Genomic DNA, 113,605 nt, shown 5'->3' on the forward strand with positions numbered 1-113,605 from the left:
CACAATTTCGCAAACTGGTCGTACCGCAATGCGGAAATTAGTTAACGAAGTGCGCGAACGATCCCGGCTTTCTCGACATAAGTTGCCGGTTTTCCCCGGTGTACTACGGCCTATCTGAGTCGTGCCGCTTAGCGAGCTATTCAGGCTCGCAAGGCTATGTTGCGCAAGGTTTCCTTCCCATGATCCGGCAAAGCCTCCCGATGCATCGATTTCGATCAGCGAGATCCGTCGTCCTGACCGTCGCGCTTCTGGCCGCCACCATGCCGGTTGCGAGAGGCGACGAGGCCGGCATCAGCGAGGATGCGATCCTGCTCGGCCAGGCCGCGGCGCTGGAAGGCCCCTCCTCCGCGCTGGGACAGCGCATGCGGCAAGGCATCGTCGCCGCGTTCACCGAGGTCAACGCCAAGGGCGGCGTTCATGGCCGCAAGCTCCAGCTCATCAGCCGCGACGACGGCTACGATCCCGACCGTTCGGTGGCGCAGACGCTGCGTCTGATCGACGACGACAAGGTGTTCGCGCTGATCGGTGCGGTGGGCACGCCGACCGCGATGGCGACGATACCGATCACCAGCTCCAGGAACGTGCCCTTCATCGGCCCGTTCACCGGCGCCGAGTTCCTGCGCGATCTCGAGCTTCCGAACGTCGTCAACATCCGCGCCAGCTACGGCGCGGAGGCGGAAGCCTGGATCAAGCATCTCACCGAGGATCGCAAGTTCACCCGCATCGGCATCTTCTATCAGGACGATTCCTTCGGCCGCGACGGGCTTGTCGGCGTGAAGCGGGCGCTCGCCAAGCGCGGGCTCGAGCTCGCCGCCGAGGGCACTTACGAGCGCAACACCCGCGCGGTCGGCCAGGCCTGGCGCATGATCAAGCGCGCCGACCCCGAAGCCATCGTCATGGTCGGGACCTATGGTCCGTGCGCGGAGTTCATCAAGCTCGCCCGCCGCAGCGGCGCTCGTCCAACCTTCGTCAACATCTCCTTCGTCGGCGCCGTTGCGCTCGCCGCGGAGCTCGGCCCGGAGGGCGACGGCGTCATCGTCTCGCAGGTGGTGCCGTTTCCCTGGGACCGCTCGCTCAAGCTCGTCGCCGACTACCAGGCGGCGCAGAAGGCGTTCGACCCTACGCTGACACCGGATTTCGTCTCGCTGGAAGGCTATCTGTCCGGCCGCCTTGCGGCCGCGGCGCTGGAAAAGGCCGGCCCTAATCCGACCCGCGCCAGCCTGCTGCGCGCCATCAACGATACCGGCCGTTTCGACATCAGCGGCAGCATCGTCACCGTCGGCACACGCATGCTCGACACGCCGCCGAAGGTGTTCCTGACGGTGATCCAGAAGGATGGGACGTTCAAGGCGGTGGACCGGCTTTGAGACCCTTCACGGCCGCCGCGTCCAGCGGTCGGCGTTGACGGCACCTTGCGGGATTTCTCCCCTTGCGATGGCCTCGACCTGTCGCACCGTCTCCAGCGACTGGTATTCGATGGCCTGCGGCGTCAGCCCGCCGACATGCGGCGTCGCGATGACATTCGGCAGCCTGGCGAGCTCGGGCGTCGGCATCTGGTCCGGTGCGCGGCCGACATCCATGGCGGCGCCGGCGATGCGGCCCTCACGCAGCGCGTGCGCCAGTGCGGTCTCGTCGACGAGATTGCCGCGCGAGAGATTGATGAAGACGGCATGCTTCTGCATGCGCGCCAGCGCCGCCTCCCCGATCAGATTCTCGGTCTGCGCGTTGGCGACGGCTAGGCAGACGACATAGTCCGATGCGACGAGGAGCTCGTCGAGACCGACCTGCCGGATCGCGGCATCGCTGACGGTTACGAAGGGATCGGAGACCAATACCTCCATGCGCAGCACTCTTGTGATCTCGGCGAGGTAGCGCCCGATGCTGCCGTAGCCGATGATGCCGATCCGGCTGCCGGCGAGCTGGCGGCCCATCCGTGCTTCCGGCTTGCGGCCTGCCTGGTAATCTGCGGTGGTCCGCGACACGCCGCGGGAGAGATCGACCATGAAGCCCAGCGCGAGCTCGGCCACGGCCTGCACGAAGCCGGGCCCGGCGCGGGTCACGAGCACGCCGGCTTGCGAGGCCGCATCCACGTCGACGTTGCGGATGTCGACGGCGCAACGGACGAAGGCCCGCAGATGCGGCAATTGCGCAAAGATCTCGCCGCGCCCTTCAGTCATGCGGTCGGCGACGATGATGTCGGCGTCTTTGGCTGCGCGCACCAGGCTGGCTGCGTCCAGCGGCTCATCCTTCTCGTGCAGGATTACCTCGGCGACCGCACGAAGGCCGTTCAGGCTGCGATCGCCGTAATAGTTGCGCCGCATCTCCGGGGTGTGCGCGAGCAGAACCTTCACGACAAGCCTCCTTCAATAGCCGAATGCCCGCGGCAGCGCGGTCGAAACGTCTAGCACAGGGACGGCTCCGGCAGATACCCTGCCCCATTTTGCCGCGGCCCCTGAGTGATCCAGCGCACAGACACCCTCATGGCGCGGACTTAGAAATAGTGACATCATCGTGCGCATTGCCGTTGGAGGTGACATCATGCGCCTTCCAGTCTTTTCGAATTTGCTTGTTGCGTCCGGGCTTCTCGCACTCACCCAGTTGGTGACGCCGACGGACGCGGCCGCCGAAGCGCGGCTTGCGCTGGTAATCGGCCAATCGGCCTATCGCACGGTGCCGGAGCTGCCCAACGCCGCCAACGACGCCAAGGGCATGACGGAGCTGCTCGGCAGTGCCGGCTTCACCGTCACCACGGCGGCCAATCTGGCCCAAACCGAGATGCGCGCGGCGATCTCGGACTTCGCCGGCAAGGTCAGTGCCAGCGGCCCCGACACCGTCGCGCTGGTGTTCTATGCCGGCCACGGCCTTCAGATCGACGGCGAGAACTATCTGGTGCCTGTCGATCTCGATCCCAAGCGCGAGGCCGACATCCCGCTGCAGGGCGTGCGGCTGAACGACATGCTCAACACGCTCGGCGCGCTGCCGACGCGGGCGCGCATCTTCATGCTCGATGCCTGCCGCAACAACCCGTTCCCAGCGCTCAGCGGCGCCGGCCACGGCCTTGCGATCGTCGATACCAAGGCCGGCGCGCCCGGCTCGTTCATCTCCTATTCGACCTCGCCCGGCGCCGAGGCCGAGGACGGCAACGGCCTCGACAGCCCCTATACGACGGCCGTGCTGACGGTCGCCAAGCAGCCGAACCTGCCGATCGAGGAGATGTTCAAGCGCATCCGCGTCGCGGTGGCACAGTCGACCGACGGCCGGCAGATCCCCTGGGAAAGCTCCTCGCTGACCACCGATTTCAGGTTCTTTGGCGAGAGCGGCGGCAGCACGCCCGCTCTTCCCGGCGCATCCGCCATGGCGCTCGCCGGCGGCACGCGCAGCGTCGCAGACTGGCGCAAGACATTGCAGGGCAAGCCGGCCATGGTCGCCTATGAGCTCGTGATCACCGAGGACACCGTGGAGGCGTATCAGGCCTATATCGAGCTGTACGCCCAGGACACCCGCACGCCGCGCCTTCGCACCGTGCTGGAGCGGCGTCGCCAGATGCTGGCGTGGGAGCGTGCCACCGCCATCAACACCCGCGCCTCGTTCGAGGCATACCTGGCGAACTGGGACAACAGCGATCTCGCGGCAACCGCGCGCCGGCTGCTGCTGCGCGTGCAGAACCGCAACTACGCCGTGCCCGTCGCCGCCGCGGCGACGCCCGTCGCGGTCGCGATGGCGCCGACCTGCCCGTGTTCGACGCCCGCGACCCCGGCAACGCCGGTCCCGCCCGTGATCAAGAAGCGCGTCGAGGAGACCCCGCCGAAGCGCAAGGTGGTCGAGACGCCGCCCAAGCGACGGCCGCCGTCCGAGCAAGTGGTCTACGAGCGCGCACCGCCGCCGGATCGCGGCCCGCCGCCGGAGGCCGTGATGCAGGGCATCGGCATCGGCGTGGGGATCGGCCTCGGCATGGGAATGGGCGGCCGCGGCGGCGACCATAACAGCGGTGGCTACCGCAGATACTGAGCCGGTCCGGCACCAGCAACATTCGGCTCGCGCCAATCGCGCGAGCCGAGCTTATTGCGACAGGGCCGGATGGTCCCGGAGCACGGCTTCTCGAATCCAGCCTGCCTGGATCGCACGCGACAAGATCTGCGCCGTCTTGATGTCCTCAGCCTTCATGCAGAGATCCACGATGCGGCGCACGGCGTCGTCGCGCATCAGATCGTCGGAGATCTTCATCGCGATCTCCATGGCAGCGCGGGCTGCGCGCTCATAGCGCTCGCGCGTGCTGGTCGGCGCCGAAGCGCCGGCGGCTTCGGCGATCGCCCGCGCAGCCTGGCAGATGTTGCGAATCCGGTCGGCTGCTTCGATGTCGCCGAGCGGCCCCCCGATCGGCTCGTCCCAGACGTCTGCCGGCTCTCGCCTCGCGAACCACTTCATTGCCCCACCAATGGTCTTCAATTGCTCGCGGCGTTCAGGACATGCGGCGCGGGCCGATCGCCTCGAACTGCGCCTTCTGCTCGTCGTTGAGCGTGGCGTAGAAATCATCGAGCGCCGCCCGGACCGACTTGATTCCGTCCAGCATGACATCGAGACGCTTGCGGATCGCGGCCATGCGGGCCGGCGGCGTCATCACCTCATTGGGCTCGCAGGACGCCTTGAGCGACGTGCTAACTTTAGCGCTGGTGTCCTGGAGCACCTGGGGAGTGCCGCGCGCTGAGTGTCGTTGGGACGAAGCCGTTCTTCGATCGTGGCGCCGGGCCAATCGAACGCGGCGGACGGGCTACAAGTCTGCACCGACGATCCACCTGTATTGTTCGATGCCGCGGCACGACGCTGATCGTCGGCAAGCGCATTGAAGCGCGCCTTCTGCTCGTCGTTGAGCGAGCCATAGAATTGGTCCAGCGCAGGCTGAACCAGATCGACGGCCTTCTGCATCGCCTCGACCCGCTGCTGCATGGCGGCGAGCCGGCCGGGCGCCGTCGCTGCGGCCTGCGTCGGACAGGAGGTGCGGATCAACGCTGCCGCGTCGACCGAGGCGTTGCCTAGCGCATCGAGAGCAGCGCCTTGCGCGTTCGTCGGCTGCACCGCGGCTGCGATTTGATCGATCGGCAGGCCGACGATGGCGCGGCGATCGCTGCCGCAGAGCTGATCGAGCGGCGCGCTGCGCGCCCGCCGCCGTCCCTGCGGCTGCTGCGGCAGATAGGCCGACAGCCGATCATAGCCATAGGGGCCGAAAATGCCGGCATAGATGTCCGGATAGCCGTAGCCCCAGAAGGCGATCCCGTCGCCCCAGATCGTGTAATCGTAGAGGTCGTTATAGGCGAACGGCCAGAACAGCGGCCCGACCCAACCGTAGCCGCCGCCGGGATGCTGCCACCATCCGCTGCTTGCACCGCTCCAGCCGGCGAGTGCCGCCGCTGCGGCAATCTGCGCGCGGGCCGCCGGATTGCTGATCAGCCGGCCGTTGCGGAATGCGCCGGCGTTCCATGCGTTGCGGAAGTTCGCTGGCCGGATCGCGGCATTGCGGATCTGACCGAAGTTCGGGCCGCCACGCCGGGCGCCGGTTGTGAACCGCATCCCGCGATGATGCCCGCCATGCGCATGCCCGCCGCCGTGGCCGCGGAAATGGCCGCCGTGGTGACCGCCGCCATGGCCACCTCCATGGCCGCCGCCGTGTCCGCCCTTCGCGAACGCGGCCCCCGCAAGCATGCAGGCAAAGGCCACCGCGGCAATTCCAACGACCGGTCGCACCATCGCACCCTCCCGCGCAAAGCCCTGCCATTGAGCATCGGAAATTGGCGGGAATTGGAACCGGCAGGATTGCCGAAAGTTCCCGGTCAGAGATGCACTGGCCCTTAGGCCTCCGGCACGATCTTGCCGGGGTTGAAAATGTTGAGCGGATCGAGTGCCTGCTTCAGCGCCCGCATCGCGTCGAGCGCCTCGGGGCCGAGCTCGGCCTCGAGATATTTCTGCTTGCCCTGCCCGATGCCGTGTTCGCCGGTGCAGGTGCCGTCCATCGCCTGCGCACGCTCGACCAGGCGATGCATGAACTCCTCGCCGCGCGCCATCTCGTCGGCGTCGTTGGTGTCGCACACCAGCGAGCAGTGGAAATTACCGTCACCGACATGGCCGACGATCGGCGACAGCAAATTGAGCCGCTTGAGATCCTCCTCGGTCTCGCTGACGCAATCGGCGAGCCGCGAGATCGGCACGCAGACGTCGGTCGCGACCACGCCGATGCTGTCGCCGGGCCGCAGCGCCTTCACCGACCAATAAGCATCGTGCCGCGCCTGCCACAGCTTGGTGCGGTCCTCCGGCTTGGTGGTCCAGGAGAAATCGCCGCCGCCGCAGTCCCTCGCGATCTCGCCGAACGCCTTGGATTGCTCGGCGACCTCGATCTCGCTACCGTGGAATTCCATCAGCAGCAGCGGCGTCTCCGGCAGCGTCAGCTTGGAATAGGCGTTGCAGGCCTTCACCTGCGCGGCATTGAGCAGCTCGATGCGCGCGACGGGAATGCCGGTCTGGATCGCCAGGATCACGGCCTGGCAGGCCCCGTGCACGGTCTCGAACGACACCGCGCCGGCCGCGATCGTCTCGGGGATGCCGCGCAGGCGGATCGTCAATTCCGAGATGATGCCGAGCGTGCCTTCGGCGCCGACGAACAGATGCGTCAGGTCGTAGCCCGCGGACGATTTCTTGGCGCGCGTGCCCGTGGTGATGATCTCGCCGTCGCCGCGCACCACTTTCAGCGCCAGTACGCTGTCGCGCATGGTGCCGTAGCGCACCGCGTTGGTGCCGGAGGCGCGGGTCGAGGCCATGCCGCCGAGCGAGGCATCCGCACCGGGATCGATCGGGAAGAACAGTCCCTGGTCACGCAGATGCTCGTTGAGCGCCTTGCGGGTGACGCCGGGCTCGATCACGCAGTCGAGGTCCTCGGCATGCACCGCGAGCACCTTGTTCATGTCGCGCAGGTCGATCGAGATGCCGCCGGCGGGCGCGTTGACCTGCCCTTCCAGCGAGGTGCCGGTGCCGAAGGGAATGACGGGCACGCGATGTCTCGCGCAGATCCGCACCACGTCCTGGATGTCGGCGGTCTCCTGCGCCATCACCACGCCATCGGGCGGCTGGTTGGGAATCCAGGTGGTGGTATGGCCGTGCTGCTCGCGCACGGCCTGCGAGGTGATGAGGCGGTTGCCGAAGCGCGCGGCAAGCTGCTCCAGCGCGCTTGCGAGGGCTTTCGGCTCCGGCCGCGGCGGATTATTGGTGATGGTCGTACCCACGGAATTCCTCCCGACGAGAAGAGACCGTGGCAAAGGACATATAACCGGTCAAGTCAAGGGACCGGACGCATAGCTTGGGAAGGACACATGCCGGAGACTGCCACAGCCCCGATCGCAGAGCCGTTTCGCTCCTCGATCATGCAGGTCGAGCCGCAATGGATCGACTATAACGGCCATCTCAACATGGCCTATTACAACGTGATGTTCGATCGGGCGATCGACGAGTTCTGGCTCGAGCTCGGGATTGGCCCGGTCTACAAGACCGAGTGCAACGGCTCGACCTTCACCGCCGAATGCCACGTGCGCTATTTGCGCGAGATCCATCTCGGCGATCCCGTGCAAATCCTGGTGTGGCTGCTGAACGCCGATGACAAGCGGCTGCACACATTCGAGGAGATGCGGCACGGCACCGAGGGCTGGCTGTCGGCGACGTCTGAGAACATGTCACTGCACATGGACATGAATGCGCGGCGCGTTGCGCCGTTTCCGCCCGACATCCGGCAGCGCATTGCAGGGGTCGCCAAATCCCACAGCGCCTTGACGCGACCCGAGGGCATCGGCCGGAGCGTGGCGATGCCCTCGAAGCGTTAGCAGCGCGGTGCTGCCTGGGATTGACCTCTCCCGCCGGGGAGAGGTCGGATTGCGCAGCAATCCGGGTGAGGGGCTGCAGCACCAAGCGAGACTGTAACCCCTCACCCGGATCGCATCTTGCGATGCGATCCGACCTCTCCCTACGGGAGAGGTAAACTACGGCGCGCTATATTCTGTTGCGGCCGCGGGCGAGGCCGACGACGGCCGAGACCAGGAACAGAACGACTGCGATGAAGAAGATGATCTTGGCGATCTCGATCGAAGCGCCGGCGACGCCGCCGAAGCCCAGGATGCCGGCGATCAGTGCGATAACCAGAAACGTCACAACCCAGCCTAGCATGGTCAAACCCTCGTCTTGATGTTGTCTGCGATCGACGCGGCTGGCCGCGCCACCTGTCCTGACAATCTCGACGCGGGAACGATAGTTCCGGTCCCGGCGGGAGCGAAATTCGCCGGCTCAGCTGGAACAAATCGGCCTGACGCGCACGTGGAAAACCCGGCCCGGCGCCCCATATAGGCACCAATCCCTGTTAAGAAGGCTCCCTTCCACCACCCCGCGGTGCCATCGTGGGGCCGATGATTCGCATGACCGAGCCGAGCAAGATCACAGCCGTACCCGACCACCAGCCCGCAGCCGGCGGCATCGCCGCGCGTGCGCGTGCCTCGGTGGGCCCGAAATACCTCGCCGGGCTCAATCCGGAGCAGCGCGAGGCGGTGGAGACGCTGGACGGCCCGGTCCTGGTGCTGGCCGGCGCCGGCACCGGCAAGACCCGCGTCCTGACCACGCGCATCGCGCACATCTTGAGCCAGGGCCGCGCCCGCCCGGCCGAAATCCTGTCGGTGACCTTCACCAACAAGGCCGCGCGCGAGATGAAGCACCGGCTCGGCCAGATGCTCGGCCACGCCGTCGAAGGCATGCCGTGGCTCGGCACCTTCCACTCCATCGGCGGCCGCGTCCTGCGTTTCCATGCCGAGCTGGCCCAGCTGAAGTCGAACTTCACCGTGCTCGACGTCGACGACCAGGTCCGGCTGCTCAAGCAGCTGCTGCAGGCCGAGAACATTGACGAGAAGCGCTGGCCGGCGCGGATGCTGGCCGGCCTGATCGACGGCTGGAAGAACCGCGGCCTGATGCCTTCGCAGGTGCCGTCGGGCGAGGCCGCGATGTTCGCCAACGGCAAGGGCGGCAAGCTCTATGCGAGCTATCAGGAGCGGCTGAAGATCCTGAACGCGGCCGACTTCGGCGACCTCCTGCTGGAGAACATCCGCATCTTCCGCGAGCACCCGGATATTCTCAGGCAGTACCAGCAGCGCTTCAAGTTCATCCTGGTCGACGAGTACCAGGACACGAACGTCGCGCAATATCTGTGGCTGCGGCTCTTGTCGCAGGCGCCTTCTTCCACCTCTCCCCGCTTGCGGGGAGAGGTCGCATCGCGAAGCGATGCGGGTGAGGGGGACTCTCCAAGCACCGAGCTCGTGGAGACTCCCCCTCATCCCGGCCTTCTCCCCGCAAGTGGGGAGAAGGAGAAGACCAAAAACATCTGCTGCGTCGGTGACGACGACCAGTCGATCTATGGCTGGCGCGGCGCCGAGGTCGACAACATCCTGCGTTTCGAGCACGATTTCCCTGGCGCCAAGGTCATTCGCCTCGAGCGCAACTACCGCTCGACGGGTCACATCCTCGCCGCCGCCTCGCACCTGATAGCGCACAATGAAGGCCGGCTCGGCAAGACGCTGCGCACCGAGGACCAGGACGGCGAGAAGGTCACCGTCACGGGCTCCTGGGATTCGGAAGAGGAAGCCCGCGGCATCGGCGAGGAGATCGAGCAGCTGCAGCGCCAGGGCGAGAAGCTCAACGAGATCGCCATTCTCGTGCGTGCCTCCTACCAGATGCGCGAGTTCGAAGACCGCTTCGTCACGCTGGGCCTGCCCTATCGCGTCATCGGCGGCCCGCGCTTCTACGAGCGCGCCGAAATCCGCGACGCGCTGGCCTATTTGCGCGTCATCAATTCGCCGGCCGACGATCTCGCCTTCGAGCGTATCGTCAATACGCCCAAGCGCGGGCTCGGCGATGCCACCGTGCAGATGCTGCACGACCACGCCCGCAAGCGCCGCATTCCCTTGTTCGAGGCGGCGCGCGCCGTGGTCGAGACCGACGAGCTGAAGCCGAAGGCGCGCGGCTCGCTTCGCGATCTCATCGCGCAGTTCGACCGCTGGCGTGCCCAGCGCGAGGTCACCGCGCACACCGATCTCGCCCAGATCGTGCTCGACGAGAGCGGCTATACCGAGATGTGGCAGAAGGACCGCTCGGCGGACGCCGCGGGCCGGCTGGAGAACCTGAAAGAGCTGGTGCGCTCGATGGAGGAGTTCGAGAACCTGCAAGGGTTCCTGGAGCACATCTCGCTGGTGATGGACCGCGAGGGTGGCGCCGAGGACGATGCCGTGTCGCTAATGACGCTGCATTCGGCCAAGGGCCTCGAATTCGACAACGTGTTCCTGCCGGGCTGGGAGGAAGGCCTGTTCCCGAGCCAGCGCACGCTGGACGAGCAGGGCCGCGCCGGCCTGGAAGAAGAGCGCCGGCTTGGCCATGTCGGCCTGACGCGCGCCCGCCGCCGCGCAAAGATCTATTTCGCGACCAATCGCCGGATCCATGGCACCTGGTCGACCACGATCCCGTCGCGCTTCCTCGACGAATTGCCGGCGGCCAATGTCGAGATCACGGAATCCAAGGGCGGCTCCGGATGGGGCGGCAGCGGCGGCTACGGCGCCTCGCGCTTCGACGACATGGAGGCGTTCGGCTCCAGCTATTCGACCCCGGGCTGGCAGCGCGCGCAGGCGAACCGGAATCGCGGCGGCGGTCGAAGCGGCGGTTTTGAGGAAGAGGCAGCGACGTTCTCCTCCTCGTCATCCGGCCCCGATTTCGGCAGCTTCTCCTCGCGCCGGCGCGGGCCCTTGACGATCGAAGGCGAGCTGGTCGCCAAATCGACCGGCACGACGTCCGAATTCTCGCTGGAAGACCGCGTCTTCCACCAGAAATTCGGCTATGGCCGCGTCACCAAGATCGACGGCAACAAGCTCACCATCGCCTTCGACAAGGCCGGCGAGAAGAAGGTCGTGGACAGTTTCGTGCAGCGGGCGTGAGGCCCGATATGGCTCAGTACGTTGCCATCATCGAGGACGCCGAGCCGGACGAAACCGTGAGCTTGTGGTTTCCGGACCTGCCCGGTTGCATCTCTGGCGGCGACGACGTCGAGGAGGCCCTGGAGAATGCGCCCGAGGCGCTCGCATTCTATGCGCAGGAGCTGATCGCGGACGGTCGCCAGCTGCCCCCGCCACGGACGCTGGACGAGCTCAAGGCCGATCCGGCGTTTGCCGAGGATGTCAGGAACCATACCATCGCCCTGGTCGACTGGCCGCCCCTCGCTGAGGCCGAGTGAGGACTGTTCGCCGCACTGCGCAACTCTCGACAGTTCTCGCCCGAAACGCCCCTTGACCACCGCGAACTTCCCCGTATCAGATAACCCCATGGTCCGGGGCTCCATCACATTGATCGTGCTTGCATTGGGGATGCCGTCGCTTGCGGCGGCGGAGACCATGAGCTTTGGCGATTCGATCGGCAAGCTGGCGGCGAGCTGCGGGGCGGAAATCGTCGCCAATTGCCGCGGCGTCAACCCGGATTCGAACCGGCTGAAGGAATGCCTGTCGCGCAATCGCGACGTGCTCTCGCCGCAGTGCACGAGCGACTATCTCGGCGTGTTCGAGGCCATCCAGAAGCGCGTCGCCGCGCGCGTCACCGTGGCGAACGCCTGCCAGCGCGAGATCGTCAAGGTCTGCGGCGGCTCGACCAAGGAGACCAGCAAGTCGGTCCCGTGCCTGGTCTCGACGCCCAAGGGCATCAGCAACAACTGCCTGAAGGCCGTTGACGACGCGGGGTATCGCTGATGCGCGCGAACGGGCTCGCCACCGCAGGACTGGGCTTGGCGCTGGGCCTCGCTTTGCTCGCGGGCCCCGCCGGCGCTCAGACGGCGGCGCCGACCCGCGACGACATCGTCGCGAAGCTGAACCATTTCGAAGAGGCCGCCGAGATCGACCTGCCCGCGCTGAAGCAGCAGGTGATGGAGCGCGCCAAGACCAGGATCAAGAACGATCCGGGGCCGGTGAACCGGCCGCTGATCGCGCCGGAGCTCGCCAAGCTGCCCGCCTTCAATGCGCAGATCCAGTTCGACGCCGACACGCCGATCATCCAGCCGACATCCTACCAGACGGTCGGCCGCATTGCGGACGCGCTGGTTCATGCCTCGCTGCTGCCCTACACTTTCCTGATCGTCGGCCACGTCGAATCCAATTCGAAGACGCGCGAGGCCAATGCGATCCTGAGCCAGCGCCGGGCCGATGCGATCCGTGACGTGCTGGTGAACACCTTCAAGATCTCGACCAAGCGGCTGCATCCGATCGGCCTCGGCGAGGAGCAGTTTCTCGATCGGGCCAAGCCGACCTCCGCCGTCAACGGCCAGTTGCAGATCCTGACTTATGCCAAGCTGCCGGAGGAGCCGCGTCCGGCAGCGACGCCAGCGCCTGCGGCGAAAAAGCCCGTCAAGAAGCGCTGAGTGAAGGCGGCTGCGCGGCTGACGGAACCCTTTGAAGTGCGGACTATTTTGCAGCCTGTCCCGGACGCGCGCAGGCGGTTTCACGCGACAAAAGTGCCGGTTTGTGCACTGCCCGGTCCAGTGCTATAGCCTCTGTTCGCCCTTCCCGACCCCGTGCTGCATGAGACCGAAATGGGTGGCTTTTTCCAGCGCCAACTTGCCGTTTATGTCGAGTACCATCGCGATCCCCGCAATACGGCGATGCATGTGGTCGGCATCCTTCTGCTGTTCACCGGCGCCGTGCTGCCGCTGACGCTGGTCAAGCTTCCGCTGTTCGGATTCAACGTCAGCCTGGCGGTGGTCCTGGCTGTTCCGGTCTTGATTTATTGGCTGCTGCTCGACGCGGCGCTCGGGCTCGGCATTCTGGCCGTCTCCGTCGTGCTATTTTCGGTTGCGACGACGATCGCGGCGCAAGTCAGCACCGCGACGATGTGGGCGATTTTCGCGACGCTGGTGGTGCTCGGCCTCGCCGCGCAGGCCATCGGCCACAAGGTTTTTGAGGGGCGCGAGGCCTCGTTGTTCACGTTCCCCTCGCATCTTTTGCTTGGACCGATGTTCGTCATGGCAAAATTATTCATTGCATTGGGCTTCCGTCGCGACCTTGCCGCGATTCTGGCGCCTCTTCCGGCCAATTCTCTTTCAACCCGATAACGCTCGAAGCGAAACAGCAACTTCTGCATGGCTCTCGTCCTGGTTACCGGTGGCAGTGGCTTCATCGGACATCACCTCGTAGAAGCGCTCCGCGCCCGTGGGCAGCGGGTCCGCATTCTTGATGTCCGTGTGCCGAGCGCGGCGAACGCGGATGTCGAGCATGTCCACGGCTCGGTGCTGGACTGTGCCGCGGTCGATGCGGCGATCGCCGGTTGCGATCAGGTCTATCACCTCGCCGGCCTGCCCGGCATGTGGGTCGCCAACAAGCAGGACTTTCACGAGGTCAATTGCCGCGGCACCGAAGTCGTGCTGGCGGCGGCGATGAAGCGCGGCGTCTCGCGCTTCCTGCACTGCTCGACCGAATCGATCCTGTTCCCCTATTCCGACCTCAAGGGCGTTCCCGCCGAAGAGGCGCTGCAGCCGGCCGAGGCGATGCCCGGCGCCTATACGCGGTCGAAATCGCTTGCCGAGCATCATGCCGCCAAGGCGGCAGAAGCGGGCTTCCCGGTGGTGATCGGCACGCCGACCATGCCGATCGGCGCCGCCGACCAACATCTGACACCGCCGACCGCGATGCTCTGGTACTTCCTGCAGAAGAAGGTGCAGCCGCATCTCAACTTTCTGGTCAACCTGGTCGACGTCCGCGACGTCGCCATGGGTCTCGTGCTGACCATGGAACGCGGCCGCCTCGGGCACCGCTACATCCTCGGCGGCGACTGCGTCCCGCTCGGCGACATCCTGCGCATGATGTCGGCGATGAGCGGCCGCCGGCAATTTCCGGTCGTCGTACCTGGCAAGATCGCCGAGCTCTCCGCGATCATGCTCGAATACATCGCCGATCACATCACGCGCCGGCCGCCCAACGGCACCGCCGAGGGCGTGCGGATCGCGCTCGCCGCGAGCGATCTTTCGATCGGCAAAGCCCGTACCGAGCTCGGCTATTCGCCGCGTCCGATCGAGCCGGTCTTGCGCGAAACCATCACCCACCTGCTCGCCCGCAACGGCCAGCAGCCCTCCGGCGCCCTCAAGCATCACGCGCTGTCCTCGCGCGCGAGCTGACGCCGCTTCAAACGCAAAGAACCTTCATGTCTTTCGATTTCAGCAAGCTTCTCTCTGTCGCCTGGGGTGGCTGGACCACGACCTGGCCGACGCAACTGCTCGCCCTGATCTGGCTCGCTTTTCTGGTCAGCTGGGTCGGCGCCTCGTTCTGGCAGGGGCGAACCAAGAAGCAGGTCATGACGCTGGAGTCGCAGCGCTATCGCCTGCCGATCCTGGTCGGCGGCATCCTGTACACGCCGTTCATTGCGGAAGCCATGGGCTGGAAGCCGCTTTGGGTGCTCGGCAACACCGGCATCATCATCGCGGCGGTCCTCTCAGTCGCCGGCATCGCTTTCGCATGGTGGGGGCGGCTGCATCTCGGAAAATTCTGGTCCAACACCATCACCCAGAAGGAAGACCATCGCGTCATCGACACCGGGCCGTATGGCTTGGTGCGCCACCCCATCTACACCGGACTAATCTTCGGGATGCTGGTCACCGGCGTCGCGATCGGCTTGGTGACGACGATCCTCGGCGCCATCCTGATCTCGCTCGGCATGTGGCAGAAGGGCCGGATGGAAGAGGTGTTCCTGTCCAAGGAGCTCGGCGAACACGCCTATGGCGCCTATTGCCGCCGCGTTCCGATGATCATTCCGTTCACGTCGCCGCGGTGAGGGCGTCACTCTCCTGTCCAGACGCGCTGCGGTGCGTCCGGGGCACGAGTGCACGATCCGACTCGCCAAGGAACCACACCTCCGCTGGTCCGTTAGCCCTCGACATCTGTCAACGGCCGCAGAGCATCGAGCCATGTCGGACGCCTACGATTATTTTCGCGCACACGCGATCGCCGCCGTCCGCAAGGCGCGGGCGCTGCCCCCCGGGCGGACGAAGCAGAAGCAGCGCACGGTGGCGCGGGTCTATCATCTGCTCTCCAGGGAAGCGGCGCTGGCGCCGAACATCCGTCACTTGGATGATTTTCGCGCGGCACGACGGCTGGAGCGGCAGATCGGCCGTTGATCTCCGGGCCGACGCCGCGACCTGTCCCATGCAAATTCGATCGGCTGCCATTCCACGGGAATAGGCCCCTGCTGAGCTCCGCACAGGTTGACGTCGGCCCCGTCAACCAGTTGGATGCGCGCGCACACGGGGGCTTGTCATGACGTTTTCCAGCATCTTCGCGCAGTTCGTCGCCTTCATTGGCGGCATCGCGCTGCAATGGCGCAAGATGACGGGCACCGAGCCCACGCCGGCCTGGGGCGAAAAGCCCGCCATTCCCGAAGCGAAACCGCAAGGCGCGATCCCGACCTTGAAGATGCCGACCGCACGCGGCTGGCGCGACGGACAGAAGCCGATCGCTGCACCCGGGCTGAAGGTCGATGCATTCGCGACCGGTCTCGACCATCCGCGCTGGATCGAGGTGCTGCCCAATGGCGACGTGTTGATCGCAGAGGCAACGCAGATCGCGGGCGCCCCGCGCAGCGTGTTCCACTATGCGATGCAGGCGACGATGCGCCGCGCCGCCGCGCTCGGCGTCTCCGCCAACCGCATCACGCTGTTGCGCGACAAGGACGGCGACGGCGTCGCCGAAGTGCGCGGCACGTTCATGGAGAACCTGAGCCAGCCGTTCGGCATGGCACTGGTCGGCGACACTTTCTATGTCGGCAACACCGACGGCGTAATGGCTTTCCCGTACGTTGCCGATGCCGACCGCATCACAGCACCGGGCAAGCGGCTCACGACGTTCAAGCCTGCCGGCCACTGGACGCGCAGCCTGCTCGCCAGTCCCGACGGCAAGAAGCTCTATGCCGGCGTCGGCTCGCTTAGCAACATCGCCGAGATGGGCATGGAGGTCGAGCAAGGCCGCGCTGCGGTCTACGAGCTCGATCTCGTCGCCGGCACGCATCGCATCTTTGCGGCCGGCCTGCGCAATCCCGTGGGCCTTGCCTGGGAGCCGACTACGAAGGTGCTCTGGACCGTCGTCAACGAGCGCGACGGCCTCGGCGACGAGACGCCGCCCGACTATCTCACGTCCGTGCGCGACGGAGGCTTCTACGGCTGGCCCTACTGCTACTGGGGCAAGACGGTGGACGACCGCGTGCCGCAGGATCCCGTGATGGTCGCCAAGGCGATTCAACCGGACTATGCGCTCGGTGGCCACACAGCCTCGCTCGGCCTGTGCTGGATGCCCGCAGGCACCCTGCCCGGCTTCGGCGACGGCATGGTGATCGGCCAGCACGGCTCGTGGAATCGCAGCAAGCTGTCCGGCTACAAGCTGGTGTTCATCCCGTTCGCGAACGGCAAGCCGTCCGGCCCCTCGCGCGACATCCTGTCGGGCTTCCTGTCGCCGGACGAGAAGGAATCCTACGGTCGCCCGGTCGGCGTCACGATCGGTCCCGACGGGAAATCGCTACTGATGGCCGACGACGTCGGCAACGTGATCTGGCGCGTGACGGGGGCGTAGGAGCTCACGTCCCGACGCACAGCGTGGCGCGCTGCTTGCGGAGCAGCGCGATCACCGACAGCGCGGTGATCAAGCCGGTCTTGGGATTCTCGGACGGGATGTTCTCGATGCCCATCGAGAAGCGCGCCGAATCCGCCTCGACCTCGATGCGGTGAACGTTGCGTGTCACGGTCGGGTCGGCCCAAACCTGGATTTGGGTGCGATCAGGCCCGATGCCCGCGAGCGACAACGCAACGGCGACATTGACGTTGGCCGGAAAGCCCTTTGCCGCTTCGCGCGCGCTGCCCTCGAACAGCTTCAGCGGCTCGCGCAGATTGTCGATGTCGATCCTGTTCTGGACGATGAACGGCGCGCCCTTCAAGCCGTCAATCGGCTTGCGGGTCACCATCTTCACGGAATGGATGGTGCCGATTGCGGCGGCGTTGACGGCATCGAGGCCGATCAGCGCGCCGGTCGGCACGAGGATGCGGCCGCCATTGGCGCGGGCGAGATCGACGAGATCGAAATTGTCGAGCAGGCCGCCGACGCTGACCACGACGGCGGCCTTGCCGCGCTTCACCGCCGGCTCGACGATCGCACGCAGCTGGCTGCTCGGCGCGCATTCGACGACGATGTCGGCGGCATCGCCGAGCTGGGCGATCGGCAGGATCTTCGGCGGGTGGCGCAGGCTGTCGACGAAGGCTTGATGCTTGGCGGGATCCCGCACGGCCACGGCCGCGAGCGACAGGCCCTCGATGCCCTGATCGAGCGCGGCTGCAATCTTGGTGCCGATCGAGCCCAGCCCGGCAATGGCCACCCGCAATTCGCCTGAAGGCGTCTGATCCGTCATCACCATCCCTCTGTCTTGGCCTCTGTCTTGGCCTCTGTCTTGGCCTCTGTCTTGGCCGATGTCATAGCCGCTCACGCCTCCCGCGCATAGCTGCGCAGGCGGGCTTCCAGAACCGCCAGCATGGCATCGCGGGCCGGATCGCGCGAGCCACGCAGCCAGGCGGCGGCAAGCGGCAACCGGCCGACCGACCCGCTCTGCCTCAGTCGAAGCGGCACGAAGCGCACACCCGCCACCGCCATCCGTGCGGTCCAGCGCGGCACGATCGCGACCCCGAGCTTCGTTGCCACGAGGTTAATGATGGTCTGCTTCTCGTCGGCGACCTGCACGATGCGCGGCGTTAGGCCGGCCTGCTCGAACAGCTTGACCGTGAGGTCGTGGCTATCCGGTCGCGAGCGGCGGTCCGGCACCAGCATCGCCTCCTGGGCGATATCCGCGAGCGTGATCGCTTTGCGCCCGGCCAGAGCGTGCCGCCGCGGGAACGCAACGATCGCGCTCTCCTGAAGCAGGTCTCGGAATTCAAGTCGCTTGTCCGGCCGGTCAGGCGGACGCACGAAGGCGAGATCGATCGCACCGGTCAAAATCTTCGGCAGCAGCCGGACAGTCTTGTCTTCGAGGAGCTGCACCGCAATGTCAGGGTGCCTGGCACGAAAATCGCGCAGAAGCGGCGGCAACAGTCCGGCCGCTGCGCTGTCGATGGCACCGACCCGCAGCCGTCGCGCGGTCCCCGCGCGCAAGCGATTTCGGAAGTTGCTCTCGACAGCCTCGACCTTGGCGAGGATGGCGCGGACATCGCGCAGCAGCGTCGCGCCGTCCTCGGTGAGCTGCACCGCTCGCGTCGTCCTCGCAAACAGCCGCGTTCCAAAATGCTCCTCCAGCAGCCTGATCTGCCGGCCGAGCGCAGAAGGTAGCATCTGGAGCTGCTGCGCCGCGCGGCCGAAGTGCAGCTGCTCGGCCGTCGCCACGAAGCATCGGAGCTGATGCAATTCCATTCGCCGTCCTCTCGCCTCGCCAGACCGCGCTTGAAGCCTTGCGCGAGGTCGTCATGCCCGGGCTTGTCCCGGGCATCCACGTTCTTGGGCCGCGGGGAAAGGCGTGGATGGCCGGGTCAAGCCCGGCCATGACGCCGTGGCGGCCTCCCCAGGATTATATCATTTTTTTGTATAAACTAGCGCCGATTGAGTTTGCCCTGCGCTCCCGTCTAGATTCGCCCGCGACGCCGACGGCCGGATATGCCGGCCCGATCTCTCAAACGGAGCCTTCCCATGCGGACCCATTCGATCGCAGCCATTCCCGCCGACGGCATCGGCCCCGAAGTCATTTCGGCCGGGTTGCGCGTGCTGGAGGCTCTTGCAAAACGCAGCGGCGACATCGCTTTCAACGTCAAGACGTTCGACTGGGGCTCGGATTATTACAAAAAGCACGGCGTGATGATGCCGGCGGAGGGTCTCAGCGAGCTGAAGACGTTCGACGCGATCTATTTCGGCGCGGTCGGCGCCCCCGACGTGCCCGACCACATCACGCTGTGGGGCCTGCGCCTGCCGATCTGCCAGGGTTTTGACCAATACGCCAATGTGCGGCCGACCAAGATCCTGCCGGGCGTCGCCTCGCCGCTGCGCAATGTCGGCGTCGGCGATCTCGACTGGGTGATCGTGCGCGAGAACTCGGAAGGCGAATATGCCGGCATGGGTGGCCGCGCCCACAAGGGCCTGCCGGAAGAGGTCGGCACCGAAGTCGCCGTCTTCACCCGCGTCGGCGTCACGCGGATCATGCGCTATGCGTTCCAGCTCGCGCAGTCGCGCCCGCGCAAGCTGCTGACCGTCGTGACCAAGTCGAACGCGCAGCGCCATGGCATGGTGATGTGGGACGAGATCGCGGCCGAGGTCGCCGGCGAATTCCCTGACGTGACCTGGGACAAGATGCTGGTCGACGCCATGACGGTGCGCATGACGCTGCATCCGAAGAGCCTCGACACCATCGTCGCAACCAATCTCCATGCCGACATCCTCTCCGATCTAGCCGGCGCGCTGGCGGGAAGCCTCGGCGTCGCGCCGACCGGAAACATCGATCCGCAGCGCCGCTTCCCCTCGATGTTCGAGCCGATCCACGGCTCGGCCTTCGACATCACCGGCAAGGGCATCGCCAACCCGGTCGCGACGTTCTGGACCGGCGCGCAGATGCTCGAGCATCTCGGCGAGAAGGATGCCGCCTTACGGCTGATGGCGGCCGTCGAGCGTGTCTGCGCCGCCGGCGTGCTGACGCCGGATGTCGGCGGCAAGGCAACGACGAAGGAAGTGACTGATGCCGTGGTCGATGCGATTCACGGATCGAATGTTTGATCACGGCTCTACGTCATGGCCGGGCTTGTCTCGGCCATCCACGATCTTTCGTGCCGTGCCAAGCACGTGGATGCCCGGGACAAGCCCGGGCATGACGCGTTTGCGGAACGACTGCTCACTCGACAAGCACTGCGTCCCTCGGCGACAAGAGGGCCTCTTATTTTCGTCCAGCCGTCGCCGGAGCTGGCGAAGGAACCGCCATCGCGGCGGCCGGCTCGGGCGGTGTCAGGTGGCGGGGGACGATGATGGTCTGGCCCGGCGTCAGCTGCGCGTTCTCGGGCAGCGAGTTGCTCTGCGCCAGCGTCCACAGCGGCACGCGGTTGGCTGCGGCGATGCTCTCCATGGTGTCGCCGCGGCGCACCGGCACCCGCACGCCACTGTCCCACAATTCGACCAGCGTGTCCGCCGGCACGAGATAGCGCAGCGGCACGGCATCGGCCTGCGTTTGCGGCGGAATACGCGGCAGCTGCGTCACCATCTCGACGATCTGACGATGGATATCGTCGGACTTCTCGATGTTGATGTGGGTGACGCGCGCGTTCCGCTTGAGGTCATAGCTGGCGTAATGGCCGCGAAAGCCGGGAACAGCCACGACGTCGCCGCCGCCGAGCACGCTGTCGGACAGGAAGATGTTGATGAAGCGCTCGACGTTGAGGGGAACATCGCCGGTCGCTTGCGCGGGATCGATGGCGATGACGAGGCTGATCGGGATGTTCTCCTTGGCCGCCATCTCGGAGATGACGATCGAGCACAGCCCGCCCATGGAATGGCCCATCAGCACGATCGGCGCCGGCGATTCCTTATAGCTGGAGATGGCGCGATCGCCGATCCACCGGCAGATGGTGAATTCGTAGACGTTAGCCGAGAAGCCCGCCTTCGTTAGCTTCTCTTCGAGCCGATCCATGCCGGTCGAGAAGATGGGACCCATGGCGCCGCGGAACAGGTAAATTTTTGGCGGCGGCAACGGCTCGAACGGCGGAGGCGGCGGCGGCGCGGCGGGGGCGGTCGCGTTGGTCTTGGACTTCGGCGGTGAGGCAGCGGCCGTGCCGCTGCTCAAGGCGAGCAGCACGATCGCTGCCAGCGCGAGGAGTCGCCTCGAATGAATCATCAGTCCAGCAGTCCCACCCTGGGAGGCAGCGGCCTCCCCTGCCGGGCTTAGTGACCACCGATTGGGTGGATTTTGGGGCACGGAACCGACCATCTCTCGTCCGGCGCCCTCTCCGGCTGCCGCGCCGCGGGACGGGGCTGCGACCGTCGGCCTCAGGCGGGCCTCTCCCGGGCTAAAGCGGCAGCAGCCGGTTGAGCAATTCGAGGAGGGTGCGTTGCTCCGCCTCGGTGAGCGGGGCCAGCATCTTCCGGTTATAGAGCCCCGTCAGGCTTGCCCCGTCCTGAATGAGCTTGGCGCCCTTCGGCGTAAGCATCAACTCGACCGCGCGGCGGTCGGATTTCGAGCGGTTACGCTTGATGAAGCCGGACGATTCCAGCTCGTTCAGGATCTTGATCAGGTTCGGCAGGCGCAGGCGGAGCAGGCTGGCAAGGCTGCTGGGGGGAACGCCCGGATTGTCGCGAATGACGACGAAGATCGCATAGGTCGCGGGCGTAAGGCCCAGAGCGGCGAACTCCTCGTAGAAGCCTTCGAAGAACTTCAGCTGCGCGAGCCGCAGCATGAAGCCGGGCGTGCGCTGCAGCGCGCGCAAGTCCAGTGACGTCTCCGACGGTTGAGCGGGCTTCGCTCCGGGTCTGACTGCTTTCGGGCTCATGATCCTGGATCCGGCGGCCACAAGTCGGCCGAATTGACACTCTCGAAAATAGCTATAAAATATAACTATTATAGAGCGGCACCAAGACCGCCCAGGGGAGGGACACAATGAACAGCAAATTCCTGCATAAACTATGCATGGTGGCCGCGGTGCTGACCGCCGCACCGGCCTTGGCCCAGGACGTCGTGAAGATCGGCATCCTGAACGATCAATCGGGGCCGTTCGCGAGCTATCAGGGCATCGGCTCGGTCGTCGCCGCCAAGATGGCCGTCGAGGACTATGGCGGAAAGGCCGCCGGCAAGCCGGTGGAAGTCGTTGCGGCGGACCATCAGAACAAAACGGACATCGGCATCGGTATCGCCCGGCGCTGGTACGAGAACGAGAGCGTCGATGCGATCTTCGACATTCCGAACTCGTCGATTGCGCTCGCCGTGGCCGGCATGAGCGCCGAGAAGAACAAGGTCTTCGTCGGCTCGGGCGCCGGCACGGTGCTGCTGACCGGGGAGAAGTGCACGCCAAACACCGTGCACTGGACCTACGACACCTATTCCTACGGGCGCGGCCTCGGCAAGGCCATCGTGCAGCAGGGCGGCAAGAAATGGTTCTTCATCACCGCGGATTACGCGTTCGGCCATGATCTGGAAAAGCAGGCCGCGGAAGCCGTGAAAGCGTCCGGCGGTGAGGTGCTCGGCAGCGTGCGGCATCCGTTGGGCACGGCTGATTACGCCTCATTCCTGCTCCAGGCCCAGGCGTCGGGCGCGAGCGTCATCGCATTCGCCAATGCAGGGGACGATACCATCACCTCGATGAAGCAGGCCGCCGAGTTCGGGCTGACGAAGGATCACAAGCTGGTCGGATTGATCCTCGGCATGAACGGTCTTCCCGCGCTTGGGCTCAAGTTTGCGCAGGGCGCGCAGATCATGAATCCGTTCTACTGGGATCTGACCGACGGCACGCGTGCTTTCGCGAAGCGCTTCGCCGAACGCATTCCCTCGAAGGCCTATCCGAACGACATGCAGGCCGGCGTCTATGCCTCGGTCATCCACTACCTCAAGGCAGTCGACAAGGCCGGCGGCGCCAAGGACGGCAGGGCCGTGGTCGCGACGATGAAGCAGATGCCGACCGACGATCCGGTGTTCGGCAAGGGCTACATCCGCAAGGACGGCCGCAAGATCCATCCGCTCTACCTGTTGCAGGTCAAGGCTCCCGAGGAATCGAATTCGTCCTGGGATCTGCTGAAGGTCGTTGCCACGATCAAGGGCGAGGACGCGTTCCGGTCCGAGAGTGACGGTCAGTGCCCGCTCGCAAAGCAATAGCGGTTCGGAGCTGACCATGAGCGGCATTGCACCCAGTCCGATCGATCCGTTCGCGCCCGGCTTTCTGACGGATCCCTATCCCGCCTATGAGGCGCTGCGCGCAATCGGGCCGGTGTTCGAAGTGGAGCGCTACGGCGTGTGGGCTATGGCCTGCAATGCCGAGGTCGAAGCGGCCCTGAAGGACTGGAAAACGTTCATCAGTGGCGAGGGCGTCGGGCTGAACGGGATGAACCCGGCGCTGCCAAAGCCGCTGACGCTGCAGATCGATCCGCCCGACCACGACAAGGGCCGCCGCGTGCTCGGCCGCACGCTGTCTCCGGGCGTCGCAAGGAAGCTGCGCGAGACGTTCCAGCGCGAAGCAGAGAGGAAGGTCTCGGAGCTGATCGACAAAGGCACGTTCGATGCCGTGACCGATCTTGCGGAAGCCTATCCGATGAAGGTGTTTCCGGACGCGATCGGCATCCGCCCCGATGGGCGCGAGAAGCTGCTCGCCTGGAGCACGTTCGTATTCAACAGCTTCGGCACCCGGAGAACGAGATCCTCGCGGCGTCGCGGAAGGACGGTCTCGCGGCGCAGAGCTGGATCATGGAATGTTGTGCGCGCGATGCGCTACGGCCCGACAGCCTCGGCATGATGATCTACCAGGCGGCCGATGAGGGCGAGATCACCGAGCACGAGGCGACGCATCTGGTGCGGCCGTTCCTCACTGCCGGGATCGACACCACCGTCAACGGCATCGGCAATACCCTGCTCGCGCTCGCCACCCATCCGGACGAATATCGCAAGCTGCACGAGAAACCAGAGCTGGCACGCAACGCCTTCGAGGAAGGTCTGCGCTACGATTCACCGGTGCAGACGTTCTTTCGTACCACCTCGCGCGATGCCGAGATCGGCGGCGGCGTGATCCCGGCGCACCGTAAGGTGCTGCTGTTCATGGCCTCCGCCAATCGCGATCCCGCGCGCTGGGACAAGCCGGGCCGTTTCGACGTGGAGCGGGTTGCAACCGGCCATGTCGGCTTCGGCGCAGGCATCCACGCCTGCGTCGGCCAGATGATCGCGCGTCTGGAGGGCGAATTGATCTTCGGCGAGCTCGCAAGGCGCGTGAAGACGATCGAGTTCACGGCGGAGCCGAAGCGCAGGCTCAACAATTCCCTGCGCGGGCTGGAGAGCATGCCGGTTCGCGTGACGCCAGCTTAGGCGGCATCACGCGGCCGGATGCGCGACGGCTCAGTTCCGCGCCGGCGCCGTCGCCGCCGCAGCGCGCGCGGGCCGCGGTGCGCCGGGCTCGGCGACGGGAGCAGCCGGCGCGCGCGAGCGCATGATCGCGGCATTGATCTCGGCGATGACACGGCGCTGGATCGCCTCGTTCTTGTCGATCGAGACGTGGCCGACTCCGGTGCCGCGGACATCGACATTGTCGAGCTTGCCGCGGAACCCGGCCGCGGCCCGCACCGGCTCGCCGGGGCCGTCACCGATATAGATGTTGATGTAGCGTTCCGCGCCGGTCGAGAGCTTGGTCTTGAACACGGAGTCGAGGCCGATCGCGAGCTTCACGGGCACGCCGAGTTGGTTGAGCTTGGCGATCATGTCGGGCAGCGCGGTCGCACCGGAGGAATGGCCGACCAGGATGATGGTCTTGAGCCGACCGGCCTTGTAGGCAGCCGCCGCTTCATCGGCGAGCGAGGACCAGGACACGAAATTGGCGACGGTCACCGGGATGCCCTGCGCCTGGAGGCGGGCGCCGATCGTGTCGAGGCCGAGCGAGAAGATGTTGAGCACGCCGCGGAGCAGATAGACATGCGTGGTCGCCGCCGCGGCCTGGCTCGGCGCGGCCTTGGCGGTGGTCGGGCTGATGGCAACAGCTGACAGCAGGAGCAGGCCCATCGCCCAAACACGGAGGGCGGACAATTGGCTGGCGCCGGCGGTGTGACGGCCGTTCGGTCTCATCGATCTTTTCCCTGGAGACAATACGCTTCGCGATTGGCCGGAATCGTAGCCACGGCGCGCTCGCAGACGCAACAAAGAGGCGCGTGAGCGCCAATCTTAGCAGCAAGCCGTGACCATCGCGCAACACTTGCCCGGAACATGCCGCTAAAGCGCCTGTTTTGAGACCATTTTTCTCCGGGGAATTGCGGAGGGACAATGGCGTTCCTATTTCAGGGCTCCGCCGACCTGTCCTCCTGGATGGTCCGGCCCCTCCCCCAGCCTTTGCTCCTCAGCCTTGCGGCCATCATGTCTTCCATCATTTCCGTCGCCAATCTGTCGAAGACCTATGGGTCCGGCTTCAAGGCACTCAAGAACGTCAATCTCGACATCAAGCGCGGCGAGATTTTTGCGCTGCTCGGCCCCAACGGCGCCGGCAAGACCACGCTGATCTCGATCATCTGCGGCATCGCCAATCCGAGCGAGGGCCGCGTCCTGGTCGGCGGCGAGGACATCCAGGCCTCCTACCGCAAGGCGCGCTCGCTGATCGGCCTCGTGCCGCAGGAATTGCACACCGACGCCTTCGAGAGCGTGTGGGCGACCGTGAGCTTCTCCCGCGGCCTGTTCGGCAAGCCGAAGAACCCCGATCACATCGAGAAGGTGCTGAAGGCCCTCTCGCTGTGGGACAAGAAGGACAACAAGATCATCACGCTCTCGGGCGGCATGAAGCGCCGCGTGATGATCGCCAAGGCATTATCGCACGAGCCGCAGATCCTGTTCCTGGACGAGCCGACCGCCGGCGTCGACGTCGAGCTGCGCAAGGGCATGTGGGAGGTGGTGCGCGGGCTTCAGCAGTCCGGCGTCACCATCATCCTCACCACGCATTACATCGAGGAAGCCGAGGAGATGGCCGACCGCATCGGCGTCATCAACAAGGGCGAGATCGTGCTGGTCGAGGACAAGACCACCTTGATGCAGAAGCTCGGCAAGAAGCGGCTGACGCTGCACCTGCAGAGCAAGGTCTCGTCGTTGCCGGAAAGCCTCGCGCATTACGAGCTCGAGCTCTGCGACGGCGGCGCGACGCTGGTCTACGATTACGACACCCAGGGCGAGCGCACCGGCATCACCAGCCTGCTCGGCGACTTGCGCACCGCCGGCATCCGCTTCAACGACCTCGACACGACGCAATCGTCGCTCGAGGACATTTTCGTCGACCTCGTGAGGACGTCATGAACCACCGCGCCATCCGAGCCATCTACCTGTTCGAAATGGCGCGCACCTGGCGGACCCTGCTGCAAAGCATCGTCTCGCCGGTGGTCTCGACCTCGCTCTATTTCGTGGTGTTCGGCGCTGCGATCGGCTCGCGCATCAGCGAGGTCGAGGGCGTCAGCTACGGCACCTTCATCGTGCCGGGCCTGATCATGCTCTCGGTGCTGACGCAGAGCATCGCCAACGCCTCGTTCGGCATCTACTTCCCGAAATTCACCGGCACGATCTACGAGATCCTGTCGGCGCCGATCTCCTATTTCGAGATCGTGCTCGGCTATGTCGGTGCCGCCGCCACCAAGTCGATCATCCTCGGCCTGATCATCCTGGCGACCGCCGGGCTCTTCGTTCCATTGCATATCCAGCATCCGGTCTGGATGCTGGCCTTCCTGGTGCTGACGGCGGTGACGTTCAGCCTGTTCGGCTTCATTATCGGCATCTGGGCCGACGGGTTCGAGAAGCTGCAGATGATTCCGATGCTGGTGGTGACGCCGCTCACCTTCCTCGGCGGCAGCTTCTATTCCATCGACATGCTGCCGCCGACCTGGCGCACGGTCGCGCTGCTCAACCCGGTCGTCTATCTGATCTCGGGCTTCCGCTGGAGCTTTTACGAGATCGCGGACGTCAGCGTGTCCGTCAGCATCGGCATGACGCTGGCCTTCCTGGTGATCTGCCTGGTCGTGATCTGGTGGATTTTCCGAACCGGCTACCGGCTCAAGAACTGACCACGCTGCACTCGCGAAAATGTCAGCGCCTCCGGCCGGCGCGGCACAAAGCGGCCTTGCTTACGCCTGCCATCACGTTAACGATGGACAGGCTGGCCGCTGGAACCAACGCCGGGCTGCAGGCATAATGCACGCCGGGGGACGGAGAGCCGCGGCGCTAAGCGTGAACAGGCCGGAGGCCAGAAGTAAGATGCGTTCGTTTTTTATTGCTTTCACATCCCTGATGCTTTTGAGCGCGGGCACCGCGCAGGCCAAGGTCGAGATCACCGTCGACAAGGACAACCAGCAGATGACCGTCGCCGTCGACGGGGTCGCGCGCTACCGCTGGCCGGTGTCGACCGGCCTCCCCTCGCGCGAGACGCCGAACGGCGCCTTCCGGGCCTTCCGCATGGAAGAGGATCACTACTCCAAGGAATTCGACGACGCGCCGATGCCGCACGCGATCTTCTTCACCAAGGTCGGGCACGCCATCCACGGCACCGACTCGGTCGGCCGGCTCGGCTGGCCGGCATCCCATGGCTGCGTGCGCCTGTCGCGTCAGAATGCCTCGACGCTCTATGCGCTGGTACAGCAGCAGGGCGTGCTCAACACCACGGTGACGCTGACCGGCTCGGCACAGGTGGCGCTGGCGCGCAATCCGCGCGGCCGCAACAACACTGCGGTGGCCCGCGCCCCGCAGCCGGCCGAAGACCAATACGCGACCACCGGCGCCCCCGTGGACCTGACCCCGCCGGCGCAGCCCGCGCGGCGCTACATGCCGCAGGACGACAATTACATCTACCCGGCCGACGGCAGCGACACCGGCGCGCGCTATCCGGCGCCGCGCTCGGCCACCCGCCCGCTCTACGACGCGCAGGTCTATCAGCAGCAGCCGCGGCCCTATTACGACCAGGGCTACGGCCAGCAGGGCTATTACTATCAGCCGCAGCCGCGGCAGGTTTATCAGCCGCGCGGCTACTACTATCAGAACTGACGCGACGACCATCAATCGCCTTGAACCGTCGAGGCACCATGCCATCACGTGCCACGACAATCCCGGTGCTGCTCTCGCTGCTCACTGCCGGACAAGCCATGGGATCTGATTTGGCCTTCGACCTCGAGGCGCATCGCGGCGGGCGGGCGCTGCTGCCGGAAAACACCCTGCCCGCCTTCGCCCATTCGCTGACGATGGGCGTGGACACGCTGGAGCTCGACGTCGGCGTCACCGCCGACGGCGAAGTGATCGTCGCGCATGAGCGCGGGCTCAATCCCGATCTCGCACGGCGGCCCGATGGCGCCTACATCGCTCCGCCCGGCACGCCGTTCGTGAAATTGCGGCTCGACGAGATCAGGACCTATGACGTCGGCCAGATTCGGCCGGACAGTGCCTATGCGAAACAATTTCCGGACCAGCGTGCCGTCCCTGGGACTCGCATTCCCACCTTGCGCGAGCTGTTCGCGCTGGTGCGCAAGTCCGGCAACAGGCAAGTGCGCTTCAACATCGAGACCAAGATCGATCCGAACCGTCCCGATGAAACGCTTGATCCGCAAGAATTCGTCGCGAAGCTGTTCGGGGTGATCGAGACCGAGGGAGTCTCCGATCGCGTCATGATCCAGTCGTTCGACTGGCGAACCTTGCGTCGCGTCCAGCAGCAGGCGCCGAACATCCCGACCGCGTACCTGACGATCCAGCGCGGCCTGGCTCCGACGGTAGCGCTCGACAAGGCGACAAACTGGACGGCGGGGTTCAACCCGGCCGATCACGCCGGCTCGCTGCCGCGCACGATCAAGGCTGCGGGCGGCGCGATCTGGTCGCCCTATTTCGGCGACGTGACCGCTCCTCTGGTTTCGGAGGCCCACGCGCTCGGACTGCGCGTCGTGGTCTGGACGGTGAACAAGCGCGAGGACATGACGCGCATGATCGAGCTCGGCGTCGACGGCATCATCTCGGACAGGCCGGATCTATTACGAGAGGTGGCCGGCGCTAAGGGAATTGCGCTGCCGGTGGGGACGCCCGTGGCGCCTTAGGCCGCGCTCGTGTCCCCTACTCCCCATTCTTCCAACGCCGATACAGCGCGCCCAGGATGTTCGAATAGTCATCGGTCCAGACTCGCACCCTGTCGTCGGCTTCGGTCTGTTCCCATTGCTTGGAGGACGCGAGCCTGCCGATGTCGGCCTCCTCGCGCGCGGAGATGACGACGTCGGTGGAGAAGATGTAGTCACCATCGCGCCCGGAATCCTCGTTGAAGACCCAGCTCTTGAGATCATTGGCGTCCGCGATACCGACGACGACGGTTTCGAGATCCAGATGCCGGTTCGAGACGTGCATCACCACGGCACCGTGCGGCGCGAGCTTGTCCTTGTAGATCTTCATCGCCTCTTCGGTCGCAAGATGGATCGGGATCGCGTCGGACGAATAGGCGTCCACGATGACGAGATCATAGGCGCCGTCGGGCTCCTTGGCGAAGGTGAGGCGCGCATCGCCGATGACAGGCTTCATGTCCGGCATGCAGCTCGAGATGTAGCGGAAATTCCTGGGATCACGCGCCGCATCGACCATGGACTGGTCGATCTCGAAAAAGGTCCAGTCCTCCCCCCGCTCGGCGGCGCAGGCGAGCGTGCCGGAGCCGACGCCGATCGCGGCGACCTTCAGCGGCGCGCCCTTACGCTCGCGGATCGCGCTGACCGCCTGACCGATGCCGCCGTCCTTGTGATAATAGGTGATCGGCTCGGGCCGGCCGGTCACAGGCGTGCCGTCATTGTTGCGGAAGCGCTCGGCGCCATGAATGGTGGTGCCGTGCATCAGCACGTGGAAATAACCGCCGGGCGTCACGACGATCTTGTGCACGCCGAAGAAGCTGCGCACGGTCGTGACGCGGCCCTCGTCCGCGGGATAAACGCGGATCAACGCCAGCGCCAGCGCGACGGTGGCAAAGATCTTCCAGCGTCCGGCATTGAGGATCAGCGCGAGCAGCGCGGCGAGCACGCCGACGGCGCCGGCGACCCAGACGCGATGATCCTCGAACCAAGTCAGGAGGCCGCCGGTCGTGTATGACGGCGCGATGAGCGCCACCGCGATCGCGGCGAGCGCCAGCCAGTACCATTTGACGATTGCGGCCAGCCGCTCATTCGCGGACGGACGGCACAGCGCGGCAAGCGCGATCAGAATCGGATATTCGGCGATCCACGAGAAGGTGAAGGGCGCAACCAGCCCCGCGAACAAGCCACCGACCATGCCGCCCAATGACAGCGCGACATAGAATCCGGTGAGATATTTTGCGGCCGGCCGCGTCCGCGCCAGCTCGCCGTGGCAGGCCATGGCGATGACGAAGAAGCAGAGTTGATGTCCGCCGAGCGTCAGCAGCAGGTTCTGCTCGCCGCCGAAAGCCAGCAGGACGACGACGCCGGCGATCGCGACCGGCTGGAGCATCAGCATCCATTTGTGCGGCAGCAGCGGCCGCGACTGGAACACGACGACCCAGGTCAAGAGGTAAAGCGACAGCGGCAGCACCCACAAAAGCGGCGCCGCCGCGACGTCGGTCGAGATGTGCGCGGTGACGGCGATGAGCAGACCCGAGGGCACTGCGGCGAGGAAGATCCAGCGCAGCCGCGTCAAGAGGCCGGGCGCGGGTGCATTCACGTCCTCGGCCCGCGTGTCGGTCAGCGCCAGCTTCGGCGAACGCAACATCAGCACGCCGCAGGCGCCGATGAGGAGTATCAGCAGGCCATAGCCACCGGTCCAGAACCGGTTCTGCATCTGAAGCGTGAACATCGGCTCCAGCAGGAACGGATAGGACAACAGCGCAAGGAAGCTGCCGATATTGGAGGAGGCGTAGAGGAAATAGGGATCATGCCCGGCCGGGTGGCCGGTGCGGACAAACCAGGCCTGCAGCAGCGGATTGTTCGCGGCGAGCGCGAAGAACGGCAGCCCGATCGAGACCGCGAACAGGGCGAGCAGCCAGACCGCGTAGCCCGAAGCCGGCGGCTCGCCATAGGCGGAGGCGATGCCGAGCGGCAGCGTGGCGAAGGCGGCGAACAGCAGCACCAGATGTACCGCGACGGGGACGATCCGGTTCCGCGCCTGCATCAGCAGATGCGCATAGGCATAGCCGGCCAGCAGCAGCGACTGGAAGAACACCATGGCCACCGACCACACCGCCGGCGAGCCGCCGAGCCGCGGCAGCACCATCTTGGTGAACAGCGGCTGCACCGAGAACAGCAGGAGCGCGCTGACGAAGATCGCAGCGGTGTAGATCGTCAGCAGCAGCCGGTTGCGCGACGACGACGGCTGCTCCGTGGCGGCGGGTTGCACGATCGAATCCATGAATGCTCCGGCTCAAACCCCGGCGGGCGCCGGATCGCGCGCAATGGAGCACAAGGCGCCTGGACGGGCAATAAAGTGTGGCGTGATGTTGCAGCAAGGAATGCCTGATATAGAGATGTCGTTCCGGTACGATGCGCAGCATCGAACCCGGAACCTCGAGATTCTCCGGTGCGGAGCCCGCACCATAGTTCGGCTCTGCCGAGTAGCGCCGGAATGACGCCAAGGAAGTCATGACCGATACCGACGTCATCATCATCGGCGCGGGCCACAACGGCCTCACCTGCGCGACCTATCTGGCGATGGCGGGCCTGCGCGTGCGCGTGGTCGAACGGCGCAAGGTGGTCGGCGGTGCCGCGGTGACGGAGGAGTTTCACCCCGGCTTTCGCAATTCTGTCGCCGCCTACACCGTCAGCCTGCTCAATCCGCAGGTGATCCGTGACCTCAAGCTCGCTGAGCAGGGCCTGCGCATCGTCGAGCGGCGTGCGCAGAATTTTCTGCCCGCGCCGGACGGCAGCTATCTCCTCACCGGCGAGGGACGAACGAAAGCCTCGGTGGCGCGGCTCAGCGCGCATGATGCGGAAGCGCTCGACGGCTTCGCGCGCGAGCTGGAAGACATTGCCGACGTGCTCAGGCGGTTCGTGCTGCGCGCGCCGCCGAACCTGCTCGACGGTTTTGGCACCAACGCGATCCGCGAGGCCGTGAACGCTTTGCAGAGCGCCAACATTCTCCGCGGCCTGACGCTGGAACAGAGCCGCAGCCTGCTCGATCTGTTCACGCGTTCGGCCGGCGAGATGCTGGACGAACGTTTCGAGCACGATCTGGTCAAGGCGCTGTTCGGCTTCGACGCCATCGTCGGCAACTATGCCAGCCCCTACGCCGCCGGCTCGGCCTATGTGATGCTGCATCACGCGTTCGGGGAGGTGAACGGCAAGAAGGGCGTGTGGGGCCACGCCATCGGCGGCATGGGCGCGATCACGCAGGCGATGGCGCGCGCGGCGCGCGACCGCGGCGTCGCGATCGACACGGATGCCGGTGTGCGTGAGATCATCGTCGAGCGCGACCGCGCCGTCGGAATCGTGCTGGAGAACGGCTCTGCGATCCGCGCGAAATATGTGGCGGCCAACGTCAATCCAAAGCTGCTCTACACGCGCTTGATCGCGGCCGATGCTCTGCCTGCGGACTTCCTCGCCCGCATCCGGCATTGGAAGAATGGCTCCGGCACCTTCCGGATGAATGTGGCGCTGGACCGCCTGCCCTCCTTCACGGCGCTCTCAGGCGAGGGCGATCACCTCACCTCCGGCATCATCCTGGCGCCGAGTCTGGGCTATATGGACCGTGCCTGGCTCGACGCGCGCGCCCAGGGCTGGAGCCGCGAGCCCGTGGTGGAGATGCTGATCCCCTCGACGCTCGACGACACGCTGGCCCCGCCCGGCAAGCATGTCGCGAGCCTGTTCTGTCAGCATGTCGCCCCAGGGCTTCCCGATGGAAGGTCCTGGGACGACCATCGCGAAGAGGTCGCCGATCTCATGATCGCGACGGTGGACAAATATGCCCCGGGTTTTGCGGCGAGCGTGCTCGGCCGCCAGATCCTGTCTCCGCTCGACCTCGAGCGGCAATTCGGGCTGCTCGGCGGCGACATCTTCCACGGCGCGCTGACATTGAACCAGCTGTTCTCGGCGCGGCCGATGCTGGGCCACGCCGATTATCGCGGGCCGCTGAGAGGCCTCTACCATTGCGGATCCGGCGCCCATCCAGGCGGCGGCGTCACCGGCGCGCCCGGCCATAACGCCGCGCAGGCGATCCTGCGGGATCACCGCGCCCTGTTCGGGAGCCGTGGATAGGACTGTGGATTGGTTGTGGGCAGGCTGTCGAAAGGCCTGTGAGCGGCCAGAGGAGGCCTGGGCGATACGGCCAGGAGCGATCCTGGGGAAAGCCGGTGGGAAATCGGCGGGGCGATCAGGGGAAAAGTGGTGGATAAAGTCCGGACAAGCAGGCGGATAAGCTGTGAAGTCGGGCGGCAAAAACGACCTCGCCCGCCAGGGGGAATCCCCAGCGGGCGGTGATCAGGAACAGCCTTAAGAAAGTAGCCCCCGCTGGGAAATGGCGGCGGAAATTACTTCAAGGAGGTGCTAATCGAAGTGAACTTCTCGTTCATGGTGGTGCCCAGGCCGTTCACCACGGTAATGATCGCCAGGGCGATACCCGCGGCGATCAGGCCGTATTCGATCGCGGTTGCACCGGACTCATCCGACCAGAACTTCTGAATCATGCGCTTCAAGACTCGCCTCCGTTTCAATTCCAAGCTGCGTGGACTTGCTTGTACATCCGAAAATATACGGGCACACACTGCAGGCGCGTTAATGTGGGAACCTCAACTTGTCCGAAAACTGGGCACCAAAAGTTCCAAAAATTGAACTCAACGGAACCCTGAATGCAGCCTTCCCCGACCCATCGCGCCAGCTTTTCGATCGGCAGCGAAGCCGACGCCAAGCGCGTCGTCGACGTGCTCACCGAGGTCTTTTTCGACGGCGATGCGGCGGTCGCCGCGTTCGAGCGGCCTGACGGACGCTGGGACGTCACGTTGCATTTCGCCGCAGCGCCCGATCAGGCATGGCTGCGCGAACTCGTTGCAACTTCAGCAGGAAATGAGATCGCGGCGACGCTCGTCTTCGATACTGTCGAAGCCAAGGACTGGGTCAAGGCCAGCCTTGAAGATCTCGTCCCGGTGCCGGCCGGCCGCTTCGTCGTGCACGGCAGCCACGATCGCGACCGTGTGGCGCCGAACAAGCTCGCCATCGAGATCGAGGCGGCGCTCGCGTTCGGCACGGGTCACCATGGCACGACGCGCGGCTGTTTACTTCTGCTTGACCATGTCCTGAAGAGCTCCCGCCCGAGGAGCCTGCTCGATCTCGGCACAGGCACGGGCGTGCTGGCGATCGCGGCGGCGAAGGCGCTGCATCGCGCGGTGCTGGCTTCCGACATCGATCCGCCATCGGTCCGGGTGGCCGCCGAGAACGCCACGCTGAACGAAGTTGGCAACCATGTGCGGGTGATCCGCGCGACCGGCTTTGCCGCGCCGGATTTTGCGCGTGCAGGCCCGTTCGACCTGGTGCTCGCCAATATCCTTGCCAATCCGTTGCGGCAATTGGCGAGCCCGATGACGCAGCACCTTGCGCCTGGCGCCCGCGTCATCCTCTCCGGCCTCTTGACGCACCAGGCGCCCGCCGTGATCGCCGCCTACCGCGCCCGCGGCCTCGTGCCGGTGAAGCATCTGCGCATCGAGGGGTGGAGCAGTCTGCTGCTGAGGAAGGTGGGATGAACTAACTGCGTCGCGACGGCGGTGCGCTCCCTTGCCGCGCTACTCGGCCGGCTTCTCGTCGCGGCGTGACGCGCGCTTGCCCCGCAAGGCGCGTTTGGCGCGGCGCTCGGCGAAACGGTCGATCATCTGGCTGATGAGGCCGCGCGGCTTCTTCGGTACTGCCGCTGTCGGAGCGCGGCGCGCCGGCGGCGAAATCTTCTCAAAGGTGAACGCTGGCATCGTGTGTCCCCTCGCCGTTGAGATGAACCACCCGCTCGAATTTCCCTGTTATCCGGACGAAGCGCAACTGCCACATCCTTTACTCCACTCAATTCGAATGGAACTATTTCAAGCACAGTCCATGCCAGATGCGACGCAAATGCGTCTACATTGCGGACTGATCTCCATGATCCTAAAGTGATCCACCATGTTCGAAGCGCACTTCCAGACATTCGAGGAGCCGGAGGCCGGCGTCGCCTTGGCGGCACGACTGGCCGCACTTCGCGAAGAACTTGCCCGTCGCAAGTTGACCGGCTTCGTCGTGCCACGTGCCGACCAGCAGCAGAACGAATATGTGCCGCCATCGGAAGAGCGGCTCGCCTGGCTGACCGGCTTTACCGGCTCGGCGGGACTGGCCGTGGTTCTGCCGCAGGAGGCTGCGCTGTTCGTCGACGGCCGCTACACGCTGCAGGCGGCCAAGCAGGTCGATGCCAAGGCATGGGTAGTGGAATCGCTGATCGATCCGCCGCCGGAGAGCTGGGTGGCGGCGCATCTGAAAGCCGGCGACCGCCTCGGATTTGATCCGTGGCTGCACACTTTTTCGGCAGCCGAACGATTGTCCGCCGCCTGCGCCAAGGCCGGGGCCGAGTTGGTCGCGATCGACAGCAATCCGATCGACGCGATCTGGCAGGACCGGCCGCAGCCGCCGCTCGCTCCCGTCGCGGTGCACAGCCTTCAGCACGCCGGTATCACTGAAGCGGAGAAGCTGACCCAGATCAGGGCCGAGATCGCCAAGCTCGGCACCGATGCCTTGGTGCTGTCGGACAGCCACGCAGTGGCCTGGACCTTCAACATCCGCGGCGCCGACGTCGCCCATACGCCGCTGCCCCTGTCCTACGCGCTGGTGCCGAAGGACGGCCGTCCCACGATCTTCATCGACCACCGCAAGCTCTCCAACCTCACACGCGACCATCTCGAGCAGTCCGCCGACGTGCGCGAACCGGACGCCATGGCGCCGACGCTGATGGCGCTGGCCAAGAGCGGTGCGGCCATTGCGCTCGACAATGCCACAGCGGCCGACGCACTCAGCCGCCTGATCAGCGGGGCCGGCGGCAAGCCGGTGCGCGGCAGCGATCCTGTTGCACTGCTGAAGGCGGTCAAGAACGCGACCGAGATCAAGGGCACCAAGACGGCTCACGTGCGCGACGCCGTGGCGCTGGCGCGCTTCCTCGCATGGATCGATCGCGAGGCGCCAAGCGGCAAGCTCACCGAGATCGACGCGGTCGAAGCGCTGGAGACCTTCCGCCGCGACACCGGCGCGCTCAGGGACGTCTCGTTCCCGACCATCTCCGGCACCGGCCCGAACGGCGCCATCGTGCATTACCGCGTCACCCGCAAGAGCAACCGGCGGATCGCGCCCGGCGATCTCCTGCTGATCGATTCCGGCGCGCAATATGAAGACGGCACCACCGACGTCACGCGCACCATGGCGGTAGGCGAGCCGACGGATGAGATGCGCGACCGCTTCACCCGCGTGCTGCGCGGCCACATCGCGATCGCGCGCGCCGTCTTTCCGGACGGCACCACGGGCGCGCAACTCGACACGCTGGCGCGGCAACATCTCTGGGCCGTCGGGCTCGATTTCGAGCACGGCACCGGCCACGGCGTCGGCAGCTATCTCTCGGTGCACGAAGGACCGGCACGGATTTCGAAGCTCGGCACCACGCCGCTGAAGCGCGGCATGATCCTGTCGAACGAGCCCGGCTATTACAAGACCGATGGCTTCGGCATCCGCATCGAGAATCTCGAGCTGGTCGTCGCCGCCGACATCAAGGGTGCCGAGAAGCCGATGAACGCGTTCGAGACGCTGACCTTGGCACCGATCGACCGCCGCCTGATCGATGCCGCGATGCTGAGCCGCGACGAACTCGATTGGCTGAACGCGTATCATTCGCGCGTCCGCGCCGAGGTGCGGCCCGCGCTGGACGAGGCGACGAAGACCTGGCTCGATCAGGCCACGGCGGAGCTGAAGCTCTAATTCCGTCATAAGACTGCCTGCGTAGGGTGGGCAAAGCATCCGCTGCCGCTCGAAGAGCGGAGGCGGATGCGTGCCCACCATCCATCTCCGCGTGACGGCAGCAATGGTGGGCACGCCGCGCAAAGAGCGCGTCTTTGCCCACCCTACAGGCCCAGCGCCTTGACGCGTCGCGCATAGCCGTATGCCGAAATGAGCGTATTCGCTCGCAACGCGATGCGGCTAGTGTCCGGCGATGCACGGCATCATCAGCAAGCCGCCCGAAGCGGCCGGCAACCTCGCGACCTCGCGTCTGGTGTTGCTGCTGCTGGTGGTGATGACCGGGGTCGCACCGATCTCGCTCTACATCCTGGTTCCGGCGCTGCCGGTGCTGGCGACGGATTTCGGCAGCGACATCTCGATCGCGCAGATGACGGTGTCGCTCTACATGGTCGGCATCGCGCTGTCGCAGCTGATCATGGGCCCGCTGTCGGACCGGTTCGGGCGGCGCCCGGTGCTGCTCGGAGGTCTTGCACTGATGGTGGCGGCCAGCGTCGCCTGCATTTTCGCCGAGACCCTGCCGCAGCTGATTGCCGCACGTTTCTTCCAGGCGCTCGGCGGCGCATCCGGCATGGTGATCAGCCGGGCCATCATCCGCGACATCTACGAGCGCGACCGCGTCGCCTCGATGATCAGCCTCGTGGTCGCGGCGCTGATGATCGGGCAGATGGTCTCGCCGCTCACCGGCGGCCTGATCGAGACCGCGTTCGGCTGGCGCGCGATCTTCTACGCCATCACCATCGCCGCCATCGTCGTTGCCGTCGGGATCGCCTTGGCGCTGCCTGAGACCCGCCGCAGCCGCGCCGCCGGCAGCGGCTTCCGCGGCGATATCGGCATGCTCATCCGCAACCGCGCCTTCGTCGGCTATGTGATGTGCCAGGTGCTGGCGTCCCAGATCATTTTCACCTTCGCCGGCGGCGGACCCTACATCGTGGTGACGCAGATGGGCCGCAGCAGCGCCGAATACGGCGCCTGGTTCGCGACGACGGGCTTTGCGTTTCTGGTCGGCAACCTGCTCTGCGTGCGCTTTGCGCCGCGCCACTCACTGGAGAAGCTGATCTGGTTCGGGCTCGCCCTGCAGCTCTGCGGCAGCCTTGCGAACCTAATCTGGAGCTTCGTCGGCTGGAACGAGGCGCCCGCCTGGCTGTTCGGCACCCATATGATCGTGATGGCCGGCAATGCCTTCGTGATGGCGAATTCCGCCGCCGGCGCCATCAGCATCCGTCCCGAAGCGGCCGGCACCGCCTCGGGCGCGATGGGTTTCCTGCAGCAAGGCATTGGCGCGCTGATGTCGCAGTTCGGCGCCTATCTCGGCGGCCACTCCGCATCGACGCTGCCGCTGACCTCAGCGGTCCTCGCGATCTCGACCCTTTGCGCCTGCGTGATGATGTTCGTCGTGCCCCGCCGCGAGGAGGTAGCGAGCGCGGCGCTGATCGGGCAGGCCGAGGAGGACGAGACGGGGATGATGTGAGGGGCGCCGAGTAGAGTCCCTCTGCGGAACGATTCTGGATTGCTTCCGCCTTCGCCGAGGCTTCGGCGGACAAGTCGCTACGCTCGCAATGACGACGCGGAGAGAGCAGTGCCAAAAATGAGAGGCGGGGCTGGGCCCCGCCTCTCTCAATTCAAGTCTGTGTTTCGGCTTACGCCTGACTCGCGATCGCCTTGCCTAGCGCGGCCTGCGCCGCTGCAAGCCGCGCGATCGGCACGCGGTAGGGCGAGCAGGAGACGTAGTCGAGACCGATATGGTGACAGAAGGCGACGGAGGCAGGATCGCCGCCATGCTCGCCGCAGATGCCGACCTTGAGCGACGCGCGGGTCTTGCGGCCGCGGGCGACGCCGATCTTGACCAGCTCGCCGACGCCTTCCTGATCGAGCGAGATGAAGGGATCGACCGTGAGGATGCCCTTCGCCACATAGGGACCGAGGAAGCTCGCCGCGTCGTCGCGGCTGATGCCGTAGGTCGTCTGCGTCAGGTCGTTGGTGCCGAACGAGAAGAACTCGGCCGACTGCGCGATCTCGCCCGCGAGCAGGCAGGCGCGCGGCAGCTCGATCATGGTGCCGACCTGATAGGCCAGCTTGGTGTTGGTCTCGCGCATCACGGCCTGCGCGGTGGCATCGATCCGTGCCTTGACCAGGTCGAGCTCGGCCTTGGTCGCGATCAGCGGCACCATCACCTCGAGGCCGACGGCCTTGCCGGTGCGCTTCTGCGCCTCGACCGCCGCCTCGAAGATCGCGCGGGCCTGCATCTCGGCGATCTCGGGATAGGCGATGGCGATGCGGCAGCCGCGGAAGCCGAGCATCGGGTTGAACTCCGAGAGCTCGCGGGCGCGATCGGCGAGGCGCCGTGGGTCGGTGTTCATGGCGCGCGCCACTTCCTCGACCTCGGCATGGGTGTGCGGCAGGAATTCATGAAGGGGAGGATCCAGAAGCCGGATCGTGACGGGCAGGCCCTTCATGATCTCGAACAGCTCGACGAAGTCGGCGCGCTGCATCGGCAGCAGTTTTGCCAGCGCGGCGCGGCGCGACTGCTCGTCCTCGGAGAGGATCATCTCGCGCACCGTGCGGATGCGCGTCTCCTCGAAGAACATATGCTCGGTGCGGCAGAGGCCGATGCCTTCCGCGCCGAACTTGATCGCCGTGCGCGCGTCGTCCGGCGTGTCGCCGTTGACGCGGACGCCGATCTTGCGGACCTGGTCGGCCCAGTTCATCAGCGTGCCGAACTCGCCGGACAGCTCCGGCTCGATCATCGGCATGCGGCCGGCGAGCACCTGGCCGAGCGAGCCGTCGATGGTGATGACGTCACCGGTCTTGAAGGTGCGCGAGCCGATGCTCATGGTGCCGCGGCCGTAATCGACGCGGATGGTGCCGCAGCCGGAGACGCAGGGCTTGCCCATGCCGCGCGCGACCACCGCCGCGTGCGAGGTCATGCCGCCGCGCGTGGTCAGGATGCCTTCGGCGGCGTGCATGCCGTGGATGTCTTCCGGGCTGGTCTCGATGCGGACCAAAATCACCTTGCGTCCGTCGCCCTGAAGCTTGGCCGCCTCGTCCGAGGAGAACACGATCTCGCCCGAGGCCGCGCCCGGCGATGCCGGCAGGCCGGTCGCGATCACGTCGCGCTTGGCGTTGGGATCGATGGTCGGATGCAGGAGCTGGTCGAGCGAGGCCGGATCGATCCGCGTCACCGCTTCCTTCTTCGAGATCAGGCCCTCATTGGCGAGCTCGACCGCGATGCGCAGCGCCGCCTTGGCAGTGCGCTTGCCGCCGCGGGTCTGGAGCATCCAGAGCTTACCCTGCTCGACGGTGAACTCCATGTCCTGCATGTCGCGGTAGTGCTTCTCGAGCAGCGTGTAGATCCGCGTCAGCTCCTTGAAGGCTTCCGGCATCGCCGCTTCCATCGACGCCTTGTCGGAGCCCGACTCCTTGCGCGCCTCCTCGGTGATGTCCTGCGGCGTGCGGATGCCCGCGACCACGTCCTCGCCCTGCGCGTTGATCAGGAACTCGCCGTAGAGCTTGCTCTCGCCGGTCGAGGGGTTGCGGGTGAAGGCAACGCCCGTGGCCGAGGTCTCGCCCATGTTGCCGAACACCATGGCCTGCACGTTGACCGCGGTGCCCCAGGATTCCGGAATGTCGTGCAGCTTGCGGTAGGTCACCGCGCGCGCGTTCATCCAGGATGAGAACACCGCGCCGATCGCGCCCCAGAGTTGGTCGTGCGGATCCTGCGGGAATTCCTTGCCGGTCTCGCGTGCGACCGCGTCCTTGTACTTGCCGACCAGTTCGACCCAATCCTCGGCCGACAGATCGGTGTCGAGCGTGTAGCCCTGACTGTCCTTGAAGGTGTCGAGGATCTCCTCGAAATGATGATGCTCGAAGCCGAGCACCACGTCGGAATACATCGTGATGAAGCGGCGATAGCTGTCATAGGCGAAACGGCGGTCGCCCGACAGCTCGGCCAGCGCTTCCACGGTCTGGTCGTTGAGGCCGAGATTGAGCACGGTGTCCATCATGCCCGGCATCGAGGCGCGCGCGCCGGAGCGCACCGAGACGAGCAGCGGGTTCCTGGTGTCGCCGAACACCTTGCCGGTCAACTTGCCGACATAGTCGAGCGCCTTCTCAACCTGCGGCTTCAGTTCCTTCGGGTAGGTCTTGTCGTGCTCGTAGAAATAGGTGCAGACCGAGGTCGGGATGGTGAAGCCCGGAGGCACCGGCAGGCCGAGATTGGCCATCTCGGCGAGGTTGGCGCCCTTGCCGCCGAGCAGGTCGCGCATTTCCGTCCGGCCCTCGGCCTTGCCGTCACCGAACGTGTAGACCCATTTGCCGGCCTTGGCCGCTGCCGGCGCCGCCTTGGCAGGCACAACCTTCTTCGGCGCAGGCTTCGCGGCAACCTTCGGCGAAGCCGCCTTGGTCATTGCCTTTGCCACCGGCTTTGCAGTGGGTTTGGCGACCGGCTTCGGCGCGCTCTTGGCCAGCGCCTTGCGGGCCGCCGGCGCGGCCTTCGCCTTGGCGGAGGGCTTTGATTTCGCTGCAGTTTTAGAAGGCTTCGAGGCGGCTTTGGCCATAGCTTGCACACAACCTGCGAGAGGAATGGGAAATCGCGGGCCTTACACCACTTTGGGCGGGCCCGCGCAAGACGGACAGTTCCGAAAAGTGAACGCCTAGAAGCGGAGCCACTTCAGGAGCCCGAGCCCAATCGCGCCGTTGACGATGAGGAAGATCGCGACGATGAGGTTGAGGAGCCGCGGCATGATCAGGATGAGCACGCCCGCAATCAACGACAGGATCGGCGAAATGTGGGCGACGGTGATGTGCATGAACTATCTTTCTGTGGAGGTGAGGCGAATCGCGCGCGGATCATAACCGGCCAAGTTCCGGGAGTAGAGATGCGCAAGAATGGCTACGAGTTCCCCACCTCACGAAAACTGCCCGAAATTGCCGCGAATGCGGCAGACCTTTTGCCGGAACATTGGCTTTCGGCATGCATTGGCAACCGGTCGCGCCATTGGCGCGTCAGAAGATTCAAGTCGAAGGAGTTGTCCATGCGGAACAGGATTCTTGCTCTCGCAGCGCTCGCCGTCGCGATCGGCGCGCCCCTTGCGGCGCAGGCGCAAAGCAGCGTCACAGTCGGACGCGTGGTCGACGGTGCTCCGACCATTGCCGTCGAACAGCGGCCCGCCTTCCGCGAATATGTCGTTGAACAACGTGTGCCGCCCTTCCGCATTCCGGATCGCGTGGTGGTCGGTGCCACCTTACCCGAAGTCGGCGTCACCTATTATGACGTGCCGCAACGTTTCGGCGCCACGACCTATCGCTACACCGTCGTGAACGGCGAAACCGTGCTGGTCGAGCCGCGCTCGCGCCGCATCGTCGAGGTGCTGGACTAAAGACGCAGCCGCTCCATTCGATGTCCGGCGCGTCACATCAGGCTGGCGCGAGCAGTGTTAAATCGGACATCAGGCCCCGCCCGGTCCTCCCCCCGCCGGGCGGGGCTTCTTGTTGTGGTCTCGTGTCCCGGACAAGGCGCGACGCGCAAGCGTTGCGACGCAGAGCCGGGACCCAGATGCTACGAGCACGCGGCAGCATGGGCCCCGGCTCTGCAGCGCACCACGCCGCGAAGCGGCGCGTTGCGCAGCGTCCGGGGCACGAGAGCCGCTATACCCCCCGCCTCAATCCTGGATCTTCGAGAAGTCCGCCACCGCGCGCGTGGCGCTGCGGATCTCGTTGAGGAGCTTCAGGCGGTTCTCGCGCACCTTCGGATCATCGTCATTGACGCGCACCTTATCAAAGAACGCATCGACCGGCGGACGCAGCTTCGCCATCGCACTCATCGCGGCGGCGAAGTCTTCCTTGGCCACCGCAGCGCTGGCTTCCGCCTTGACCTCACCGATCGCCTTGGCCAGCGCCTTCTCCTCAGCGAGGCTGTAGAGCACGGCATCGGGCTCGTGATCGTACTCGCGTTTATCCCTCTTCTCTTCGATAGTTAGAATGTTGCTCGCGCGTTTTGTCCCTGCCAGCAAATTCTTTCCATCATCGCTATCAAGCAATTTTCCGAGAGCCTCGATGCGATCCACGATCGAAATGAGCGAGTGCCCCTTAAAAAGCGATTCCGCACTCAAAACGGCATCGACCAGATCGTGTCGGGCCTTCTGATCCTTGAGCTGGACCTTCAGGCGATCCTCAAAAAAGAGCATCAAGTCATCGATCTTATCGACAACCTCAAGATACTTCTTTCTGTATGAATTCTCGAAGTGCTTTTCGACAATGTTTCGAAGACTGATCTTGATCCGCCGTTCAAGAACTATCCTGATGACGCCAAGTGCCGCGCGACGGAGCGCATATGGGTCTTTGCTCCCGGTTGGCTTTTCATCAATCGCCCAGAAACCGACTAGCGTATCCATCTTGTCGGCGAGCGCCACGGCGACGCTGACCGGATCGGTCGGCACGCGGTCCGCAGGCCCTTGCGGCTTGTAGTGCTCCTCGCAGGCGGCGGCGACGGAGGCGTCCTCGCCCTGCGCCAGCGCATAGTACTTGCCCATCAGGCCCTGCACCTCCGGGAATTCGCCGACGACTTCCGTCAGCAGATCCGCCTTGGCGAGCTGCGCCGCGCGCGTCGCCTTGGCGACATCGGCGCCGACCAGCGGCGCGATCTCAGCAGCAAGGCGCTCGATGCGCTTGATGCGCTCCGCCTGCGTGCCGAGCTTCTCATGGAACACGATCTGCTCGAACTTCGGCAGCCGGTCCTCGAGCCTGGTCTTGAGGTCCGTCTCGTAGAAGAACTTCGCATCCGATAGCCGCGCCCGGATGACGCGCTCGTTGCCGGCGATGATGGTTTTGCCACCGTCGGTCGCCTCGATATTGGCGACCAGGATGAACTTGCTCGCGAGCTTGCCCGTCTTGGGGTCGCGCACCACAAAACACTTCTGGTTGTTGCGGATGGTGGCGCGGATGACTTCGTCAGGAGTCTTCAAAAATTCCGGCTCGAACGAGCCCATCAGCACGACCGGCCATTCGACCAGGCCGGCGACCTCATCGAGCAGGTTCTGGTCCTCGACCAGCTCAAAACCTTGCGCGAACGCGAGCTGCTTGGCGTCGGTGAGGATGGCGTCCTTGCGGCGCTCGGCGCCGAGCACGACTTTTGCGGCAAGAAGCTTAGCCTCGTAGTCCTCGAAGCGGCGCACGGAGATCGGCGCCGGCGCGAGGAAGCGGTGGCCGTAAGTGGTCTGGCCGCTCTCGATGCCGTCGACCTCGAACTTCACGACATCGGGCTCTTCGGTCTCGGGGCCGAAGGTCGCGGTGATCGCGTGCAGCGGACGCACCCAGTTCAGCGAGCCGGGCTTGCCCGAGCGCGCGCCCCAGCGCATCGATTTCGGCCACGGGAAGGTGCGGATGATGACAGGCAGGATCTCGGCGAGCACATCGATCGCGTCGCGGCCGGGCTTCTCGATCAAGCCGATGTAGAAATCACCCTTGGGGTCGCGCTGGATTTTGGCTTCGTCCAGCGACTTCAATCCCGTCGCTTTCAGGAAGCCCTGCACGGCCGCATCGGGCGCGCCGACTTTCGGGCCGCGCCGTTCGGTCTTCAGGTCAGGCTGGCGCGCAGGGATGCCGTGCACGGTAAGCGCAAGGCGCCGCGGCGTCGCGAAGGCCTTTGCGCCCTCGTAGACGAGGCCTTCGGCAACCAGCTTGTCGGTGACCATGCGGCGCAGATCGTCCGCCGCCTTCGCCTGCATGCGCGCGGGAATCTCTTCGGAAAACAGTTCAAGCAAAAGATCGGGCATCAGGCCGCTCCGCCCGCTTCAGTGTGGATCCAGGCCTCGCCACAAGCTTTTGCCAGCTCGCGCACGCGCAGAATGTAGCTCTGCCGTTCGGTCACGGAGATCACGCCGCGGGCATCGAGCAGGTTGAAGACGTGGCTCGCCTTGATGCACTGGTCATAGGCCGGCAGTGCCATCAGGTGCTGTTTCCGGTTGCCGCCGTCGCGCCAGCCGGCATCGAGATATTTTCTGCAGGCAGCTTCCGCCATCTTGAACTGTTCGAACAGCATCGCGGTGTCGGCATATTCGAAATTGTGCCGCGAATATTCCTGCTCGGCCTGCAGGAACACGTCGCCATAGGTGACCTTCTGGTCACCGTCGCGGCCGTTGAAATTGAGGTCGTAGACTCGGTCGACGCCCTGCACATACATCGCGAGGCGCTCGAGCCCGTAGGTGAGCTCGCCCGCGACCGGCGCGCATTCGAAGCCGGCGACCTGCTGAAAATAAGTGAACTGGCTGACTTCCATGCCGTCGCACCAGCACTCCCAACCGAGGCCCCAGGCGCCGAGCGTCGGGCTCTCCCAATCGTCCTCGACGAAGCGGATGTCGTGCACGGCGGAATCGATGCCGATCGCGGCGAGCGACTTCAGGTACAGCTCCTGAAGGTTCGGCGGCGACGGCTTCATGATCACCTGGAACTGGTAATAGTGCTGCATCCGGTTCGGGTTCTCGCCGTAACGGCCGTCCTTGGGCCGGCGCGAGGGCTGCACATAGGCCGCGTTCCACGGCTTTGGCCCGAGCGCGCGCAGCGTGGTCGCCGGATGGAAGGTGCCCGCGCCCATTTCCATGTCGTAGGGCTGCAGGATCACGCAGCCCTGCTCGGCCCAGAACCGCTGGAGCGCGAGGATGAAGCCCTGGAACGAGCGTTCCGGGCGCATATGGGCGGGCAATGAGGCGTCCATCGTCAGATCGGGCTCTCGCGGGGGTTTTGAATCGCGCGGGACCGTATCGACGGCGGGGATGGGAATCAAGGCGAAGGGGGCCGGATTCGGGCGTCATTCCGGGGCGCCCGCAGGGCGAGCCCGGAATCCATTGCGCCGCTCACTCCGTGGTTCGGATGGATTCCGGGTTCTCGCTTCGTGAGCCCCGGAATGACGAACGCGTGGAGGTGTGCCCTTAACCCGGCCGGTAAGCTCCGGTCACGGGGTCACGCTTCAGCGTCTGGATATCCCCCATGCGGGCGGCCTCGGTGACGCGCGACAGGCGCATCTCCTCCAGCTCCTGGTTGATCCGGATGGCGGTCTTGTAGGCCCAGCGGACCACGGCAAGCCCGCCCAGGACGCCCGCGAAAGCGACGAACGGCGGCATCGGTCGATCCTCGTCTCATGCTCAGCCCCCACCAGCATTCTTGCGCAGATGGACCTGCGCCGCAATCGGCGCCGCCCGGGCGAAATGGCGCGGGAGCGCGAGACCTAGAACCCGAATTTCGCCCAAATCGCCCGCGTCTCCACCGCCGAGATCAGCTCGTCCGGCAGCCCGGCCATTGATTCCAGGGCCGAAAGCTGCCCCGCGCCGGGCGATTTCCGGCCCAAAAGGCCGGAGAGCAGCCCGGTCGGCTGCGCGATCACGGGGGTGAGAACCTTCTCACCATAGCGGGCACGAAGAGTTGAGCGGAGATCGCCGATGCTGTCGGCGAGCCCCAGCGCGATCGCGCTGTCCCCCGCCCAGTATTCGCCCGAGAACAGCGTATCGTCGGCTCCCTTCAGCCGGGCGCCGCGGCTTTCCTTGACCAGCGCGATGAAGATCTGGTGGATCTCGCGCTGGATCGCCTTCAGCCTCATGACGTCGTCAGGGTTTTCCGGAAGGAACGGGTCGAGCATCGCCTTGTGCTCGCCCGAGGTGTAGAGGCGCCGCTCGATGCCGAGCCGCCTGATCGCCTCCTGAAAACCGAAACTGCCGCCGACCACGCCGATCGAGCCGAGGATCGAGGAGGGATCGCAGATGATCTCGTTGCCCGCGCAGGCGATCATGTAACCGCCGGAGGCCGCGACGTCCTCGACGAACACGAGCACCGGCAGCTTCTTCTCCGCGGCGAGCTGCTTGATGCGCAAGTAGATCTGGCGCGACTGCACCGGCGAGCCGCCGGGCGAGTTGATCACCAGCGCCACGGCCTTGGCGTGCCGATAGGAAAACGCGCGCTCGAGCACCCGCGCGACGCCGGCAAGCGTCAGGCCCGGACGAAGCGGCGTCACCGCACCGATCACACCGGACAGCCGCACCACAGGCACGACAGCCGTGCCGGGACGAAAGCGCGCCGGCAGGTATTGCATGAGCTTGTCGGCCAGGCCGGAACTCTCACGATCGTTCAATTGTTCGGCCATGGCCTTACCTCTGATTAACCATTTCTTATCACGCGAGTGTCATTGAAAGTGCCAGGAACGTGTTTTGCAGAATTCGCGTTGGGAAGCTGCAATAGGCAGCGGAAGGAAACGCCATGAAGATCTATCTGCTGTTGCTGCTGATCGGTGCGCTTTTCACGGCGCTTCACTTTACGTCGCCGCAAGAGCAGCAGACGGAATCGCTTCCGCAATAAGCCGTCACGGCCTCGCCAGCGGCAACGCCGCCCTCCCCTCCAGAATATCCTTCACCTCTTTCTTCGGCACGTTTGACTCCTCGTTGAGCATGAGGCCCGGCAGCAATTGCGACGGTGCCCGGCCGCCTTTGACTGCGCGCACCAGCACCCGGATGGCAGGCTTTCCCGCTTCGCCATGAACCGGCAGGATCGCGAGGCTGCCGAAGCCGCGTGACAGCGCTGCCATGACATCGCCAATTCCGTCCGCGCGCCAGATCAAGGTCAGCACGCCGCTCGATCGGAGAATGCGCCGGGCTGCATGCACCCACGCATGCAGCGTCTCCTCCCTCGCCACATGCGCGGTGTGGCGCGCCTGATCCGGCGAGCCGCGATGGCGTGCGGGATCGTTGAAGGGCGGGTTCATCAATACGGCGTCGGAACTGTCGGGCAGAAGTCCGTTCGCTGCAAACGCCTGCGCGTCGGCGGTGACGTCGAGCACGATGACCTCGGCGGGAATCGTGTTCGCTGCGGCGTTCGCCCGCGCGAGCTCTGCCAGTTCCGGATCGATCTCGACGAGGCTCAGCCTGATCCCCACGACGCGCCGCGCCAGCGCAAGGCCCGCCGTGCCGACGCCGGCGCCAAGCTCGACCACGCGGTCACCCGCCCTAGCGTCGGTCGCTGCTGCCAGCAGGACGGCGTCGTGCCCGGCGCGGTGACCTGACCGCTTCTGCATCAAGCGCAACTGCCCGCCGAGAAACGCGTCCTCGGTAATATCCGCGGCCTCAATCATCGCCGCGCAGTTCGTGGCTGAGGCCTGCCTCGGTGAGGAGCGCCCTGGCTTCCTCGGCGTCGTCCTCATGAACCAGGATCCGCCGCGGCAGAATGCCGAGAGACCCCTCGATGATGCTCATGTTCTGGTCCAGCACCAGATGATGGATGTTGGCGCCGTCGAGCAGCGCGCCAATCGCCGACACCAGCACCATATCGTTGGTCCGAACCAGTTCACGCAAAACGGAGGTCTCCTGCCTGAAAGTGGCTAACGCGGCAAATGTCAATGGTTCCGCGGCCCTTGCCGCATCCGCCGCCAGTTTCTATTGTATTTCCATCAGAATAGCCCTTCCGGGGCAAATATTGGAGACCGGCGTGGCCGTCATCGTACCTTTCGAAACCCCCGGCGCGTCGATCGAAGAGCTGGTTGCCCTTGTCGCTCCCGACATGGAGCGCGTCAATGCCACGATCCTGTCGCGGACCGGCTCCGACGTGACCATGATCCCTGAAGTGGCCAACCACTTGATCTCCTCGGGCGGCAAGCGCCTGCGCCCGATGCTGACGCTCGCCATGGCCAACCTCGCCGGCTACACCGGTGACGGCCACATCAAGCTAGCTGCCAGCGTCGAGTTCATGCACACCGCCACCCTGCTCCACGACGACGTGGTCGACGAGAGCGAGATGCGCCGCGGCAAGCTGTCGGCGCGCATGCTCTGGGGCAACGAGGCAAGCGTGCTGGTCGGCGACTTCCTGCTCGGCCAGGCTTTCCGCATGATGGTCGAGGTCGGATCGCTGCGCGCGCTCGACATCCTCTCCGCGGCGGCCGCCACCATCGCCGAGGGCGAGGTGATGCAGCTCGCCGCCGCCAAGAACACCGCGACCACCGAGGACGAGTATCTCGCCGTGATCCGCGGCAAGACCGCCGAATTGTTCGCCGCCGCCTGCGAGGTCGGCCCCGTGATCGCGAACCGCCCGAAGGCGGAGCAGACTGCCTGCCGCTCGGTCGGCATGAATCTCGGCATCGCCTTCCAGCTCGTCGACGACGTGCTCGACTATGGGGGCAAGAGCGCCAAGCTCGGCAAGAACACCGGCGATGATTTCCGCGAAGGCAAGATCACGCTGCCCGTCGTGCTCGCCTTCCGCCGCGGCAACGACACCGAGCGCGCCTTCTGGATCCGGGCGCTCGAGCGCGGCGAGATCGGCGATTCCGATCTCGATCACGCTATCGGCCTGATGAACAAGCACCGCGCGCTCGAGGACACGCTGATCCGCGCCCAGCACTACGGCGCCATGGCCGTGGATGCGCTGGCGCTGTTCCCCCCCTCGCCGATGAAGAGCGCGCTGGAGCAGGTCGTGGCGTTCTGCTTGGCAAGATCGCATTAGGCGACTGACGCTCACGCTTTGCGCGCTCCCTCCACCCGTCATTGCGAGCGCAGCGAAGCAATCCGGAATCCCCGCCGCGGAGATAATCTGGATTGCTTCGCTGCGCTCGCAATGACGGAGTACGCCGCGACGGCACCGCTCGCTCTCGTGTCCCGGACGCGCTGCAGCGTGAAACGCTGCTGCGCAGAGCCGGGACCCAAGCGACATCCGCAATCATGATCAATATGGGCCCCGGACGCAGCGCACCGCTAAGAGGCGCTGCGCTGCGTCCGGGGCACGAGAGCGCGCTTCATCTCACCAGCAGAACCCAGCCCCACTCGCTCCACATGGCTGCCCGCGCAGTCACTTGCATTTTGCAAGTTACTGACCTACCTTGCCTGCCATGCAGCCCAAATCCCCTTCCATCCTGGAATGCCCGGTCGGCCGCGCGGTGGAGACGGTCGGCGAGGGGTGGAGCATCCTGATTCTGCGCGATGCATTTCAGGGTGCGACGAAGTTCGACGAGTTCTTGCAAGGCCTCGGCATTGCGCCGAACATCCTGTCGCGGCGGCTGGCGCATCTGACCGAAAGCGGCATGTTCGTGCGTCGCCGCTATCAGGAGCGCCCGCCGCGCTACGAATATGTGCTGACGGACAAGGCGCGGGATTTCTTCCCCGTGATCGCTACGCTGCTCGCCTGGGGCAACAAGCATCTGGCGCCGAAAGGCGAATCCATCCTGCTGGCGAGCCGCGACGATGTCCGCCCGCTCGAGCCGCTCTTGGTCGATGCCGCCGATAAGCGCCCGATCACGCTCGCCAATGCGGTCGTCGTCGCAGGTCCCCGCGCCAGCCGCGGCATGCGCGCACGGCTTGCTTCGCTCAAGGCCATGAACCCGGCCGTCGCGCCGGCTGGAGACTGACATGCGTCGTATCGTGGTGACGGGAATGGGCGCGGTGTCGCCGCTTGGCTGCGGCGTCGAATTGACGTGGCGGCGGCTGCTCGCCGGGCAAAGCGGGCTGCGCCCGTTGCCGGAATGGGCAGAGGCGCTGCCCGCGCGCATCGCAGGTCTCGTGCCCGACAAGACCGATGATGCCGAAGGCGGTTTCGATCCGGCGCAGGCTGCCGCGCCAAAAGACCAGCGCAAGATGGACCGCTTCATCCTGTTCGCGCTGCTCGCCACCGCGGAAGCCGTCGCGCAAGCCAAATGGACACCGCAGGACGCTGGCGCGCTCGAGCGCACCGCGACGATCATCGCCTCCGGCGTCGGCGGCTTTCCGGCGATGGCGGAGGCGGTGCGCATCACCGAGCAGCGCGGCGTGCGCCGGCTGTCGCCGTTCACGATCCCCTCGTTCCTCGCCAATCTCGCCGCCGGCCACATCTCGATCAAATACGGCTACAAGGGCGCGCTGGGCACGCCCGTCACGGCCTGCGCCGCCGGCGTGCAGGCGATCGGCGATGCCGCGCGCATGATCCGATCAGGCGAAGCTGACGTTGCGATCTGCGGCGGCGCGGAGGCCTGCATCGACATCGTCAGCCTCGGCGGCTTTGCGGCCGCTCGCGCGCTGTCGAGCGGCTTCAACGACGAGCCAGCGCGCGCCTCGCGTCCGTTCGATCGCAACCGCGACGGTTTCGTCATGGGCGAAGGCGCCGGCATCCTGGTGATCGAGGCGCTGGAGCATGCGCAGGCGCGCGGTGCGACGCCGATCGCCGAGATCGTAGGCTACGGCACGACCGCGGACGCCTATCACATGACCTCGGGGCCGCCCGATGGCGATGGTGCCCGCCGCGCCATGGAGATCGCGCTTCGGCAGGCCAAGCTTGCGCCCGCGGATGTGCAGCACCTGAACGCGCACGCGACCTCGACACCGGCCGGCGACGAAAGCGAGCTCGGCGCTATCGGCGCGCTGTTCGGCCGCAACCGCGGCATTGCCGTGAGCGCAACCAAATCGGCCACGGGTCACCTGCTCGGCGCCGCCGGCGGGCTGGAAGCGGTTTTCACCGTGCTCGCATTGCGCGACCAGATCGCGCCGCCCACGCTCAATCTCGAAAACCCCGATCCGGGCGCTGAAGGCATCGATATTGTCGCAGGTAGCGCGCGGCCGATGCCGATGCAGCATGCCATCTCCAACGGGTTCGGCTTCGGCGGGGTCAATGCCAGCGTGATCTTGCGCCGGCTGGGCTGAACGAGAGGCCTTGCAATCGCCGCCCGCTCCGCTACGAAAACGGCATGATCGAAACGAATTTCTGGCTGTTCCTGGCCGCAGCTCTCCTCATTGCCGCCGTTCCCGGCCCCGGCATTTTTTACGTCGCCGCGCGAACCTTGTCGGAGGGGCGTGGCAGCGGCTTTGCCTCGACCGCGGGCACGGCGCTGGGCGGACTGGTTCATGTGGTCGCGGGCAGCCTCGGCATCTCCGCCATCATCCTGGGCAGCGCGGAGCTGTTTGCCGCCGTGAAGTTCGTCGGCGCGCTCTATCTGGTCTGGCTCGGCATCAAGACGTTTCGCTGCGCCGGCAACAACCTGTCGCTCGGGAGCGAGCCGATCGGCGACAAGCGCGCCTTTCGCGACGGCGTGCTGGTCGAAGCGCTCAATCCGAAGACCGCGGCATTCTTCCTCGCCTTCATTCCACAGTTTCTCGATCCGTCGGACTCGAACCCGACGCTGCAATTCATCCTGCTGGGTGCGATCTCCGTGGCCCTGAACACGCTCGCCGATGTCGTGGTGGTGCTGATGGCCTCCGCGACGCGCGCGCAGCTGACCGGACGGCCGCTTCTGATGCGTCGCCTCACACAGGGCTCCGGCGTCTTCATCGCGGGTCTCGGCCTCTCGCTCGCCCTGGCGCGGCGGCCGGCAAATGGCTAGCGCCCCGCAAAGCCGCTTCTATGAATCGCACGGCCTGCGGCTACACTACGCCGACTGGGGCAACGAGGGCGCACCCGCCGCCATCCTGGTGCATGGCGGTCGCGATCATTGCCGCAGCTGGGATCACATCGCGCGTTCGCTGCAACCGCATTTTCGCGTCGTCGCGCCCGACCTGCGTGGTCACGGCGATTCTGACTGGACGAGAGGCGGCAGCTACGCGCTGACAGAATATGTGTACGATCTCGCGCAGCTGGTTCGCACCTTAGCCACGTCTCAGGTCACCCTGATCGGCCATTCGATGGGCGGCATGGTGAGCCTGATCTTTTCGGGCGCATTCCCCGAACAGGTCACGAAGCTCGTCGTCCTCGACGGCGTGACCATGTTGCCCGACGCACCGAAGCCGCCGGCGCATGAGCGCATCGGCAGATGGGTCGGCCAGCTCGACAGACTGCACGACCGCACCCCGCGCCGCTATGCGACGCTCGAGGACGCCGCCGCGCAGATGATGCTTCACAACAAGCGCCTTGCCCGCGACCTCGCGCTGCATCTCGCCAAGCACGGCGCACGGCGGAACGAAGACGGCAGCTACAGCTGGAAGTTCGATCCCTACCAGCGCGCCTCCGCGCCACACCGGCTCTGGCCCGACGATCACATCGAGCTGTGGTCGCGGATCACGTGCCCGACGCTGCTGCTCAATGCCGGCGAAAGCTTTCTGGTGGGCGCCAGGGCCGCGGGCCTGGAGCGGTACTTCCAGAACGCGCGCGTCGAGACCATCGCCGGGGCGGGACACTGGCTGCAGCACGACAAGCCGCAGGAGGTGTTGGGTGAGATCCGGACGTTTCTGGGATTGACCGGGGAAAGCGGCGAGTAGCTGACTGCCGTAGGGTGGGCAAAGCGAAGCGTGCCCACCGCTTTCACCGCGCAACGGGAATGATCGTGGGCACAGCGCTATCGCGCCTTTGCCCACACTACGGCAGCGGTACCCTAGCTCAACGTGCCCGCATGCACCCACCAGGCGGGGTGATCGCGGCGGATCTTTTCGGCCGCGGCATGCGCCTCCGCGGGCGCGCCGTAGATCGCAAAGCACGTCGCGCCCGAGCCGGACATGCGGGCGAGCTTGACGCCGGCGGAATCGCGCAAGGCGTCCAGCACCTCGCCGATCACAGGCTCGATCCGCAGCGCGGGCGCTTCGAGATCGTTGGCGACGGTCTCGAGAACCTCGACCCAATCGGAAATCGAGGCGCCCTCCTCCGGCCAAGCCGGCGCGCGGATGACGTCGGTGACGCCGACCAGGAGCTCGCCGTTGCGCAGGCCCAGCGCCTGGAACACGTCCTTGGTGGCGACCGGCACGCGCGGATTGACCATGACGCAAGGCATGCTCGGCAGCGCGAGCGGCAGCAGCTGCTCGCCGACGCCGGTCATGTCGCAGGCGCGCGAGAGGAGGCACACCGGCACGTCGGCGCCGGTTGCGAGCGCGACCTTCTGAATGCGGGGATCATCGAGCGACAAATCGTTGAGACGCGCCAGGAGCCGCAGCGCGGCCGCGGCATCCGCCGAGCCGCCGCCGATGCCGGCTGCAACGGGGAGCACCTTGTCGAGCGCGAAGGCGCCCAGCTGCAGGCCAGGGATCGCCTCGGCAAGCAGCTTGGCGGCCTTGAGCACGAGATTGTCGGCGGTGTCGCCGCAGGCGGCAGCCAGCGGCCCAGTCGTGGTGAGCTTCAGCTCCCCGCCCGGCTCCAAGGTGAGCCGGTCGGCGCAGTCGGCAAACGCGACCACGCTTTCGAGATCATGATAACCGTCGGCACGACGGCCGACGACGCGAAGGCTCAAATTGACCTTCGCCCGTCCCTCTTCAATCCACGCCGACATTGGCGATCAGCCCCCAAGACTCACTTGTTTGCGCATGATCCGATCGGAAAACCGCTCCACACTTTTCCGGATCATGCGCCTAGCTTAGCCGCCCTTGCCGTCGTCCTTCTTCTTCTCGGCCTGCGCCGCAGAAGAGTTCGAATTGTCGTCGGGGAGGCCATTGGCGATCTTGGCCTCGATCTTCGGCAGCTCTTCCGGCTCGGGCTTGAGATCGCGCGCATGCGACCACTGGAATTTTGCCTCGAGCGTTCGGCCGACGCGCCAATAGGCGTCGCCGAGGTGGTCGTTGATGGTGGGATCCTCGGGCTTGAGATCGATCGCGCGTTCGAGGTTCTTCACCGCCTCCTCGAAATTGCCGATGCGGTAATAGGCCCAGCCGAGGGAATCGACGATGTAGCCGTCGTCGGGACGCTGCTCGACGGCCCGCTTGATCATCTTCATGCCTTCGTCGAGATTCACGCCCTGGTCGATCCAGGAATAGCCGAGATAGTTGAGGACGTGCGGCTGATCGGGCTGCAGCTCCAGCGCCTTCTTCATGTCGGCCTCGGCCTTGGCCCATTGCTTGGAGCGCTCCTGGCAGATGCCGCGATAATAGTACCAGACGCTATTGGCCTTGTCGTTGCCGGGCGGCAGCACCTCGATGCCGCGCGAATAGGTCGCGCCGCAATCGCCGAACCGCTTGCGGCCGCGCTCGATGTTGCCGAGCGCCATGATGGCTTCGAGGTCCTTGGGATCCTCCGAGGTGACGCCCTTGAGGATCTTGATCGCCTCGTCGGTGCGGTCGGCGGAATCGAGATCGATGGCGAGCTGAATCTGCGCGTTGCGCTTGAGCGGCGAGTTGGCGGGCACGCGCTCGTAGACCTTGATCGCCATCTTCGGCCGCTTGACCGATTCGTAGAGATCGGCGAGCGACAGCAGCGCCAGCGGATGGCTCGGCTGCAGGTAGAGCGAGAGCTGGAGATAGACCAGCGCCAGATCCTCGCCGCCGCGGCGGGTCAGCGTCGCGCCGATGCCGTAGAGCGCTTCGGCGGCGCCGGCCTGCGCGGAATCGACCAGCGGCGGCATCTTCTTGCCGGCCTTGGTCTCGCGCAGGCCTTCCTGGATCAGCGGATGGCGTGCCAGCTTCTTGTCGAAGGCCTGGTAGACATTGGTGGCCGCGGCGGAATCCTTGTTGCGCGACAGCCAGCGCGCATAGGCCTCGGTCACGCGCAGCATGGAATCGTCGAGCTTGTAGGCGCGCTCGAAGCGCGTGCCGGCGTCCTTGTCCTTGCCGGAGAGCTCCAGGATCATGCCGGTGTGGAGATCCTTGAACAGCGGATACCATTCCGGACCTGTCAGCTTGTCGATGGTGGCGACACCACCCTTGGCATCGCCCGCACCATAGGCGGCCCAGCCCGACAGCAGCGTGGCGACGAGATCGGTGATCGGACCACGGATCGACTGGTTGATGTTGGTCTGCGCCGCGACGTACTTCTTCAGCTTGAGATCGTGCACGCCGACGACGAGACGGGCGACGCGGTTGGTCTTGTCGATGGTGAGGATGCGCTCGGCGAGCTTGACCGCCTCCTCGATGTCGCCGTCGGCGACCGACGAGATGAAGGCACGGTCGAGCAGCTCGTTGTTCTTGGGATCGGTGCGGAGCGCCGAACGGTAGAATGCGGCGGCCGAGGCCGCGTCGCGCTCGACGCTGGCATGGCGGGCGGCGAGATAGCTGCCGGCGCCGGTGAGCGACTTCAGATCGTTTCGCGTCGGAAACTGCGCCGCCGTGTTCTCCGGATGATCCGGCGTCTGCGCCAGGACCGCGCCGGGGACCGTCGCGATCGCGGTGCCCATGAGGGCGATGGCGGCAGCAGTCCAGCGGTTGAAACGATTTGAAAACATCAGGGCTCGCCTTGAGTTGGTGGTGCCTGGGTTTGCAGCAGAAGGCCGTATCGCAAGCGAACGCAGCCGGTGACATCCGGGCCCGGAACCGTCAGGCCGACAATGCCGCTTTTGGCGCTTCGCCGCAAGGATTCGGACCCGGGAAGATCCCCTCCGCACGCCCAAACCGGCCCATTGAAACCGCGCCAGCGCCCCAAGACGCCGCCACTATGGCCTTATCGTGGCCGCGGCGGGTCGCCGCAGCCTCGTCCTCACGGGAACGTGCGTCTGGTCACCCGTGCGATGCGCCCCTCACATCGCCTCGTAGTTCGGGCCGCCGCCGCCCTCCGGGGGAACCCAGGTGATGTTGCCGTTGGGATCCTTCACGTCGCAGGTCTTGCAGTGAACGCAGTTCTGGGCGTTGATCTGGAAGCGCGGGCCGGAGCCCTCCTCGATCCATTCATAGACGCCAGCCGGGCAATAGCGGTTCGAGGGGCCGGCATAGACGTCGTGCTCGGAGCTCTTTTGGAGGTTCATGTCGGTGACCTTCAGATGGATCGGCTGGTCCTCCTCGTGATTGGTGTTGGACAAAAACACCGAGGACAGCTTGTCGAACGTGATCTTGCCGTCGGGCTTCGGGTAGTTCCTGGGCGCGTGGCTCTTGGCCGAATCGAGCGTGGCGCGGTCGGGCTTGACGTGCGACTGCGTGCCAAACAGTGAGGCGCCGAACAGCGTATTGCACCACATATCGAAGCCGCCCAGCGCGACGCCGAGCACGGTGCCGAACTTCGACCACAATGGCTTGACGTTGCGGACCAGGAACAGGTCCTTACCGACCGATGAGGAGCGCCAGGCGTTCTCGTATTCGACGAGCTCGTCATTGGCGCGGTCGGCGGCGAGCGCGGCCGCAACATGTTCGGCAGCAAGCATGCCGGTGCCCATCGCATTGTGCACGCCCTTGATGCGCGGCACGTTGACGAAGCCGGCCGCGCAGCCGATCAGCGCGCCGCCGGGGAAGCTCAGCTTCGGCACCGACTGATAGCCGCCCTCGGTGATGGCGCGCGCGCCGTAAGCGAGCCGCTTGGCGCCTTCGAAGGTGCCGCGGATCGAGGGATGGGTCTTGAAGCGCTGGAATTCGTCGAACGGGGACAGATAGGGATCGTCGTAGTTCAGATGCACGACGAAGCCGACGGCGACGAGATTGTCGTCGTAGTGATAAAGGAACGAGCCGCCACCGGTCTTGAGGTCAAGCGGCCAGCCGAATGAATGCTGGATCAAGCCCTTCTGGTGCTTGGCGGGATCGATCTGCCAGACCTCCTTGAGGCCGATGCCGAACTTCGGCGGCTCGCTCTTGGCGTCGAGCGCGAACTTGTTGATGAGCTGCTTGGTCAGGCTGCCGCGGGCGCCTTCGGCGAACAGCGTGTACTTGCCGAGCAATTCCATGCCGCGCGTGAAGGAATCCTTCGGCTTGCCGTCGCGGCCGATGCCCATGTCGCCGGTGGCAATGCCCTTGACCTTGCCCTCCTCGTCATAGAGCACCTCGGCCGCCGCAAAGCCCGGATAGATCTCAACGCCGAGCGCCTCGGCCTTGCGCGCCAGCCAGCGGCAGACATTGCCGAGCGAGCCGATGTAGCAGTGATGATTGTCCATCAGCGGCGGCATCATGAAATTCGGCAGCTTGATCGCGCCGCCGCCGGTCATCCAGTAGAAGCGGTCGTCCTTGACCTGCGTCTTCAGCGGGCAGTCGGCATCCTCGCGCCAGTCCGGAATCAGCTTGTCGAGGCCAGCGGGATCGATCACGGCGCCCGAGAGGATGTGCGCACCAACCTCGGAGCCCTTCTCCACCACGACGACGTTGAGCTCGGCGTTGAGCTGCTTGAGCCGGATCGCGGCCGACAGACCCGACGGGCCGGCGCCGACGATGACGACGTCGAATTCCATGGATTCGCGCGGGGGAAGTTCTTCGGTGCTCATCTGATCTCAGCCCTTGAGACGGTCCTTGGTCGTTTGCGCCCTCTTGTTTCCGATTTTTCCGGGTAGGACAACCTCGGAATCGCGTTCCGCCGGGATGCAAGGCCGTCCAAGGTGATATAAAAGTCAGACTTTCCCATGATCCCCGAACCCGCACCCACCGTCCGAGAGCTGCTCGCCTTCTATCTGGAGGCCGGTGTCGACTGCGCGCTTGCGGAGGAACCGATAGACCGCCTCGCGGAAATCGATGCGCCGCCACCCAGCCCGCGCGCGGCCCCGCCAGCCGAAGCGCCGCGGCCGGTCGCCGCGCCCGCGGTCATGCGCGGCGAAGCCGCGCCTGCACCGGACGTCGCCATCGCCTCGGCACGCGAAGCCGCACGCACCGCGCCGACCCTGGAGGCGCTGCGCGAGCTGATGCAGAATTTCGAGGGCTGCGCGTTGAAGCACACCGCGACGCGGCTGGTGTTTGCCGACGGAAACCCGCAGGCGCGCATCATGTTCGTCGGCGAGGCGCCGGGCCGCGACGAGGACATCGAGGGACTGCCTTTCGTCGGGCGCAGCGGCAAGCTGCTCGATCTGATGATCGGAGCCATCGGCCTCAACCGCACCACCGCCTACATCGCCAACGTCATTCCCTGGCGGCCGCCCGGCAACCGCACGCCGACGCCGCAGGAGACGCAAATCTGCCTGCCCTTCATCCAGCGCCAGATCGAGCTGGTGAACCCCGACGTGCTGGTGACGCTCGGCAATCCCTCGACGCAGACGCTGCTGTCGACGCGCGAAGGCATCATGCGCACGCGCGGGCGCTGGTTCGACTACGACACCGGCCAGCGGCTGATCCGCGCGCTGCCGACGTTTCACCCGGCCTACCTCTTACGCTCGCCGGCCTACAAGCGGCTGGCCTGGCAGGATCTGCGGGCGATCGCGAAGGTGCTGGCGGGTTAGCGAGCTCTCGTGTCCCGGACGCGGTGCGGCACCCAGTGACGCTCCGCAGAGCCGGGACCCAGAAACGCAAGATAGTACGATGCGGCGAGATGGGCCCCGGCTCTGCGGCGCACCGCCGAAGAGGCGCTGCGCCGCGTCCGGGGCACGAGACCTACGTCCCCTTCGGCCGCACGATGGCCCAGCCGATTCGCAACAGCTGCTGCCGGCCGGTCACCAGCCATTCAAAGGCGCGCGGCACTTCCGGCACGATGCCGGGAAAGCGCTTGACGATCTCGGGCGGCGGCGTGCCGGCGGTATCGGAGGCGCGCCAGACCACGACGCCGCCGGTCTCGCTGAACTTGGTCTGGCTCATCCACGGCGTCCGCGCGGGGGCGGCGTCGATGAACAGGTGCGGCCGGCCGGAATGAAGCGCGATCAGGCTGGCGAGCTGGGTCTCGCCGGCGACGGCGCGCAGGCGATGGTTGGTGCGGCGGGCGAAGCTCTCGTCGAAGAAGTCCGAGATCGCGCGCGCCGGCATCGAGGTCGCAATTTCGCTAGTGCCCGTCCAAGGCAGGAACAGGACGGCGAGCACCACGCCGGCGGCGGGCGCGGCGACGGCGGCGGCCCAGACCACGCGCAGCATGCGCGCGCGGCGCATCGCGATGAGATCGCCGGCCGCGACGACCACGGCAAGCCCCGACATGATCAGCACGACACCGGGGCCGCCGACGACGGATTCGAGCCCGAGCAGGCCGGAGATCAGCACTGCGCCGAGCGGCAGAGCGAACGCGAAGAAATAGACGAAGTTGCGCGCGAGCGGCTCGACCGGCGGGCGGTAGATGATCGGTGGCTCCTCGCCCTTGCCGGCGAACATTCCGGTGTTGAGAAAGGTCAGCGCCGGGATCGCAGCTGCCCCCAGCACGAGGCCACCGAGCAGCCAGGCCGCATGCAGCGCGCGGGCGTTGAGCTCGGCGACTTGCGGCAAGGCCGGCAGCGTCAGCGTCTCGGCACGCATCAGAAAGACCGCATAGGGCAGCGCCAGCACGGCGACGACGATCAGCGCGAACAGCGGATCGAGTCCGCGCAGCGTCCGGCGGCCGCCGGCGGTCGAAACCGCGAAGACGACGATCAGCAGCAGCAGGAAGACCGCGGCGGGCGTCGTCAGCAGCAGGAGGCCGGCTTCGATCGACCAGGCGAACCAGGCATTGCCTCGGCGCTGGCCGATGATCTGCCAGGAGTGCAGCAGCAAGAGCGCCCAGAGCGGCCGTGCGAGGATCAGCGGACCGAAGTCCAGCGCGGACGAGGAGAAGGCCAGCACCGTCATGGTGAGCAGCACGGCAAGCACGGCCTGCTGCGAGCCGACCACGGCACGGGAGAGATGATAGAGCGCGATGAAGGTCGCGATCTCGCAGAGCTGGGCGAGCACATAGACGCCGAGCATGTGGCCGCCGGCGGCGCGATAGGCGATGTCGGCAAGCCAGACCGCAAGCGGCGGGCCGAGATCGGTGCCGACCTGGTATTCCCTGCCGAAGGCCAGAAGGGTCGCGAGAGTGCCGGGCGGGCTGCGGTAGAACACCAGCGCCACGAACAGCCACATCGCGGCCTGCAGCAGCACCGCAATCCAAACGATCAGCCGCGGCCGGGCGCGAATGAGCTCGATGACCAGGGAGGTAAACCGCATGCAACGTCCGAAGGTGCAGCCAACCCGTCCAGCCGGCCCTATTCGCTCACGTCTGTTTTGATAAAGGGCGCTGTGCGTCGTGGCAACTTCGGTCTGCTCCCTCTCCCCGTTCTTACGGGGAGAGGGCCGGGGTGAGGGGCTGCATCCGCGAACACGGCAACAGTTGGACTCGCGGAGAGTCCCCCTCACCCGGAATGCATCTGCGATGCATTCCGGCCTCTCCCCGCAGGCGGGGAGAGACGAAGGAGCGCTGCCGAAAGAGAAATCCTAGAGGCCGGCGGAAGCGTCGATCTCGACGCTCGCCTCCACCTGCACCTCGACCTCGGTCACCGAGAACAGGTCCTGCACCGGCTCGACGGTCCAGGGCATGTGCTTGGCGCGGGCGGCGGCGACGGGGGCGAAGAAGCTGCGGTGGTGGATGGAGGGGCCGAGGCGATCGAGCGCGTCGAGATGCTCGGGGACGGCGTAGCCCTTGTGCTGCTCGAAGCCGTAGCCCGGGCAGTCCTGCGCCAGTGCGCACATCAACCGATCCCGGGTGACCTTGGCGACGATGGAGGCCGCCGCGATCGAGAGCACGATGCCGTCGCCGCCGATCACGGCCTCGCAGTCGCATGCGGTGTCGAGCCGGTCGCGGCCGTCGACGAAGACGTGCCTGGGCGCCTCGGGCAGGGCCACCACGGCGCGCTTCAGCGCCCACAGCGAGGCACGCAGGATGTTGTCGCGGTCGATTCGCGCCGGCGAGGCGACGGCGACCGAGACCTGCGCGGTGGCGCAGATCTTGTCGAACAGCTTTTCGCGCTCCTCGGCGGTCAGGCGCTTGGAATCGTCGATGCCGCGGGGAATCCGGTCGGGATCGAGAATCACGGCCCCCGCCCACCACAGGGCCGGCTAGCGGGCCGCGGCCCGCCTCGTCGCAGCCCGCGACCGGCCAGACGCCGCGCTTGATCAGCGCGCGCTCGCGGCGGAAGCTCGGGGGAGCAACGGCGATGATGCCCTTCTTGCCCGCAGGAACCTTCGCCGCATCGGCCGCAGAGATCTTTGCCGCCTTGGCGGGCACAGCCTTCTGCGCGGCCTTTTTCTTTGGCGCGGCTTTGGCTGGGGTCTTGGCGGAGGGGTCCCGAATCATGGCTGGGATCGTGCGCACGCAGCTTCGCCGACGCAACCGGGAACCCAGGATATTCCCGTTATTCAGGCCGCCCGCCCTACTCCGCCAGATGCACCCGCCGGTCCTCGCCCACCTTGATACCGGGCGCGACCACGACTTCCCAGACATGTGCATCGGGATCGGCAAAATAGCCGCAATAGCCGCCGTAATCGGTCGCGTGCGCCGCCTTGAGCAAGGTGGCCCCCTTCTCCACGGCGAAGGCCAGCACCTCGTCGACCTCCTCGCGGGTCGCGCAATTCCAGGCGAGCGTCATGCCGCGAAAGGTCGTGGGCCTCGGCTGGTCCTCCAAGGACGCGTCCGCGGCGAGCCGATCCCAGTGATAAAGCGCGAGCACCGGACCGCCGGTGTCGTAGAACGCAACCGCCTCGCCGGTCTCCTTCAGCCGGCGCGAGAAACCGAGCGCTTCGTAGAAGGCGATGCTGGCGCGGATGTCGTTCACACCGAGCGTGATGACGGTCAGCCGCGGCACCGGCACGGCGAGTTCCTTAAGCATGCGACACCTCTTGCACGTGTCCGCTCAAAACAGGCTGAGCTGATCGCCGTTCCGCTTCGGCCGCGCAAAGTGATCAATGGTCAGCTTTGAGCGCCGCTTGTTGAGGCCGAGCCGCTGGCAGGCGATCTCGAAACGGCGGCCGATGGTCCAGGCCATCGGTCCGGTGCCCTTCATCCGCTCGCCCCATTTGGCGTCGTAGTCGCGCCCGCCGCGCATGTCGCGGATCAGGGTAAAGACGTGGCGATAGCGGTCCGGATAGTTCGCCATCAGCCATTCGCGGAAGAGATCGCGCACCTCCAGCGGCAGCCGCAGCAGCACATAGGCGGCTTCCTTGACGCCGGCATGGGCGGCGGCGTCGAGGATGCGCTCGATCTCAGAATCGTTCAGCGCGGGGATCACGGGCGCGACCATCACCGTGGTGGGAATGCCGGCCTCCGAGAGCTGCTTCAGCGCCTCCAGCCGCTTCGGCGGCGTCGAGGCCCGCGGCTCCATGGTGCGCGCCAGCTTCGGATCGAGCGAGGTGACCGAGATCGCGACCTTGGCGAGGTTGCGCTTGGCCATCCGCTGGAGAATGTCGATGTCGCGCAGCACCAGCGCCGATTTGGTGACGATGCCGACGGGATGCGAGGTGCGCTCCAGCACTTCCAAAATGCCGCGCATGATTTTGCGCTCGCGCTCGATCGGCTGGTAGGGATCGGTGTTGGTGCCGATCGCGATCATTCGCGGCTCGTAGCCGGGAGCCGCAAGCTCCTTCTCGAGCAGCGAAGGCGCCTCGGGCTTCACGAACAGTTTTGACTCGAAGTCGAGCCCCGGCGACAGGCCGAGATAGGCGTGGGTCGGCCGCGCGAAGCAATAGACGCAGCCGTGCTCGCAGCCGCGATACGGATTGATCGAGCGGTCGAAACCGATGTCGGGGGAATCGTTGCGAGTGATCACCTTGCGCGAGGTGTCGATGGCGACACTCGTCTTGAACGGCGGCAGCTCGTCCAGGCTCTGCCAGCCGTCATCGAAAGCGACGCGCGCCTCAGCCTCGTAGCGGCCGCTGGCATTGGATTGTGCGCCCCGCCCTCGCCTTCGCGCGCGGTCGATGGCGACGCCAAGCTCGGGGAAATCTGAAGGCGCACCCGCCGGCTCGGAGGGCGCCGTGACCGGCGGGTGCTTGAGAGCATGAGAGGATGCTGGACTCATGCAGCCAAGATAGCACGGCGCGGGAACAAATCAAGAACGCAAACCAAAAACGTGAAAACAACCCCATGCACAGTAGAGCTGCCCAACCTTCGCGCGCCCGCCTTTGACCTCACGCAACACGGCCGTCACGACCATCCCGTCTCATGCCCGACGGATCGATCGCCCTGGAACCGGGTTGGTGACGATCGCGAAGTGAAGGTCGGCAGGAACATGACAATCCAAAAAAAAACGGCCGAAGCGAGCAGCGACCTCGATCTGCTCGATCGCTATTGGCGCGCCGCCAACTACCTCTCGGTCGGGCAAATCTACCTGCTCGACAATCCGCTGCTGCGCGAGCCGCTGCGGCCCGAGCACATCAAGCCGCGTCTGCTGGGTCATTGGGGCACGACGCCGGGCCTGAACTTCATCTACGCCCATCTCAACCGCGTCATCCGGGCGCTCGATGTCAGCGTGATCTATGTCTGCGGTCCCGGCCATGGCGGTCCGGGCATGGTCGCCAACACTTATCTCGAAGGCAGCTACAGCGAGATCTATCCCGATATTGCGCGCGACGCGGACGGATTGCGCAAGCTGTTTCGGCAGTTCTCCTTCCCCGGCGGCATCCCGAGCCACGCCGCGCCGGAAACGCCGGGCTCCATCCACGAAGGCGGCGAGCTCGGCTATGCGCTGGTGCACGCCTATGGCGCCGCATTCGACAACCCGGATTTGATCGTCGCCTGCGTGGTCGGCGACGGCGAGGCCGAGACCGGGCCGCTCGCTGCGTCCTGGCACTCCAACAAGTTCCTGAACCCCGCCCATGACGGCGCGGTGCTGCCGATCCTGCATCTCAACGGCTACAAGATCGCGGGCCCCACCGTGCTCGGACGGATGCAGGACGCCGAGATCCGGGACCTCTTCCGCGGGTTCGGCCACGAGCCGCTGTTCGTCACGGGCGACGATCCCAAATTGATGCACCAGGCCATGGCCGATGCGCTGGACGTCGCATTCGCCAGCATCCGCTCGATCCAGCAACATGCCCGCGACGGTCGCACAAGCGTCGAGCGGCCGCGCTGGCCGATGATCGTGCTGCGCAGCCCGAAGGGCTGGACCGGCCCGAAGGAGGTCGACGGCAAGAAGGTCGAGGGTTTTTGGCGCGCGCATCAGGTGCCAGTCGCAGGCTGCCGCGAGAACCCGGCGCATCTCAAGGTGCTCGAAGACTGGATGCGCAGCTACGAGCCGGAAAAGCTGTTCAATGGCAACGGCGCCCTCGTTGCCGAGCTTCAGGCGCTCGCGCCCGACGGCGTCAGGCGCATGGGCGCCAATCCGCATGCCAATGGCGGCGTGCTGAAGAAGGAGCTGAAGCTGCCCGACTTCCGCAGCTTCGCGATCGAGGTGCCGCAGCCCGGCGAGGTCGTGGCGGAAGCCACGCGCGAGCTCGGCAAATTCCTGCGCGACGTCATTCGCCTGAATGCGAAGGCGCGCAATTTCCGCATCATGGGCCCGGACGAGACGGCATCGAACCGGCTCGACGCCGTGTTCGAAGCCACCGAACGCGTCTGGATGGAGCCGACCGAGCCTTACGACGTGCACCTCGCCCAGGACGGCCGCGTCATGGAGGTGCTGAGCGAGCATCTCTGCCAGGGCTGGCTGGAGGGCTATCTGCTCACCGGCCGGCACGGCTTCTTCTCGTGCTACGAGGCCTTCATCCACATCGTGGATTCCATGTTCAACCAGCATGCCAAATGGCTGAAGGTGACGCGGGAGCTGCCGTGGCGGCGTCCGATCGCCTCGCTCAATTATCTGCTGACCTCGCATGTCTGGCGCCAGGACCATAACGGCTTCAGCCATCAGGACCCCGGTTTCGTCGATCTCGTCGCCAACAAGAAGGCCGACATCGTCCGCATCTACTTCCCGCCGGATGCCAATACGCTGCTGTGGATCGCCGACCATTGCCTGCGCACCTATAACCGCATCAACGTGATCGTCGCCGGCAAGCAGCCGGCGCCGCAATGGCTGTCGATGCAGGACGCGGCGACGCATTGCGATGCCGGCATCGGCATCTGGACCTGGGCTGGAACGGAGGATGGAAAGGGCGAGGCCGACGTCGTCATGGCCTGCGCCGGCGACGTGCCGACGCTGGAGACGCTCGCTGCCGTCGACCTCCTGCGCAAGACGCTGCCGGACTTGAAAATTCGCGTCGTCAACGTCGTCGACCTCATGACGCTGCAGCCGAGGGAGCAGCATCCGCACGGCCTGTCCGACCGCGACTTCGACAGCCTGTTCACGCGCGACAAGCCTGTGATCTTTGCCTATCACGGCTATCCCTATCTCATTCACCGGCTGACCTATAGCCGCACCAACCATGCCGGAATGCATGTGCGCGGCTTTGCCGAGGAGGGCACCACGACGACGCCCTTCGACATGGTCGTGCTCAACGAACTCGACCGCTATCACCTTGCGATCGAGGCGATCGAACGCGTGCCGGGACTGGCGACCAAGGCCGCGCAGGTGAAGCAGCAATTCCGCGACAGACTGATCGAACACTCCCGCTATGTCCGTGAGCATGGTGAGGACATGCCTGAGATTCGTGACTGGGTCTGGCAGAACAGCGCCGGCGGCAACACGCCGGCCGAGGCCGGCGACTAGCGATGCCGGACACGGTCCTCGTCCTCAACGCGGGATCGTCGAGCATCAAGTTCGGCCTGTTCGATGTCGCGGCGGCCGAGCCCGCCCTGCTCTGCAAGGGCCTGCTGGACGAGCACGAGGCCAAACCCCGGCTGGTGGTGAAAGGCCCTGCAGGCGAAGACCTGTTCGAGACAAGCAAGCAGGCGCCGCAGGCAGCCGGCGACCATCTGTTCGCGGACGTGCTCGCCTTCATCGAGGACCGGTTCGGTGGACGCAGCCTGCGGGCCGTCGGCCATCGCATCGTGCACGGCGGGGCGGATTATTCAGGCCCGGTGGTCCTGATGGACGACATCATTGCGAAACTGGAGGCCTTGACGCCGCTGGCGCCGCTGCACCAGCCGCGCTGCCTCGCGCCGGTGCGAACGCTGGCGGCGATCCGGCCCGAGCTGACGCAGATCGCGTGTTTCGACACCGCCTTCCACCACGGCCTCGCGCCGCCCGCGAGCCGCTTCGCCATTCCCAGGCGATTCGAGGCGCGTGGCGTCAGGCGCTACGGCTTTCACGGCCTCTCGTTCGAATATGTCGCGGGACGCCTGGCCGAGATCGCGCCGGAGCTCGTGGCCAAGCGCACTGTCATCGCGCATCTCGGCAATGGCGCCAGCCTCTGCGCCTTGCGCGATAGCCGCAGCATCGACACCACGATGGGGCTGACGCCGCTCGACGGCCTCGTCATGGGCACGCGCTGCGGTGCGATCGATCCGGGCGTGCTGCTCTATCTGCAACAGTACGAGAACATGTCGGCCCGGGAGGTCCAGCACCTGCTCTATCACGAGTCAGGCCTGCTTGGCGTTTCCGGCATCTCCGCGGACATGCGTACACTGCTGGCGAGTAGCGAGGCTGCGGCGCGCGAGGCGGTCGATCTCTTCACCTTTCGTGCGGCGCAGCAGGTCGCGATGATGGCGGCCACGCTCGGCGGCCTGGATTGTCTGATCTTCACCGGCGGCATCGGCGAACATGCCAGGGAGATCCGCGGCGCCATCGGCCAGCGTCTCGCCTGGATGGGCGTGCGCATCGACGCCGCAAGCAACGATGCCGCGCGCGAGCGCATCAACGGCAACGACAGCACCGTCGCGGTCTTCGTTATTCCCACCAACGAAGAGATGATGATCGCGCGCCATTGCGCGGCGCTGATCTAGGGGGTTATGCCATTGCGGAAACACCCTCTCCGCAGGCGGAGAGGGTGTGCACTTACGTTGTAGCAATCAAACCTGAACTCATCGTGCTTTAGTGACCGCGGCCGGTCAGGAGCTGAAAAGTCCCCATCGCGATCTCGATCACGATCAGCACCACGATCGCGATCTCCAGGCGCAGCGAGCGCTGGGTGTCGATGATGTCGGTCAGCGCGTTGGCGGTCTCCGATACCGCGGTGAGCTTGCGCTCGAGCGTGTCGAGGCGCTCCTTCAGCTCGTACTCGTCCTCGAGACGGGAATACAGCCGATCGAGCTCGGGCTTCTCCCAGAGCACGTCGGGCTTCTCGGCGACCGCGACGCGGCCGGCAACGCGCTGCTGTACCAGCAGCGCGTTGCCGATCAATTGCAGAATGCCCGTGCGCCGACGCGGGGTGCGGCCGTGTTCGGCGAGCTCCCGTGCAAACGGCTCGATGACGTCGAACACCGCGGCGACGCGGCGCTCGTCGCGCGCCAGCGACGTGCTCTTTGCGAGCGCATCGGCAACCAGCAGCAGCCGGTCGTCGGAGAACTTGGCGAGGCAGATCGGCCCGCCCGGCTGGATCGTCTCGCCCGCTTCCTCGTTGCAGAGCTGCGCCTGCGCGATCTCCTCCTCGTACGGGCTGAGCTCTCCGGTCACGCGTGATTTCAGGCTGTCGACGAGAACCTTCTCCTCCGACGGCAACAGCCCGATCAGCACGACCACGCCATAGCGAAAGATCACGGCAAGGCCGGCATGAACGCGGAAGGCGGCCGGCGTCGAGGACACCAGCGTGCCGATCTCCAAGTTGGAAGCATTGATGCGGTCGCCCAGCATCAGCGCCCGGATCCGCAAGGTCGGTGCGGCCTCCTGCTTCGGCGATTTTGGCGCCGTGCCAACGGCGAGATGATCGGCGTTCATGCAAGGTCTCTCCCGGGCAGCGAAAGGTCGCTACGAAGCATCGGGGATAATACCGTCAGGATCGGCTTGTGCCGAAACATTCGGCAATATTATCAGCCCGCGCCTGGCACATCTGGCCGCGATGAACTCGCGGCAGTTTACCATCGCACGCCGAAGCCCCTTCCGAAAGTTGCACTCGGCAGCGCGACGGGTTTATGACAACATTATGCAACGCAACGCTACGCTTCTCCCGAAGTGCGGAAACTGAAGCCTCAATCATGCTGAGCGTCATCATTCCGACCGAAGGTGTCGAGCAGACGGCGGTCGCAACCCTGGCCGCGCTGGTGCCCGGCGCCGCAGCCGGCGTGATCCGGGAAGTGCTTCTGGTCGACGGCACGCGCAACGGCGTCATCGAGCGTGTTGCCGACGTCGCGGGCTGCCGTTTCATCGGCTTCGATGGGCATTCGCAAGGCGCTGCGCTTGCTGCCGGCGCGCGCCAGGCCCGATCGCCCTGGCTGATGTTCCTGCCTGCGGGCGCGGTGCTGGAAACCGGCTGGATCGAGGAAACCACCCAGTTCATCCAGGCCGTCGCCACCAGCGGCCGGGATCGTGCGGCGGTGTTCCGCTATGCCCGTTCGCCCTACGCAAATACCGCAGTGCGCGACGTCCTCTGGGCCGTGGCGCGCAGGCTCATCGGTCCGCTCGGCGATCAAGGCCTGCTGATCGCGCGTGATCATTACGACCGGATCGGTGGATACCCGCCCCACGCCCGGCATTCCGAGGCGCGGCTGCTCCGGCGGCTCGGCCGGTCGTCCCGGACCATGCTGCGCAGCCGGATCGTGATGGTCGGCTGAAGCGCCGAGATACTTGCCAACGTCAATCAATTAATTGACAATGGCAAATATCGAGGTGATCCCATGCTATCGAAAGCTTCGTCATCAAGCGCCGTGGCCGAACAGGCCGCCGACGACCACGTCGCAGCGGTTCGCGCCTTCAACCGCTTCTACACCCGCAAGCTCGGCGTGCTCGACCAGCACCTCGGCAAGAGCCCGTTCTCGCTCAGCGAGGCGCGGGTGCTCTACGAACTCGCCCAACGCGACGATCTTGCGGCAAAAGAGATCGGACACGAGCTCGGTCTCGATCCCGGCTATCTCAGCCGCATCGTCCAGAGCTTCGACGAGAAGGGGCTGATCACGCGAAAGCCCCTGCCCGCGGACCGCAGGCAATACCAGCTCAGCCTGACCGCCAAAGGCCGGCAGGCTTTCGTCAAGCTGAACCAGAGCTCGCAAAACGAGGTCGCCGCGATGCTGGCTCAGCTTTCACCCGGCGATGCGACGCGGCTCACGCAGGCGATGGCGACCATCGAGGCCGTGCTGGAGCAACGCCGAAGCTCGCCCGCTTCTTTCATGCTGCGCAGCCATCGCGTCGGCGATATGGGTTGGGTCGTCTCCCGCCAGGCTGCCGCCTACGCCGCGGACTACAATTGGGACATTAGCTACGAGGCGCTGGTCGCCGAGATCTGCGCACAGTTCATCAGGAATTACGACGCCGCGCGCGAGCACTGCTGGATCGCCGAGGCCGGCGGCGAGCCGGTCGGCTCGGTGTTCCTGGTCAAGGCCACGGACGAGATCGCCAAACTCCGCCTGTTGCAGGTTGAGAAGAAAGCACGGGGCCTCGGCGTCGGCCGCGCCCTCGTCGAGCAATGCATCCAGGGCGCCCGCGAGCGCGGCTACAGCAAGATGACGCTGTGGACGCAGAGCATTTTGGTGGCCGCGCGGGGGATCTACAAGAGTGCGGGGTTCAAGCTGGTCGCGACGGAGCCGCATCACAGCTTCGGGCAGGATCTGATCGGCGAAACGTGGGAACGGGATCTCTGACTGTTTTTATTCAACAACGCGCGCCGTGACCTTACCCTCCCCTGGAGGGGTCCTGGAGGGGGAGGGTCGGCTCACATGGAGCGCAGCGAAATGTGAGACGGGGTGGGGTGACGGTCTCTCCACATCCAACACTGCCGGAGTGGAGAGATCACCCCACCCCGCTCGCGCTGCGCGCGATCGACCCTCCCCCTCCAGGGACCCTCCAGGGGAGGGTAATCCGTGCCTCGATCAGTTGGACATCATCCGTACAACGCGCTCACACCGTCGCGCCCTGCGCCTTTGGCCTTCGCAGATGCTCGTCCAGCCGCGGCATGATCTCGACGAAGTTGCAGGGGCGCGTGCGGTAGTCGAGCTGAGCCGCCAGGATGCCGTCCCAGCCGTCGCGGCAGGCGCCGGGCGAGCCCGGCAGGCAGAAGATGTAGGTGGCGCCCGCCACGCCGGCGGTGGCGCGACTCTGGATCGTCGACGCCCCGATCTTGGCGTGGCTCAGCATGTGGAAGGCGATCGAGAAGCCGTCCATGCGCTTCTCGAACAGCGGCTCGATCGCCTCGGGCGTGACGTCGCGCCCGGTAAAGCCGGTGCCGCCGGTGGTGATGACGACGTCGATGCCGCTATCGGCGATCCAGCGGCGGATCACGTCGCGGATCGCCTCGACATCGTCGGTGACGATCTCGCGCGCGGCGAGATGATGACCCGCAGCGGTGAGACGATCGGCGAGGGTCTGACCGGACTTGTCGTCGCTGAGCGCGCGCGTGTCGGACACCGTGAGCACCGCAATGTTGAGCGGGATGAATTGTTTGGATTCGTCGATGGCCATGTTGCGTCTTTCGTGTCCCGGACAAGGTGCGGCGCATCAGCGCCGCGCCGCAGAGCCGGGACCCACTTCAGAGGCTTGGGCAACCGGCAATATGGGCCCCGGCTCTGCAGCGCACCGCTGAAGGCGCGCCGCGCTGCGTCCGGGGCACGAGCCTTTCCTTACAACGCCCCCGCACCGAACGTGTTGCAGGCCTGGACCGTGCCCTGCTGGTACCCGATCATGAACCATTGCTTGCGTTGCGCCGCCGAGCCGTGGGTGAAGGAGTCGGGCACGACGCGGCCGGTGGCCTGGCGCTGCAGCGTGTCGTCGCCGATCGCGCTTGCCGTGGTCAGCGCGGCCTCGATGTCGCCGGGCTCGAGGAAGTTCGGACGCTTCTTCGCCTCGCGGTTGACCCAGACGCCGGACAGGCAGTCGGCCTGCAGCTCCACCTTGACCTGGAGCGCATTGGCCTCGGCCTTCGAGCCGACCTGCTGCTGCAGCCGCGTCACACGCGGAATGATGCCGAGCAGGTTCTGGATGTGATGGCCGACCTCGTGCGCGATGATGTAGGCGGTGGTGAAATTGCACGCCGACTTGCCGGAGCAGCCGCGAAAGCGGGTCTCGACCTCGCGGAAGAAGGCGGTGTCCAGGAAGATGGTCCGGTCGGGCGGACAATAGAACGGCCCCATGGCCGACTGCGCCATGCCGCAGCGGCCGCCATTGGTAGCGTTGCGGAACAGCACGATCTTCGGGCCGGTGTACGACTGGCCGTTGGCCTGGAAGATCTCGCTCCAGCGATCGTCGAGCTCGCCGAGGATGCCGGAGATCATGCTGCCCATCTCGTCGGTCGGCGCGCCGCGCTTGCCCGAGGAGGCCTGGCGATCGGTCTGGTAGGTCGGCGCATGGCCGCCGCCGGAGAGGATCTCGGCGCCGCCGATCAGGATGCGGGGATCGATGCCGAAGGCGTAGCCGACCAGGCCGAGGATGATGATGGTGCCGATGCCGAGCCCGCCGCCGCCCATCGGCAGGCCGAACCCGCCGCCTCCGCCGCCGCCAAAGCCACCACCTTCGTCGCGACGATCCTCGATATCGTCGCTGCGGCGGAAGTCATCGTAGCGCATGGCGGCCTTTCCTCTGGGGTCCCTGATTTAAGTTTCGACGGCGCACAGAAACGCGAAAGCTCAACGCGCCACATACGTAAAATTTCCGTTGCTTTTATCAATATCGTGGCCGGCAAAAATTGCCTAGTGCGACAGCCTGTCGATGCCAGCAAATTTTTCCGAGGGCCGAGCAATTTTTTCCGAGAGAAATTTACAGCCTTTTTCCCGCCACGATCGATCTCGCGAGGCGCGCAAGCGCGAAATACACTGTAAAACAAGGCGAATGCGCGCAACAATTTGCGCGCGAACGATGATGCGGGGAGTGCTCACGAAAGCGGCGGGTTAAGTCGATTTTTACTTTGCCCCTTCAATGTAACGGCCAGTCGGTTGTTTGGTCCCGCGTCGCCGACAGCGTCGCCTGAGTCAGAGTTCTTGAGTCATGGTAGAGTCGCGTCGCGGGGCGTCTGCAAGGGCGCCCCGCACAAATTTTGAGTCCCCATCGCATCGCATCATCGTCGGCGATTGCGTCGCCGAGATGTCGAAGCTCCAGGCAGGCAGCGTCGACCTGGTGTTCGCCGATCCGCCCTACAATCTGCAGCTCAAGGGCGACCTCAAGCGTCCCGACGAATCCCATGTCGATGCCGTCAACGACGACTGGGACAAGTTCGATTCGTTTGCCGCCTACGACGATTTCACCCGCGCCTGGCTGCTCGCCGCACGCCGCGCCATGAAGCCGTCGGCGACGATCTGGGTGATCGGCTCCTATCACAACATCTTCCGCGTCGGCGCCATCATGCAGGATCTCGGCTTCTGGCTGCTGAACGACATCGTCTGGCGCAAGACCAATCCGATGCCGAATTTTCGCGGCCGCCGCTTCACCAACGCGCACGAAACCATGATCTGGGCCGCGCGTGACGAGAAAGCCAAGGGCTACACGTTCAACTACGAGGCGCTGAAGGCCGCCAACGAGGACGTGCAGGCGCGGTCCGACTGGCTGATTCCGCTCTGCACAGGCGAGGAGCGCCTCAAGGGCACCGACGGCAAGAAGGTGCATCCGACGCAGAAGCCGGAAGGCCTGCTGGCGCGCGTGCTGCTGTCCTCGTCCAAGCCCGGCGATCTCGTCATCGACCCGTTCAACGGCACCGGCACCACCGGCGCGGTCGCCAAGCGCCTCGGCCGCTCCTATATCGGCTTCGAGCGCGACAAGACCTATGCCAAGGCGGCCGAGGCGCGCATCGCCAAGGTCGAGCCGTTGCCGGAAGAGAGCCTTGCCCCGTTCATGACCGCGCGCGAGGCACCGCGCGTTGCGTTCTCCGAGCTGATCGAGCGCGGCATGATCATGCCCGGCACCAAGCTGTTCGACGCCAAGAAGAAGCTCGGCGCATTGGTGCGCGCCGACGGCGCCATCATGCTGGGCGACAAGGTCGGCTCGATCCACCGCATCGGCGCGGTGGCGCAGGGCGCACAGGCCTGCAACGGCTGGACCTTCTGGCACGTCGAGACCAAGAAGGGCCTCAAGCTGATCGACGAGTTGCGTGCCGAGATCCGCGCCGGCATGGCGGCGGAGTAGCTTTCCTCTCCTAAGTCATTCCGGGGCGCGCGCAAAGCGCGCGAGCCCGGAATCCATCCAACAGCGTCCCATGCCGCCCAATGGATTCCGGGCTCGCGCTTCGCGCGCCCCGGAATGACGGCGGCGTGAGTTGAAAGCCGCGCCAACCAGGACTAGATTCGCCCGACTAGCCCCCTCCTGACCGGTTGGGCTCCCATGCGACGACAGTCCGAGACATTGCTGCTGGTGCCGCTGCTGCCGATCTTCCTGGTCGGCATGTTTCCGATGTTCCTGATCGCGCTGCTCGGATTCTTCGGCCTGGCGCTGTTCGGCGTGCTCGTGATCTGCGTCGGCCTCGCCAGCAGCAACGAGGCGCACGACAATTTCAACCACGACGTCATCGTTCACGGCTATGCGCGCGGTTCGGAGCGCGCGGCGCGCGCCTCCGACATGCATCTCGCAGCGCGGCTCGGCCTGCGGCTGGAAGCCGTTGGTGCGGCCATGGTCATCGCGGCGGCAATCGGCCTTTGTTACGCCGCCTGATCTGCGTACCGCGCAGACACCGCCCGGCAAACTCGCCGGTTGCTCTCTCGGACGAGGTTCAGGCAAGACAAGGCTCGCCCAACGACGCCGCGTCCGCGCGCGGCAATATAGACACCGGGGAGATGCTGGATGCTCAAGTTCTATTTCAATGGATCACCGAACCCGACCAAGGTCGCGCTCTTTCTCGAAGAATCCGGCCTGTCTTTCGAGCCGGTGAAGATCGACACCCGCAAGGGCGAGCAGTTCACGCCGGAATTCCTGAAAATCAATCCGAACGGCAAGGTGCCGGCGATCGACGATGGCGGCGCCATCGTGTTCGATTCGAACGCCATCCTGCTCTATCTCGCCGAGAAGACCGGCAAATTCCTGCCCGCCAACCGCGCCGAACTCCTATCCTGGCTGATGTTCGTGGCCACCGGCGTCGGGCCCTATTCGGGTCAGGCCGTGCACTTCAAGCATTTTGCGCCGAAGGAGCAGAACCACGACTACGCCCATAACCGCTATCAGTACGAGACTGACCGCCACTACAAGATTCTCGACGCTCACCTGAAGGACCGCCGCTACATGGTCGGCGACAGCTATTCGATCGTGGACATGGCGATGTGGGGCTGGGCGCGGATGGTGCCGTTCAAGCTCGGCGACGAGGCCTTTGCGCGATACCCGAACGTGAAGCGGCTGGTCGACGAGATCTCGGCGCGCCCGGCGGCGGCGCGCGCCATCGCCCTGAAGGACAAGTTCACCTTCAAGGCCGAGATGGACGACGAAGCGCGCGCCAACATGTTCAAGCACATGACGACCAAGGTGGCCTGATCGCGCCGCACCGCTATTCGAGGCCACGCGTATGCGCGTGGCCTCTTGCGTTCGAGACTCTAAAGCGCGATGCGATCAGGATGGAGCGTCATCGCGCTTTAGGTTGGTTGTTCAAGCATGATCTCTTCGGAAAAGCGCTGCACACTTTTCCGGATCATGCTTTAGGCGGCGTGGACCGAGCTCAGGAACTTGGCGACTTCCTGCTTCAACCGGTTGCTGTCGGCCGACAGCGAGCGCGCCGCCGACAACACCTGCGAGGAGGCCGAGCCGGTCTCGGAGGCGCCGCGCTGCACGTCGCCGATGTTGGACGAGACGAGCTGGGTGCCCTGGGCCGCCTGCTGGACGTTGCGGGAGATCTCCTGCGTCGCCGCGCCCTGCTGCTCCACGGCCGCGGCGACCGTCGACGCGATCTCCGACAGCCGCTCGATGGTGCCGCTGATCTCCCGGATCGAGCCGACCGACTCCTCGGTCGCGGCCTGGATGCCGGAGACCTGCTGGGCGATCTCGCCGGTGGCCCTGGCCGTCTGCTCGGCGAGCGCCTTGACCTCGGTAGCGACCACCGCAAAGCCGCGGCCGGCTTCTCCCGCACGCGCCGCCTCGATCGTGGCGTTCAGCGCCAAGAGGTTGGTCTGGCCGGCAATGGTGCTGATCAGTTCGACCACGTCGCCGATCCGCGCGGCGGCCTTGGAGAGCGCGCCGACGCGCTCGTTGGTCCGGCTCGCCTGACCGACAGCCTCGGTGGCGATGCGGGCGGATTCCTGCACCTGGCGGGCGATCTCGGAGACCGAGGAGGAGAGCTCCTCGGTCGCAGAGGCGACCGCCTGCACATTGGCCGAGGCCTCCTGCGAAGCGCTGGCGACCTCCGTCGAGAGGTCCTGGGCACGCGCGGCAGTCGTCGTCAACGTGCCGGCGGAGGCTTCGAGCTCGCCCGATGCCGACGACACCGTGTTGACGATCTCGCCGACGGCCTGCTCGAACTGATCTGCGAGCCTCGCCATGTCTTTCCTGCGGTTCTCGGCCTGCCGTGCCTCGAGTTCGGCCTGCTCGGCGCGCATGCTCTCGGTCTCGATCATGTTGTCCTTGAAGACCTGGATCGCCTTGGCCATGTCGCCGATCTCGTCGGCCCTGCCGCGGCCGGGAATCTCGACCTCGAGATTGCCGCCGGCAAGCCGCCCCATCGCCTGCGTCATCGAGGTCAGCGGACCGACGATGCTGCGGGCGATGAGGAAGGCGACGATGCCTCCGAACAGGATGGCGAGGCCGCCGGCGATCTCCTGCACGGTCGTCGTTCCCGCGATCACGGCCTCGGCGGTGGTGCGCGATGCCTGGTAGTCCTCCTTCAGCGTCGTTTCCGCCACCTTGAGCTTGCCGATGCTGTCGACGATGAGGGGCGCGAGGCTCTTGTTGTAGATCTCGTCCGCTTTAAGCATCGCTGCGGAGGTCGTCTCGAACGCCGTCTTGTAGGTTTCAAGCGAGGTCTTCACCGGCGCCAGCGTGGCGCGCAACGCCGCCGCCTGCGGGCTCTTTTCGAGTGCCCCGAGCCGTTGTAACGCCCTGTCGATGCTCGCCCTGAAGGTCGCGGGGCCCTGCGCATCGCGAAGGGCCAGAAAGCGCCAGTTTACGATCCTCACGAGCAGGATTCGGGATTCGAGATCGGCGACGAGGGAAGCGGTATCTTCATCGACGGCGGCGCGCGCCACGTCGACGAGCTTGTTCGTCTTGGTGGCCAGGTCCTCGCCACTCGGCAGCAGCGTCGCCTTGCCCGTTCTCGTCTCGTTGACGGCGTCGCCGAGATTGTCACGCAGGCGTCGCATTTTCGCGATCTCGTCGATCAGGCCGTTGTAGAGCGCGCGCCGCTCCTCGGAGAGCGTCCCCTGAGCGCCGACCCGGAGCAGCTCGCTCGCCGCGGTCTCGCGCTCTTGCGCTTCCTTCATTGCGGATTCGTTGCCGTCGTAGACGTAGCGCAAATTGGCCCGCTGAATAGCCTGCAGATGGGCCGATATTTCCAGCACCCGCGCCGTGCTGTCCGAGAGGGCGGATTGTTTTGCGACCTGATCCTGCACGTCCCGCAAATTCCAGACGGCAACCACCGCCATCACGATACCCACCGCCACCAGGGCCATGAAGCCTGCGTACAGGCGTCCCCTGATCCGCAAACGAAATTTCGGCATTCCCACTGTCCACCCAGATGCATGTGAATTAGAGGGGCCGAACGACTCCGGCGATCGTCACGGCCACTCCGACAGCCGCACGCCGCGCCCCGGCGGCCTACGCTGCACCGCGATACAATGGGGGACACTTCTTAATTGAACCTTCAAATTCCTCGCGCGCCCGATCTCGACCCGTACCAAATCTGCCGATTTTGGCGGCAGCTATGCAAAGCCGCATGCGAATCCGCTGTGCCATGCACGCCGATGCATACTGTTCGTCAGGGGATGGCTATTGGGCGCCGGCCTGTTGCAACTTGCCGAGTGCATTCTCGACCACTTCCAGCGTGTAGGGCTTCTGGACCACCGGCGCGGAGGCCAATTGCTCGGGGATCGGCGCGCGCTCGCCATAGCCGGTCGCGAAGATGAAGGGCACCCCGATCTCCTTCAGCTTCTGCGCCACCTTGATGCTGCTCTCACTGCCGAGATTGAGATCGAGCAGAGCAAAGCTCGGCCGCGAACGCTCGATCGAGCGCAGTGCCTGGTCGACGGTTGCGGCGGTGTCGACGTGGCGGGCGCCGAGGTCGAGCAGGATGACCTCCGCGGCCATCGCGATAATCAGGTTGTCCTCCACGATCAGGGCCGTGTCGGAAATCCGTGGACGGGCAGATTGCTGCTCCTCGATACGCATGGCGGCTCCCGCGATGGATGGGACGAGCTGGACGAAGTTGGGCGGAATGACGAACTTCGCCTGGACGCCCAGGAGGTCGAAACGGATCTCGGCATCGCCCTTGAGATCGAACGGCACCGACCGCTCGATGATGGTGGTGCCGAAGCCGCGCCGCGACGGCGGCTGCACGGGCGGCCCGCCGCTCTCCTTCCACTCGATGACGAGGCTGGAAGACGGGTCGAGGCGCCAGACCACCTCGACACTGCCGGTGGAATCGGCAAGCGCGCCGTACTTGGCGGAATTGGTCATCATCTCATGAACGACGAGCGCCAGCGTCGCGAACGCCTTTGGATCGAGCGCGACGTCCGGACCGCCCATCTTCACCCGGTCTGCGCGCGCACCGAGGTACGCGCCGGCCTCGGACTCGACCAGGGTGCGGAGCGCGACGGGTGCCCAGTTCAGGTTCGTGATCTGGTCGTGGGCGCGCGCGAGGGCCTGGATGCGGCCGCCGAGCACGCTCGCAAACTCCTCGATGCCGGTCGCGGTGTCCTTGCTCTGCGCCACCAGGGCGCGCACGAGGCTCAGGATGTTGCGGACGCGGTGATTGAGCTCGGCGATCATCAGTTCCTGCCGCTCCTGTGCCCCGCGTCGCTCGCGCGCGGCGAGGTCGGACAGTTGCAGGATCACCTCCAGCAGCGTGACGCGCAGGCTCTCGGCGATGCGGATATCGGCCGCCGACCACGGCTTCGACTGCCCCGCCACCGTTTCCTGCCATAGCTCGAAGCTCTTGCGCGGGGTGAGGCGCGGCCCGTGCGGACCTTCGTCGTAGACCTTGTTGGGATCGGCGGCCCATTTCACCGAGCGCGTGACCTCGCGACGGAAGAAGATCAGGCAATCGCGCGGGATGCGCGAGATCGGGATGGCGAGAAAGCCCGCCGCACGGTCACGGAAGGCCTGGCCGGCGGCGTAGACCTCGGCGATCTCGGCGCTGGCGAAGATCCGGCCCGGCGAAGTCCGGTTGATGAAGGCGACGAGATCCTTCACCTCATCTTCGGTCGGAGTCTCACCCTCGAGCGCGATGGTGTTGTCGGACCAGACTGCGACGCCGTCGCACTCGATCATCTTGCGGTAGTCGCCCAGGAAATCGACGATCGCCCGCCGGCTGTGGTCATGCGAGGCAGCGTTCTCGATCAATCGTTCCTGGACCAGATGCGCGCGAGCCTCATAGGCGACGTCGCCCTCGCGCTCGCGGCCTTCCACGATCCACGAGAACATCTGACCGAACAGTTCGGAGGCCGTGCGCTTGTCGAACGAAATGTAGCGCGGCGAATAATGGTGGCAGGCAAACAGACCCCACAGCTTGCCGTCGCGCAGGATCGACACCGACATGGAGGCGGCAACGCCCATGTTGCGCAGATATTCGATGTGGATCGGCGACACCGAGCGCAGCACGCTCATCGACAGGTCGAGCAGTCCCGCATTGTGCGTGGCCGTGGACATCAGCGCGGCAGGCCGCGCGTCGACGTCGGCGATGATGCGCAGCCAGTTGCGCTGATAGAGCGCGCGCGCCTGCCTTGGGATGTCGGATGCAGGGTAACGCAGGCCGAAAAAGGATTCGAGCCCGGACTTCGCCGTCTCGGCGATCACCTCGCCGGACCCGTCCGGGTGAAACTGATAGACCATGACGCGGTCGAAGCCGGTCAGCACCTTGAGCTGACGCGCCGCCTCGCGCGTGAGATCGGCCATGCCGCGTGTCTTGCGGATCCGCTCGAGCATCAAGCGCACGAGCTCGCCGGAATTGACGCCCGGCTCGTGGACGCTCGGCTCCGCCTCGATGATCAGATAGACGCCGGAGAGATGAATCGAAAGATCGAAGGGTGGCTTGCCGGGCTGCAGCTCGACGCCGAACAGGCGTTCGGTCGCATCCGGACCGCCGAGATGATCGACCCGGCTGCGGATCGTTTCGACCGCCGCCTCGGAGATCACGCCCGACAGCGGCCGCTGCAGCAGGTCGGCAACATCCGTTCCAAGGAAGCTCTCGACGTTGTCCGACGCCATGCAGATCGTGAAATCGGAGAGCACAGCCAGCAGGAAGCCAAACGGCTGCACGCTGCCGGGAATGTGGATCGGCTCGCGATCGCAATTGGTGAGATTGACGGCCTGGTTCATGCCCGGTCCGCCGCCTGCTCGAATGCGGCGAAGGTGATGCGAGCCGCCTCGATCGCCTCGTCTTCGTCCCAGCGCTCGTCGGTTGCAAGTTTCGCCAGGAAACTTTGCCAAAACCGCCTGCCGGTGCCGTGACTGAGATAGGCGACAGCTTCGCAAGTCCGCGGATCGGCGGAATCGGCGACCATCTTCAGCAGGAATTTTGCCCCGAGACGGGAGCCTTCGAGCACATACATCGTGCCCACAACGCCGCTGCGCGTTAGTGGGGGCACCGACACCAGCCGCGGCACCGCGCTGCCAAGGCGCTCGAGATCAGCCAGAATTGCCGGGCTTCGCGATCGCTCCGGCCAGTCCGGGAAAGCCCTGCTGACGCCGGCCTCGACAAGTGCCGTCTCGAGTGGCAGCAGGGCGCCGGCACTGGCTTGCAGAAAGCGACGATAGCCGGAGAGCTCGGTCAGATCGAATGCCGACAGCTGCGCGTCGAGGTCGCGGTGCGCAGCCGACGTTGCGTCTCTTAGTCGTTCGCGGAGTCCGGAGAAGCTGCGGCCTACCTGCGTTGAAACGTCCGAAGCCACAGCCAGCATGAAATTCCCGAGAACGCAGGTTGCCGCGGGCGCGGCGCGCCCGGCAACCGAGGGAACGCCGGCGGCACGCAATAGTTCCGCCGGCCTGGCACCGCGAGGGGCGAGACATCGGGGTCCGCTCCGTTCATTTCTGCCGAACCGGCTTTCTGAGCTCGTGCTCGATCTCGCTCCAGGACACCCCGAAATCCTGAAGCTCGCGTTCGGTCATGGCCGCGAGCTGATAGCGGACCCGAGACCGCTCGCGCCGAGTCTGCATGAGTTCCAGCAGCGTCCGACAGGCCCGCACAAATATCGCGGGCCGTGACGAACAGGAGCGGCCGGTGGACACGACCTCGTCCAAGCCGTTAGCCCGCGGCCCTCGCGGGGGCTTGCGGAAACGGGCCGAGCGCCTTCTCGGTCAGCATGGAGTCGCAGTACTCGCGAATCTCCTTGATCTTGCCGTCCTCCAGACGAAAGACCAGGCAATAGTCGTTGTCATAACGCACGCCCTCGGGCGTGACGTTATCGCCCTTGGCTTCCACCACCACGATGTCGCCATCGGCGATGAAGCGATGGGCGATGGTTCGCGTACGGTCGCGCAGGCGCGTGCGGACATAGCCGTGGAGATCTTTGAGGATCGCCTCCTTGCCGGCAAAGGTGCGCGACCAGGAATATTGCCCCGTGACGACCCATTTGGCGTCGTCGGCGAGACTTGCGCTGAACAGGGCGCGGTCGCGCGCGGCCGGATCGGGATTGGCGGCCGCAGCAAAGATATCCTGCAGCAGTTTCTTGTTGGCGCTCGCGTTCATGTCGGCATCTCCTTGTGGTGACAACGCCGAGATCATCGCCGGCCCAACGTCATTCTTCAAATCGATATGAAATATGATATCTATTCACCCCATGAATTTGAATTCGCTCGACCTTAACCTGTTGACCGCGCTCGACGCATTGCTCCGCGAAGCCAATGTCAGCCGCGCGGCCCTGAGGATCGGCCTGTCACAGCCGGCCACGAGCCACGCCTTGCAGCGCCTGCGCGACATCTTCGGTGACCCGCTGCTGGTGCGCACGGGCGTACGGATGGAGCTGACGCCGCGGGCGCTGGCCCTGCGTGCGCCGCTGGCGCAGGCGCTCGACCAGGTCCGCGGGCTGTTCGTGCCCGATGACTTCGATGCCGCGCGCAGCGAGCGGCAGTTCCGCCTGATGATGCCGGATCTCGCGGTCGAGCTGTTGATGCCGCCCTTGATGGCGAAAGTGACGCGCCTTGCCCCCAACGTCCGCATCGACGTGGTGCCGTGGCGGGGACCTGCGATCTTCCACGCCGAGTTCGCCCGCACCATCGATCTCGTGATCTCGATCGGCAACGCCTTCAAGGGGTTTCATCGCCAGTTGCTCTACACCGACAGCGACGCGCTGGCGGTGCGGCGCGGCCATCCTGTGGGAGCGAGGCTGAAGCGGCGCGAGGCGTTCCTCGCCGCCCGCCATGTCGGCGTGATCATCCGCGGCCAGCCTGAGGATCTCATCGACACCTGGCTGCGCAGCAAAGGCGTCGAGCGACATGTCTCGCTGGTCGTGCCGGGCTATCTCGAAGCCTTGCACGTCGCCGCGCGCACCGATCTCGTCGCCTTCGTGCCGCGCCGGCTGATCGCCGCGCTGTCGAAGCAGCTCGGCATCGTCGCGGTGACGCCGCCGTTCGATCCCGGGATCGACGAGCAGTTCATGTTCCATCCGACACGCGCGCAGATGGACCCCGGCTCGATCTGGCTGCGGCGGCTGATGCTGGAGACGGGGCGGGAGCTGGAGCAAGCCAGGCGCCAGCTCTCGTAGGGTGGGCAAAGCGAAGCGTGCCCACCACCTTTGTTGCAATCTTGGAAAGATGGTGGGCACGGCGCTCTGCGCCTTTGCCCACCCTACAAGAATCGTCGCGTTGTTACGCCTTCTGCGCCACCATCACCTTGCTCACCGCAGGGCGATCGGACATGCGCTTGAAGTGATCGGCGATCTTCGGCGTCGCATTGATGTCGACGCTGTCGCCTTCGAGCCAGGTCGAGAGCGTATAGAGATAGGGATCGCAGATCGTGTACTGATCGCCCATCACCCAGGGTCCCCGAAACATCTTCTGCTCGATCAGCTTGAAGCAGGCGCCCATGGTCTTCGGCACCATCGCCTTCATGTCGGCGAACGAGTTCTCCTCCGTCGCCCAGCGCGCGCCGCGCATCTTGTGGGCGTGGTTGATGTGCACGGTCGAGCAGAGATAGGAGTTGAACGACTGCACCTGCGCGAAGTCGAAGGGATCGTCGAGCGGCGCGAGCTTCGCCTTGGGGAAGGTTTGCGCGAGATAGGCCAGCATCGCCGGCGTCTCGGTCAGGACGCCGCGGTCGGTCACCAGCGCCGGCACCCGGCCCTTCGGGTTGATGGCAAGATAGTCCGGGCTGTTCTGCTGGTTGTCCTTGAAGCTCAGCCGCTCAGCCGTGTACTCGGCGCCGGCCTCTTCCAGGGTGATGTAGGTGGCAAGCGCGCAGGTGCCGGTGGCGTAGTAGAGCTTGAGCATGTCGGACCTCATGGGGAAAACCGGAGGTTAACGGTCCTCCGCCGCGCCGTCCATAGGCGGCCTGTTCGCAGTTGCCCACGGCCGCCCGGCTGTGCCAAGACGCCTCCATCGGAGGGGTTTTCTCATGACGGTACTCATCGCCGGTGGCGGCATCGGCGGACTGACGCTTGCGCTCAGCCTGCATCAGATCGGCGTTCCCGTGAAAGTGTTCGAGAGCGTCGCGGAACTGAAGCCGCTCGGGGTCGGCATCAACGTGCTGCCGCATGCGGTGCGCGAACTGATCGAGCTCGGCCTGCTGGACAAGCTGGACGCCAGCGGCGTGCGGACGCGCGAGCTCGCCTATTTCTCCAAGCACGGCAAGCCGATCTGGAGCGAGCCGCGCGGCCTGGAGGCCGGCTACAAATGGCCGCAATTCTCGATCCATCGCGGCACCCTCCAGCAGATCCTGCTCGACACCGCGCTCGAGCGGCTCGGCCGCGACAACATCCTCACCAGCCATCATCTGACCGGCTGGACCGAGACGGCGGGCGGCGTGCGCGCCGACTTCGTCGACAGGGCGATCGGCAAGGCCGCCGGCACCTACGAGGGCGCGATCCTGATCGCCGCCGACGGCATCCATTCCGCCGCGCGAGAAAAGCTCTATCCGAACGAAGGCCCGCCGATCTGGAACGGCCGCATCCTCTGGCGCGGCGTCACGCCGGCCAAAGCCTTCCTCACCGGCCGCAGCATGATCATGGCCGGCCACGAGATCCTGAAATTCGTCTGCTATCCGATCTCGAAAGAACCGGATGCAAACGGCAACCACCTCATCAACTGGGTCGCGGAGCGCCACATGCCGCCGACCTATCAGTGGCGTCGCGAGGACTATAACCGCACCGCGCGGCTGGAGGAGTTCCTGCCCTGGTTCGAGAGCTGGACGTTCGACTGGCTCGACGTGCCCGCCCTGATCAGGAACTGCCCGCACGCTTACGAATATCCGCTGGTCGACCGCGATCCGGTGTCGCAATGGACCTTCGGCCGCGTCACGCTGATGGGCGATGCCGCGCATCCGATGTACCCGATCGGCTCGAACGGCGCCTCGCAGGCGATCCTCGACGCGCGCGTCATCACCCGCGAGATCCTGGCGCACGGTCCGACGCAGGCGGCACTGCTCGCCTATGAAGCCGAGCGGCGGCCCGCGACCACCGACCTCGTCCTGCTCAACCGCAAGAACGGCCCCGAGCAGGTGATGCAGCTGGTCGAGGAGCGCGCGCCGGATGGCTACAAGGTCGTCACCGATGTCCTATCGCAGCAGGAACTGGAAGACATCGCCGCCAACTACAAGCGCGTTGCGGGATTCCAGGTCGAGGCGCTGAATGCGAAGCCGCCGATCGTGAGCAAGGACGCCCGCGCGAGCGCTTGAGGGTCTGATCAATCAACTCGCGCGGCGCATTCCTCTTCACCTCTCCCCGCTTGCGGGGAGAGGTCGGATTGCATCGAAGATGCAATCCGGGTGAGGGGGTACAGGTCTCTCGTGGATCTCCCGTGTTGAGAGAGGCCCCTCACCCCACCCTCTCCCCGTAAGAACGGGGCGAGGGAGCGAGAGACCAGTGCCCGCTCACTTCACCACCCTCGCCGCCTCCAACAATCGCTCGCTGGCGCTTGCCGTCGCCAGCACGGTGCCGTCCTCCGCCATCAGCTTGGCTTCGACGAAAGCGATGGTCTTGCCGAGCTGCGTGACGTTGGCTTCGCCGGTGATCGGGCCCGGCTTTGCGGGTGCTAAAAAATTCACGGTCATGCTGATCGTGGTGGTGTAGAGCCGGCCCTCGCTCATCACCAGCACCGCCGGACCCATGGTGTCGTCGAGCATGGCCGAGAGCATGCCGCCCTGGATGAAGCCCGCGGGGTTGCAGAACTCCGGCTTGCCGTCGAAGCCAAGCTTGATCCAGCCCTCCTCCGGACGGGCATCGAGCAGGCGCCAGCCGAGCAGCTCGGCGCATGGGGGCCTTGGGAAGTTATCGAGCGCGGTCTTGACCATGCGAGATCTCCTTTGCCCCCTGTTAGCGCAAGACTGCTGACAGCCTGCTGTCAGCAGGATGGATGCTAGAGATCCAATCCATGCGCGATGATCTTGCGCATGACGTTGGGCAGCGCCTCATCTGCCAGAGTCGCGATCGGTACCCAACGCATGCCCTCGGGCGCGCGGACCCGGGCCTCGGCCTTGGCCGTGTAGACCACCAGCTCGAGCGGAAAATGCGTGAAGACGTGGGTGACGACGCCCACCTTGCGCTGCCAGCGCGACAGCCCCTTGAGCTGCGGCGCCTGCTGCTTCGCCGTTGCATCGTCCTGGCCGGCGAGCCAGTCCGAGCACGGCACCTCCGTCATGCCGCCGAGCAACCCCTTTTCGGGCCTCGAGCGGACGAGCAGCTCGTCGCCGCGCGTGACCACGAAGGCGGCGCCGCGCCTGAGCGTCCCGCTCTTCTTCGGTGCCTTGCGCGGGAACGTCTCCTGGGTGCCCTGCGCGCGTGCCGTGCAGTCCTCGTTCAGCGGACACAGCGAGCAGGCCGGCTTCTTCGGCGTGCAGATCGAGGCGCCGAGATCCATCAGCGCCTGCGCGCTGTCGCCGGCGCGAGACTCCGCCAGCAGCGTCGCGGCCAGTTGCTGGATGAGCGGCTTGGCTTGCGGCAGCTCCTCCTCGACCGCGAACAGCCGCGACACCACGCGCTCGATATTGCCGTCGACCGGCATGGTGCGGCGGTCGAACGCGATCGCCGCAATCGCCGCCGCCGTGTAGGGCCCGATCCCCGGCAGCGCGCGCAGCCCCTCCTCGGTATCCGGAAACACGCCGCCATGCTCGCCCGTCACCGCAACCGCGCAGGCATGGAGGTTGCGTGCGCGCGAGTAATAGCCGAGCCCGGCCCACATCCGCAGCACGTCGTCCTGCGAGGCTCGCCCCAGCGCCGTGACATCAGGCCAGCGCGCGACGAATTTTTCGAAATAGGGGCCGACCGCCTTCACGGTGGTCTGCTGGAGCATGATCTCGGAGAGCCAGACGCGGTAAGGATCGGACGCCTCGCCCGGCGCGGCGCGCCAAGGCAGTCGGCGCCGGTGGCGGTCGTACCATTGCAGGAGCGCGAGCGGGCGCGATGAGGTCTCCGGTTGAGAAGGTTCCGGCTTCGGCTTGCGTGCGGATCTGGGGCTCATTCCTCACTGTAGCGGCAATGCACTGGCCTCTCCACGTCATGCCCGCGCTTGTCGCGGGCATCCACGTCTTTCTTCGCAGGAAGAACGTGGATGGCCGGGCCTCCGCCTCGCCGAAGCGGCTTCGGCCGCGCAGGCGGGACAAGCCCGGCCATGACGGGCCCGGGGGGTCTGTGGCCCGGCGTTCGAAGTGCTATAAGGCCTCATGTCCAAATCCGGCCCCATCTTCAAGCCCGGCCCCGTCAGCGCCAAACCGCTCGGGATCCTGCTCGACGACGTCTTTGCCGAGGCCTATGCCAAGCAGGGCTTTGCGGCGCGCGAGTTGGTGACGCGGTGGGCGCAGATCGCGGGGCCGGAGATCGCGGCCCATGCCGAGCCGCTCAAGATGCAATGGCCACGGCCGGTCGAGGGTCAGCCGCAGGAGCCGGCAACCCTGGTGCTGCGGGTCGAGGGGCCGATGGCGCTGGAGATCCAGCATTCGGCCGACGTGATCCTGGAGCGGGTCAACCGCTTCTTCGGCTGGAGCGCGGTCGGCAAGCTGGCCTTCCGCCAGGCGCCCCTGTCGCGGCCGCAGGCCCGGAAGCGGCCCGGCCCGCCCGACCCCAAGGCCGTCGCCAAGGTGGCGGAGAACCTGACCGACATCGAGGATGAAGAACTGAAGACCGCGCTGGCGCGCCTCGGGGCCGCCATCAAGCGAAATTGAGCCTCATTCCGCGGCCAAACTGGACCTGTCCGTAGCGCCCGCCATTGCCTCAAACGACGTTTCAAGCTAGCGACAGGCCGTCCGAGCAGGAAACCTTGACCGTCCTTTGGGCGAACCTTGCCAATCCCGGGAGCCGACCTTGATCATTACCCGCCGCGCCTTCACCACGATGCTGTCGCTGACCGGGCTTGCCGCGTTCGCCGGGCTCTCGCCGCTGCGGTTCATCACGGAAGCGATGGCTCAGTCGGCCGCCGACGTGGCCAAGCCGGTGTCGCTGCCCGACATGGCGCTCGGCCCGAAGGAAGCCGCCGTCACCATCACCGAATACGCCTCGATGACGTGCCCGCACTGCGCCGCCTTCAACGAGCAGGTGTTCCCGAAGATCAAGACGGAATACATCGACACCGGCAAGGTGCGTTACATCTTCCGCGAGTTCCCGCTCGACATCAAAGCCGCCGCCGGCTCGATGCTATCGCGCTGCATCGCCAAGGACGATGCCCCGAAATACTTCGCGGTCACCGACATGCTGTTCCGCCAGCAGAATGACTGGGTGATGAAGAACACCACTGAGACCCTGACGCGGATCGGCAAGCAGGCCGGCCTCACCCAGCAGCAGGTCGAGGCCTGCCTGAAGGACCAGGCGCTGCTCGACAAGATTGCCGCCGACCAGAAATATGCCAGCGACGTGCTCAAGGTGGATTCGACGCCGACCTTCTTCATCAACGGCGAGAAGATCAAGGGCGACACCTCGTTCGAGGAGTTCGCCAAGAAGATCAACCCGCTGCTGAAGAGCTGATTCGCGCGTCAAGATCCTGATTCGCATCTCGAAAGCCGTATCTTTCCCGGCATAAATCCCTTGGGAAAAGCGGCTTTCGCCGGTTGCCCTCGCGGCGCACCGCGGCCATTGTCCAGCCGCATGAGGCGCCTCGCGCGACTCACCCAGACAGCGACATTGCCTTCCATGGTATTGTCCCGGCAGGGGGATTCGCGCCTGCCAACAGAGATGCGTGCTTATGAAAATCACCCGCCTGCGCCTTCACGGTTTCAAGTCCTTCGTTGAGCCCACGGACTTCGTCATCGAGCCCGGCCTGACCGGCGTGGTCGGCCCCAACGGTTGCGGCAAGTCGAATCTCGTCGAGGCGCTGCGCTGGGCGATGGGCGAGACCTCCTACAAGAGCTTGCGCGCGGCCGACATGGATGCGGTGATCTTCGCCGGCTCCGGCAATCGTCCGGCGCGCAACCATGCCGAAGTGACGATGACGATCGACAATGCCGATCGCACCGCGCCGGCGGCGATGAACGACAGCCAGATTCTCGAAATCTCCCGCCGCATCGAGCGCGAGGCGGGCTCGGTCTACCGCATCAACGGCCGCGACGTGCGCGCCCGCGACGTGCAGATCCTGTTCGCGGACGCCGCCACCGGTGCGCGCTCGCCCGCCCTCGTCCACCAGGGCAAGATCGGCGAGATCATCCAGGCCAAGCCCGAGCAGCGCCGCCGCGTGCTGGAAGATGCCGCGGGCGTTGCCGGCCTGCATGCCCGCCGTCACGAGGCCGAGCTGCGGCTGAAGGCGGCCGAAACCAATCTCACCCGCGTCGAGGACGTGATCGGCCAGCTCTCCGGCCAGATGGAAGGCCTGAAGAAGCAGGCCCGCCAAGCCGTGCGTTACCGCGAGGTCGCGGCCAAGGTCCGCAAGGCCGAAGCTACCCTGTTCCACCTGCGCTGGGTCGGTGCCCATGCCGACGTCAACGAATCCGGCCAGACCCACGATCTCGCCGTGCGCGAGATGGCCGAGCGCACTCAGCACCAGGCCGAAGCCGCCCGCATCCAGGCGATCCGCGCCGCCGAGATGCCGGCGCTGCGCGATGCTGAAGCGCGCGCCGCGGCCGGCCTGCAACGCCTGACCAATGCCCGCGAGCAGCTCGACCGCGAGGAAGAGCGCGCCAAGGAGCGCGTCGCCGAGCTCGAGCGCCGCCTCGCCCAGTTCGAGGGCGACATTTCGCGCGCCCAGCAGCAGACCATGGACGCCGACGTCGCGCTGCAGCGGCTCGACGCCGAAGATGCCGAGCTGAAGGAAGAGATCAAGTCGCGCGTCGAGAAGCGCTCCGGCGTCGACGAGCGCGTCGCCGAGGCCGAGGCGGTGCTGACCGAGACCGAGCAGCGCTTCGCCGAGCTCACCACCGCGCTCGCCGACCTCACGGCGAAGCGCAACCAGCTCGAGGCCAACGTCCGCACCCATCGCGACAAGCTCGCCCGGCTCGATCAGGAGATTGCGAACGTCACGGCGGAAGAGCAGAAGCTTGCCGCCGATACCGGCGGCTTCGGCGATCTCGACGAGCTGACCGCGCTGGTCGAGACCGCGGAAGAGACGCTGGCCGCCTCCGAAGCTGCGGCGCAGGCGAGCGAAGCGGCGCATGTCGCGGCACGCCAGACGCTGGAATCCTCGCGCTCGCCACTGGTCGAGGCCGACAAGCGCGTGCAGCGGCTCGAGACCGAGGCGCGCACGATCTCGAAGATCGTCAACGGCGAGACCAAGAATCTGTGGCCGCCGATCATCGACGGCATCACCGTCGACAAGGGCTTTGAAAAGGCGATCGGCGCAGCACTCGGCGACGATCTCGATGCACCGATCGATCCGTCGGCGCCGATGCGCTGGACCAATGTCGGATACACCGAGGGCGATCCGGAGCTGCCCGAGGGCGCCGTTCCGCTCTCCAACCATGTGCAGGCGCCGGCCGAGCTGGCGCGTCGCCTCGCGCAGATCGGTGTCGTCCCGCGCGAGCGCGGCGCCGAGCTGGTGTCGCAGCTCAAGACCGGCCAGCGGCTGGTCTCGCCCGAGGGCGACGTCTGGCGCTGGGACGGTTTTGTTGCCGCGGCGCATGCCCCGACCGGCGCCGCGCGGCGCCTGGCCGAGCGTGCCCGCCTCGTCGACATCGAGAACGAGCTGGAGCAGGCCCGCATCGACGCGCAGATCAAGCGTCAGGCGCTGGAGAACGCCGAGTCCGAGCTCCAGATGGCGGCGAGCACCGAAGGCGCCAGCCGCGAAGCCTGGCGCGGCGCCCAGCGCGAGCTGAACGTCGCGCGCGAGCGCCACGCCAATGCCGAGCGCGAGATCAGCCGCCACGCCGCGCGCAAGGCAACGCTATCGGAAGCGCACAGCCGGCTCGCCGCCGATCGCGCCGAAGCCGAGGCCGCCTACGAATACGCCCAGGCCGGCATCGGCGAGCTGCCGTCGAGCGAAGACACCGAGACCCAGCTCGCCGCCGTCCGCAGCGACATCGAAGGCCGCCGCCGCATGGCCGCCCAGGTCCGCGCCGAGGCGCAGGCGCTGGCACGTGAGGCCGAGCTCGCCGATCGCCGCGTGCAGGCGATCCTCGCCGAACGCACCGAGTGGCAGAACCGCAAGGAGAGCGCGGCCTCCCATATCGACACCATCCAGGCCCGCATCGCCGAGCTCACGATCGAGCGCAGCGAGCTCGAAAACGCCCCGGCCGTATTTGCCGAAAAGCGTAGCGCGCTGATCACCGAGATCGAATACGCCGAGAACGACCGCCGCATGGCCGCCGACGCACTTGCCACCGCGGAAACCGCAATGGCCGAGACCGACCGTGTCGCCAAGCTGACGCTCGAGGCGCTCTCCAGCGCCCGCGAGGCCACCGCCCGCGCTGAGGAGCGCATGGAAGGCGCCCGCCGCCGGCTCGAGGACATCGAGCGCGAGATCCGCGACATGCTCGAGGTCGAGCCGCAGGCCGTCGCCGGCCTTGCCGAGCTCGAGCCCGGCGCCGAGCTGCCGCCGCTGCACGAGATCGAGGAAGACCTCGAGAAGATGCGCCGCGACCGCGAGCGCCTCGGCGCCGTCAATCTGCGCGCCGAGGAAGAGCTGCGCGAGGTCGAGACCCAGCACACCGGCCTTGTCACCGAGCGCGACGACCTGGTCGAGGCCATCAAGCGGCTGCGCCAGGGTATCCAGAGCCTCAACAAGGAAGCCCGCGAGCGGCTCCTGACCTCGTTCGACGTCGTCAACGACCACTTCAAGCGCCTGTTCGTCGAGCTGTTCGGCGGCGGCGAAGCCGCGCTGCACCTGATCGAGAGCGACGACCCCTTGGAAGCTGGCCTCGAAATCATCGCCAAGCCGCCGGGCAAGAAGCCGCAGACGCTGTCGTTGCTCTCGGGCGGCGAGCAGGCGCTGACCGCGATGGCACTGATCTTCGCGGTGTTCCTCACCAACCCGTCGCCGATCTGCGTGCTGGACGAAGTCGACGCGCCGCTCGACGACCACAATGTCGAACGGTACTGCAACCTTCTCCACGAGATGACGGGCTCGACCGACACGCGCTTCATCATCATCACGCACAACCCGATCACGATGGCGCGGATGAACCGGCTGTTCGGCGTCACCATGGCCGAGCGCGGCGTCTCGCAGCTGGTGTCGGTGAGCCTCGCCGAGGCCGTGGACATTCTCGACCAGAACGTGGCGTGATCTTGGACCGTCATTCCGGGGCGATGCGCAGCATCGAACCCGGAATCCATGGTGCGACCGACGCTGCAGATAAATGGATTCCGGGTTCTCGCTTCGCGAGCCCCGGAATGACGTGGGGTTGCTGATGATCTCCCCCACCCTTCCCGCCGAACTGAAAGCCGCCCTCGACGGCAAGCTGCAGGGCTTGTCCCGCAGCGACGCAGCCCAGCGCTCGCAGAAGATCTCGACTACGTATCGCGCCGGCGGCACCTCCAGCACGATCAAGTCGGACGCCGATGCGCTCGCTTATGCGCTGGCGCGCATGCCCGCGACCTACGCGGCGGTGGCGGCCAGCCTCAATGCGCTCACCGAGATCGCGCCTGATCTCACCCCCGAAACATTGCTCGACGTCGGCGCCGGCCCGGGCACGGCAAGCTGGGCCGCCGCGGAAGCCTTTCCGTCGCTACAGGATTTTACCCTGCTCGATGTCAACACCACGCTGAGCCGGCTAGCGCTCGAACTGGCACACGGCAGCTCGCGATTGGCGGAGTGCCGTTATCTGCCCGGCGATGCCGGCGGCAACCTCGCCGAGGTCTCACAGGCCGATCTCGTCATCGCCAGCTACATCATCGGCGAGCTCAGCGAGGCCGATCAGCGCAAGCTGACCGAGGCGATGTGGGCCAAAGCGCGCCACGCGCTGGTGGTGATCGAGCCCGGCACGCCCGCCGGCTATGCCCGCATCCTCGCCGTGCGGCAGCAGCTGATCGCAGCTGGCGCTTTCGTCACCGCGCCCTGCCCGCACGAAAGGCCGTGCCCGCTCATCGCGCCCGACTGGTGCCATTTCAGCCAGCGCCTGCCGCGCTCGCAGGCGCACCGGCAGATCAAAGGCGCCGAGGTGCCGTTCGAGGACGAGCGCTTCATCTACGTCGCCCTGACCCGCACGCCGCCCGCGAGCCGCGCCGCGCGCGTGCTGGCACCGCCGGACGTCGGCAAGGCCGAGATCACGGCCAAGCTTTGCACGGAGGCCGGGGTCGCGCCGGCAAAAGTCCCGCGGCGGGACAAGGTGGCCTATGCCGAGGCCCGGCGCTGGCGCTGGGGCGATGCCGTCATGTCCGAAAGTTAATTTCGCTGGCCGTGCCTGCCTTGAACTCGGGCCGTTCCTGATCCGACCAAGTCTTACCTTCCCTCCGCGCCGGGCTCTCATCCTGCGTTAATTTCGTCTACCCTAGCGCCCGCCTTCTTCCCTCTTCAGGAGTTCTCCATGTCGACCGGCTGGATCGTCCTCGGCGTCATCGTCGTCCTCGCGCTGATCGCTTTCAGCGCCTACAACCGCCTGGTGGCGCTGAGCCAGCGTGTCGGCCAGGCCTTTGCCGACATCGACGTGCAGCTCAAGCAGCGTCACGACCTGATCCCGAACCTGGTCGAGACGGTGAAAGGCTACGCCTCGCACGAGCGCGGCACGCTCGACGACGTCATCAAGGCGCGCAATTCGGCGATGTCGGCGCAGGGCCCGGCGCAGGTGTCCGCGGCCGAGACCCAGCTCTCCGGCGCGCTCGGCCGGCTGATCGCGCTGTCGGAGGCCTATCCCGACCTCAAGGCCAACGCCAATTTCCAGCAGCTCGCCTCCGAGCTCTCCGACCTCGAAAACAAGATCGCGGCGAGCCGCCGCTTCTTCAACAACGCGGTGCAGGAATACAATACCGGCATCCAGCAGCTGCCCGCAGCTCTGTTCGCCGGCATGTTCGGCTTCACCAAAAAGGACTTCTTCGATCTCGGCGCCAGCCGCACCGAGGTCGAGACCGTGCCGCAGGTGAAGTTCTGATTTGAGCCGATAGGCCGGCAGGGCATCGCGTCATGGCCGCGTATGGTCTCTACACGCACATCGCCTCGAACAAGCTTCGTTCGATGCTGCTGCTCGCCGGCTTGTTCGCGCTGGTCTATGTGCTGGTCTATGCCGGCGCGCTGGTGGCCGAAGTGTTCATCGATGACAGTGAGACCGTCGCGTACTATCTCAGACACGCCTTCTCGGACCTGCTCAAGGCCGCGCCCATTGCAACGGTCGTGGCGGCGGTCTGGATCGTGATCGCCTATTTCTTTCACCAGTCGATGATCGATGCCGTGACCGGCGGCCACAGCGTCACCCGGCAAGAACAGCCGCGGCTCTACAATCTGCTCGAGAATCTCTGCATCTCGCGCGGTCTCACCATGCCGAAGCTGAAGATCATGGAGAGCCCGGCGCTGAACGCCTTCGCGACCGGTCTCAATCCGCGGCAATATTCCATCACGGTCACCACGGGTCTCCTCGATGCGCTCAACGACAAGGAGATCGAGGCGGTGCTCGGCCACGAGCTGACCCACATCAAGAACGGCGATGTGCAACTGATGGTGGTCGCCGTCATCATCGCCGGCGTGGTCGGCTTCTTCGGCGAATTGTTCTTCCGCCTGTTCACGAATCTGAACTGGAGCTCCGGCGGCTCCTCGTCCTCCGGCTCCTCCTCGTCGTCGCGGTCGTCCTCGTCGTCGAGCGACAGCAAGAGCTCCGGCGGCGGCGCGATCATCGTCATCATCATCGCCATCGTGCTGATCGTGCTGGCCTGGCTGCTGTCGCAGGTGGTGAAGCTCGCACTGTCGCGGTCGCGCGAATATCTCGCCGACGCCGGTTCGGTCGAGCTGACGAAAGACCCCGACGCCATGATCTCGGCGCTGCGCAAGATCGAGAATCGCGGCGAGCTTCCCGGCGCGACCTCGGCCGTGATGGAGCTCTGCGTCGACAATCCACGCGAGGGCTTTGCCGACCTGTTCGCGACCCACCCTTCCGTGCAGTCCCGGGTCGACGCGCTGGTCAAGTTCGCCGGCGGGCGCGATCCGGGACCGCTGCCGGACCCCGCCGAAGAGACGGAACAACTCGAGACCGAACAAGCCGGCGCGCAGGACGGGCCGCCGCCGCTCTCGCAGGGGCCGTGGAGCGATGCGGCCGGTCCCGCGAGCCCGCCGCCCGTTCCCGCGCCCAGTCCCTCAGGAGCCCCGGCAGCCAATCCGATGGGACCGTGGGGCCGTCACTGACGGCGTGATTTGCCGCTTCATGCGCCGGGTTTCCCGGCAATCGGGAAAATCCTCGGGAATTGCCGTAAGTGGAGCGCGAGGAATTGAATTCTCCCTTGTTTCTGCCATGTTCGCGCCCAACAGCAGACTCGGGACGTCTTTCGGGACATCGATTTGGGGCCCGGCCGATTGCGACCTCGCGATCGGGGGCGCGCGTTAGGGGACAGCAATGGCAAAGCCGGCAGTGGTTGTGGTGGGCGCGGACAAGGGCGGGGTCGGCAAGACCACGGTATCGCGCACCCTGCTCGATTATTTCTCGGCCAACAACGTGCCGACGCGGGCGTTCGATACGGAGTCGCCGCGCGGAACCCTGAAACGCTTCCACCCCGACATCACCGAGATCGTCGACATGACGACGACGGCCGACCAGATGAAGATCTTCGACACGCTCAACGCTGTCAGCCCTTCGGTCACCGTGATCGACGTCCGCGCCGGCCTGCTTTCGCCGGCGCTGGCCTCGCTGCGCGACATCGGCTTCCTCGACGCCGCCAAGGCCGGCCAGATCACCTTCGCCGTGTTCCACATCCTCGGACCCTCGATCGCCTCGCTGGAGGAGATCGCGGAGACCGCAGGCTTCATGGGGGGCGCGAAATATTTCCTGGTCAAGAACTTCATCAACGACACCCAGTTCTTCCAGTGGGACCAGGCGACCTACAATTCCTACTTCCACCGCATCAAGGACGCGACCGAGCTGACGATCCCCAAGCTCAACGAAATGGCCTATGAGCAGGTCGAGGTGTCCTCCGTCCCGTTCCTGAAATTCGTGGCCAACAAGGGCATCAGCGACGAGGCCGCGAACTATTCCTTCGTGCTGCGCGGTTATGTCCGGCACTGGCTGGCCAATGTCTGGAGCGAGTTCGACCGCATCCGCCTGACCGACATCGTCGGTTCGAAGCCGGTGACCCGCAACAGCGAAAAATAGTTGCGCAAGCCGGGTGGATACGGCTGGATTGGGCGGTGAGTTGGCCCAGATAATAGCTGTCGATGCCCGCAACGCCCGTCTACATCATCTGCTCGCCTCGCCCGCAGGTCGGCAAGACCTTGCTGGCGCGGCTGCTGACGGAATTCCTGCTGCTCAAGAACGGCAACGTCGCGGCCTTCGACGTCAACCTGAAAGAGCCGTCGCTGCTCGATTACCTGCCGAAGGTGACCGAGACCGCCGACGTGATCGACACCTTCGGCAAGATGCAGCTGATGGACCGCGTCATCGTCGATGACGGACTTGCCAAGGTGATCGACCTCGGCTTCCACGCCTTCGACGAGTTCTTCAAGATGACCGACGAGATCGGCCTGCTGAAGGAGGCGGCGCGGCGCCACGTTGCGCCGATGATCCTGTTCGTCGCCGACACCGACCGCGTCTCGGCCCGCGCCCACGAGATGCTGCGTGGGCAGATCCCGCGGATGAACCTGGTCACGGTGGACAACGAATATGTCGTCCGCGGCGAGCTGCCGCCGGCAATGGGAGGCGGCCGGCTGTTCCGCCTTCCCGCGCTGCCCGGTTTCCTCAAGACCTATATCGATCGGCTAAATTTCTCCTTCACCGGCTATCTGCGCCAGGAGAAGGACTCTTCGACCGAGTTGCACCAATGGACCCGGCGGAATTACATCGCGTTCCGGGAGCTCGAGCTCAGCCTGATATTGCAGCGATCGTAGGCGAAACGACCAGGACGCTCAGTGCCCCTCGAACGACATCAGCGTGCGCACGGGCACGTCCATGGCGCGCAGCTTGGCGGCGCCGCCGAGCTCGGGCAGGTCGACGATGAAGCAGGCGGCAACCACGTTGGCGCCAATCTGGCGCAGCAGCTTGACCGCGCCTTCTGCGGTGCCGCCGGTGGCGATGAGGTCGTCGACCAGGATCACGCGCTCGCCGGGTGCGACCGCGTCGACGTGCATCTCCATCTCGTCGATGCCGTATTCGAGCGAATAGGCGATGCGCACCGTGGTATGCGGCAGCTTGCCCTTCTTGCGGATCGGCACGAAGCCCGCCGAGAGCTGATGCGCCACCGCGCCGCCGATGATGAAGCCCCGCGCCTCCATGCCGGCGACCTTGTCGATCTTGTTGCCGGCCCAGGGATTGACGAGCTCGTCCACGGCTCGGCGGAATGCGCGCGCATCCGCGAGCAAGGTGGTGATGTCGCGGAACATGATCCCGGGCTTGGGATAATCCGGGATGGTGCGGACGCTCGCCTTGATGTCGTGGTCAAAAGTCATTCGTGCCTCTCAATTGACCGGCGCATCCAGCCGGAACGCGTTTTCGACAATACGTAGCCCCACCTCGCCGCCGAGCGACATCAGCGATTCCGGGTGGAATTGCACGCCGGCGATCGGCAGGGTCTTGTGCTCCAGCGCCATGGCGACGCCGTCCTCGGTGCTGGCGGTGACGGACAACACCTCCGGCATGCTGTCGCGCTCGACATAGAGCGAGTGATAGCGGCCGATGACGATCTCGTTCGGCAAATTGCGCATCAGCCGTCCGCCGCGCACCTGCACCCGCGAGGGCCGGCCGTGGGCGGGATGGGTGAGCTGGCCGAGCTCGCCGCCGAAATATTCGCCGATCGCCTGCACGCCGAGGCAGACGCCGAACACCGGCAGCTTCTTCTCCAGCGCCGCATCGATCGTCGTCTTGATCCCGAAATCCTCAGGGCGCCCGGGGCCGGGCGACAGCACCAGCAAGTCCCACCTCTTCTGCTTGAGCATGTCGAGCGCATGCACATAGCGGACCACGGTGACGCTGGCGCCGACCTGGCGGAAATAATCGGCGAGCATGTGCACGAAGCTGTCGTCATGGTCGATCAGCAGCACCTGCTTGCCCGAGCCAGTGGCATCAGGCGCAAAGGTCGAGAGCGGCTTCGGCGGGTCGCCGCGCAGCGCCTGGAACAGCGCGGCGGCCTTGACCTGGCACTCGCGGTCTTCTGCGGCGGGGTCTGAATCGAACAGGCAGGTGGCGCCGACGCGCACTTCGGCGAGGCCATCCTTCATGCGGATGGTGCGGATGGTGAGGCCGGTGTTGATACTGCCGTCAAAATTCACCGCGCCGATCGCGCCGGCATACCAGCGCCGCGGCGAGCGCTCGTGGTCCTCGACGAACTGCATCGCCCACAGCTTTGGCGCGCCGGTGACGGTGACGGCCCAGGCGTGGGTGAGGAAGGCATCGAGCGCGTCGAAGCCGGGGCGCAGCATGCCCTCGACGTGGTCGACGGTGTGGAACAGCTTCGAGTAGGTCTCGATCTGGCGGCGCGCCAGGACCTTGATGGTGCCGGGCACGCAGACGCGCGCCTTGTCGTTGCGGTCGACGTCGGTGCACATGTTGAGCTCGAACTCGTCCTTCTCCGAATTCAGCAGCTGGCGGATCTGCTCGGCATCGCCGATCGCATCAAGGCCGCGCGCGATCGTGCCCGAGATCGGGCAGGTCTCGACGCGGCGGCCGTCCGAGCGCACGAACATTTCGGGCGAAGCCGAGACGAGAAACTCGCCTTCGCCGAGATTCATCAGCGCACCATAGGGCGACGGGTTGATGACGCAGAGGCGCTGGAACACTTCGGCCGGCGAGCGGTCGCAGGGCTCGGCGAACAGCTGGCCCGGCACGGCCTCGAACAGATCGCCACGGGCAAAGGCGGCGCGCGCTGTCTCGACCGTGGCCTGATATTCGCCCGGCGCGTGATCGGCAAAGCCCTGACGCGGCGTCTTCAGATAGGGGCTGTCGGCGGTCTCGCGCGGCAGGCCTTCGGTCGATTTGCCCTTCCAGGCGAAATCGTAAGAGAGCACGACGCCGCGGCCGGTGGCACGGTCGTAGGCGAGCAGGCGATCGGGAATATAGAGCACGATATCGCGCTGGTCGGTCTCGCGCGGGCGCTTCTGCACGAGGTCCTCGATCTGGAACACGAGGTCGTAGGCGAAAGCGCCGAACAGGCCGAGCAGGCCGTCGTCACTGGCGGAGAAGGCAGCGACGAGATCGCGCACCAGCGACATCACGCTGGCACGCCGCGTGCGCTGGTCCTCCTCGACCGGCGCATCGCCGCGGATGATGTGGCCGGAAAGGCGCGTCGCCGTCTTTTCGGAGATCACCACGCAGGGTTCGTGCAGCACGTCGCCGAGGAAGGCGATCAGCACCTCTCCGCGCGCGTTCAGCGCTTCCAGCTTGAAATTGACGCCAACGGTCTCGAGCTTGAGCGGCGGGTCAGAGAAGCCGAGATCGAAGCTCTCGTAGCGGCCGGGCACGGTCGTGCCCGAGGACAGCACCACGCCGCGGCGGCGGTCGAGCAGGTTGATCAGGTCGTCGAGCCGGTTGGCGCCGCCGGTGAACTGCTCGGCCACACGCGTGATCGCAAGACCGGCGCGGGTCGCGTACGCACTTCTGGCCGGGAGGGCAAAGACTGTCCTGTTCATGTCGTCCTCTTACGAAACTTGTCGAGGGAACGCCACACAGGACAAACGATCAGGCCGCCGCACTGCGTGGCGACCTTCGACGATTTTGAGAAATGAAATCGCACCGGCCACCTCTTTAGGAGGTGCGCCACCAAAGACGGGCTGGGCGGACGGCGGTGCTCATGGGCGGATACTCACCATGGCGCGGGGGCGGCGTCAAGGGTGGCCGAGCTGCGGGTCAGAGGCCACCCTTCTTCCAGAGGGCTGCCATCTCGGCGTCGCTGGCAAACTCGCCGCGCTCAGCTTGATCGAGCCCCTCGCGAACGGCCGCCCTGTGCTCCTCCGGGATCGCGAAGACCTCGCGCTCCCGACGCCTTTTGTTCTCGGATCGGTCTGGCACGCTCCTACCCCAGATGCTTCCTGAAAAACTCCGTCGCGCGGCCCCAGGCGAGCTCGGCGGCTTCGCGGTCGTGCACGGCCTGGCGCTGCTCGTTGACGAAGGCGTGCTCGGCGTCATAGCGGAACAGCTCCAGCGACTTGCCGGCGGCCTTCATGGCCTTCTCGAAGCCGTTGACCAGCTCCGGCGTGCACCAATCGTCCTTGTTGGCGAAATGGGCCTGGAGCGGGATCTTGACGTCGGCGGGCTTGGCCGCCTGCTCGGGCGGGATGCCGTAGAACACGACGCCGGCCGCGAGCTCCGGGATTTTGGTCGCGCCGATGATGGTCACGGCGCCGCCGAGGCAGAAGCCGGTCAGCCCGACCTTGGCACCGTTGCGCGACAGATATTGCGTGGCGCCGCGCACGGTCTGCGTGGTGGCGTCCATGAAGTCGAGCGAGTTCATCTCCTTGTTGGCGCTGTCCGTGTCGTGATACGGCACCACCTTGCCCTTGTAGAGATCGGGCGCCAGCGCGTCGAAGCCGGCCAGCGCGAAGCGGTCGCACAGGCCCTTGATCTGATCGGATAGGCCCCACCATTCCTGGATCACCACGACGCCCGGCGCATTGCCGCGCCCGGCATTGGCGAGATAGCCCGAGGCGTCCTTACCGTCCGGGCGCTTGAAGGTGATGCTGGTTCCCATGGTGTCCTCCGGTGAGTTTCTGGGGGATCGGTTGGCGGTATTTTGGCGGGTGGGAGCGCGCGGCGCAATCCACACTCTCGTCATTCCCGGCGGTGTGCAGCACCGAACCGGAATCTCGATATTCCGGGTTCGCGCGATCACGCGCCCCGGAATGACCAGTCAACAAAAAGCCCCCTCGCGGGGGCTTCTTCATCTCGTCTCGTCCTTCGCCGCTCAGTGCGAGGCGGCCCAGACCTTCTTCTTGGTGAAGTACATCAGGCCTGCGAAGACGATCAGGAACACGAAGACCTGGAAGCCGAGGCGCTTGCGCGCTTCCATGTGCGGCTCGGCGGTCCACATCAGGAAGGTGGTGACGTCCTTGGAGTACTGCGCGACCGTAGTCGGCGAGCCGTCGTCATAGGTCACCTGGCCGTCGCTGATCGGCTTCGGCATCTTGATGGCGTGGCCCGGGAAGTACTTGTTGTAGTACGAGCCCTCCGGGAGGGTGACGCCCTCCGGCACCTTGTCCTCATAGCCCTGAAGCAATGCGGCGACGTAGTCAGGCCCCTGCTCCTGGTACTGGGTGAAGACGTCGAAGATGAACCAGGGGAAGCCGCGCTTGTAGGAGCGCGCCTTGGTGATCAGGGACAGGTCCGGCGGCGCCGCACCGCCGTTCGCGGCACGCGCGGCCTGCTCGTTCGCGAACGGCGAGGGGAAATAGTCCGCCGGCCGGCCCGGGCGCTCGAACATGTCCCCCGCATCGTTCGGGCCGTCCTTGACCTTGTACTCGGATGCAAACGCCGCGGCTTGCGCCACCGAATAGCCGGGCCCGCCGGGCTCGGCGAGGTTACGGAAGGCGACGAAGGACAGGCCGTGGCAACTGGCGCAGACCTCCTTGTAGACCTTGAGGCCGCGCTGCAGCGCGCCGCGATCGAACGTACCGAACGGGCCCGCGAACGACCACTTGTTGCCCGGAGGCTTGTCGCCGCCTTCGGCCGCTTTCGCGCTGTCGATCGAGCCCGCGAACAACGAGCCGGCGAGCGCCAGCACGATCGCGGTCGAGACCATCGGCGTCGACCGGCTGCCGGTCTTAGCCAGCACGGCATCCGAGATCGAGTTCGGCACCGGCCGCGGCTTCTCGATGCGCGCGAGCAGCGGCAGCACGATCAGGAAGTAGGCGAAGTAGCAGAACGTCAGGATGCGGCCGGCGATGACGTAGATGCCTTCCGGCGGCTGTGCGCCGAGATAGCCGAGCAGGATGCAGACCGCGACGAAGATCCAGAAGAACTGCTTGGCGAGCGGACGGTACTTCGAGGACTTGGTCTTGGCGGTGTCGAGCCAGGGCAGGAAGCACAGGATGATGATCGCCCCGAACATCGCGATGACGCCCGCGAGCTTGTCGGGAATCGAGCGCAGGATCGCGTAGAACGGCAGGTAATACCATTCCGGCACGATGTGCGGCGGCGTCACGCCCGGGTTCGCGGGAATGTAGTTGTCGGCGTCGCCGAGATAGTTCGGCATGTAGAAGATGAACCAAGCGTACAGCAGCAGGAAGCAGGCGACGCCGAACATGTCCTTGATGGTCGCATGCGGCGTGAACGGCACCGTGTCCTTTTCCGTCTTCGGCTCGACGCCGTCGGGATTGTTCTGGCCGGCGACGTGCAGCGCCCAGACGTGGAGCACGACGACGCCTGCGATCACGAACGGCAAGAGATAGTGCAGCGAGAAGAAGCGGTTCAGCGTCGGGTTGCCGACTGCATAGCCGCCCCAGAGCAGCGTCACGATGCTCTCGCCGACATAGGGAACGGCCGAGAACAAATTAGTGATGACGGTGGCGCCCCAGAAGCTCATCTGGCCCCAGGGCAGCACGTAGCCCATGAAGCCGGTCGCCATCATCAGGAGGTAGATGATGACGCCGAGGATCCACAGCACCTCACGCGGCTCCTTGTACGACCCGTAGTACAGACCGCGGAACATGTGGACGTAGACGGCGACGAAGAACATCGAGGCGCCGACCGCGTGCATGTTGCGCAGCAGCCAGCCGTAGTTCACGTCACGGACGATCAGCTCGACCGACTTGAAGGCGAGATCGGCGTTCGGCGTGTAGTGCATCGCCAGGATCACGCCGGTCAGGATCTGCATTCCGAGCATGAAGGAAAGAATGGCGCCGAAGGTCCACCAATAGTTCAGGTTGCGCGGGGTGGGATAGGCGACGAAGGAGGAATGGATGAGACCAAAAATCGGCAGGCGCCGCTCGATCCATTGCAGGGCCGGATTGCTCGGCTGGTAGTCGGATGGTCCGCTCATGATGCGATCCTGAGGAAATAGTACGACGAGACGGCGCGAAGCTTCGGACTTGATTCCGAAGCTCAGCCGATCTGGATTTTGGTGTCGGAAACGAACTGGTACGGCGGCACTGCCAGGTTCGTGGGCGCTGGGCCCTGGCGGATGCGGCCGGACGTATCGTAGACCGAACCATGGCAGGGGCAGAAGAAGCCGTCGTAGCTGCCTTCATGAGCGATCGGGATACAGCCGAGATGGGTGCAGATGCCGATCACGACCAGCCACTGCTCGTGGCCCGACTTGACCCGGGCCTCGTCGGTCTGCGGATCCGGCAGGCTCGCCACGTTGACGGCGCGCGCCTCGTCGATCTGCTTCTTGGTGCGGTGGCTGATGTAGATCGGCTTGCCGCGCCAGAACACCTTGATGTCCTGGCCTTCCGCGATCGGGCTGAGATCGACCTCGATCGGCGCACCGGCGGCGATGGTCGAGGCGTCCGGATTCATTTGGGAGATGAAGGGCCAGAGCGCAGCCGCGCCCCCTACTGCTGCAAATGCCCCTGTTGCAACAAATAAGAAATCACGGCGTGTCGGATGGTCCGCCGAAGACGCTGTCGTCACGATTCCAACCCTTTCTTCTTGCGCTACCGGTGGAACCGCTCCGGGGGGCGCCCAAGAGGTCCCCGGAAAGGCTGCCGGCGCCCGCGGCCCCCCGCGGCGGCAGAACTTGGCTTATTCACCTCTAAACGGGTGAAACAGCAGTCCAGAATCGTTCTATTGGCACCCTTGCCGGGCGAGCGCAAGCCCGCTAACGGCGTGGGAGCGTGCAATGCACGAATTCCCGGGCGGGCGATGTTTTATTGAGACATTTGCGCCCGCAAGCCAACTCGCCGCCGCCCATGCAGATCGCACTTTTCCAGCCCGACATCCCCCAGAACACCGGCACGATTCTTCGCCTCTGCGCCTGCCTGGGGCTCGATGCCCATATCATCGAACCGGCGGGCTTCCCCATCTCGGACCGCCTGTTCCGCCGGGCGGGAATGGACTACCTCGACCATGTCAGGCTGACCCGCCACGTCTCCTGGGCGACATTCGAACACTGGCGCGCAGGCCAGGGCCACCGGCTGCTGCTGTTCACCACCAAGGCCGCCACCGACTACCGCGATTTTCATTACCAGAGCTCGGACATCCTGCTATTCGGGCGCGAGAGCGCCGGCGTCACCGATGCGGTGGTCGAGGCGGCCGATGCGCGTCTGGTGATCCCGATCAAGGCGGGGCTGCGGTCGCTCAATGTGGCCATGAGCGTGGCCATGGCCGCGGGCGAGGCGCTGCGGCAGATCCGGAACCCGCAAGGTTTGACAGGTTGAGGAGAGAGGCTTGAGTTACGCGGTCAAGGAGATCTTCCTGACCCTGCAAGGCGAAGGCGCCCATGCCGGGCGCGCGTCGGTGTTCTGCCGCTTTGCCGGCTGCAACCTCTGGAGCGGGCGGGAGGCCGACCGCGCGGATGCGACCTGCAAGTTCTGCGACACGGATTTCGTCGGCACCGACGGCACGCTGGGCGGGCGCTATGGCTCGGCTGCGGAACTCGCAGATACCATCGCCGCGCAATGGACGGCTGCTGCCGCCAATCGCTATGTGGTGCTGACCGGCGGCGAGCCGCTGCTCCAGGTCGACGCTGCGCTGATCGAGGCGCTGCACGAAAGAGGCTTCGAGATCGGCGTCGAGACCAACGGCACGATCGCAGCTCCTGATGGGCTCGACTGGATCTGCGTCAGCCCCAAGGGCGGCAGCGAGCTGATCCTGCGCCAGGGCCACGAGCTGAAGCTGGTCTATCCCCAGGCCTTGGCGATGCCCGAAGCATTTGAGGATCTCGCCTTCGAGCGCTTCTCGCTGCAACCGATGGACGGGCCTGAAATCATCGAGAACACCGCGCGCGCGATCGATTATTGCCTGCACCATCCGCAATGGCGGCTCAGCGTGCAGACCCACAAATCGCTCGGCATCAGATAGGACGCGACCCGCGAATGCAGATGGACGTGACGACGATCGAAGCCCGCAAGGCCCGCGCCCGTGCCTGGTTCGAGCGCTTGCGCGACGACATCTGCGCGAGCTTCGAGCGGCTCGAGGACGACGCGCCGCAAAGCCTCTATCCGGGCGAGGCCGGCCGCTTCAGGCGCACGCCGTGGCAGCGCACCGACCATTCCGGCGCGGCCGGCGGCGGCGGCGTGATGTCGATGATGCATGGCCGGCTGTTCGAGAAGGTCGGCGTGCACTGCTCGACGGTGCACGGCGAGTTCGCACCCGAATTCCGGGCGCAGATCCCCGGCGCGGCGGAGGATCCAAAATTCTGGGCCTCCGGCATCTCGCTGATCGCGCACATGCGCAATCCGAATGTCCCTGCCGTGCACATGAACACGCGCTTCGTCGTCACCACGAAGGCCTGGTTCGGCGGCGGCGCCGACCTGACGCCGGTGCTGGAGCGAAGGCGGACGCAGGACGATCCCGACAGCATCGCCTTCCATGCCGCGATGAAACAGGCCTGCGCGCAGCCGAGCGGTGTTGCCGACTACGACAAGTACAAGAAATGGTGCGACGAGTATTTCTACCTGCCGCACAGGAAAGAGGCGCGCGGCATCGGCGGCATCTTCTACGACTGGCACGACAGCGGCGACTGGGACGCCGACCTCGCCTTCACCCAGGACGTCGGGCGCGCCTTCCTGAAGATCTATCCCGAGATCGTGCGACGCAATTTTGCGAGCGCCTGGACGCCTGCTGACCGCGAGGAGCAATTGATCCGCCGCGGCCGCTACGTCGAGTTCAACCTGCTCTACGACCGCGGCACCATCTTCGGGCTGAAGACGGGCGGCAACGTGGACTCCATCCTGTCGTCGCTGCCGCCGGAGGTGAAGTGGCCATGAACGCCATGCTGCCGCCGCTGCCCCGCGCCATGCTGATCGACATGGACGACACCATCCTGTCGGCCTATGGCCGGCCCGAAATCGCCTGGAACACGATCACGGCCGAATTCGCCGAGGAGCTCGCCCCGCTGCCGCCGCCGATGGTCGCAACCGCGGTGCTGGCCTTCGCGCGAAACTTCTGGGCCAGTGCCGAGCCGGCGTGGCGGATGAAGCTCGCCGAGGCGCGGCACCTGACGGTGAAGGGCGGCTTCGCCGCGCTCGCGGCCGCCGGCCACCGCGCCCTGCCCGACGATCTCGCCATTCGCCTCGCCGACCGCTTCACCGCCTATCGCGAGGAGGAGATGTTCGTCTTTCCCGGCGCGCACGAGGCGATCGACCAGTTCAAGGCGCTCGGCATCAAGCTCGCGCTGGTCACCAACGGCGCCGCCAACATGCAGCGCGCCAAGATCGAACGCTTCGAGCTGGCGCACCGCTTCGACCACATCCAGATCGAGGGCGAGCACGGCTTCGGCAAGCCCGAGGAGCGCGCCTATCTGCACGCGATGCAGGCGCTCGGCGTCACCGCTGAGGACACCTGGATGATCGGCGACAATCTGGAATGGGAAGTCGTGACGCCGCAGCGCCTCGGCATCTATGCGATCTGGATGGACGTGCATGGCGAGGGCCTGCCGGAGGGCTCGACGGTCAGGCCCGACCGCATCATCCGCTCGCTCGGCGAGCTGCTGCCGGACCGGCCGTAATCAGCCGGTCAAAACAAGACTCGAAAAACAACCCCATGCACAGTGGCGCGCTGCTGTAAAATCAAGGACTTACGGATTTTACGAAAAATTTCTGACCCGTCGGGCAAAACAGGGGTATTGTGGCATCGTCGCGAGGGTTGCCATCGACCCTAGAGCGCGATGCGATGAGGATGAATCGTCATCGCGCTCTAGCTTATTGTTTGAGCATGATCTTTTCGGAAAGCCGCTACGCACTTTTCCGGATCATGCTCTTGTCCCTCCCGCGAGAGGCTCGAGCACGCCCAAGGCAACCTATTCCACGGTGATATTGCCGGCCTCGATAACCCGCTTCCAGCGGGCCAACTCAGAGACCAGAAACTCCTGGAATTGCTCCGGGGTGTTGGCCACGATTTCGAGGCCGATATCCTCCATTCGTTTGCGTACCTCCGGTGCCTTCAGCGCCGCGACGATCTCGCCATGCAATTTTGCTTTCACGTCGGCACGAAGGCCCTTCGGAGCAGCCACCGCCTGCCACGAAAAGACGTCGACACCTTCAATCCCAAGTTCCTTCAAGGTAGGCACTTCGGGCAAAAGAGGGGATCTGGCATCGCCGGTGATGGCGAGGACCTTGAGCTGCTTGGATTGAATTTGCCCGATGACGGCGTTGATGTTTTGAAACGATACGTTGACATGCCCCGCGAGGAGATCACTCACGGCAGGCGCCCCGCCGCGATACGGCACGTGGAGACCGGTCGTCCCAGTGCGCTGCCAGAACAGCGCCGCCGTGAGATGATCGGACGAACCTGCACCCGAGCTTGCAAAAGTGATCTTGCCGGGGGCCTTCTTCAGCTGGTCCACCAGTTCGGCGACCGTGTTTGCCGGAAAGTTCAAGTTGGCGACCAGGACGTTCGGTGCGCGCACAGCGACCGTCAAGAGATCGAAGTCCTTCAGGGGATCATACTTCAGATTGGGCTGAAGAAATGGATTCGTCGCATAGACACCGATCGAGCCGACGAGAATGGTGTATCCATCCGCTGCCGCCCGGGCCACCGCTGTTGCTCCAAGCGCGCCGGTTGCGCCGGAGCGGTTTTCGACGACCACCGGCTGCCCCAGCGTATCGGAGACCTTTTGTCCGATTGCTCGCGACCATGTCGGACGAGCCTCCCGCCGGGAATGGAACGATGAAGGTGATATTCCTTTCCGGCCAAGCCGCGTATGCCATCGAGGTCGCGGCAAGAAGCATGATGCCAGCCGCACCAAATCGAATCTTCGATAAGAGAGTTGCATTGCCCATTGTCGATCCTCCATTGCGACATTTTCTGAGGGCCTATTTTACGTGCTCGTGACATCCCGATTGATGCTCAGATTGTATTGATTGATCCACTATTTATCATCAGCGTTTGTCGCAGCGAAATCGCCGATGTACAAACCTGCCGAGGGGCGGCGCTTCGTCAATCATTGCGCAGCGTATCTCGCGGTCAGCGAATGACCGTGCAAGCTGCCGGAGAACACCACGATCGCCTTTGGCGACAGCTCGGCCTGCAGCTTTCCCGTCATCATGTTGGGAGTGGCCGGCGCAAGTGGAACGGTGACCGTCTTGCCGCCATCCTGAATCGTTGCGCGTCCGCGCATTTCCTTCGTCGACAGCGGCGATCCATCGTCGTCGCCAACGTAAAAGATGATGTCGGTCCCCTTGCTGACGAATTCGATCGGATGCCCCTGCGACTTGACGACGGGGCCGCCGTTGCTGCCCTTCGTCTGCGCCGCGGCAACATCCAGCGTCGCGATCATCACAGCCGTCATGGCGAGGCCGATATAAGTTCTCATTGCAGGCTCCTCGGTGGTTGTCCGCGCGCATCAATAGGCTTCCGCGGGGGTGAACGTTGCGGCGTGTCCGGCCACGAGCCGCTGCAGCGGCTGCTTGCCGAACATCAGAAACAGAATCGGGGTCACGATCGTGTCGAGGACCGTGGCGCTGAGCAGGCCGCCGAAGATCGTCACGGCCACCGGGTGCAGGATTTCCCGGCCCGGCTCGTCCGCGCCGATCAAGAGCGGCGTGAGCGCTAGTCCTGCGCAAAGCGCCGTCATCAGCACCGGACTGAGGCGCTCCATGCTGCCGCGAATGACCAGCCCGGCCCCGAAACGCTCGCTTTCGTGGATGGCGAGATTGATGTAGTGCGAGATCTTCAAGATCCCGTTGCGCGCCGAGATGCCGGCCAGCGTGATGAAGCCGATCATCGATGCCACCGACAAGGGCTGCCCGGAGATCTTCAGCGCGGCGACGCTGCCGATCAGGGCGAGCGGAATACCTCCCATGATGATCAGCGCCAGTGCGATCGACCGGTAGCGGCTGTAGAGGACGACGAAGATCATCGCCATCGAGGCCAGCGACAGAATGCCGATGCGCCAGGTCGCCTCCTGCTGGGCCTGGAACGTGCCTTCGAGGCTGGTCGTGTAGCCTTGCGGGAAATCGAGCTCGCGAACCGACCTCTGAATGTCGGCCGCGATATCGGCGATGTCGCGGCGTCCGTCCCCGTTGCCGTACACGACGATCCTGCGCTGGGTCCCCTCCCGCTGAATCTGGTTCGGCCCGTCTGTCTCGACGATGTCGGCCAAAGCGCTCAGCGGGACGAACTCCGAGCCGGTCGGGATGAGCAAATTGTGCAGTCCCGTCGTCGAACGGTCTTGCTCCGACAGGCGCATCACGACGTCGAAACGGCGATTGCCGTCGACGATCTGGGAGACCTTCCGGCCATTGGACAGCGCGTCGAGTGCCTGGGTGACCGCAGCCGGCGTCAGGCCGTGAAGCGCGGCGCGAGCATGGTCGATTTGAACCCGCACTTGCGGAATCAGCACCTGCTTCTCGACCTGGAGATCGACCAGACCCGGGATCGTCGATAGACGCTGGCGCACCGTTTCGGACAGCCGCCGCAACATCTCGATGTCCTGGCCGAAGATCTTGAGCACGATCTGGGCACGAATACCGGACTGGAGATGATCGAGGCGGTGGCTGATCGGCTGTCCGATGGCCACCGACGCCGGCAGCGCGGACAGGGCTTCCCGGATGCTCGCATAGATGTCCGCCTTCTGGCGCTTGGACGGTGTGAGATCGACATCGATCTCGCTGTAGTGCACGCCTTCGGCGTGTTCATCCAGCTCGGCGCGGCCGGTGCGGCGTCCAACCGATTTCACCTCGGGCACCTTTGCGAGCAACTGCTCCGCCAATAGGCCAAGACGGTTGGATTCCGCGAGCGAAATGCCTGGATTGTACTGCAGCGACAGGACCAGCGTCCCCTCGTTGAAAGGAGGAAGAAAGCTGCGGGGCATCTGGCTCGCGGCATAGCCTGCCACCGCGACCGCAGCGGCGACGAAGACCAGCACCAAGCCCTGCCGCTCGAAGGCCCAGCCGAGCACCCGCCGATTGGCCTGCTTCAGCTTCGTGACGACAAAGCTCTCGCGGTCACCTGAATGAGCTCGTCCCGAAAGCAGATAATAGGACAGCACCGGCGTCACGGTGATCGAGGTCAGCAGCGAAGCGAGAATCGAGACCACATAGGCCACGCCAAGCGGCGTGAACAGCCGCCCTTCGATTCCCGGAAGGGCGAACAGCGGCACGAAGACGAGGACGATGATCATCGTTGCATAGACGATGCTGGAACGAACCTCCTGGCTCGCGCCGGAGATCACGTCGAGGACAGGGCGCGGGGTGCTCGACGCGGCGTTCTCCCGCAGGCGCCGCAGGATGTTTTCGACGTCCACGACGGCATCGTCGACCAGCTCGCCGATCGCGATGGCGAGGCCGCCCAGCGTCATGGTGTTGATCGTGAGGCCGAAGGCGCGAAACACCAGGACCGTCACCAGGATCGATATTGGAATGGCCGTCAGCGAGACGAACGCGGCGCGACCGTTCATCAGGAAGACGAACAGGACGATTGCGACGACGATCGCGGCCTCGATCAGGACGCGCTCGACATTGCCGATCGAGGTCTCGATGAAGGTGGCCTGCCGGAACTGCACGTTGGTGACGCTGATGCCCCCGCGCATAGTGCGTTGCAGCTCCCGCAGCGTTGATTCAACATTGCGCGTCAGTGCTACAGTATCCGCAGCCGGTTGCTTCATGACGCTGACGATGACGGCGGGCTTGCCGTTATATCCGGCGTCACCGCGCTTGGTCCGCGCGGCAAAATCCACAGAGGCAATCTGCTTCAGCAGAATCGGCTGCTCTCCACGGTTGACGACGACGGTGTTGCGGAGGTCCTCGATACGCCTGGTGAGACCGACATTGCGGATCAGATATTCGCGGCCATGCTGGTCGACGAAGCCGCCGCCGCTGTTGGTGCCGAACCTTGCGACCGCCTGCTCGATCTGATCGTGGGTGACGCCGAGCGCCTGCATGGTGGCGACGTTCGGCGTCACGCGATATTGGCGGACCTCGCCGCCGATGGGTATCACCTGGGCGACGCCGGGAATCGCGAGGAGTTGCGGCCGGACGACGAAGTCGGAGATCTCGCGCACGTCCATGGGTGAAGCCGTGCCATCGCTCGTCAGCGCGATCAGCATGATCTCGCCCATGATCGAGGTCACCGGGCCCATCTGGGGATTGACCGCGGACGGCAGTTGCTCGCGGATCAGCGCCAGCCGCTCGGAGACGAATTGCCGGGCGCGGTAGACGTCGACGCCCCAGTCGAACTCGACATAGACGACCGACAGACCAACGCCCGAGACCGAGCGCACGCGAATGACGCCGGGCATGCCGTTCATCGACGTCTCGATCGGGAACGTCACCAGCTGTTCGACCTCCTGGGGCGCCAGTCCCTCTGCCTCGGTCAGGATGTTGACGGTCGGGCGGTTGATGTCGGGCAGGACGTCGACCGAAACGCTCGGCAGGACGAACAGGCCGTAGCCGACCAGAACGGCGGCGACCGCCAGCACGAACAGGCGATTGCGCAAGCTTGTCTCGACGATGAGCTTGAACATGGCCGGCTACCGGATCTGGTTGATGAGGTCGGTGCCGCGAACGACGACATGTTCGCCTTCGTTGATACCGGCGGCCACGATCACGCGGGCTGCGTCTACCTGCACCACGCGAACCGGCCTCGGCTCGAAGCGCTCGGGCTCTGTGTGCAGCCAAACGATATTCTCACCGTTGCCGCTTCGAACGACGGCATTGCGCGGCACGACCAGGCCCGATACCGGCGCTCCGGTCTGGACCATCACATTCAACGGCTGACCGATGTTGAGACCTGCTGGTGGCTCCGGAATGGCGAACTGAACCACGGACGCATGCTGGCGCAGCGCCCGGCTCGTCCCGACGAAGCTCAGCGCAATCTGCTGCCCGTTCGGAGCCATTGCCGTTGCGGCTTCAGGCTGCTTCAAGCCGATTTCGTCATAGGCGAGCGCCTCGACCCAAAGACTGCTTGGGTCCGCGATCTGAAACAGAACGTCTTGCGGCTGTATGACCTGGCCCGGCGCGACCTTGGCTGCGGTGATGATGCCATCGGTCGATGCCCGCAGCTCCTCGAAGCCGGTGCGGGAATTGCGAACGGTCTCGCGGCGCGCCCGCAGACCCTCCAATTCGCTTTCGAGGTCGTTGACCTGCCCTTGCGGCACCGCGCCGCGTTCGGCCAGCGGCCGGAGACGCCGCAGCTTGTTGTCCGTGATCGCCATCAGCTGTTCGATCTCGCCGACCTTCTCGAGGATCGTCGTGCGGTCGGCGATTGGCAGATGCGGCTCGATCCGGATGAGCAGATCGCCCTTGCGGACGGTTTGCCCGATGCGGGGGATGCCGTCATCGCCGGGAACCACGCGGCCGCCGTAGATGCTCTGCACGATGCTGCTGCGGTTGGGGTCGGCCATGACGCGGCCGATCAGGGTGACGGCGGGACGAATCGTCTGCGGCTCGGCTGCAGCGGTGCGTACCTCGAGCAGACGCTGCGTCGGCTTGGCCGCGAAGACGGTGCCGTCTTGCAGGCGGCGCGGGGCATCGCTCAGCGCGGGAACATCAGGCGGATTTGGTTGCGTTGCATTGGTCCGGCCCTCGCCGAACATGACGGAGGCGAGAATGACCAAAGCCCCCGCCAACACCGCGGACATCGAGGCCGCCATGAAGCGGCCACGCCGCTTCCAATAGGCGAAGAGACCGCCGAAGCCCAAGGCGGCGAGCACGGACGCGCCGATGGCGGCTCGGTTCGAGAGAAGCCAGCCGGGCGCGTGCTTCTGCTCTGCGGGCCGGGCCTCTGCACGCGGTATGAACGAGTTGACCAGCAGATCATTTCCCCTGCTAGCGTTGATCGAGAAGATCACCTCGACCGATCCGGACGGTGTGCCGTTCGGAATCGGGGCGGTGTAGACGCCGTTCTCCTGGCTCAATGCCTCGATCGGGGCGGAATCGCCGATCGTGACCTGCAAGGCGGCGTCCGAGACCGGCTCGTTCGTCGCGGCATCATCGATGAAGACGGACAGCCTGCCGTCTTTCAGGATGCCGACGACTTCGTAGAGCTCGGAGCGCGCGGCAATCCTCGGATAGGCTGAGGACACGACCGCCGTCTTTTCGGCGTCGCCGTGATCGTGCCCTTCATGGCCAAAGGCGCCCGACAAGCCAAAGACCAGGCTCACCAACCAGACACCGCCGGCCAGCCCAAGAGCTGCGAGCCGCCCTTTCGGGCAGCGCTGATTCATCAACATCGAAAGATCCTTCAGACATGCGAAAAGGCGGCGGCCGAAGCGCCGCCGGGACTACGCGATGCTGAAGGTACTTGGTGGCCGGACGAGTCCCTCGGGGCGCACCCCGACAATGGCCCGCGCGAGCGGCAGGTCCATGGCGCCGAGCACTTCGAAGACGCTGAGCAGGTGAACGACCTGCGTTGAGGCGATCGAGGTGCCAAACATGTCCCAGGCCACGCCGGGAGCGCCGTCCTCGTCGTGATCTGGCCCGTCATGGACGTGGCCTTCCGCGTCGTCGCCGGCGTGGGAATGCACGTGGCCGGCCAATTGATCGTGGAAATGCAGGGAACCGCTGAGCGTGACGGACGGCATCGGAATGGCGCCAACAGCCGCCTGCGCCTGCGAGACCGAGATCAGGGCCGCCTGAAGCACAAACGCGGATATCGCCACGAACATGGCCGTTCTGGCGAGTTGACGAAGATGGTGGCGGACACCGTGCGGCACGCCGAAAAACTAGGCGATGCCGACCGCGAATTCAAGGCGACGTTCGCATCGCGTGGGAGGTGGTCCAGACACCCTCCCCGTTCGATCGAGGAGCTACCGCCGCCCGATATCCGGCAGCCCGCCTGCCTCACTTGAAGTGAAATGCTTCACAAGCCGCAATCCGCGATTGCGGTAGCCTCGTGCCATGGGGCGTGGTGAGTTGGAGGCGACAATGGAGCAGGACCTTCCGAAGCAGGCAGCGCGCACGCGATCCCCGGTGAAGGCGGCGGGTATCTGGCAGAGAATTCAATCCTGGGACAGCCGCCTCTCGGTCACCAAGGGACTGACGGCCGTGACCCTGCTGACCGGCTTCCTGGGCGGATATTTCCAGTACCTGAATTCCTATGAACAGAAGGTCGGCGAGCAGGCCAAGGCGGACATGCAGAAGGCGACCGACACCTTCCTCGAGATCTCGGACGCCTTCGCCGACGTGCAGATCCAGCAGGAGACCATGCTGCGCGAGCAGTTCGGCTCGCTGAAGGCGCAGGCAAGCCCCGCTTTCATTCCGGTGGACTCCAAGACATTCGGCTCGTTCTCGGACTATTGGAAGGCGCGCACGTCGCTGCGGCGGAACGGCGCCATCTTTGCGCGCAAGGCGGAGATCTACATCGACTGGCCCAGCGACCTCGGGCGCGATCCGGCCGCAGAGCACACGCTCGACCAGGATCCCCTGACGGCAACGCTGCTCACCAAGTACAATTTCGATTGCGATTCCGACGCCAACCTTCCGCAGTTCAAGGGTGCGATCTTCAATGGCGCCGATCCGGGACGCCCCAGCGACGAATTGTGCAACGACCCGACGGCCAATGGGCTCAAATCCTACGTCAACCTCTGTGCCAGGCGGGCGGACGGCGAGATCGATGCGTTGCAGAAGGTCGTGACCATCAACTGGTGGAGCGCCAAGCACCACGTCCTGGTGATGCACCACTGCTTCGAGGTGCTCCGCGGCGGACCGAATGCGTTGCAAGCTCCGGCCT

At 65.5% G+C, this 113,605-nt stretch carries 101 protein-coding genes and 2 pseudogenes (1 of these 103 only partly in view); 52 read left to right on the plus strand and 51 right to left on the minus strand.

From position 1 onward, the window contains the following. Window positions 1-200 precede the first annotated feature (200 nt). A complete protein-coding gene (locus tag ACVWYQ_RS13575) occupies window positions 201-1,367 on the plus strand; it encodes an ABC transporter substrate-binding protein (protein ID WP_271540723.1) in 1,167 nt (388 codons plus the stop codon). Between the two features lie 6 nt (window positions 1,368-1,373). Here ACVWYQ_RS13575 and ACVWYQ_RS13580 read toward each other — a convergent pair whose 3' ends face one another. Further along, entirely contained in the window at window positions 1,374-2,351 is a 978-nt protein-coding gene (locus ACVWYQ_RS13580; RefSeq protein ID WP_271540724.1) for a hydroxyacid dehydrogenase, read from the minus strand. A 187-nt stretch (window positions 2,352-2,538) separates the two neighbouring features. Between ACVWYQ_RS13580 and ACVWYQ_RS13585 the strand changes: the two genes are divergently transcribed. After that, the gene (locus tag ACVWYQ_RS13585) at window positions 2,539-4,008 is read left to right on the plus strand and encodes a caspase family protein (RefSeq protein ID WP_456725701.1); all 1,470 of its coding nucleotides are present in this window, start codon (window positions 2,539-2,541) and stop codon (window positions 4,006-4,008) included. A gap of 51 nt (window positions 4,009-4,059) precedes the next feature. On the opposite strand, the gene ACVWYQ_RS13590 is transcribed toward ACVWYQ_RS13585, so the two are convergent. The 4 genes from ACVWYQ_RS13590 to ACVWYQ_RS13605 form a co-directional block, all read right to left on the minus strand. Further along, a complete protein-coding gene (locus ACVWYQ_RS13590) occupies window positions 4,060-4,425 on the minus strand; it encodes a hypothetical protein (RefSeq protein ID WP_036037392.1) in 366 nt (121 codons plus the stop codon). Window positions 4,426-4,459: 34 nt separating this feature from the next. Beyond that, window positions 4,460-4,684 carry a Spy/CpxP family protein refolding chaperone gene (locus tag ACVWYQ_RS13595; RefSeq protein ID WP_456725702.1) on the minus strand — a complete coding sequence of 75 codons (225 nt, stop codon included), beginning with the start codon at window positions 4,682-4,684 and terminating at the stop codon, window positions 4,460-4,462. Further along, entirely contained in the window at window positions 4,618-5,742 is a 1,125-nt protein-coding gene (locus ACVWYQ_RS13600) for a Spy/CpxP family protein refolding chaperone (protein ID WP_456725703.1), read from the minus strand. Before ACVWYQ_RS13600 ends, ACVWYQ_RS13595 begins: the two co-directional genes overlap by 67 nt. Before the next feature lie 101 nt (window positions 5,743-5,843). Further along, window positions 5,844-7,268: an FAD-binding oxidoreductase gene (locus ACVWYQ_RS13605; protein WP_271540727.1), complete on the minus strand. Its 1,425-nt coding sequence runs from the start codon at window positions 7,266-7,268 to the stop codon at window positions 5,844-5,846. 87 nt (window positions 7,269-7,355) lie between these two features. Here ACVWYQ_RS13605 and ACVWYQ_RS13610 point away from each other — a divergent pair, with 87 nt between their 5' ends. Then, window positions 7,356-7,859, plus strand: coding sequence for a thioesterase family protein (locus tag ACVWYQ_RS13610; protein WP_271540728.1), 504 nt, complete (start codon window positions 7,356-7,358; stop codon window positions 7,857-7,859). 166 nt (window positions 7,860-8,025) lie between these two features. On the opposite strand, the gene ACVWYQ_RS13615 is transcribed toward ACVWYQ_RS13610, so the two are convergent. Next, window positions 8,026-8,199, minus strand: coding sequence for a DUF1328 domain-containing protein (locus ACVWYQ_RS13615; RefSeq protein ID WP_036006471.1), 174 nt, complete (start codon window positions 8,197-8,199; stop codon window positions 8,026-8,028). Between the two features lie 236 nt (window positions 8,200-8,435). Between ACVWYQ_RS13615 and ACVWYQ_RS13620 the strand changes: the two genes are divergently transcribed. The 9 genes from ACVWYQ_RS13620 (at window position 8,436) to ACVWYQ_RS13660 (ending at window position 16,652) form a co-directional block, all read left to right on the plus strand. Next, entirely contained in the window at window positions 8,436-10,997 is a 2,562-nt protein-coding gene (locus tag ACVWYQ_RS13620; RefSeq protein ID WP_271540729.1) for an ATP-dependent helicase, read from the plus strand. 8 nt (window positions 10,998-11,005) lie between these two features. Continuing rightward, window positions 11,006-11,293, plus strand: coding sequence for a type II toxin-antitoxin system HicB family antitoxin (locus tag ACVWYQ_RS13625; protein ID WP_157284743.1), 288 nt, complete (start codon window positions 11,006-11,008; stop codon window positions 11,291-11,293). An 88-nt stretch (window positions 11,294-11,381) separates the two neighbouring features. Next, window positions 11,382-11,798, plus strand: coding sequence for a hypothetical protein (locus tag ACVWYQ_RS13630; RefSeq protein ID WP_271540730.1), 417 nt, complete (start codon window positions 11,382-11,384; stop codon window positions 11,796-11,798). Further along, window positions 11,798-12,463 carry an OmpA family protein gene (locus ACVWYQ_RS13635; RefSeq protein WP_271540731.1) on the plus strand — a complete coding sequence of 222 codons (666 nt, stop codon included), beginning with the start codon at window positions 11,798-11,800 and terminating at the stop codon, window positions 12,461-12,463. The genes ACVWYQ_RS13630 and ACVWYQ_RS13635 overlap by 1 nt, the downstream gene beginning before the upstream one ends. A gap of 171 nt (window positions 12,464-12,634) precedes the next feature. Then, window positions 12,635-13,153 carry an Mpo1 family 2-hydroxy fatty acid dioxygenase gene (locus tag ACVWYQ_RS13640; protein ID WP_157284818.1) on the plus strand — a complete coding sequence of 173 codons (519 nt, stop codon included), beginning with the start codon at window positions 12,635-12,637 and terminating at the stop codon, window positions 13,151-13,153. A gap of 27 nt (window positions 13,154-13,180) precedes the next feature. Beyond that, window positions 13,181-14,212, plus strand: a complete 1,032-nt coding sequence (locus ACVWYQ_RS13645; RefSeq protein ID WP_271540732.1) for an NAD-dependent epimerase/dehydratase family protein — start codon at window positions 13,181-13,183, stop codon at window positions 14,210-14,212. A 26-nt stretch (window positions 14,213-14,238) separates the two neighbouring features. Next, window positions 14,239-14,865, plus strand: coding sequence for a methyltransferase family protein (locus ACVWYQ_RS13650; RefSeq protein ID WP_271540733.1), 627 nt, complete (start codon window positions 14,239-14,241; stop codon window positions 14,863-14,865). A 133-nt stretch (window positions 14,866-14,998) separates the two neighbouring features. Continuing rightward, complete coding sequence (locus ACVWYQ_RS13655) at window positions 14,999-15,208, plus strand: hypothetical protein (protein ID WP_025038081.1); 210 nt, start codon at window positions 14,999-15,001, stop codon at window positions 15,206-15,208. 139 nt (window positions 15,209-15,347) lie between these two features. Next, window positions 15,348-16,652, plus strand: a complete 1,305-nt coding sequence (locus ACVWYQ_RS13660) for a PQQ-dependent sugar dehydrogenase (protein WP_271540734.1) — start codon at window positions 15,348-15,350, stop codon at window positions 16,650-16,652. Window positions 16,653-16,656: 4 nt separating this feature from the next. Here the strand turns inward: ACVWYQ_RS13660 and ACVWYQ_RS13665 are convergent, their stop codons facing one another. Both ACVWYQ_RS13665 and ACVWYQ_RS13670 read right to left on the minus strand, forming a co-directional pair. Further along, window positions 16,657-17,481 carry an aspartate dehydrogenase gene (locus tag ACVWYQ_RS13665; protein WP_157284750.1) on the minus strand — a complete coding sequence of 275 codons (825 nt, stop codon included), beginning with the start codon at window positions 17,479-17,481 and terminating at the stop codon, window positions 16,657-16,659. A 71-nt stretch (window positions 17,482-17,552) separates the two neighbouring features. After that, the gene (locus tag ACVWYQ_RS13670) at window positions 17,553-18,470 is read right to left on the minus strand and encodes a LysR family transcriptional regulator (RefSeq protein WP_271540735.1); all 918 of its coding nucleotides are present in this window, start codon (window positions 18,468-18,470) and stop codon (window positions 17,553-17,555) included. A gap of 273 nt (window positions 18,471-18,743) precedes the next feature. Here ACVWYQ_RS13670 and ACVWYQ_RS13675 point away from each other — a divergent pair, with 273 nt between their 5' ends. Further along, the gene (locus ACVWYQ_RS13675) at window positions 18,744-19,817 is read left to right on the plus strand and encodes a tartrate dehydrogenase (protein WP_271540736.1); all 1,074 of its coding nucleotides are present in this window, start codon (window positions 18,744-18,746) and stop codon (window positions 19,815-19,817) included. A gap of 157 nt (window positions 19,818-19,974) precedes the next feature. On the opposite strand, the gene ACVWYQ_RS13680 is transcribed toward ACVWYQ_RS13675, so the two are convergent. Together ACVWYQ_RS13680 and ACVWYQ_RS13685 are read right to left on the minus strand one after the other, a co-directional pair. After that, on the minus strand, window positions 19,975-20,925 hold the full coding sequence (locus ACVWYQ_RS13680; RefSeq protein ID WP_271540737.1) for a LysM peptidoglycan-binding domain-containing protein: 951 nt from the start codon (window positions 20,923-20,925) through the stop codon (window positions 19,975-19,977). 172 nt (window positions 20,926-21,097) lie between these two features. Continuing rightward, entirely contained in the window at window positions 21,098-21,577 is a 480-nt protein-coding gene (locus ACVWYQ_RS13685; RefSeq protein ID WP_036024920.1) for a MarR family winged helix-turn-helix transcriptional regulator, read from the minus strand. A 107-nt stretch (window positions 21,578-21,684) separates the two neighbouring features. On the opposite strand from ACVWYQ_RS13685, the gene ACVWYQ_RS13690 reads away from it, so the two are divergent. Next, a complete protein-coding gene (locus ACVWYQ_RS13690) occupies window positions 21,685-22,893 on the plus strand; it encodes an ABC transporter substrate-binding protein (RefSeq protein WP_456725704.1) in 1,209 nt (402 codons plus the stop codon). Between the two features lie 16 nt (window positions 22,894-22,909). Beyond that, window positions 22,910-24,090, plus strand: a pseudogene (locus ACVWYQ_RS13695) (cytochrome P450). Between the two features lie 30 nt (window positions 24,091-24,120). Here ACVWYQ_RS13695 and ACVWYQ_RS13700 read toward each other — a convergent pair. Continuing rightward, window positions 24,121-24,840 (minus strand): hypothetical protein, encoded by a 720-nt coding sequence (locus ACVWYQ_RS13700; RefSeq protein WP_275508419.1) that lies wholly within the window; start codon window positions 24,838-24,840, stop codon window positions 24,121-24,123. Window positions 24,841-25,125: 285 nt separating this feature from the next. On the opposite strand from ACVWYQ_RS13700, the gene ACVWYQ_RS13705 reads away from it, so the two are divergent. From ACVWYQ_RS13705 to ACVWYQ_RS13720, 4 genes are all read left to right on the plus strand, one after another. Then, window positions 25,126-26,049, plus strand: coding sequence for an ABC transporter ATP-binding protein (locus ACVWYQ_RS13705; protein ID WP_157284757.1), 924 nt, complete (start codon window positions 25,126-25,128; stop codon window positions 26,047-26,049). Next, entirely contained in the window at window positions 26,046-26,807 is a 762-nt protein-coding gene (locus tag ACVWYQ_RS13710; protein WP_036006407.1) for an ABC transporter permease, read from the plus strand. Before ACVWYQ_RS13705 ends, ACVWYQ_RS13710 begins: the two co-directional genes overlap by 4 nt. A 190-nt stretch (window positions 26,808-26,997) precedes the next feature. After that, window positions 26,998-27,780, plus strand: a complete 783-nt coding sequence (locus tag ACVWYQ_RS13715; protein ID WP_456725705.1) for a L,D-transpeptidase — start codon at window positions 26,998-27,000, stop codon at window positions 27,778-27,780. 38 nt (window positions 27,781-27,818) lie between these two features. Beyond that, a complete protein-coding gene (locus ACVWYQ_RS13720; protein WP_271540485.1) occupies window positions 27,819-28,814 on the plus strand; it encodes a glycerophosphodiester phosphodiesterase in 996 nt (331 codons plus the stop codon). Window positions 28,815-28,830: 16 nt separating this feature from the next. Here the strand turns inward: ACVWYQ_RS13720 and ACVWYQ_RS13725 are convergent, their stop codons facing one another. Further along, window positions 28,831-31,110, minus strand: a complete 2,280-nt coding sequence (locus ACVWYQ_RS13725) for a fused MFS/spermidine synthase (RefSeq protein ID WP_404653346.1) — start codon at window positions 31,108-31,110, stop codon at window positions 28,831-28,833. A gap of 230 nt (window positions 31,111-31,340) precedes the next feature. On the opposite strand from ACVWYQ_RS13725, the gene ACVWYQ_RS13730 reads away from it, so the two are divergent. Beyond that, window positions 31,341-32,951: a phytoene desaturase family protein gene (locus tag ACVWYQ_RS13730; protein WP_404543347.1), complete on the plus strand. Its 1,611-nt coding sequence runs from the start codon at window positions 31,341-31,343 to the stop codon at window positions 32,949-32,951. A 272-nt stretch (window positions 32,952-33,223) separates the two neighbouring features. Here ACVWYQ_RS13730 and ACVWYQ_RS13735 read toward each other — a convergent pair whose 3' ends face one another. Beyond that, entirely contained in the window at window positions 33,224-33,379 is a 156-nt protein-coding gene (locus tag ACVWYQ_RS13735) for a Flp family type IVb pilin (protein ID WP_085968950.1), read from the minus strand. 162 nt (window positions 33,380-33,541) lie between these two features. Between ACVWYQ_RS13735 and ACVWYQ_RS13740 the strand changes: the two genes are divergently transcribed. Then, window positions 33,542-34,429 (plus strand): 50S ribosomal protein L11 methyltransferase, encoded by an 888-nt coding sequence (locus ACVWYQ_RS13740; RefSeq protein WP_157284762.1) that lies wholly within the window; start codon window positions 33,542-33,544, stop codon window positions 34,427-34,429. A gap of 39 nt (window positions 34,430-34,468) precedes the next feature. Here ACVWYQ_RS13740 and ACVWYQ_RS13745 read toward each other — a convergent pair whose 3' ends face one another. After that, window positions 34,469-34,648, minus strand: a complete 180-nt coding sequence (locus tag ACVWYQ_RS13745; RefSeq protein ID WP_271540478.1) for a hypothetical protein — start codon at window positions 34,646-34,648, stop codon at window positions 34,469-34,471. Between the two features lie 187 nt (window positions 34,649-34,835). Here ACVWYQ_RS13745 and ACVWYQ_RS13750 point away from each other — a divergent pair, with 187 nt between their 5' ends. Together ACVWYQ_RS13750 and ACVWYQ_RS13755 are read left to right on the plus strand one after the other, a co-directional pair. Then, window positions 34,836-36,665 (plus strand): aminopeptidase P family protein, encoded by a 1,830-nt coding sequence (locus ACVWYQ_RS13750; protein ID WP_404543348.1) that lies wholly within the window; start codon window positions 34,836-34,838, stop codon window positions 36,663-36,665. Window positions 36,666-36,897: 232 nt separating this feature from the next. Beyond that, on the plus strand, window positions 36,898-38,172 hold the full coding sequence (locus ACVWYQ_RS13755; protein WP_404543350.1) for a multidrug effflux MFS transporter: 1,275 nt from the start codon (window positions 36,898-36,900) through the stop codon (window positions 38,170-38,172). 169 nt (window positions 38,173-38,341) lie between these two features. On the opposite strand, the gene ppdK is transcribed toward ACVWYQ_RS13755, so the two are convergent. Both ppdK and ACVWYQ_RS13765 read right to left on the minus strand, forming a co-directional pair. Continuing rightward, the gene (gene ppdK, locus ACVWYQ_RS13760) at window positions 38,342-41,257 is read right to left on the minus strand and encodes a pyruvate, phosphate dikinase (protein ID WP_404543351.1); all 2,916 of its coding nucleotides are present in this window, start codon (window positions 41,255-41,257) and stop codon (window positions 38,342-38,344) included. A 96-nt stretch (window positions 41,258-41,353) separates the two neighbouring features. Then, window positions 41,354-41,509, minus strand: a complete 156-nt coding sequence (locus ACVWYQ_RS13765) for a DUF3096 domain-containing protein (protein ID WP_008562090.1) — start codon at window positions 41,507-41,509, stop codon at window positions 41,354-41,356. A 225-nt stretch (window positions 41,510-41,734) separates the two neighbouring features. On the opposite strand from ACVWYQ_RS13765, the gene ACVWYQ_RS13770 reads away from it, so the two are divergent. Continuing rightward, window positions 41,735-42,079, plus strand: coding sequence for a DUF1236 domain-containing protein (locus ACVWYQ_RS13770; protein ID WP_456727141.1), 345 nt, complete (start codon window positions 41,735-41,737; stop codon window positions 42,077-42,079). A 282-nt stretch (window positions 42,080-42,361) separates the two neighbouring features. Here the strand turns inward: ACVWYQ_RS13770 and glyS are convergent, their stop codons facing one another. The 6 genes from glyS to ACVWYQ_RS13800 all read right to left on the minus strand — a co-directional run bounded on the left by glyS (window position 42,362) and on the right by ACVWYQ_RS13800 (window position 48,031). After that, entirely contained in the window at window positions 42,362-44,473 is a 2,112-nt protein-coding gene (gene glyS, locus ACVWYQ_RS13775) for a glycine--tRNA ligase subunit beta (protein ID WP_404543353.1), read from the minus strand. After that, window positions 44,473-45,411, minus strand: coding sequence for a glycine--tRNA ligase subunit alpha (locus ACVWYQ_RS13780; RefSeq protein WP_036024903.1), 939 nt, complete (start codon window positions 45,409-45,411; stop codon window positions 44,473-44,475). The genes glyS and ACVWYQ_RS13780 overlap by 1 nt, the downstream gene beginning before the upstream one ends. 214 nt (window positions 45,412-45,625) lie before the next feature. Further along, window positions 45,626-45,817: a hypothetical protein gene (locus ACVWYQ_RS13785; RefSeq protein ID WP_036006375.1), complete on the minus strand. Its 192-nt coding sequence runs from the start codon at window positions 45,815-45,817 to the stop codon at window positions 45,626-45,628. Between the two features lie 104 nt (window positions 45,818-45,921). Continuing rightward, complete coding sequence (locus ACVWYQ_RS13790; RefSeq protein WP_404543354.1) at window positions 45,922-46,830, minus strand: S49 family peptidase; 909 nt, start codon at window positions 46,828-46,830, stop codon at window positions 45,922-45,924. Between the two features lie 216 nt (window positions 46,831-47,046). Beyond that, window positions 47,047-47,811: a tRNA1(Val) (adenine(37)-N6)-methyltransferase gene (locus tag ACVWYQ_RS13795; RefSeq protein ID WP_271540465.1), complete on the minus strand. Its 765-nt coding sequence runs from the start codon at window positions 47,809-47,811 to the stop codon at window positions 47,047-47,049. Continuing rightward, window positions 47,804-48,031 (minus strand): putative signal transducing protein, encoded by a 228-nt coding sequence (locus tag ACVWYQ_RS13800; RefSeq protein WP_008562067.1) that lies wholly within the window; start codon window positions 48,029-48,031, stop codon window positions 47,804-47,806. The genes ACVWYQ_RS13795 and ACVWYQ_RS13800 overlap by 8 nt, the downstream gene beginning before the upstream one ends. Before the next feature lie 133 nt (window positions 48,032-48,164). Here ACVWYQ_RS13800 and ACVWYQ_RS13805 point away from each other — a divergent pair, with 133 nt between their 5' ends. The 5 genes from ACVWYQ_RS13805 (at window position 48,165) to ACVWYQ_RS13825 (ending at window position 52,882) form a co-directional block, all read left to right on the plus strand. Next, entirely contained in the window at window positions 48,165-49,172 is a 1,008-nt protein-coding gene (locus ACVWYQ_RS13805; RefSeq protein ID WP_036006386.1) for a polyprenyl synthetase family protein, read from the plus strand. A 382-nt stretch (window positions 49,173-49,554) separates the two neighbouring features. Further along, window positions 49,555-50,070 (plus strand): winged helix-turn-helix transcriptional regulator, encoded by a 516-nt coding sequence (locus ACVWYQ_RS13810; RefSeq protein WP_404543355.1) that lies wholly within the window; start codon window positions 49,555-49,557, stop codon window positions 50,068-50,070. A gap of 1 nt (window position 50,071) precedes the next feature. Then, window positions 50,072-51,334, plus strand: coding sequence for a beta-ketoacyl-ACP synthase II (fabF, locus tag ACVWYQ_RS13815; protein ID WP_404543357.1), 1,263 nt, complete (start codon window positions 50,072-50,074; stop codon window positions 51,332-51,334). Window positions 51,335-51,378: 44 nt separating this feature from the next. After that, window positions 51,379-52,011, plus strand: coding sequence for a LysE family translocator (locus ACVWYQ_RS13820; RefSeq protein WP_404543358.1), 633 nt, complete (start codon window positions 51,379-51,381; stop codon window positions 52,009-52,011). After that, window positions 52,004-52,882, plus strand: a complete 879-nt coding sequence (locus ACVWYQ_RS13825; RefSeq protein WP_404543360.1) for an alpha/beta fold hydrolase — start codon at window positions 52,004-52,006, stop codon at window positions 52,880-52,882. The genes ACVWYQ_RS13820 and ACVWYQ_RS13825 overlap by 8 nt, the downstream gene beginning before the upstream one ends. 113 nt (window positions 52,883-52,995) lie before the next feature. Here ACVWYQ_RS13825 and ACVWYQ_RS13830 read toward each other — a convergent pair whose 3' ends face one another. From ACVWYQ_RS13830 to ACVWYQ_RS13840, 3 genes are all read right to left on the minus strand, one after another. Then, a complete protein-coding gene (locus ACVWYQ_RS13830; RefSeq protein WP_271540451.1) occupies window positions 52,996-53,880 on the minus strand; it encodes a 4-(cytidine 5'-diphospho)-2-C-methyl-D-erythritol kinase in 885 nt (294 codons plus the stop codon). A gap of 84 nt (window positions 53,881-53,964) precedes the next feature. Then, the gene (locus tag ACVWYQ_RS13835) at window positions 53,965-55,761 is read right to left on the minus strand and encodes a tetratricopeptide repeat protein (RefSeq protein ID WP_157284776.1); all 1,797 of its coding nucleotides are present in this window, start codon (window positions 55,759-55,761) and stop codon (window positions 53,965-53,967) included. A 291-nt stretch (window positions 55,762-56,052) separates the two neighbouring features. Further along, entirely contained in the window at window positions 56,053-57,714 is a 1,662-nt protein-coding gene (locus tag ACVWYQ_RS13840; protein ID WP_157284777.1) for an electron transfer flavoprotein-ubiquinone oxidoreductase, read from the minus strand. Between the two features lie 135 nt (window positions 57,715-57,849). Between ACVWYQ_RS13840 and ACVWYQ_RS13845 the strand changes: the two genes are divergently transcribed. Next, window positions 57,850-58,656: a uracil-DNA glycosylase gene (locus ACVWYQ_RS13845; protein ID WP_404543363.1), complete on the plus strand. Its 807-nt coding sequence runs from the start codon at window positions 57,850-57,852 to the stop codon at window positions 58,654-58,656. Window positions 58,657-58,807: 151 nt separating this feature from the next. Here the strand turns inward: ACVWYQ_RS13845 and ACVWYQ_RS13850 are convergent, their stop codons facing one another. The 4 genes and pseudogenes from ACVWYQ_RS13850 to ACVWYQ_RS13865 all read right to left on the minus strand — a co-directional run bounded on the left by ACVWYQ_RS13850 (window position 58,808) and on the right by ACVWYQ_RS13865 (window position 63,162). After that, window positions 58,808-60,316 (minus strand): glycosyltransferase family 39 protein, encoded by a 1,509-nt coding sequence (locus ACVWYQ_RS13850; protein ID WP_404543364.1) that lies wholly within the window; start codon window positions 60,314-60,316, stop codon window positions 58,808-58,810. A gap of 267 nt (window positions 60,317-60,583) precedes the next feature. Then, window positions 60,584-61,442, minus strand: a pseudogene (locus ACVWYQ_RS13855) (ribonuclease HII). Between the two features lie 76 nt (window positions 61,443-61,518). Continuing rightward, a complete protein-coding gene (locus ACVWYQ_RS13860; protein ID WP_271540442.1) occupies window positions 61,519-61,974 on the minus strand; it encodes a VOC family protein in 456 nt (151 codons plus the stop codon). Between the two features lie 24 nt (window positions 61,975-61,998). Continuing rightward, the gene (locus ACVWYQ_RS13865) at window positions 61,999-63,162 is read right to left on the minus strand and encodes a PA0069 family radical SAM protein (protein ID WP_404543368.1); all 1,164 of its coding nucleotides are present in this window, start codon (window positions 63,160-63,162) and stop codon (window positions 61,999-62,001) included. Window positions 63,163-63,372: 210 nt separating this feature from the next. Between ACVWYQ_RS13865 and ACVWYQ_RS13870 the strand changes: the two genes are divergently transcribed. Both ACVWYQ_RS13870 and ACVWYQ_RS13875 read left to right on the plus strand, forming a co-directional pair. Beyond that, entirely contained in the window at window positions 63,373-65,787 is a 2,415-nt protein-coding gene (locus tag ACVWYQ_RS13870; protein WP_456725706.1) for a phosphoketolase family protein, read from the plus strand. Between the two features lie 2 nt (window positions 65,788-65,789). Beyond that, window positions 65,790-66,962: an acetate/propionate family kinase gene (locus ACVWYQ_RS13875; RefSeq protein ID WP_271540437.1), complete on the plus strand. Its 1,173-nt coding sequence runs from the start codon at window positions 65,790-65,792 to the stop codon at window positions 66,960-66,962. A gap of 88 nt (window positions 66,963-67,050) precedes the next feature. On the opposite strand, the gene ACVWYQ_RS13880 is transcribed toward ACVWYQ_RS13875, so the two are convergent. Continuing rightward, window positions 67,051-67,893: an RMD1 family protein gene (locus ACVWYQ_RS13880; RefSeq protein WP_157284784.1), complete on the minus strand. Its 843-nt coding sequence runs from the start codon at window positions 67,891-67,893 to the stop codon at window positions 67,051-67,053. 257 nt (window positions 67,894-68,150) lie between these two features. Here ACVWYQ_RS13880 and ACVWYQ_RS13885 point away from each other — a divergent pair, with 257 nt between their 5' ends. After that, window positions 68,151-68,726 carry a glycosyltransferase family protein gene (locus tag ACVWYQ_RS13885; protein WP_404543371.1) on the plus strand — a complete coding sequence of 192 codons (576 nt, stop codon included), beginning with the start codon at window positions 68,151-68,153 and terminating at the stop codon, window positions 68,724-68,726. A 63-nt stretch (window positions 68,727-68,789) separates the two neighbouring features. Beyond that, complete coding sequence (locus ACVWYQ_RS13890) at window positions 68,790-69,749, plus strand: bifunctional helix-turn-helix transcriptional regulator/GNAT family N-acetyltransferase (RefSeq protein ID WP_404543372.1); 960 nt, start codon at window positions 68,790-68,792, stop codon at window positions 69,747-69,749. Window positions 69,750-70,005: 256 nt separating this feature from the next. Here the strand turns inward: ACVWYQ_RS13890 and moaB are convergent, their stop codons facing one another. Then, complete coding sequence (moaB, locus tag ACVWYQ_RS13895; RefSeq protein ID WP_271538261.1) at window positions 70,006-70,566, minus strand: molybdenum cofactor biosynthesis protein B; 561 nt, start codon at window positions 70,564-70,566, stop codon at window positions 70,006-70,008. Between the two features lie 158 nt (window positions 70,567-70,724). Continuing rightward, window positions 70,725-71,666, minus strand: a complete 942-nt coding sequence (ypfJ, locus tag ACVWYQ_RS13900; protein ID WP_036006315.1) for a KPN_02809 family neutral zinc metallopeptidase — start codon at window positions 71,664-71,666, stop codon at window positions 70,725-70,727. A gap of 418 nt (window positions 71,667-72,084) precedes the next feature. Here ypfJ and ACVWYQ_RS13905 point away from each other — a divergent pair, with 418 nt between their 5' ends. The 3 genes from ACVWYQ_RS13905 (at window position 72,085) to ACVWYQ_RS13915 (ending at window position 74,547) form a co-directional block, all read left to right on the plus strand. Next, window positions 72,085-73,215, plus strand: a complete 1,131-nt coding sequence (locus ACVWYQ_RS13905) for a site-specific DNA-methyltransferase (RefSeq protein ID WP_036037228.1) — start codon at window positions 72,085-72,087, stop codon at window positions 73,213-73,215. Between the two features lie 195 nt (window positions 73,216-73,410). After that, a complete protein-coding gene (locus ACVWYQ_RS13910) occupies window positions 73,411-73,737 on the plus strand; it encodes a hypothetical protein (RefSeq protein ID WP_225147847.1) in 327 nt (108 codons plus the stop codon). A 129-nt stretch (window positions 73,738-73,866) separates the two neighbouring features. Beyond that, window positions 73,867-74,547, plus strand: coding sequence for a glutathione S-transferase family protein (locus ACVWYQ_RS13915; RefSeq protein ID WP_404543374.1), 681 nt, complete (start codon window positions 73,867-73,869; stop codon window positions 74,545-74,547). Between the two features lie 161 nt (window positions 74,548-74,708). Here the strand turns inward: ACVWYQ_RS13915 and ACVWYQ_RS13920 are convergent, their stop codons facing one another. The 5 genes from ACVWYQ_RS13920 to ACVWYQ_RS13940 form a co-directional block, all read right to left on the minus strand. After that, window positions 74,709-76,718, minus strand: a complete 2,010-nt coding sequence (locus ACVWYQ_RS13920) for a HAMP domain-containing methyl-accepting chemotaxis protein (RefSeq protein ID WP_404543375.1) — start codon at window positions 76,716-76,718, stop codon at window positions 74,709-74,711. Window positions 76,719-76,986: 268 nt separating this feature from the next. After that, window positions 76,987-79,533 carry an HWE histidine kinase domain-containing protein gene (locus tag ACVWYQ_RS13925; protein ID WP_456725707.1) on the minus strand — a complete coding sequence of 849 codons (2,547 nt, stop codon included), beginning with the start codon at window positions 79,531-79,533 and terminating at the stop codon, window positions 76,987-76,989. Then, window positions 79,530-80,114 (minus strand): biliverdin-producing heme oxygenase, encoded by a 585-nt coding sequence (locus ACVWYQ_RS13930; RefSeq protein WP_404543377.1) that lies wholly within the window; start codon window positions 80,112-80,114, stop codon window positions 79,530-79,532. The genes ACVWYQ_RS13925 and ACVWYQ_RS13930 overlap by 4 nt, the downstream gene beginning before the upstream one ends. A gap of 124 nt (window positions 80,115-80,238) precedes the next feature. Further along, on the minus strand, window positions 80,239-80,454 hold the full coding sequence (locus tag ACVWYQ_RS13935; protein ID WP_404543379.1) for a DUF1127 domain-containing protein: 216 nt from the start codon (window positions 80,452-80,454) through the stop codon (window positions 80,239-80,241). 4 nt (window positions 80,455-80,458) lie between these two features. Then, a complete protein-coding gene (locus ACVWYQ_RS13940; RefSeq protein ID WP_198400037.1) occupies window positions 80,459-80,902 on the minus strand; it encodes a nuclear transport factor 2 family protein in 444 nt (147 codons plus the stop codon). 91 nt (window positions 80,903-80,993) lie between these two features. Here ACVWYQ_RS13940 and ACVWYQ_RS13945 point away from each other — a divergent pair, with 91 nt between their 5' ends. Continuing rightward, entirely contained in the window at window positions 80,994-81,917 is a 924-nt protein-coding gene (locus ACVWYQ_RS13945) for a LysR family transcriptional regulator (RefSeq protein WP_404543381.1), read from the plus strand. 103 nt (window positions 81,918-82,020) lie between these two features. Here the strand turns inward: ACVWYQ_RS13945 and ACVWYQ_RS13950 are convergent, their stop codons facing one another. After that, window positions 82,021-82,641, minus strand: coding sequence for a glutathione S-transferase family protein (locus tag ACVWYQ_RS13950; protein ID WP_404543383.1), 621 nt, complete (start codon window positions 82,639-82,641; stop codon window positions 82,021-82,023). Window positions 82,642-82,765: 124 nt separating this feature from the next. Here ACVWYQ_RS13950 and ACVWYQ_RS13955 point away from each other — a divergent pair, with 124 nt between their 5' ends. Beyond that, window positions 82,766-84,043 carry a flavin-dependent oxidoreductase gene (locus ACVWYQ_RS13955; RefSeq protein WP_404543384.1) on the plus strand — a complete coding sequence of 426 codons (1,278 nt, stop codon included), beginning with the start codon at window positions 82,766-82,768 and terminating at the stop codon, window positions 84,041-84,043. A gap of 195 nt (window positions 84,044-84,238) precedes the next feature. Here the strand turns inward: ACVWYQ_RS13955 and ACVWYQ_RS13960 are convergent, their stop codons facing one another. Together ACVWYQ_RS13960 and mutY are read right to left on the minus strand one after the other, a co-directional pair. Beyond that, window positions 84,239-84,658, minus strand: coding sequence for a PaaI family thioesterase (locus ACVWYQ_RS13960; RefSeq protein ID WP_404543386.1), 420 nt, complete (start codon window positions 84,656-84,658; stop codon window positions 84,239-84,241). Between the two features lie 65 nt (window positions 84,659-84,723). Continuing rightward, window positions 84,724-85,824 (minus strand): A/G-specific adenine glycosylase, encoded by a 1,101-nt coding sequence (mutY, locus tag ACVWYQ_RS13965; protein WP_404543387.1) that lies wholly within the window; start codon window positions 85,822-85,824, stop codon window positions 84,724-84,726. 202 nt (window positions 85,825-86,026) lie between these two features. Between mutY and ACVWYQ_RS13970 the strand changes: the two genes are divergently transcribed. From ACVWYQ_RS13970 to ACVWYQ_RS14005, 8 genes are all read left to right on the plus strand, one after another. After that, window positions 86,027-86,524 (plus strand): DUF721 domain-containing protein, encoded by a 498-nt coding sequence (locus ACVWYQ_RS13970; RefSeq protein ID WP_128263036.1) that lies wholly within the window; start codon window positions 86,027-86,029, stop codon window positions 86,522-86,524. Between the two features lie 139 nt (window positions 86,525-86,663). Beyond that, entirely contained in the window at window positions 86,664-87,320 is a 657-nt protein-coding gene (locus ACVWYQ_RS13975) for a DsbA family protein (protein WP_456725708.1), read from the plus strand. 217 nt (window positions 87,321-87,537) lie between these two features. Next, window positions 87,538-91,002, plus strand: coding sequence for a chromosome segregation protein SMC (gene smc / locus ACVWYQ_RS13980; protein ID WP_456725709.1), 3,465 nt, complete (start codon window positions 87,538-87,540; stop codon window positions 91,000-91,002). A 124-nt stretch (window positions 91,003-91,126) separates the two neighbouring features. Further along, on the plus strand, window positions 91,127-92,104 hold the full coding sequence (locus tag ACVWYQ_RS13985; RefSeq protein WP_456725710.1) for a small ribosomal subunit Rsm22 family protein: 978 nt from the start codon (window positions 91,127-91,129) through the stop codon (window positions 92,102-92,104). A gap of 138 nt (window positions 92,105-92,242) precedes the next feature. Then, window positions 92,243-92,803, plus strand: coding sequence for a LemA family protein (locus ACVWYQ_RS13990; RefSeq protein WP_036037187.1), 561 nt, complete (start codon window positions 92,243-92,245; stop codon window positions 92,801-92,803). 32 nt (window positions 92,804-92,835) lie between these two features. Then, window positions 92,836-94,044: a M48 family metallopeptidase gene (locus ACVWYQ_RS13995; RefSeq protein ID WP_456725711.1), complete on the plus strand. Its 1,209-nt coding sequence runs from the start codon at window positions 92,836-92,838 to the stop codon at window positions 94,042-94,044. Between the two features lie 208 nt (window positions 94,045-94,252). Next, entirely contained in the window at window positions 94,253-95,005 is a 753-nt protein-coding gene (locus ACVWYQ_RS14000; protein WP_271538302.1) for a P-loop NTPase family protein, read from the plus strand. 62 nt (window positions 95,006-95,067) lie between these two features. Beyond that, the gene (locus ACVWYQ_RS14005) at window positions 95,068-95,736 is read left to right on the plus strand and encodes a hypothetical protein (protein WP_157286378.1); all 669 of its coding nucleotides are present in this window, start codon (window positions 95,068-95,070) and stop codon (window positions 95,734-95,736) included. Window positions 95,737-95,754: 18 nt separating this feature from the next. Here ACVWYQ_RS14005 and ACVWYQ_RS14010 read toward each other — a convergent pair whose 3' ends face one another. The 6 genes from ACVWYQ_RS14010 to petA all read right to left on the minus strand — a co-directional run bounded on the left by ACVWYQ_RS14010 (window position 95,755) and on the right by petA (window position 102,406). Next, window positions 95,755-96,294, minus strand: a complete 540-nt coding sequence (locus tag ACVWYQ_RS14010; protein ID WP_036024845.1) for an adenine phosphoribosyltransferase — start codon at window positions 96,292-96,294, stop codon at window positions 95,755-95,757. A 9-nt stretch (window positions 96,295-96,303) separates the two neighbouring features. Continuing rightward, window positions 96,304-98,469, minus strand: a complete 2,166-nt coding sequence (locus ACVWYQ_RS14015; protein WP_157286379.1) for an anthranilate synthase component I — start codon at window positions 98,467-98,469, stop codon at window positions 96,304-96,306. Between the two features lie 217 nt (window positions 98,470-98,686). Continuing rightward, entirely contained in the window at window positions 98,687-98,848 is a 162-nt protein-coding gene (locus ACVWYQ_RS14020) for a hypothetical protein (protein ID WP_157286380.1), read from the minus strand. Window positions 98,849-98,852: 4 nt separating this feature from the next. Next, the gene (locus ACVWYQ_RS14025) at window positions 98,853-99,527 is read right to left on the minus strand and encodes a dienelactone hydrolase family protein (RefSeq protein WP_057026276.1); all 675 of its coding nucleotides are present in this window, start codon (window positions 99,525-99,527) and stop codon (window positions 98,853-98,855) included. Between the two features lie 213 nt (window positions 99,528-99,740). Continuing rightward, on the minus strand, window positions 99,741-101,813 hold the full coding sequence (gene fbcH / locus ACVWYQ_RS14030) for a cytochrome b/c1 (protein WP_271538313.1): 2,073 nt from the start codon (window positions 101,811-101,813) through the stop codon (window positions 99,741-99,743). 62 nt (window positions 101,814-101,875) lie between these two features. Beyond that, window positions 101,876-102,406, minus strand: a complete 531-nt coding sequence (gene petA / locus ACVWYQ_RS14035; protein ID WP_036006265.1) for a ubiquinol-cytochrome c reductase iron-sulfur subunit — start codon at window positions 102,404-102,406, stop codon at window positions 101,876-101,878. 278 nt (window positions 102,407-102,684) lie between these two features. Here petA and ACVWYQ_RS14040 point away from each other — a divergent pair, with 278 nt between their 5' ends. The 4 genes from ACVWYQ_RS14040 to ACVWYQ_RS14055 are packed head-to-tail and all read left to right on the plus strand — an operon-like array spanning window position 102,685 to window position 105,443. After that, window positions 102,685-103,152, plus strand: a complete 468-nt coding sequence (locus ACVWYQ_RS14040) for a tRNA (cytidine(34)-2'-O)-methyltransferase (protein WP_404653381.1) — start codon at window positions 102,685-102,687, stop codon at window positions 103,150-103,152. A gap of 10 nt (window positions 103,153-103,162) precedes the next feature. Continuing rightward, entirely contained in the window at window positions 103,163-103,795 is a 633-nt protein-coding gene (queE, locus tag ACVWYQ_RS14045) for a 7-carboxy-7-deazaguanine synthase (protein WP_404653383.1), read from the plus strand. A 20-nt stretch (window positions 103,796-103,815) separates the two neighbouring features. Further along, window positions 103,816-104,703, plus strand: a complete 888-nt coding sequence (gene hemF / locus ACVWYQ_RS14050) for an oxygen-dependent coproporphyrinogen oxidase (RefSeq protein WP_275509201.1) — start codon at window positions 103,816-103,818, stop codon at window positions 104,701-104,703. A gap of 5 nt (window positions 104,704-104,708) precedes the next feature. Then, complete coding sequence (locus ACVWYQ_RS14055; RefSeq protein ID WP_456727142.1) at window positions 104,709-105,443, plus strand: HAD family hydrolase; 735 nt, start codon at window positions 104,709-104,711, stop codon at window positions 105,441-105,443. 291 nt (window positions 105,444-105,734) lie between these two features. Here the strand turns inward: ACVWYQ_RS14055 and ACVWYQ_RS14060 are convergent, their stop codons facing one another. The 5 genes from ACVWYQ_RS14060 to ACVWYQ_RS14080 form a co-directional block, all read right to left on the minus strand. After that, on the minus strand, window positions 105,735-106,523 hold the full coding sequence (locus ACVWYQ_RS14060; protein WP_456725712.1) for a Bug family tripartite tricarboxylate transporter substrate binding protein: 789 nt from the start codon (window positions 106,521-106,523) through the stop codon (window positions 105,735-105,737). Window positions 106,524-106,877: 354 nt separating this feature from the next. Continuing rightward, window positions 106,878-107,249 carry a hypothetical protein gene (locus tag ACVWYQ_RS14065; RefSeq protein ID WP_244941361.1) on the minus strand — a complete coding sequence of 124 codons (372 nt, stop codon included), beginning with the start codon at window positions 107,247-107,249 and terminating at the stop codon, window positions 106,878-106,880. 30 nt (window positions 107,250-107,279) lie between these two features. Continuing rightward, a complete protein-coding gene (locus ACVWYQ_RS14070) occupies window positions 107,280-110,399 on the minus strand; it encodes an efflux RND transporter permease subunit (protein ID WP_456725713.1) in 3,120 nt (1,039 codons plus the stop codon). A 6-nt stretch (window positions 110,400-110,405) separates the two neighbouring features. Beyond that, on the minus strand, window positions 110,406-112,106 hold the full coding sequence (locus tag ACVWYQ_RS14075; RefSeq protein ID WP_456725714.1) for an efflux RND transporter periplasmic adaptor subunit: 1,701 nt from the start codon (window positions 112,104-112,106) through the stop codon (window positions 110,406-110,408). 51 nt (window positions 112,107-112,157) lie between these two features. Further along, on the minus strand, window positions 112,158-112,541 hold the full coding sequence (locus ACVWYQ_RS14080) for a hypothetical protein (RefSeq protein ID WP_036037130.1): 384 nt from the start codon (window positions 112,539-112,541) through the stop codon (window positions 112,158-112,160). A 259-nt stretch (window positions 112,542-112,800) separates the two neighbouring features. On the opposite strand from ACVWYQ_RS14080, the gene ACVWYQ_RS14085 reads away from it, so the two are divergent. Beyond that, window positions 112,801-113,605, plus strand: the 5' portion of a protein-coding gene (locus ACVWYQ_RS14085; RefSeq protein ID WP_128263021.1) for a hypothetical protein. The gene runs 245 nt beyond the window's last position; the window shows 805 of its 1,050 coding nt (coding positions 1-805); it begins with the start codon at window positions 112,801-112,803; its stop codon lies beyond the right edge, outside the window.

The sequence above is a fragment of the Bradyrhizobium sp. USDA 3397 genome (genome assembly GCF_054060965.1).

Coding starts and splice junctions, on each gene's coding strand:
- smc (WP_456725709.1), top strand. CDS start 87,538: ATGAAAATCACCCGCCTGCGCCTTCACGGTTTCAAGTCCTTCGTTGAG.
- ACVWYQ_RS13785 (WP_036006375.1), bottom strand. CDS start 45,817: ATGCCGCCGTTCGTCGCTTTCGCGGGCGTCCTGGGCGGGCTTGCCGTG.
- ACVWYQ_RS13970 (WP_128263036.1), top strand. CDS start 86,027: ATGTCCAAATCCGGCCCCATCTTCAAGCCCGGCCCCGTCAGCGCCAAA.
- ACVWYQ_RS13810 (WP_404543355.1), top strand. CDS start 49,555: ATGCAGCCCAAATCCCCTTCCATCCTGGAATGCCCGGTCGGCCGCGCG.
- ACVWYQ_RS14075 (WP_456725714.1), bottom strand. CDS start 112,106: ATGTTGATGAATCAGCGCTGCCCGAAAGGGCGGCTCGCAGCTCTTGGG.
- ACVWYQ_RS13625 (WP_157284743.1), top strand. CDS start 11,006: ATGGCTCAGTACGTTGCCATCATCGAGGACGCCGAGCCGGACGAAACC.
- ACVWYQ_RS14070 (WP_456725713.1), bottom strand. CDS start 110,399: ATGTTCAAGCTCATCGTCGAGACAAGCTTGCGCAATCGCCTGTTCGTG.
- ACVWYQ_RS14025 (WP_057026276.1), bottom strand. CDS start 99,527: ATGGGAACCAGCATCACCTTCAAGCGCCCGGACGGTAAGGACGCCTCG.
- ACVWYQ_RS13925 (WP_456725707.1), bottom strand. CDS start 79,533: ATGAACCAGGCCGTCAATCTCACCAATTGCGATCGCGAGCCGATCCAC.
- ACVWYQ_RS14010 (WP_036024845.1), bottom strand. CDS start 96,294: ATGACTTTTGACCACGACATCAAGGCGAGCGTCCGCACCATCCCGGAT.
- ACVWYQ_RS13790 (WP_404543354.1), bottom strand. CDS start 46,830: ATGGCCGAACAATTGAACGATCGTGAGAGTTCCGGCCTGGCCGACAAG.
- ACVWYQ_RS13845 (WP_404543363.1), top strand. CDS start 57,850: ATGATCCCCGAACCCGCACCCACCGTCCGAGAGCTGCTCGCCTTCTAT.
- ACVWYQ_RS14005 (WP_157286378.1), top strand. CDS start 95,068: ATGCCCGCAACGCCCGTCTACATCATCTGCTCGCCTCGCCCGCAGGTC.
- ACVWYQ_RS13745 (WP_271540478.1), bottom strand. CDS start 34,648: ATGCCAGCGTTCACCTTTGAGAAGATTTCGCCGCCGGCGCGCCGCGCT.
- ACVWYQ_RS13870 (WP_456725706.1), top strand. CDS start 63,373: ATGACAATCCAAAAAAAAACGGCCGAAGCGAGCAGCGACCTCGATCTG.
- ACVWYQ_RS13720 (WP_271540485.1), top strand. CDS start 27,819: ATGCCATCACGTGCCACGACAATCCCGGTGCTGCTCTCGCTGCTCACT.
- ACVWYQ_RS13670 (WP_271540735.1), bottom strand. CDS start 18,470: ATGGAATTGCATCAGCTCCGATGCTTCGTGGCGACGGCCGAGCAGCTG.
- ACVWYQ_RS13840 (WP_157284777.1), bottom strand. CDS start 57,714: ATGAGCACCGAAGAACTTCCCCCGCGCGAATCCATGGAATTCGACGTC.
- ACVWYQ_RS14055 (WP_456727142.1), top strand. CDS start 104,709: ATGCTGCCGCCGCTGCCCCGCGCCATGCTGATCGACATGGACGACACC.
- ACVWYQ_RS13985 (WP_456725710.1), top strand. CDS start 91,127: ATGATCTCCCCCACCCTTCCCGCCGAACTGAAAGCCGCCCTCGACGGC.
- ACVWYQ_RS13640 (WP_157284818.1), top strand. CDS start 12,635: ATGGGTGGCTTTTTCCAGCGCCAACTTGCCGTTTATGTCGAGTACCAT.
- ACVWYQ_RS13930 (WP_404543377.1), bottom strand. CDS start 80,114: ATGCTGGCTGTGGCTTCGGACGTTTCAACGCAGGTAGGCCGCAGCTTC.
- ACVWYQ_RS13610 (WP_271540728.1), top strand. CDS start 7,356: ATGCCGGAGACTGCCACAGCCCCGATCGCAGAGCCGTTTCGCTCCTCG.
- ACVWYQ_RS13700 (WP_275508419.1), bottom strand. CDS start 24,840: ATGAGACCGAACGGCCGTCACACCGCCGGCGCCAGCCAATTGTCCGCC.
- ACVWYQ_RS13990 (WP_036037187.1), top strand. CDS start 92,243: ATGTCGACCGGCTGGATCGTCCTCGGCGTCATCGTCGTCCTCGCGCTG.
- ACVWYQ_RS13865 (WP_404543368.1), bottom strand. CDS start 63,162: ATGAGTCCAGCATCCTCTCATGCTCTCAAGCACCCGCCGGTCACGGCG.
- ACVWYQ_RS14000 (WP_271538302.1), top strand. CDS start 94,253: ATGGCAAAGCCGGCAGTGGTTGTGGTGGGCGCGGACAAGGGCGGGGTC.
- fabF (WP_404543357.1), top strand. CDS start 50,072: ATGCGTCGTATCGTGGTGACGGGAATGGGCGCGGTGTCGCCGCTTGGC.
- ACVWYQ_RS13950 (WP_404543383.1), bottom strand. CDS start 82,641: ATGCTCAAGCTCTACTACGCCACCGGCACCTGCGCGCTTGCCACCTAC.
- ACVWYQ_RS13675 (WP_271540736.1), top strand. CDS start 18,744: ATGCGGACCCATTCGATCGCAGCCATTCCCGCCGACGGCATCGGCCCC.
- ACVWYQ_RS13780 (WP_036024903.1), bottom strand. CDS start 45,411: ATGGACGCCTCATTGCCCGCCCATATGCGCCCGGAACGCTCGTTCCAG.
- ACVWYQ_RS13655 (WP_025038081.1), top strand. CDS start 14,999: ATGTCGGACGCCTACGATTATTTTCGCGCACACGCGATCGCCGCCGTC.
- ACVWYQ_RS13880 (WP_157284784.1), bottom strand. CDS start 67,893: ATGAACGCCGATCATCTCGCCGTTGGCACGGCGCCAAAATCGCCGAAG.
- mutY (WP_404543387.1), bottom strand. CDS start 85,824: ATGAGCCCCAGATCCGCACGCAAGCCGAAGCCGGAACCTTCTCAACCG.
- ACVWYQ_RS13635 (WP_271540731.1), top strand. CDS start 11,798: ATGCGCGCGAACGGGCTCGCCACCGCAGGACTGGGCTTGGCGCTGGGC.
- ACVWYQ_RS13885 (WP_404543371.1), top strand. CDS start 68,151: ATGCTGAGCGTCATCATTCCGACCGAAGGTGTCGAGCAGACGGCGGTC.
- ACVWYQ_RS13665 (WP_157284750.1), bottom strand. CDS start 17,481: ATGACGGATCAGACGCCTTCAGGCGAATTGCGGGTGGCCATTGCCGGG.
- ACVWYQ_RS13710 (WP_036006407.1), top strand. CDS start 26,046: ATGAACCACCGCGCCATCCGAGCCATCTACCTGTTCGAAATGGCGCGC.
- ACVWYQ_RS13910 (WP_225147847.1), top strand. CDS start 73,411: ATGCGACGACAGTCCGAGACATTGCTGCTGGTGCCGCTGCTGCCGATC.
- ACVWYQ_RS13960 (WP_404543386.1), bottom strand. CDS start 84,658: ATGGTCAAGACCGCGCTCGATAACTTCCCAAGGCCCCCATGCGCCGAG.
- ACVWYQ_RS13620 (WP_271540729.1), top strand. CDS start 8,436: ATGATTCGCATGACCGAGCCGAGCAAGATCACAGCCGTACCCGACCAC.
- ACVWYQ_RS13735 (WP_085968950.1), bottom strand. CDS start 33,379: ATGATTCAGAAGTTCTGGTCGGATGAGTCCGGTGCAACCGCGATCGAA.
- hemF (WP_275509201.1), top strand. CDS start 103,816: ATGGACGTGACGACGATCGAAGCCCGCAAGGCCCGCGCCCGTGCCTGG.
- ACVWYQ_RS13615 (WP_036006471.1), bottom strand. CDS start 8,199: ATGCTAGGCTGGGTTGTGACGTTTCTGGTTATCGCACTGATCGCCGGC.
- ACVWYQ_RS13750 (WP_404543348.1), top strand. CDS start 34,836: ATGTTCGAAGCGCACTTCCAGACATTCGAGGAGCCGGAGGCCGGCGTC.
- ACVWYQ_RS14080 (WP_036037130.1), bottom strand. CDS start 112,541: ATGTTCGTGGCGATATCCGCGTTTGTGCTTCAGGCGGCCCTGATCTCG.
- ACVWYQ_RS13705 (WP_157284757.1), top strand. CDS start 25,126: ATGTCTTCCATCATTTCCGTCGCCAATCTGTCGAAGACCTATGGGTCC.
- ACVWYQ_RS14065 (WP_244941361.1), bottom strand. CDS start 107,249: ATGAGAACTTATATCGGCCTCGCCATGACGGCTGTGATGATCGCGACG.
- ACVWYQ_RS13795 (WP_271540465.1), bottom strand. CDS start 47,811: ATGATTGAGGCCGCGGATATTACCGAGGACGCGTTTCTCGGCGGGCAG.
- ACVWYQ_RS13820 (WP_404543358.1), top strand. CDS start 51,379: ATGATCGAAACGAATTTCTGGCTGTTCCTGGCCGCAGCTCTCCTCATT.
- ACVWYQ_RS13955 (WP_404543384.1), top strand. CDS start 82,766: ATGACGGTACTCATCGCCGGTGGCGGCATCGGCGGACTGACGCTTGCG.
- ACVWYQ_RS13755 (WP_404543350.1), top strand. CDS start 36,898: ATGCACGGCATCATCAGCAAGCCGCCCGAAGCGGCCGGCAACCTCGCG.
- ACVWYQ_RS13765 (WP_008562090.1), bottom strand. CDS start 41,509: ATGCACATCACCGTCGCCCACATTTCGCCGATCCTGTCGTTGATTGCG.
- ACVWYQ_RS13690 (WP_456725704.1), top strand. CDS start 21,685: ATGAACAGCAAATTCCTGCATAAACTATGCATGGTGGCCGCGGTGCTG.
- ACVWYQ_RS13995 (WP_456725711.1), top strand. CDS start 92,836: ATGGCCGCGTATGGTCTCTACACGCACATCGCCTCGAACAAGCTTCGT.
- ACVWYQ_RS13680 (WP_271540737.1), bottom strand. CDS start 20,925: ATGATTCATTCGAGGCGACTCCTCGCGCTGGCAGCGATCGTGCTGCTC.
- ACVWYQ_RS13920 (WP_404543375.1), bottom strand. CDS start 76,718: ATGCCGAAATTTCGTTTGCGGATCAGGGGACGCCTGTACGCAGGCTTC.
- ACVWYQ_RS13585 (WP_456725701.1), top strand. CDS start 2,539: ATGCGCCTTCCAGTCTTTTCGAATTTGCTTGTTGCGTCCGGGCTTCTC.
- ACVWYQ_RS13740 (WP_157284762.1), top strand. CDS start 33,542: ATGCAGCCTTCCCCGACCCATCGCGCCAGCTTTTCGATCGGCAGCGAA.
- ypfJ (WP_036006315.1), bottom strand. CDS start 71,666: ATGCGCTACGATGACTTCCGCCGCAGCGACGATATCGAGGATCGTCGC.
- ACVWYQ_RS13915 (WP_404543374.1), top strand. CDS start 73,867: ATGCTCAAGTTCTATTTCAATGGATCACCGAACCCGACCAAGGTCGCG.
- ACVWYQ_RS13890 (WP_404543372.1), top strand. CDS start 68,790: ATGCTATCGAAAGCTTCGTCATCAAGCGCCGTGGCCGAACAGGCCGCC.
- moaB (WP_271538261.1), bottom strand. CDS start 70,566: ATGGCCATCGACGAATCCAAACAATTCATCCCGCTCAACATTGCGGTG.
- ACVWYQ_RS13905 (WP_036037228.1), top strand. CDS start 72,085: ATGGTAGAGTCGCGTCGCGGGGCGTCTGCAAGGGCGCCCCGCACAAAT.
- ACVWYQ_RS13860 (WP_271540442.1), bottom strand. CDS start 61,974: ATGCTTAAGGAACTCGCCGTGCCGGTGCCGCGGCTGACCGTCATCACG.
- ppdK (WP_404543351.1), bottom strand. CDS start 41,257: ATGGCCAAAGCCGCCTCGAAGCCTTCTAAAACTGCAGCGAAATCAAAG.
- ACVWYQ_RS13730 (WP_404543347.1), top strand. CDS start 31,341: ATGACCGATACCGACGTCATCATCATCGGCGCGGGCCACAACGGCCTC.
- ACVWYQ_RS13600 (WP_456725703.1), bottom strand. CDS start 5,742: ATGGTGCGACCGGTCGTTGGAATTGCCGCGGTGGCCTTTGCCTGCATG.
- ACVWYQ_RS13850 (WP_404543364.1), bottom strand. CDS start 60,316: ATGCGGTTTACCTCCCTGGTCATCGAGCTCATTCGCGCCCGGCCGCGG.
- ACVWYQ_RS13630 (WP_271540730.1), top strand. CDS start 11,382: ATGGTCCGGGGCTCCATCACATTGATCGTGCTTGCATTGGGGATGCCG.
- fbcH (WP_271538313.1), bottom strand. CDS start 101,813: ATGAGCGGACCATCCGACTACCAGCCGAGCAATCCGGCCCTGCAATGG.
- ACVWYQ_RS13945 (WP_404543381.1), top strand. CDS start 80,994: ATGAATTTGAATTCGCTCGACCTTAACCTGTTGACCGCGCTCGACGCA.
- glyS (WP_404543353.1), bottom strand. CDS start 44,473: ATGCCCGATCTTTTGCTTGAACTGTTTTCCGAAGAGATTCCCGCGCGC.
- ACVWYQ_RS13825 (WP_404543360.1), top strand. CDS start 52,004: ATGGCTAGCGCCCCGCAAAGCCGCTTCTATGAATCGCACGGCCTGCGG.
- ACVWYQ_RS13575 (WP_271540723.1), top strand. CDS start 201: ATGCATCGATTTCGATCAGCGAGATCCGTCGTCCTGACCGTCGCGCTT.
- ACVWYQ_RS13645 (WP_271540732.1), top strand. CDS start 13,181: ATGGCTCTCGTCCTGGTTACCGGTGGCAGTGGCTTCATCGGACATCAC.
- ACVWYQ_RS13660 (WP_271540734.1), top strand. CDS start 15,348: ATGACGTTTTCCAGCATCTTCGCGCAGTTCGTCGCCTTCATTGGCGGC.
- ACVWYQ_RS13590 (WP_036037392.1), bottom strand. CDS start 4,425: ATGAAGTGGTTCGCGAGGCGAGAGCCGGCAGACGTCTGGGACGAGCCG.
- ACVWYQ_RS13770 (WP_456727141.1), top strand. CDS start 41,735: ATGCGGAACAGGATTCTTGCTCTCGCAGCGCTCGCCGTCGCGATCGGC.
- ACVWYQ_RS13875 (WP_271540437.1), top strand. CDS start 65,790: ATGCCGGACACGGTCCTCGTCCTCAACGCGGGATCGTCGAGCATCAAG.
- ACVWYQ_RS13715 (WP_456725705.1), top strand. CDS start 26,998: ATGCGTTCGTTTTTTATTGCTTTCACATCCCTGATGCTTTTGAGCGCG.
- ACVWYQ_RS14015 (WP_157286379.1), bottom strand. CDS start 98,469: ATGAACAGGACAGTCTTTGCCCTCCCGGCCAGAAGTGCGTACGCGACC.
- ACVWYQ_RS13650 (WP_271540733.1), top strand. CDS start 14,239: ATGTCTTTCGATTTCAGCAAGCTTCTCTCTGTCGCCTGGGGTGGCTGG.
- ACVWYQ_RS13725 (WP_404653346.1), bottom strand. CDS start 31,110: ATGGATTCGATCGTGCAACCCGCCGCCACGGAGCAGCCGTCGTCGTCG.
- ACVWYQ_RS13835 (WP_157284776.1), bottom strand. CDS start 55,761: ATGTTTTCAAATCGTTTCAACCGCTGGACTGCTGCCGCCATCGCCCTC.
- ACVWYQ_RS13940 (WP_198400037.1), bottom strand. CDS start 80,902: ATGAACGCGAGCGCCAACAAGAAACTGCTGCAGGATATCTTTGCTGCG.
- ACVWYQ_RS14040 (WP_404653381.1), top strand. CDS start 102,685: ATGCAGATCGCACTTTTCCAGCCCGACATCCCCCAGAACACCGGCACG.
- ACVWYQ_RS13685 (WP_036024920.1), bottom strand. CDS start 21,577: ATGAGCCCGAAAGCAGTCAGACCCGGAGCGAAGCCCGCTCAACCGTCG.
- ACVWYQ_RS13830 (WP_271540451.1), bottom strand. CDS start 53,880: ATGTCGGCGTGGATTGAAGAGGGACGGGCGAAGGTCAATTTGAGCCTT.